Source organism: Pantoea sp. V106_11 (genome assembly GCF_029967885.1).
In the GTDB taxonomy this organism is placed as follows: Bacteria; Pseudomonadota; Gammaproteobacteria; order Enterobacterales; family Enterobacteriaceae; genus Pantoea; species Pantoea ananatis.
In genome coordinates, this window is the sequence record NZ_JASCAK010000031.1 from 1 (window position 1) to 115,343 (window position 115,343).

A 115,343-nucleotide genomic window follows, 5' to 3' on the forward strand; every position below is an offset into this window, starting at 1 on the left:
GCCGGGCGACGGTTGTCCCGGTTTAAGCGTGTAGGTGTGTGTTCCAGGCAAATCCGGTTCACTTTACACTGAGGCGTGACGACGAGGCACTACGGTGCTGAAGTGATAAATGCCCTGCTTCCAGGAAAAGCCTCTAAGCATCAGGTAACACAAAATCGTACCCCAAACCGACACAGGTGGTCAGGTAGAGAATACCAAGGCGCTTGAGAGAACTCGGGTGAAGGAACTAGGCAAAATGGTGCCGTAACTTCGGGAGAAGGCACGCTGGCGCGTAGGTGAAGGGACTTGCTCCCGGAGCTGAAGCCAGTCGAAGATACCAGCTGGCTGCAACTGTTTATTAAAAACACAGCACTGTGCAAACACGAAAGTGGACGTATACGGTGTGACGCCTGCCCGGTGCCGGAAGGTTAATTGATGGGGTTATCCGCAAGGAGAAGCTCTTGATCGAAGCCCCGGTAAACGGCGGCCGTAACTATAACGGTCCTAAGGTAGCGAAATTCCTTGTCGGGTAAGTTCCGACCTGCACGAATGGCGTAATGATGGCCAGGCTGTCTCCACCCGAGACTCAGTGAAATTGAAATCGCTGTGAAGATGCAGTGTACCCGCGGCAAGACGGAAAGACCCCGTGAACCTTTACTACAGCTTGACACTGAACACTGAGCCTTGATGTGTAGGATAGGTGGGAGGCTTTGAAGCGTGGACGCCAGTCTGCGTGGAGCCGGCCTTGAAATACCACCCTTTAATGTTTGGTGTTCTAACGTAGGCCCGTAATCCGGGCTGCGGACAGTGTCTGGTGGGTAGTTTGACTGGGGCGGTCTCCTCCCAAAGCGTAACGGAGGAGCACGAAGGTTGGCTAATCCTGGTCGGACATCAGGAGGTTAGTGCAATGGCATAAGCCAGCTTGACTGCGAGAGTGACGGCTCGAGCAGGTGCGAAAGCAGGTCATAGTGATCCGGTGGTTCTGAATGGAAGGGCCATCGCTCAACGGATAAAAGGTACTCCGGGGATAACAGGCTGATACCGCCCAAGAGTTCATATCGACGGCGGTGTTTGGCACCTCGATGTCGGCTCATCACATCCTGGGGCTGAAGTAGGTCCCAAGGGTACGGCTGTTCGCCGTTTAAAGTGGTACGCGAGCTGGGTTTAGAACGTCGTGAGACAGTTCGGTCCCTATCTGCCGTGGGCGCTGGAGAATTGAGGGGGGTTGCTCCTAGTACGAGAGGACCGGAGTGAACGCACCGCTGGTGTCCGGGTTGTCACGCCAGTGGCACTGCCCGGTAGCTAAGTGCGGAAAAGATAAGTGCTGAAAGCATCTAAGCACGAAACTTGCCCCGAGATGAGTTCTCCCTGAGCCTTTAAGGCTCCTGAAGGGACGTTGAAGACGACGACGTTGATAGGCCGGGTGTGTAAGCGCAGCGATGCGTTGAGCTTACCGGTACTAATGACCCGTGAGGCTTAACCTTACAACGCCAGAGGCGTTTTGGTTGAGAGACGATTTAAATTTTCAGCATTGTTTACCGGATAAAGAATCTGCGGAAACGAAAGATTTTGCGGCGTGACAGGGCGCAGCGCGAAGACATCAGCGGGAGCATACTGAAGTATGTGACCGGTGTGGCTGAGCGATGGCAACGCGGTCACGATGTAAAAGATTCGTTTCGGCACAAAGAATTTGCCTGGCGGCTGTAGCGCGGTGGTCCCACCTGACCCCATGCCGAACTCAGAAGTGAAACGCCGTAGCGCCGATGGTAGTGTGGGGTCTCCCCATGCGAGAGTAGGGAACTGCCAGGCATCAAACAAGTGAAGAAGCCCTGAACTGACGTTCAGGGCTTTTTTACGTGCGTAACCGGTGAAAAGCGGGGCGTCAGGCCGGCTGTCCTGCACGGCCGGGACCGCGCGAGTGCCTTCCGCGTCATTAAAACCGCCGGATCGGGAAAATGGCGCGTGAGAAAGCCGGATGGCATGCCGCGCCCGGCGTCATATACCTGCACCCCCTGCCCAAAGACGACGAACCGCCTGATCATCGTGATACAACAAACGCCATCGATACAAAAGCCGCAGGTCAACAAAAGCCGCAAGTACCTGACCGCAATCCACCGCATTCCTTCTCTGTTTGAGATCCAGCACAATGCAATAGCTGTTTTTTTAACCGATAGCATTAATCAGGCAACAAGGAATTTGCCGACTACCCAGCTATGAAGGGTAGAACGAGTGAAAAGCAACTTTGCATTGCATCCTGCAAAATCGCGACACCGTTAAACCGGTAGCGGATGCGTTTTCTTCACTTCTCTGAGCGAAATCGAAGAATTAATACTCAGTATCCCCGGTAATTTACGCAGTTCCTTTTCGATAAAAAGACTGTAATGGTCTAAGTCGCGCGCCACGACCTGTAAAAGGAAATCAGCTTCACCGGTAATGTTGTGGCAGGAAAGCACATAGGGATTGGCATTAATCCTGTCTTCAAAATCCCGCGTTGCCGCTTCACTGTGCTGGCTACAGACCAGACGGACAAATGCCATCACGCCAAAGCCCACTTTTCTGCGGTTAACCACCGCCTGATAACCCTCAATAAACGCCTCATCCTCAAGCCGTTTCAGACGTCGCCATGCAGAAGCCGGGCTAACATCCAAATCCTGTGAAAGTTTAAGACTCGATACCCTGCCGTCCTGCTGCAGATAACGCAGCAGCGCCAGATCTTTCTTATCAAGAAGACTCACTGAAATATCCACTCAACCATTGCATGTTTGATGAAGGATAATTTCATAAATAATTATCCGCCTGCAACAGATGAAAAGTAATTTCCGAATCGAAAGGTATAATTTTATGAACGCCTACGATGAGGGTTTACTGATGAAAGCAGTGATATACGAGTCATTTCTGTCGCCGCCGATGCTGCAAACGGTCCCGGACCCTACTCCCGAGCCGCATGGCGTGGTGATTCGGGTCAAAGCCACCGGTGTTTGCCGAAGTGACTGGCACGGCTGGGTCGGGCACGATCCCGATATTCCTCTGCCTCATGTGCCGGGACACGAATTCGCAGGCACAATTGAAGCCGTTGGCAACGCGGTGACTAAATGGCGGCCGGGCGATAATGTCACGGTACCTTTTGTATCGGGGTGCGGCTTTTGTCACGAATGTCATACCGGTAATCAGCAGGTCTGTGACCATCAGTTCCAGCCTGGCTTCACGCACTGGGGATCGTTCGCCGAATACGTAGCGATACAGCAGGCCGACTTAAATCTTATCGCACTGCCGGACACGCTGAACTTCACTACCGCAGCCAGTCTCGGGTGCCGTTTTATTACCTCGTTCAGGGCAGTGGTCGATCAGGGAAGAACGTCGGCAGGTCAGTGGCTTGCCGTGCACGGCTGTGGCGGTGTGGGACTTTCCGCCATCATGATCGCGAATGCGCTCGGAGCAAACGTGGTGGCGGTGGATATTTCGGATGAAAAGCTGCAGCTGGCCCGTGATTTGGGTGCAGTTGCCGTAGTAAATGGCGCTCGCGTGCACAATGTGGCGGAAGCCATCAGAGAAATCACCCAAGGCGGAGCACATGTGTCACTGGATGCGCTGGGTCATACTGTGACCTGCGTGAACTCCATTCATTCCTTAAGAAAAAGAGGCAGGCACATCCAGATAGGCCTGATGGCGGGCGAACACAGTGCACCGCCCATTCCAATGGCCAGCGTTATTGCTAACGAACTGGAGATTATTGGCAGTCACGGCATGCAGGCTCATCGTTACGGCGACATGATGAACATGATCGCCACCGGTAAACTCTGTCCTGAAAAGCTCATTGGCCGCACCATCAGCCTCGAGCAATCCATAGAAGCGTTAATCAATATGGATAAGTTTGAATCACCGGGCGTCACGGTAGTCACGACGTTCTGATGCACTAAAACACCGGCCTGTCTGCACTGCTCGTACACATGTTGTAGAGAAAGGTCGGTCGTTTTTGATATCCGTAGCGGGCTGGCGCGGTGGTCTGACACTTTCAGTTGTTACAGCAAATTAACAACATAAGTCACATTTTGTCATCCAGAACCAACACCTCTTTCCGTTTTATTCCCGTCCATGCTTTACTCAACGCTTTAACGCTGCTTATCAGCATGGAGCCGAGGCATAGCATGTCAGATGTGATCAAAAATCCACAATCGCAGTTGCTCGACAGAAAAAAACGTATCTGGGCCATCGTAGGTGCATCCTCAGGTAATCTCGTCGAATGGTTCGACTTTTATGTGTACTCGTTTTTCTCACTCTACTTTGCCCATATCTTCTTTCCGCAAGGGGATACGACAACCCAGTTGCTCCAGACGGCAGGCGTGTTTGCCGCAGGCTTTTTAATGAGGCCGATTGGCGGATGGTTATTTGGCTATATTGGTGACCGCCACGGGCGAAAAAAATCCATGCTGATTTCTGTCTGTATGATGTGTTTCGGATCGCTGGTCATCGCCTGTCTGCCGGGCTATAACAGCATTGGGATAGCCGCGCCAGCCCTGCTGTTACTGGCTCGTATGTTCCAGGGGCTGTCGGTGGGCGGGGAGTACGGCACAAGTGCAACCTATATGAGTGAAGTGGCCCTGGAAGGGCGCAAAGGCTTTTATGCCTCCTTTCAATACGTCACCTTAATTGGTGGGCAGTTAGCCGCTGTGCTGACGGTGGTGCTGCTGCAGTTCATCTTAACCGACCAGGAGCTACGCACATGGGGCTGGCGCATCCCGTTCTTTTTAGGCGCTGCGCTGGCCGTGGTGGCGTTATGGCTGCGCCGCTCTCTGGACGAAACGTCCGATAAACAGAGCCGTGAGCATCGGGATGCCGGTAGCGTCATTGGCCTGTTACGTAATCACACCAAACCCTTCCTGATGGTGCTGGGCTTTACGGCGGGCGGTTCGTTGAGCTTTTACACCTTTACAACCTACATGCAAAAGTATCTGGTAAATACCTCAGGCATGGATGCGAAAACCGCCAGTGCATTGATGACCGGTGTGCTCTTCGTCTATATGCTGCTTCAGCCCGTTATTGGCGGTTTGTCGGATAAGATAGGCCGACGCACGTCCATGATGATTTTCGGTGCCGGTGCAGCAATCTGTACCGTGCCCATCCTCACCCTGCTGCAAAACGTACAGAGTCCGGGCATGGCATTTGTTCTGATTATGCTGGCACTGCTTATTACCAGCTTTTACACCTCGATCAGTGGGATCCTGAAAGCTGAGATGTTTCCGCCGCAGGTGCGAGCCCTGGGCGTCGGGCTGTCTTATGCGGTGGCGAATGCGATCTTCGGTGGGTCTGCAGAGTACGTGGCGTTACTGATGAAGCACAAAGGGATGGAAACCACCTTCTTCTGGTACGTGTCTGCGATGGGCGCGCTGGCGTTTCTGGTTTCGCTGCTGCTCCACCGGCATGGGAAAGGAATTAAGCTGTAGCAGAGGAAAGGAGTGCCGCAGGCAGGCTGCGGCATTCTGAGGGTTTACAGTATGCGGCTGATGAGGCGGTCAATACGAATACGGCGTAGACGGCGAATCAGCTTACGCACTTTCGCCGGGTAGTCAGCGATGCTCTCCAGCTCACGAAAGTGTCCAACGACCGTGGTATGTTGACGGATCAGCATCAGCTCATGCTGTCGCTGATCGGCCAACTGCTGATGCGGATCGTGGATCAGTACCGCATTCTCGAGATCCAGCCGCCAGGCGCGGGGATTAAGATTGTTGCCTGTGATGAGCTGCCACTCATCGTCAACCCACATTCCTTTCAGGTGATAGCTGTTTTCACCGTCTTTCCATAAACGTACGGTCAGCTGCCCGTTGCTAACGTAGTACTGCAGCCGGCTTAAAAAGCGACGCAGGTTAATTTCGTAGAGGTAGGGCAGTGCACCGATGATCTTAAATGGCTGATCGGGTGCGATATAGAAGTCATTCGCTGTTTTATCACCCACGATGATCTCAACGTCACGCCCCTGACGTAGCAGGCCAATGATATTGCGCACCAGCAGCGCAGGCAGGTTGAAATAAGGCGTGCAGATGGTGAGCTTCTTTTCAGCGCAGGGCATCAAATGGAAAATGGTCTTGTTCAGCAGGCTACGCTTGCCCAGGCCGACCAGTGGCGTCACGGTGAGTTCATCGTTGCCGGCGTTGCCTTCAAACTGATAGTTGAACCCGCGCAGGTCCTGACGAAACTGACGCGTTTCATTTTTAATTTCCGGACTGGAAGGACGCTCAGCATAGTCCAGGCGATTGACGGCCTCGGCGTCTTTTAAATGGTGGTTGATCCATTCGAACATGGTGTCGGCCAGCGCGGGATTACGAATGAGCTGGTAGCGATCGTAGCGATATTTATCGTGCTGATGCAGGTAAACGTCATTCAGGCTGGCCCCGCTGTAGAGCAGCGTATCATCAATGATGAAGCCTTTCAGATGCAGTACCCCGAGTGCCTCGCGAGTATTAACCGGAATGCCGTAGACAGGAATGACGTGGTCGGGATGCTGTTGGGCCATCTCACAATACCAGTCGGCATTGGTCACGCCTCGTGCAGCACCAATGCGGCCACGTTGGGCACGGTGCCAGTCGACTAAAATACTGATGTCGAGCTGTGGGCGAGCGAGTTTCGCAGCATACAGTGCATTCATGACGGCGCGGCCCGCATCGTCATTTTCCAGATAGAGTGCGACGATACAAATGCGCGATTGCGCTGACGCAATCTTTTCCAAAAGCGTCTCACGAAATTCGGCGGGCGAATAAAGCGTCGACACATCCGCAACAGATTGTGACAGTTTAGGCAGCTGTGCGAGGTGTTGTTGGTGTTTATTGCGTTTAAATTTAGACAACATCACAGTGCACTTCTTCTCGGTTCATTGTATGGCCTTTTGCCACCAAATCAGGGTCATAACGCTAAATAATAACATCAACCACGACGAACTGGGCGATTTTTACTTTTCTCTACACGGCAAACTGACATTATCCTGTAACAAAAGCTTAAGACTGACGATGCCATCGTCCATTTGGACATCCACGTCAAAGTTGAGTTTTTTCGCCAGCGTCACCATGCCGCGGTTGCCGGGCATGGTAATGCCATTCAGTTGTTGCAGGCCATGCGCGCGGGTGTAACGGATCATTTTTTCCAGTAAACGTCTTCCCATCCCCAGCCCTTTAAGATCGGAGCGCACCAGTACCGAAAACTCGGCATCAACGTTGTCGGCATCCGAAATCGCGCGGGTCACACCGATGATCTCCGGCTGCCCCTGATGCTGCCGAACGGCGACAATCGCCATCTCCCGGTCGTAGTCAATCTGCGTCATATTGGCCAAATCGTCATGGGTGAATTCATTAATTTCGCTAAAGTAGCGGTAGTAGAGATCTTCTTTCGTCACCTGGCTGATAAAGTCACGCAGCAGCGGTTCATCTTCCGGCAGGATAGGGCGGAATAAGCAGTGCTGACCGTCCTTCAACTCGACCTGTTCTTCCAGGTGCTGAGGATAGGGTCGGATGGCCAGACGCGTTTCGTTATCACCGTCAAAAGGCGCAAGCGTCAGCGTAACGTCCAGTAAGGTGAAATCGCTACCTGCTGCCAGCAGTGGATGAATATCCAGCCGTTGTATTTCCGGGCAATCTACCACCAGGTTAGAGACCTGAACCAGCAGTTGGCTCAGGCCAGCTACATCAAGCGGAATCAAGGCACTTCGGCTGCGGACCTTGCCGCTTTTTATTGCCTGGATCACCAGATAGCGCGCCAGGGTCATATTCAGCGGCGGCAAAGCAACCGCCGCCTGTTTCTCTGCCTGCCACTCTACGCCGCCTTCACCCAGCATGATGATAGGGCCAAACAGCGCATCCTGCTCCACCACAATCCGCAGCTCCTGGGCACCAGCCCGGTTCGCCATGCTCTGCACCACCAGTCCTTCAATACGCGCGTGCGGCAGCGTCTGCCTGACCCGGTCAATAATCGCGTCCGCCGCGCGTTTAACTTCGGCGGCGTTACGTAGGTAGAGCATGACGCCCTGCACTTCAGACTTATGCGCCACATCGGGCGAACGGAGCTTCAGCGCGACCGGATAGCCGGTTTGTTCAGCAATCGTGACGGCGTCCTCACTGTCTTTTGCTATCCAGGTGGGTAACGTCGCGAGGCCGTAAGCTTTAAGAACGGGCTGCACTTCGTGCGTATCCAGCGACAGGATGCCCTTATCCAGCGCCTGAGACAGCAACTGGTGGGCCTGAGCGCTGTCCTGGGTCAGGTTTACCGGCAGGGCGGGGGTTTCCCGCAACAATTTCTGGTTACGCCGGTATTCAACCTGATGCATAAAGGCGGTGACGGTGCCCTCCGGCGTTCGCCAGGTGGGAATGCCGGCCTGAGTAAAAGCACGGCGCGCCGCCTGAGAGGAGAATTCGCCGCACCAGTTGGTCAACAGCGTGAGCTGTTTTCCGCGCGGATGCTGATGAATAAGCTGAATGATTTTCTCTGCGGTTTCGGTCGCCGGGGCAACAGCGCTGGGGGCATGAATAATCATCAGGGCATCTAAATCATGGCTGTCGAGCAGGACGGCCAGGCAGGCCAGATAGCGTTCCGGCGTTGCATCGTCCTTTAAATCGACCGGATTGCCGTGCCCGACGCCCTCCGGCAGAACGGCACTAAGCTGCTCTATCGTTTGCTCGCCCAGCGTGGCGAGCTTACCGTTGCGGGCATAGAGTTCATCTAACGCCAGCGCGGCGGGAGCCGCGCCATTGCTGATAATCATCAGCCGGTGCCCGCGTGGTGGACGCATATGGCTCAGGGACTCAACTGCGGTGAACAGCTCGTGCGTATCCTGCACCCGTAACAAGCCCGCACGCTGGATCGCCGCATCCCAGGCGGCATCGAGACCGCTGTGCGTACCAAGCAGCGCCTGTGCCTGGCGACTGCGGCCGCTTTTGATAATCAAAATAGGTTTGTTACGGGATGCGCTACGGGAGGCCGACACAAACCGGCGGGCATCGCTAAGGTGTTCAAGATAAAGCAGAATCGCGCTGGTTTTGCCGTCACGGGCCAGAAAATCCAGCAGATCGTCCACGTCGGTATCCAGGCTGTCGCCTAAGGCGATAAACCATGAAAAACCCAGGTTACGTTGCTGCGCCCAGTCAAGAATGGTGTTGGAGACGGCTGATGACTGCGATATGAACGCAATACGGCCTTTGGCGATGGGAACAGGAGAAAAGCTGGCGTTAAGCCCCTGCCACGGGGCCAGCAATCCCAGACTGTTTGGGCCTAACAATCGGATCTGCCAGCGGCTGGCGCAGGCTTTTAACTCGGCGAGCTGACTGGCGGGGGCGGAGAGGATGATGCAGGCTTTACAGCCTTTCTCGCCAAGCTGTTGTAACAGCGTCAGATTTCTTTTGTGATGGGTACAGATCACCGCCAGGTCGGGGGCGAAGGGCAAACTGTGAATATCAGGCCAGGCCAGCACGCCGCTAACGGCTTTATATTTTGGCGTCACCGGCAACACCGGGCCGCTAAAGCCGCCCGCCAGCAGATTACGCATCATAAAATAGCCTGCCCGTCCCGGCTTGACCGAGGCGCCGATTACCGCAATTGATTTTGGTCTTAACAGCGCTTCCAGTCCACGTTGACTCATCACCTTCTCCATTCGTCGGCATTTAGGGGAGTGTAAACGCTTTTGGGCTTTTTTACCGTCGGGCAGATCCCAGCCTGAATAATGACAATCGGCCTGTCAGAGCGAGTGTTACCTCTCCTGGCCGGGATGATGCGGCTTACCGGCAAGATAGGCCTGACGGAACTGCTCAAAGTGCAGGGTTAATGCCTCGCCAGCCTCACGGTCGCCGGCCTGGTGCAGCAGCGCCGCGGCAATCTCTGCGGTGCAATGCTGACCTTCGCCATGCGCTTCGCGCAGCCTGTAGCGGGACGGTGCCGTGACATTAAGCGAGATCACCGGAAAGCGATCAAGCCAGGGGCTTTTACGAAACATCTTGCGGGCTTCATTCCAGGTACCATCCAGCATGATAAACAGCGGCGGTTTACCTGACAGCGGCGGCGAATGCACAATCTTGCGACCTTCATCGGCGTAAGATGCAGGGAAAACCACCAGTGGCTGATAAGCCTCACTGGCCACGGCCTGCAGCAGTAAAGGATCGGGCTCGGTGCGTGACCAGCCAAAGGCCTGGGTATCTGGCAAGACGTCGGCGATCAACCGGCCCGTATTACTTGGCTTCATCGGTTCGGTATCAAACATCACCAGACAAAAGCGACTGCGGGCAGACTGCACACGAATGCTGGCGCACAGACAGTGTTTTTCCGGCAACAGACATCCCTGGCAACGAAGCACACGGTTTCCACGTGCCAGAAAGGGACGAGTGGCGCGGGCCAGACGTTGGGCACGTAAACGCAAAACGGCATTTTCAGACATGATTATTCAGGACAAGAAAAAGCGTAGTGTAATCGAAGCGTCGGACAAAGGGAAAAGGCCAGCACGGGCTGGCCTTTTGCGCTTACAGGGATTCGTCGAGCCACTCGTTGAAGGGCGCTTTCGGCATGGCACCGTTTAGCATGTCCACCATCTCACCTTTCTTAAAGACCATAATGGTGGGAATGCTGCGAATGCGGAAGCGACTGCTCAGCGCCGGCTCGGCCTCCGTATTCACTTTAATGAAGCGCACCTTGCCGCTGCGCTCCTGTGCGACGTCTTTAAACACCGGGGCAAAATTAACGCAGGGGCCGCACCATGGCGCCCAAAAGTCCACCACAACCGGCAGATCGTCCTGCAGATAGCTGTCCAGCGTGGCGGCGGTGGCGTTGATGACCTCGCCAGAAAACAGGCTTTCGCCGCAACGACCACATTTGGCACCATCGGCAAGCCGTTCTTCGGGAACGCGATTGGTTGCCTGACAAGACGTGCATACCGTATTCATATAAACCTCTGATAATGAACTAGAGCACTTTGCTCAATATTGTCCATTATGAAAGGGTGGTAAGATCGTCTCAATGTGGATTGCTCTATAGGTACAATAGTTGATAGCTAAGCGCAGTCACATCAGGTAATCTTCGCGCTCTCAATGCAGGAGGAAGAAATGAACGACGAATTTAAAGGCAAAAGTGGTAAGGTCAAAGTCATGTATGTGCGTGGCGAAGATGAGCAAAGCGCGCGCGCGCCGAATCCTCGTACAGGCAAAGGTGGCCGTCCTGCTGCTCGCCGTGAAGACAATCGTCGTTCATCCGGCCCACGCACTGAGCGTAGTGAAGAAGGCGGACGCGGTACAGGCCGTCGCAGCGATAGCGCGCCACGCCGCAGTGACAGCGCACCGCGCCGCAACGATCGCGGCAGCGACAATCGTGATGCTTACGGCAGCAGTGATTCCCCATGGCGCACCGTCTCCCGCGCGCCGGTCGTGGAAGACAACAAACCGGAAAACCCAGGGATTAGCGGTAAAGGCGTGGTTGACGTTGAGCAGATTCGTCGCCAGCGTCTGGAAGAAACCCGCGTTTACGGTGAAAACGCCTGTCAGGCGCTGTTCCAGAGCCGTCCTGAATGCATCGTTCGCGCCTGGTTTGTGCAAAGCGTGACGCCACGTTTCCGCGATGCGCTGCGCTGGCTGGCGGCTAACCGCAAAGCCTATCACGTGGTCGATGACGCAGAGATCACCAAAGCTTCCGGTACTGAACACCACGGCGGCGTCTGCTTCCTGATCAAGAAACGCATGGGCATGGACGTAGCAGAATGGCTTAACAAGGCCGAAAGCAAAGACTGTGTACTGGCGCTTGAAGATGTCAGCAATCCCCATAACCTTGGCGCGATCATGCGCAGCTGCGCGCACTTTGGTGTGAAAGGTCTGCTGGTTAACGATGCCTCGCTGCTGGAATCCGGTGCAGCGGTTCGCACGGCGGAAGGCGGCGCTGAACACGTTCAGGCTATCAGCGGCGCAACCTTTAATGAAGGCCTCGAAGCCTTCCGCAAAGCGGGTTACACCATCGTGACGACCTCGAGCCATCAGGGCACATCCCTGTCTGACGCGGTGCTACCGGCCAAAATGGTACTGGTGCTGGGTCAGGAGCGTGAAGGCTTGTCTGACAGCACGTTCCAGCAGGGCGATATGAGCCTGTCGATTGGCGGCACCGGCAACGTGGAAAGTCTGAACGTCTCCGTCGCTACCGGCGTTCTGCTGGCCGAATGGTGGCGTCAGAACGCCTGATGTTAGCTGATGTATGGTGCCGTGAAACGTGCCATACAGGTTCAGTGTTCCCGGCGGGGCGTGAAAGATGCTCCGCCAGCCCGTTACCCCGCCTTACCCTCCCCGGAGTCGGATGTAGCCTGATCAACATGTTCGTCCATCTCATCAAGCGCCCGTTGATTATCCAGCCCCCATTGATACAGCTGCTCTACCGGTTCCGCGAAGGTCTGGCCCAGCGCCGTTAACGCATAGACGACTTTGGGTGGGATCACGTCGTAAACATGGCGGGTGATCAATCCGCGCTGCTCCAGCTCCTTCAGCGTCTGAAACAACATCTTTTTTGATATCCCCTGCAAACTTCGCTGCAACTCGCCCGTGCGTGCGCGGCCTCCCGGCCAGTGATACAGCGCATGCAGCACCATCGGATTCCACTTGGCAGAAAAAAGATCCATGAGTCGGCGCGGCGGTGAATCCACATAAAAAACCAGTTTACCCTCTATCCAGGCAGGCATCGTCTTCTCCCTCCTTTATGGTCACCAAATGGTAACTACTATCAATAATGGCACTATTTAAGTAGAGTTTGCCGCCCTCCGTTATCAAAAGCCAGTCACTATGAGAGGCACCATGAAAATTAATGCACTGATCGCGCACGATGCGACCCAGCCCCTTACCGCCGGCCAGATCGCGCTGCGCCCGCTTCAGCCGCAGGATGTCCGGATAGAAATCCTTTACTGTGGCGTTTGCCACTCAGATTTGCATATGGCACGCAACGAATGGGCGGTAAGCCATTATCCCCTGGTGCCAGGACACGAAATCGTTGGACGGGTGAGCGAAACCGGTAGCGCTGCCACCCGATTTACGCCGGGTGATATTGTTGGCGTGGGCGTGATGGTGGATTCCTGCCGCACCTGTCATTTCTGTCAGCAGCAGGAAGAACAATATTGTGAAGCCGGTTTCACTGCGACCTATAACGGTACGGATAAATACACCGGTGAATCTACCCGAGGCGGCTATGCTGAGCACGTGGTGGTCGATCAGGACTTCGTGGTTTCGGTGCCACAGCACCTGCCGTTGGCCGGTGTTGCGCCGTTGCTGTGCGCGGGCGTCACTGTCTGGTCACCGCTGCGCCATTTTAACGTGAAAACGGGCGATAAGGTTGGCGTGATTGGCCTGGGTGGGTTAGGCCACATGGCGGTGAAGCTGGCGAGTGCGCTGGGAGCTGAGGTGACGCTTTTCACCACGTCGGCTGACAAAGCCGCGGATGCCCGCCGTCTCGGTGCCCGTCATGTGGTGGTATCACGCGATGCTCAGGCTATGCAGGCCAGCCAGAACGCGCTGGATCTTATCGTTGACTGCGTGGCGGCCCCGCACGATCTTGACCCTTATCTGGCGACGCTCAAAACCAATGGCCGCCTGGTGCTGGTGGGCATTCCCGACAGTCCGCACGCTTCACCGAACGTGACGCCAATGGTGTTCCGTCGTTTAAGCATTAGCGGCTCGTCCATCGGCAGCATTAAAGAAACCCAGGAGATGCTGGATTTCTGCGGCGACAACAACATCACCGCAGACATTGAGATGATTCGTGGAGAGCAGGTCGAAGAAGCCTTTACGCGAATGCTAAAAGGTGACGTGAAATACCGGTTCGTGATGGATATGAAAGCGACGCGCTGGGCGTAAAAACGGGTTCTGGCGGGCGTGACTTCCACGCCAGAACCCCATCGCGTTCGTCTAGTGCGCGCCACCACCACCGCCACCGGCGGTAAAGGGCGGACGGGCAAACCAGATCAGCACCAACAGCACCAGAAAGACGCCCGCCGACGCCCAAAAAATCTCGTTGGCGGAAATGATCAATCCCTGATTGGTGATCTGCTGAGCGATGTACGCTGAGGCCTGCTGATGCGTCATGCCCATCCCCTCAAGCTGACTGTACATCTGCTGCGCATTAACGTTATAAGGCGTCACCGATTCGCTGAGATTACTGTGGTGCATTGCCTCACGATCCGTCCACATCGTGGTGGTGATCGACGTCCCTATCGAACCCGCCAGCGTACGCACGAAGTTCGACAAACTGGATGCCGCCGCCATCCGGTCGGGTGTCAAACCCGACAGCGTAATTGTGGTAAGTGGCATAAAGAAGCAGGCGACCGCGAAGCCCTGAATAAACTGTGGCCAGGCCGACGCGCCAAAGTCCATGCCCGGTTCAAACGTGTAAGCGCGCCAGTAGAAACAAATGGCATACATGATGAAACTGAAGGTGACCAGTTTCCGCATATCAAGCTTATGGGAGAACCGACCAATGATGGGCGACAGGATAACCGGGATAATCCCGACCGGCGCTGAGGCCAGCCCTGCCCAGGTCGCGGTATAACCGTAGACCTCCTGCAGCAACTGCGGCAAGAGAACGATCGATCCAAAATAGAGCATGTAGGCAAGGCTAATGGATAAGCAGCCTATGGTGAAGTTGCGCGATTTAAACAGCGACAGATCGACTATCGGGTGATCGTCTGTCAGCTCCCAAATCAATAGCATCACCAGCGCCAGCACCGCGACAATCGTCAGCACAATAATTTCTGTTGAGCTAAACCAGTCCAGCTCTTTACCGCGATCCAGCATCACCTGCAACGAGCCAACCCCGACAACCAGCAGCACCAGGCCAACGGTATCAATGGGGCGGATCTGGGTAGCGGTTTCACGACCACGCAGGGTTTGCAGCGTGAGCATGATGACCACAACACCAATCGGCACGTTGATAAAGAAGATCCAGCCCCAGTGATAGTTATCACTGATCCAGCCGCCGAGAATGGGGCCACATATGGGGGCCACAATCACCGTCATCGCCCAGAGTGACAGGGCGATACTGCGTTTTGCGGGCGGATAATTATTCAGCAGCAGGCTTTGCGACAGCGGGATCAGCGGACCTGCAACGATCCCCTGAATTATCCTGAAGAAAATCAGCATTTCCAGGCTTTCGGACATGCCGCAGGCCCAGGAAGCCAGCGCAAACAGGATGGTCGACCAGGTAAAGAGTTTGACTTCACCGATGCGTTTGGCCAGCCAACCCGTTATCGGAATCGAGATGGCGTTTGCCACCCCGAAAGACGTGATGACCCAGGTCCCCTGGGAGTTTGAGGCCCCCAGATTACCCGCAATGGTCGGTATAGCAACGTTCGCAATGGTGGAATCCAGAACCTGCATGAACGTCGCCAGGGAGAGCGCAATGGTCATTAAGACCAACGGCATCCCTTTAAGCGGTGCTTGTGCCATTACAGCCTCCGGGTGATCATCCGGCGTTCGCGTGGACGATATCGGTAATCAGCTTATCAACCGGTGCAAGGTCAATGGCCAGGGCGTTGCTGCTGTAGGCAGCCTGCTGACGAACGCTGGTAGCCAGTGCGCTGCCGTCTTTATTATCGGTATCAATTTCTACCAATGTTGACAGCCCGATACGCAGAGGATGTTTAGCCACTTCGTCCTGATTCAACTCAATACGGACCGGCAGACGTTGAACCACTTTGATCCAGTTACCGGTGGCGTTTTGCGCCGGCAGCAGGGAGAACGCGCTTCCGGTTCCCATGTCCAGACCGACAACTTTACCGTGGTAAACCACATCGTCACCGTAGATGTCCGCCACAACGGTTGCCGGTTGGCCGATACGCACGCCAGCCAGTTGGGTCTCTTTGAAGTTGGCGTCTACCCACAAGTCGGTTGCAGGCACCACCGCCATCAGCGGCGTACTGGTATTGATTTGCGAGCCAACCTGCACGCTGCGGCGCGAGACATAGCCATCCATTGGGCTGCGAATGTCAGTACGTTGCAGTGCCAGCCAGGCATCACGCAGCTGTGCCGCACTCTGCTTCACGGCAGGCTGGTTTTCCAGAGAGGTATTCAGGATCATCGCCTGGTTCGCGTTATACTGCTGAACCGCCACATCCAGCTCCGCTTTCGCTGAAGCCACGGCATCGCGTGCATGTTGCAGCTCTTCACGCCCAATCAGGTTAGAGGCGCCCAGCGGCTCGCGGCGTTTCAGATCGGCCTGCGCCTGATCTAACGCGGTCTGACGGAGCGCAATGGTGGCCTGATACTGTTTCGCGTTGATCATCTCCTGATGTACCTGGCGCACGCTGGTCGCCAGCCCGGTCTGGGCTTTTTCAAACGCCTGCTGTGCGTCGGTTTTATCCAGCGATACCAGCACATCCCCTTTTTTGACAAAATCGGTATCATCAAACCAGACTTTATTGACGCTGCCTGAGACCTGGGCCATCACCTGCACCTGGTTACCGGCAACGTAAGCATCGTCCGTTTCCTGATAGTGGCGTAGCACCAGGTACCAGTAAACGCCCCACGCAATGCCAAGCAGTACGACGACCAGCGCCAGTAATAGCAGCGCGCCTTTGCGCTTTTTCTTCTTGTTATTTACTGGCTGATGCGGGCTTTGCGCCTCTGATGCACTCATTTATTTCTCCACGTTTTCCACTTAATCGGCGGGTTAAACTCCGTTTTCACCATCGCCCGAGCCAAAAAAGCCAGCGACTAAGCGCTGGCCGGATAAAAGAGGGTTAAAATAACGATTTCGTCAGGTGATTGTGTCGCAGATCTTGCTATTACCGCGACAGGGAAGCAGTTAGTTTATCTTCTTCCATCTTATCCAGACGGGTAAGCAGCTTGCGGGTGATGTTTTCCAACTGTGACTTCTCATCACCGGTCAGTGAAGACCACAGGTATTGCAGGCTCTGATGTTGAGGCGGCAGCACCTGCTGCAGAAATGCATTGCCTTTGTCGGTCAGATGCAGATGCAGACAACGGCGATCCTGCGCGCTTTCACGACGTTCAATCCAGCCCCGTTTTTCCAGCTCATCGGCAATGCGCGTGGCATTAGTCCGTGAGGAACCCAGGGCGGTGCTCAGCTCAGAAGGCTGAATGCTCTGGTCTTCCTGCGCATCCAGCGTCAGTAACGCCATAAACAGGGTTTCATTAATACCCTGTTCTTTAAGCATTTTGTTGCGATTGTCCAGCAATTTACCCTGCATATGCATGCAAAGGCGCGTCAGGAGAATTTCCTGGAAGGGGAAATCCGTGTGACGATTGGCACGGATATTTAACATTTGCTCAATGGGCGTAAACGAACTTTCCATTAGAAAAAACCTCACTAATTTCAACTTTTATAATCACCACGGTGGCAGCGTCATTGCTGAGTATTCTGGCCTTAACAGGTCATCCTCAGGCTGTCGCACTGTGGTAGTTCAAGATCTGTCCTTGACCCCAGGGTAAAGGTTTTGCGCATCGATTTCATACGCGTTGGTCGTACAGTGAAACGGTACGACATCAAATGATTGCAAAAGAAAAAATAACTGGCGTGAATAACTTTGGGCCAACGATAGCAAACTCACACTCCGCTGAACAGGCTAAATCACACTATTCTGGCTATTCGTTTGTTCCAGGCGATGATTCCGCCACCAGATCAGTAAATTCAGGCAAGTCAGTGTCGCACCGGCCGCGCAGACGCCATACCAGCCCGCGAAATGGTAGGCATTGGCCGACAGCAATGAGCCTAGCGCACCGCCAATAAAGTAGCTGGTCATATAACCGGCATTCAGTCGATTTCGTGCCTCAGGCTGGCGTGCGTATATCACGCTTTGATTGGTGATGTGCACGGCCTGAACCGCCAGATCCAGCACTAAGATGCCGACAATCAGCGCCACAAGCTGCTGCGCGCCCCAGGCAATGGCCGCCCAGGACAGCAACATCAGCAGCAAGCCTGCGCTGGTAGTGAGTTTGGCATGACCTCTGTCCGCCAGCGAGCCAGCTTTTCTGGCTGCCAGTGCCCCGGCGGCGCCGACCAGTCCCAGTAACCCGATTTCTCCTTCCGAGAAACCGTAAGGCGTGGCAGAGAGCAGAAATGCCATTGATGTCCACAGGATGCTGAAATTCGCAAAGGTAAGACAGCCGGTAACGGAACGGGTGCGCAGCACAGGATCGGCGGCATACAGCCGAAATAAGGAAATCAGCAATTGCGGATAATTCAATGAAACAGAAGGTGTGATGCGCGGCAGCGTGCGCCATAGCGCAATCGCCATCAGCAGCATAAATACGCTGGCGACCCAGTATACGGTTTGCCAGCCACCTAACTGCGCCAGCCCGCCCGCAACGGTTCGCGCCAGCAGGATGCCCAGCAGCAAGCCGCTCATGACCGTGCCGGTAACGTTGCCCCGCTTTTCCGGCTCTGCCAGCGTCGCGGCCAGCGGCACCAGAATCTGGGCCGCCACCGAAAAGAGTCCGGTGATCACCGTGCCTAACAGCAGAAAGGGAAATGAGGAGGAGAGAGCAATGATCACCATGCCCGCCGCCGCCAGCACCATCATGCCCACTATCAGGCCGCGCCGTTCCAGCATATCGCCAAGCGGGACCAGCAACAGTAGCCCACAGGCATAGCCAAGCTGTGCGCTGGTCACAATGAACCCCGCGAGCGCCACCGACAGGTCAAAGTGTTGGGCAATGGTATGAAGCAGTGGCTGAATATAATAATTGCTGGCAACACAGAGGCCAGTGGCAACGGACATCAGTCCCACCAGTGCAGACGTTAAACCAGGGCGAGATGTTGTCATAGGGAGGCAGAGGTAAATATTAATAAAGTGGCGTTAATAATAACCTAAAAAATTATTTGAGAGCTATGTTTATGTCATGCGCCTGTTAATCAGTCATAACGGAAAAAGGGCAGACAGGTGTCCGCCCTTCGTCTGCCTGTCGAGCCTTACTGAGTCGCGGCGCGCGCGTCGTTAATCCACTTATCAAACTGGGCCTGATGGCCCTTGATCCAACCGTCTACGTGGCGATTGATATCCTCTTCAGAATTTTGCCCTGCGTGCATGGCGGCATTTTCCGCATTGATATCACCAATCGGCAGTGTCATCTCAGCAAACAGTTTCGCGGCGGCGGGATTTTTTTCCGCCCAGGCTTTGTTGGCTACTATGTGCATCGTGTTGACCGGGAAGCCATAGTTCGCGCCGTTAGCCAGTTTGGTATCCACGCCTTTCTGTTCGCCCGGCAATGAAGAGAATGGCACCTGCAGCCAGACCACGTCGCGGCCCGGTTTAAGCACATCACTCAGCCAGTAAGGCGTCCAGGTGTAGTAAAGGACAGGTTTTCCCTGTTTAAAGCGCGCCAGAGTATCCGCGATCATCGCCGAATAGTTGCCCATGTTGGCGGTGACGGTGTTGCTCAGGCCATAAGCTGTGTTTTGGTGGTTAATGACCGCCTCGCAGCCCCAGCCAGGCGTACAGCCGGTCATATCCGCTTTGCCATCGCCATTGCTGTCGAAAAGCCTGGCAATCTTGGGATCTTTCAACTGGGCGATATTGGTGATGTGATACTTTTCAGCCGTTTTTTTATCGATGAGATAGCCCTGAGCCGCGCCGGAAACATAGGTTCCCTCGCGATAAAACGCCTGGCTCCCGCCTGCGGCTTTATACATATCGTCATGCAGTGGCCGCCAGTTGGTTGCCAGGAAGGTCGCATCACCCGAGGCGATGGTGGTATAGGCGACGTTGTAATCCACTTCGCTCGGTTTCTCAACGGTATAGCCCAGCTTCTCCAGGCCCCGGCTCACGAGCAGCGTCTGAAAAGTCTCTTCGGCAATCGTACTTTGTACCGGTTTCACCGTGATGCCTTTACCCGGCAGATCGGCCGCGAAAGCGTGAGAAGCAGAGAAAGTGGCCAGAATGGCAACGGCAGCAGGGAGCGTCTTGCGCATGATTATTCCTTGTTTTTATTGTCGCGATAACGGCGGCAGCTGACTGCCGCGCTCAAGATTCAGGATTGACGGAAAGGACGCGTCAGCAGGCCAATGGGGCCGGTGTGATACCAGTGGCGACGGCCACGGCTGCGTTTGTCACGCGCCACCGACTGCGTCAGGCGGTCAAGGATAATGGCCAGAATCACGATGCCGACGCCGCCCACGGAGGCCAGGCCCATGTCCAGACGACCAATGCCGCGCAGCACCATCTGGCCCAGTCCACCCACGGCAATCATGGAGGCAATCACCACCATCGACAGGGCGAGCATCAGCGTCTGATTCACACCCGCCATGATGGTGGGCATGGCCAGCGGCAGCTGAACCTTAAACAGCAGCTGGCGCGGACTGGCGCCAAAGGACTCACTGGCTTCGATCAGGTCGGCAGGAACCTGTTTAATTCCCAGGATGGTCAGCCTGACAATGGGCGGCAGGGCAAAAATGATGGTGACGACGACGCCCGGGACATTCCCGATACCAAACAGCATGACAATCGGCACCAGGTAAACGAAGGCCGGTGTGGTCTGCATGGCGTCCAGCAGCGGACGCACAATACGTGCCGCACGTTCACTGCGCGCCAGCCAGATGCCCATAGGCAGGCCAATGATGATGCAAAACAGCAGGGCGGTGAGCACCAGCGCCAGCGTAATCATCGCCTGCGACCAGGCACCAATGGCGCCAATGGCGATCAGTGAAATCAGCGTGGCAATGCCCATTGCCGGACTGGCGATTTGCCAGGCGATTAACGCAAACAGCGCGATAGCCACCGGCGCGGGCATGCCCAGCAGCAGCTGTTGAAACGCGCTGAGGATATAATCCACCGGTACGCGAATGCTTTGAAAGACCGGACGGAAATGATTCACGACCCAGTCGATCCCTTCGGTGACCCAGTGATCCAGCGGAATCCAGGTTTTATGGAACGGATCCATAATAGTGAAATGGTCCGCCTGGGGGGCAGGCGCGTTGTTCAACCAGTCTGTGCTGCTGCTGGAGCCTGTCGCGGCACTGCCATCTGGCGTGCCCCACGCATCTGCACCGCCGGTGGCGGCATGATGGCCGCTGTCGGCGGCACCGCTCTGATCTGCGGCACCTGACCAGGGATCGCTCGCCGGGGCGCTCTGCGTATCGGTGGTCGTGGGGTTACCCCATGGGGTTGCTGTGTCTTTACTCATTGCTGGCTCCTTCACGATCTAAAGCACGTAGCAGCGTGCTTTTCGATATCACACCGACGTATTGATTTTCTTCTCCGACCACCGGAACGGCACAGGGAGCCTGCGCCACGTGTGAGAGCAGTTCATTTAACGAGGTCGTGGCAGGAACCGCCGCTGGCGCGTCGAGCAGGGCGCTTTCCAGCCCTTGCCCTGCCGCCAGGGCCGCCTTGAGAGAGTCGGTTGACACTACGCCGATGAATTTCTGTTTCTCCAGCACGTAACCGTAATCACGATCTTCTTCCTGCAGCAGTTGTATGGCCGAGCGCGGGCCTAATCCGGTCGCTTTGCGAATGAGCGCGCCAGCATTTCGGCGTGCAATATCGTTAGCGCTAAAGACGTGACTGATATCGACGCCGCGGAAGAACGTGCGGACATAATCATTGGCGGGATTATTCAGGATTTCATCGGGTGAGCCGACCTGAATGACTTCGCCATTTTGCATAATGGCAATACGATCGCCAATGCGCATGGCTTCGTCCAGGTCGTGTGAAATAAATACGATAGTGCGCTGATGTCTGGCCTGTAATTTCACCAGCTCATCCTGCATTTCGGTACGAATTAAGGGATCGAGTGCAGAAAAGGCTTCATCCATTAATAAAATATCGGGATTAATGGCTAAAGCGCGTGCCAGACCTACACGCTGACGCATGCCGCCTGATAGCTCATCAGGATAGGCGTGGGCGTAATTCTCCAGCCCAACCTGACGTAATGCCTCAAGGGCTTTTTCCTGACGTTCTGCTAAGGGGATGCCGGCTAATTCCATGCCAAAAGCGGCATTATTTACAACGTCAAGATGCGGCATTAAGGCGAATGACTGAAATACCATGCTGATCTTATTTCGGCGAACCTCACGCAGTTCGCTGTCCGATATTTTTGCAATATCGACACCGTCAATAATCACCTGGCCGCGCGTCGGCTCTATCAGACGATTGAGAAGGCGAACCATGGTGGATTTCCCTGAACCGGATAACCCCATGATGACGAAGATCTCGCCTTCTTCAATGGCCAGACTGGCATTTTTGACACCGAGCGATAAGCCTGTTTTTTCGAGGATTTCCTCTTTACCACAACCCTTATCAATATATTTAAATGCCCTCTGTGGATTATCACCAAATACCTTATAAAGATTTTTTACTTCTAATTTTATTGTCATCCGTAATTAATGCCTTGATTAAATTATTTTAATGTAAAATGACGTACCCTGGTTCAATTTAAGCAGGCTATAACCTGACATACTCAGATTATCTGTCAACCCTGGTGTAAAATATTCATGGCTGGAAATCATGCCTTATCGCGATAATTTCCAGTCATCACAAGGGATGCGGGGAGATGAATTTTTTATGATTTATTTTGAAAAACGACAGTAATTAGACCGTGCAGCGCTGAGATATTGGCAGAATGACGAGCGGTAGGGAGGGAATGAATGAGAAATAATGACGCTGATTTAAGGGAAATAACAGCTTATTAATCAGCGCCAGTAATCATGACCGCCTGTGACCTGTTATGACGGTACAGACAACCTTAGAAACTCCAGTCTTCGTCTTCGGTTTCGACCGCTTTGCCCATCACGTATGAGGAGCCCGAACCCGAAAAGAAGTCGTGATTTTCATCCGCGTTTGGGGATAACGCCGACAGAATTGCCGGGTTAACCTGAGTTAATTCTGCCGGGAACAGCGCTTCATAGCCAAGATTCATCAAGGCCTTGTTGGCGTTGTAGTGCAGGAAGGTTTTCACTTCTTCCGCCCAGCCGACATCGCCATAGAGCGCTTCTGTATAAACAACCTCGTTTTCATACAGCGCCAGCAGCAGATCGATGGCGAACTGCTGCAATGCTTCGCGGCGGCCTTCATCAACCTGCTCAAGGGCTTTTTGGTACTTGTAGCCAATATAGTAGCCGTGAACGGCCTCATCGCGGATGATGAGCCGAATCAGATCGGCGGTATTGGTCAGTTTGCCACGGCTTGACCAGTACATCGGCAGCCAGAATCCTGAATAGAACAGGAACGACTCCAGAAAGACGCTGGCGATTTTTTTCTTTAACGGATCGTCAGCGCGGTAATGAGTAAGAATGATCTCGGCTTTATTTTGCAGCGCCTGATTCTCTTCGCTCCACTGATAAGCGGCATCCACATCGCTGGTATGACACAACGTCGAAAAAATCGAGCTGTATGAGCGGGCATGTACCGCCTCCATAAAGCTGATATTCGACAAGACGGCCTCCTCATGCGGCGTCAGCGCATCGGGCATTAAGCCCGGCGCACCCAGCACGTTCTGGATGGTGTCCAGCAGCGTCAGGCCGGTGAATACGCGGATGGTCAACTGCTGATGCTGTTTATCCAGCGTCTGCCAGGCCGGCAGATCGTTGGACAAAGGGACTTTTTCCGGCAACCAGAAGTTGCTGGTCAGACGGTTCCAGACTTCAAGATCTTTCTCATCCTGAATACGGTTCCAGTTAATGGCTTGAATTTGTCTGAGTTGCATAATGGGTTCTCACAGTGCGCAGGAGACGCAGCCCTGAATTTCAGTGCCTTGCAGGGCCATCTGGCGCAGTCGAATGTAGTAAAGCGTTTTAATCCCTTTCTTCCAGGCGTAAATCTGCGCTTTATTAATGTCGCGCGTGGTCACGTCATCCCGGAAAAACAGGGTTAATGACAGGCCCTGATCCACATGTCGGGTCGCCTCTGCGTAGGTATCAATAATGGCTTCCGGCCCAATCTGGTAAGCGTCCTGATAGAGTTCCAGATTGTCGTTGGTCATGAAGGGAGCCGGATAGTAAACGCGACCGGTTTTGCCCTCTTTGCGGATCTCTATTCGCGACACAATCGGATGAATACTGGACGTGGCGTGGTTGATATAGGAGATCGATCCGGTAGGCGGTATCGCCTGCAGGTTTTGATTATACAGCCCCGAGGCCATCACCGATTCACGCAGTGCCAGCCAGTCGTTGTGACAGGGCAAGCTGATGCCCGCATCGGCAAACAGGGCGGCGATGCGGGCGGTTCGCGGCTGCCAGTCGCTTTGCAGATATTTGTCAAAATACGCGCCGGTGGCATAGGTTGAGGCGCTAAAACCGTCGAAAGTCTGCTGGCGCTCTTTTGCCAGCTGATTCGAGGCACGCAGGGCATAATAAGTCACACAGTAAAAATAGAGATTGGTGAAATCCAGCGCCTCGGGTGATCCGTAAGCAATGCCTTCACGGGCCAGGTAACCATGCAGGTTCATCTGACCCAGACCGATAGCATGCGAGCGGCGATTGCCTTCCGCAACGGAGGGAACCGAGCCAATGTCACTCATATCTGACACCGCAGTCAGCGCCCGAATTGCCGTTTCCACCGTGTGGGCCAGATCGCCAGAATCCATCGCATGGGCGATATTCAGCGAGCCAAGGTTACAGGAGATATCTTTGCCCATGCGGCGGTAGCTGAGATCCTCGTTGAATTCGCTGGCGCTGTTCACCTGCAAAATCTCTGAGCAGAGGTTGCTCATATTGATGCGACCGGCAATCGGGTTGTCCCGGTTTACGCTGTCCTCATACATGATGTAGGGATAGCCTGATTCGAACTGGATTTCCGCCAGCGTCTGAAAGAAATCGCGCGGCTGAATATAGGTTTTACGGATTCTGTCGTCCGCCAGCATCTCCGCGTATTTCTCGCTGATGCTAATATCGCCAAACGCCTGACCGTAGATTCTTTCAACATCGTAGGGCGAGAACAGCGCCATCGGCAGATTCTCTTTGGCAAGCTGGAAGGTGATATCCGGAATGACCACGCCCAGCGACAGCGTTTTAATGCGGATTTTTTCATCGGCGTTTTCGCGCTTGGTATCCAGGAAGCGCAAAATATCCGGATGGTGAGCATTCAGCCAGACTGCGCCGGCTCCCTGACGCGCGCCGAGCTGGTTAGCATAAGAAAACGCATCCTCCAGCATTTTCATCACCGGAATAACGCCGGAAGACTGGTTTTCAATGCGCTTGATCGGCGCGCCGGACTCACGCAGGTTCGACAGCAGAAACGCTACGCCGCCGCCGCGTTTTGACAGCTGGAGCGCAGAGTTCACGGCCCGGCCAATCGACTCCATGTTGTCTTCAATGCGCAGCAGGAAGCAGGAAACCAGTTCGCCGCGCTGTTGCTTGCCGCTGTTCAGAAACGTCGGCGTGGCGGGCTGAAAACGCCCACTCAGGATGGCTTCCAGCACCGAGCGCGCCAGGGTTTCATCGCCCTGTGCCAGCGTCAGCGCCACCATACAGGCACGCTGCTCGAAGGTTTCCAGGTAACGCTTGCCATCAAAACTTTTCAGGGTGTAGCTGGTGTAGTACTTCCACGCACCCAAAAAGGTCTTGAACGCAAAGCCCCATGCATCGGCTTCGTCGTGCAGTCCGCAGACAAAGTTAAAATCATACTGATTAAGTACGGAAGCTTCGTAGTAGCCTTCGGCGACCAGATAGCGCAGGCGCTCGGCGATGCTGGTAAAGTGCTGGGTGTTGGGCTGCACGTGCTGAATAACAAACTGACGTTCGGCCTGCTGATCCTTGTCAAACTGGATACGGCCGTCAGCGTCATACAGGTTCAGCATGGCGTTCAGCGCATGGTAATCCAGCGCTACGTCGTTGAGGGTATCTGTCGTTGCCAAAATTGGGTTACTCCCGCTTTCACATTGGCGATATCGTCGGGGGTTCCCATCAGTTCAAACCGATACAGGTAGGGAACCTGACATTTCTTAGCAATGATGTCGCCAGCCAGGCAGTAACCTTCGCCAAAATTACGGTTACCGGCGGCGATAACGCCGCGTAAGCCGTTGCGGTTGGCGTCATCATTGAGAAACTGAATAACCTGTCTGGGCACCGCACCGCGGTGGCTGCCGCCGCCATAGCTGGGCACGACCAGAATATAGGGCTGGTCAATGTGCAGCTGTTGCTTCGCGTCAATCGGTATGCGGCACGCGGGCAGGCCCAGACGGAGAATAAACCGATGGGTGTTTTCCGACTGGCTGGAAAAATAGACCAGTGGAAACATGCGGCTATCCGCCCATCGCCACGGACTGAGACAGGCCAGCTATCTTGTCAGGGCGGAACCCACTCCAGTGATCGTCACGCGTCATGACGACCGGTACCTGGCGGTAACCCAAGGCCTTGAGGTTATCGATGGCCTCCGGTTGCGTATCCAGGTTGATGAGGTGGTAGTCGATGCCCTGACGATCCAGTGCATTTTTCGTGGCATTACACTGGACACAGTTGTTTTTAGTGTAAATAATAATGCGCATGATTCGTATTCCTCTTTCATTGCGGTGCCGCTGCGGATAACGAAGTTTTTTTCCATGAATCAGGCTTCGTCCTTGCAAACATCTTGTGGTGTGACAATGAAATGAATACTAGATGTAGCGTTAATTGCGGTCAAGCGTACTATATATGGGGTTAATGGCCCCGGATGCGGCAAGCCAGTGGCGACGCGCCCTGCCACGCGAAAAAATATTTTGTAAAGCCAGTTGCGCAAAAAACAGGCATAAAAAAACCCCGCTCATTGAGCGAGGCTGATGATAACGGCAGGGCAGGGACTAGCGGCGGGACACTAACAGCGCGCCCAGCACAATCCCGACCGCAGCGCCGATGCCGACACCGTACCAGGGTTTATCATGCACATAGGCATCAACCTGATAGCCGGCGTCGCGGGCGGCCTGCGAAACACGATTACCGCCACCGTTTAATTTCGCACGGGTTTGCTTCAGCAGCGCTTCCGCCTGGCTGCGGGCTGAATTAACCTCATCCTTCGCTTCGCTGCCGTAAGATTTCAGCAACGCTTCAAGTGAATCAGCCAGCTCGTTCACATCCTGATTGATATCAATGTCATCGTTTTTTTGCGTTCGATTAAACATTTTTGGCTCCCTTGTCATTAACACGTAATACTCAGTGTAGACCACGTTTGACTTAACGAGGCGCGGGATGGCCCTTTAGGGAAAATTCCGAATGCCCGTGCAGCCACGCTGATGTAAGGTTGCGTGGCTTTTGAAGAGGAGAGGATCAAGCATGTATTTACGACCAGATGAGGTAGCGCGCGTACTGGAAAAAGTAGGCTTTGAAGTCGATGAGATTACACCACGCGCTTATGGCTACCGTCGTGGCGACAACTATGTTTATGTTAACCGCGAAGCGCGTATGGGGCGCACGGCGCTGATCATTCACCCAACGTTGAAAGAAAAAAGTCAGCCTTTTGCCGAACCGGCGTCAGAAATGAAAACCTGTGATCACTACACGCAGTTCCCTCTCTACCTGGCGGGTGATTCGCAGGAACATTATGGTATTCCACACGGTTTCAGTTCCCGCATGGCGCTTGAACGCTATATACAGAGCGTGTTCGGCTAGCGCATCCCGCCCCGTTAACGCGGGGCAACGATCCCTTCCCGTCGATGCCTGACCGTTTCGCCCGTTGCATTTCGGCGCCGTAATGCGTATAAATCTGCTGCATATAGATGTTTAGACGTCCATACGGATGGGATATATGAGCGAGCAGACGACTTCTTCGCAGGATCAATTTAAGCGAACCATGAAAGTTCGCCACCTGGTGATGCTATCGCTGGGCGGCGTCATCGGTACCGGCCTGTTTTTTAATACCGGCTACATTATTTCCACCACCGGGGCCGCAGGCACGCTGCTGGCTTATCTGATTGGTGCGCTGGTGGTATGGCTTGTGATGGCCTGCCTGGGTGAGCTGTCGGTCGCCATGCCTGAAACGGGGGCATTTCACGTCTATGCCGCTCGCTATCTGAGCCCGGCCACGGGCTATACCGTCGCCTGGCTGTACTGGCTGACCTGGACCGTCGCGTTGGGCTCCAGCCTGACGGCGGCAGGGTTCTGCATGCAGTACTGGTTTCCACATGTGCCGGTCTGGCTATGGTGCCTGGTCTTCTGCATCGCCATCTATCTGCTCAACGTGATTTCCACCCGTTTCTTTGCCGAAGGGGAATTCTGGTTTTCCATCATCAAGGTCATCACGATTGTCGCCTTTATCGTCCTGGGCGGCGCGGCCATGTTTGGCTTTATCCCGATGAAAGACGGCACGCCCGCGCCGGGTTTGAGCAATATCACCGCACACGGCTGGCTGCCTAATGGTGTATTACCGATTCTGATGACGATGGTCGCGGTGAACTTTGCCTTTTCCGGCACCGAGCTAATTGGCATTGCCGCAGGCGAAACCGAAAACCCGCAAAAAGTCGTGCCGCTGGCCATTCGCACTACCGTCGCGCGCCTGATCCTGTTCTTTGTCGGCACCGTTTTCGTGCTGGCCGCCTTAATTCCAATGGACCAGGCCGGCATCGTTAAAAGTCCCTTTGTGCTGGTATTTGAGAAGATCGGCATTCCCTGGGCGGCAGATATCATTAACTTTGTGATACTCACGGCCATCCTGTCTGCGGCGAACTCGGGTCTGTATGCCTCAGGCCGCATGCTGTGGTCGCTGGCCAATGAGAACACGCTGCCGCGCGCCTTCGCCCGGGTCAACAAACGCGGGGTACCGCTGCTGGCGATAACGGTCAGTATGATCGGCGGCCTGTTGGCGCTGTTCTCCAGCGTGGTCGCGCCGGATACCGTATTTGTGGCGCTGTCTGCTATCTCTGGCTTTGCCGTGGTGGCCGTGTGGTTGAGCATCTGCGCGTCGCACTATGTTTTTCGTCGTCGTCATGTGCAACAGGGTAAATCGCTGCAGGAACTGGTTTATCGCGCGCCGCTGTATCCGCTCACTCCCATCCTGGGCTTCCTGCTTTGCCTGCTGGCCTGTGTGGGGCTGGCTTTCGATCCCTCGCAGCGTATTGCCCTGTGGTGCGGAATTCCGTTTGTGCTGTTTTGCTATGGCGCTTACCATGTCACGCACAAAAAAACACAGGCTAAGGAGGCCAGGGATGTCGCATAATCCTGTTTCGCGCGCATTACAACAGTCTGCCCCGCTGATTCTTGACGGCGCGCTGGCGACCGAGCTTGAGGCACGTGGTTGCGATCTGGCGGATGCGTTATGGTCCGCTAAAGTGCTGGTGGAGAATCCTGAGCTGATTTACCAGGTGCACTACGACTATTTTGCTGCCGGCGCGCGCTGCGCCATTACTGCCAGCTATCAGGCAACGCCGCAGGGCTTTGCGGCGCGGGGCCTCAACGAAACGCAGTCTCTGGCGCTGATCGCGCAAAGCGTCGAACTGGCTAAACGTGCCCGCGCAGATTATCTGGCGACGCAGGCCGAAGCAAAGATCCTGCTGGTGGCGGGATCGGTCGGACCTTACGGCGCGTTTCTGGCCGATGGATCGGAATACCGGGGGGATTATGCGCTGCCAGAGACTGAAATGATGGCGTTCCATCTCCCACGGATCAACGCATTACTGGCGGCGGGCGTGGATGTACTGGCCTGCGAAACGCTGCCCTCCTTTGCAGAAGCCCAGGCGCTGGTTGCCCTGTTAGGCGAATTCCCTGACAGCCGCGCCTGGTTCTCGTTCACGCTGCGTGATGCCGAACACATCAGCGACGGTACGCCGCTGCGTGAGGTGGCGGCTTACCTCAATGCGCAACCGCAGGTGGTGGCATTAGGAATCAACTGTATTGCGCTGGAAAGCGTTACGCCGGCCCTGCAGCAGCTCCAGCGCCTGACGGACAAACCGCTGGTGGTCTATCCCAACTCGGGCGAGCAGTACGACGCCAGCAGCAAAACCTGGCACTCTGCGCCCTCTGGCTGCACCTTGCATGACAAGTTTAGCGAGTGGCAGCAGGCCGGTGCCCGGCTGATTGGCGGCTGCTGCCGCACCTCCCCCAAAGACATCGCGGCTATTGCCCGGCATTGTCAACCGCAATAAAGCGGCAGAATCGGGCGATGATAGCCCGATTGAGACAGATGAAAAGGTGGGAAGGGCGGTTTACACTGTGCTTCCTGACTTTTATCGGATCCTTCCATGAAACAGCACATTCTGGCGCTTGCCGCCGCGATGCTTCTGAGCGGCTGCGCCACCATTGTTGGCACTGAAACTCAATCGGTTCTGATCGATTCACAGCCGCCGGGCGCGCGTTTTACCGTGCAGGATGAAAACGGCCGCCCGGTTGCGGAAGGATACACGCCGAAAACCGTCATCCTGGAGAAATCCAACCACCGCTACTTTGGCAAAAAACACTATCTGCTGATGCTGGAAAGTCCGGGCTATGTGCCAGTAACGGTGCCAATTGAGGCCCGCGCCAACCTCTGGTATCTGCTGGGAAATATTCCCCTGCTGGGTTTACCCGGTTGGTTACTGGTGGATCCTTTCTATGGCGGCATGTACAACCTCGAGCCAGAGCATCCCAGCCCTTACATGAATCCGGTCGGCGCGCGCGGCTGATTACTGGGCAGTGGGTTTGACCATGCTGCCCTGGGTTTTATGCCGTTCCAGATACTGATGCTGGAAAATGCACATACGGATCGTATTGCGGTACTCGCCATTGATAAAGAATTCGTGTTTTAGCACGCCTTCGATCTCAAAACCGAGTTTGCTGTAGATATGGATCGCTTTCTCATTTTCCTGATCGACAATCAGGTACAGCTTGTACAGGTTGAGGACTGAGAAACCGTAATCCATCGCCAGTCGGGCGGCCTGGGTTGCCAGGCCTTTGCCCTGATGGGTCGGATCGATGATGATCTGAAACTCAGCGCGGCGATGGACATGGTTAATTTCGACCAGTTCCACCATTCCCGCTTTTTGCCCCTCATGTTCCACCACGAAACGTCGCTCGGTCTGATCGTGAATGTGTTTGTCGTAGAGATCGGACAGCTCAACAAAAGCCTCATACGGCTCTTCGAACCAGTAGCGCATGACGCTGGCATTGTTATCAAGCTGGTGCACAAAGTGCAGATCTTCTCTTTCCAGCGGGCGGAGTCTGATGGTCATTATCTTTCCTTACTTAGGCTGGAGCGGCAATGTGCTCAACGATCCGCCCCTGCGCCATGCGGACGGCACGGTCACACATATGGTCAATCACGTCAGGATCGTGACTCACCAGAACCATGGTCAGGCCATCCTGACGCTTGAGATCGTTAAGCAGATTGAGGATTTCAGCCTGTATTGACATATCCAGTGCTGATGTCGGCTCATCCAGCAGCAGTATTTTGGGCTGCAGCAACAGAGCGCGAACAATCGCCACGCGCTGACGCTGGCCGCCGGACAGCTGATGAGGATAACGATCGGCTAACGACGGGTCCAGCCCGACATGGCGAAATCTGTCATCAATACGATCGTCAATGTTATCCTGCTTAAGCAGCCTGAGCGGCTCAGCCAGCGTGCGGCGCAAACGGTGGCGCGGATGCAGGGAAGCATATGGGTCTTGAAACACCATTTGCACGTCCTGGCGCAGCGCACCGGTAAAGGTTTTGCCTGGCTGCACCGGATGCCCGGCCAGCTGCATCTCGCCCTGCCAGTGGGGATTCAGTCCAGCCATAACCCACAGTAGCGACGATTTACCACAGCCGGACGGGCCGACCAGGCCAAAGCACTCACTGGCGTTCACCTGTAGATTCACGTCGTGCACCACCGTGCGGAGATCGTAACCCTGTTTGTGTGACACACTGAGGTTATGCAAATTAATCATTGTGGTTGGCCTCCAGCGCCGCGCGGTCCAGAACCGGCAGTGGTTGTCCATGTGTTGCTTTACTGGGACGGCATGACCACAGCGTGCGGGTGTAGGGATGCGTGGCCTGAGGCAGATCGGCGGCCGGCAGCGTATCCAGCACCCGGCCTTTGTACATCACCATAACCCGCTCGCAGTGTTCCGAGACCTGTTGCAGGTCGTGGCTAATCAGCAGCAGGCCCATGTTGCGTGACTCAACCAGCTGGCGGATCAGCGACAGCACCTGATCGCGCATGGCGTGATCCAGCGCGGAGGTCGGCTCATCCGCAATCAAAAAAGCCGGATCGGTAATCAGGGCGATCGCCAGCATCACGCGCTGGCCCATGCCGCCCGAAAGCTGATGCGGATAGAACTGCATCAGGGCTCGCGGATCGGGCAGGCCCACCGCATCCAGCATATCGCAGACTTTTTCTTTACGTTCCGCCCGACTCAGGCGGCGATGCAGAATCAGCGGTTCTTCAACCTGCCAGCCGATCGTCCGCGCCGGGTTCAGCGCATACTTGGGATCCTGCATCACCATGGCCACGCGATCACCACGAAGCTTACTCCAGCTGCGTTCGTTCAGGGTCAGGGCATTTTCACCGGCGACCTGGAGCTGGGTAGCCTGCAGATGCAGTGACGGCGACAGCAGTCCCATCAGGGTTCGTGCAGTAAGCGATTTGCCGGAGCCAGATTCGCCGACCAGCGCCACGCGCTCACGCCCGATGGAAAAGCTAATGTTATCGACCAGCGTCGCGTCGTCGCTGCGGATGCTGAGCGACTCTACCAGAATGTTATTTTGCATGTCGGGTATCCAGTCGGTCACGCAGGCCATCGCCTGTCAGGTTAAAGGCCAGGCTGGCAAACAGAATGGCCGCGCCGGGTGCAGCAGCGACCCACCACTGGTCAAATATGACCTTACTGCCTTCTGCCACCATTGAACCCCACTCGGCGGTCGGCGGTTGCACGCCCATGCCAAGGAAGCCCAGTCCGGCGGCCGCCAGAATAATCCCACCCAGGCTGAGTGCGGCGCGCACCACCGCGGTGGGCAGGCACAGCGGCAGAATATGGCCGAACATCAGGCGAAAACCGGTAATCCCCTGCATTCGAGCCGCCGCCAGATAGTCGCTGCGGCGCAGCGCCAGGGTTTCGGCTCGTGCCTGGCGGGCAAACGGAGGCCAACTGGTCAGCGCCAGAGCCAACGCGCCGTTCATCAGTCCCGGTCCCATCATTGCGACCAGCGCCAGCGCAATCACCAGGTTGGGCAGCGACAGAAAAATATCCGTAATGCGCATTAATACGCGCTCGGTCCAGCCGCCTGCGTAACCCGCGGTGATCCCCACCAACAGGCCAACCGGAATGGTCAGAACCAGGATCAGCGAAACCAGCAGCAGCGTAGGGCGCGCGCCATAAATCACTCGGGAGAGTAAATCGCGACCAAATCCATCGGTGCCGAACCAGTGTGCAGCCGAAGGGGGCAGCAACCGGCTGGCGATGGTTTGCAGATTCGGATCGTAGGGGGCAATAAGCGGGGCCAGCACTGCCATCAGAATCACAATCGTCACCAGCGTCAATCCAATGGTTAACGAGGTGATGCGGCGACGGGGTCGCACCGTTTCAAGTTCAGTGAGTTGTTGCGTCATCGTGTTCTCGGGTCGGTTAACCAGGTGAGGGCATCCGCCAGCGCGTTAATCAGGATAAAGCAGCCGCCGATCAGTAAGGTGGCGCCTAAAATCGCCGGCACATCGCCAGAGAAAAGCGCATTGGTCATGTAGCGCCCCACGCCGGGCCAGGCAAATACGGTTTCCGTCAGGACCGAGCCTTCCAGCAAGGTCGCGTAAGAGAGCGCAATCACGGTAATCAGGGTGCCGAGCACGTTAGGGAAAATATGGCGCAACAGAATGCGCCCCCGTCCCGCGCCTTTGGCTCGTGCCAGCACCACATACTCTTTGCTGCTCTCTTCCAGCAGCGCCGCGCGCAGCAGGCGGGTGATGCCTGCCATCGCCAGCAGGCCCAGGATCACCACCGGTAACCATAAGTGCGCCACCGCATTCCAGAATATTTCCCGGTCACCCGACAGCCAGCTGTCAATCAGCACGAAGCCGGTTTTCGGCTCCAGCGTATAGGCCCAGATATCATCCAGCCGCCCCGGTCCGGCAGACCAGTGCAGAACCGCATAAAACAGCAACAGGCCCAGCAGGCCCAGCCAGAAAACCGGCACAGAGTAGCCCAGCAGGGAGATAAAGCGGGCGACGTTATCAATCCAGCTGCCGGGTTTCCACGCGGCAATCAGTGCCAGTGAAACGCCAAAGATGACGGCAAAAATCATCGCGCAGGTCGCCAGCTCGATAGTGGCCGGAAACGTCTGAAGCAGGTCGCTGCTCACCGGCTGGTTGGTCAGGCGGGATACGCCGAGATCGCCGCGCAGCAGGTGTTCAATGTAGTGCCAGAACTGCATCAGTACCGGCTGATCTAATCCCAGATCGTGACGCACCTGCGCATAGGTCGCTTCGCTGGCATGATCGCCAGCGATTTGCTGTACCGGATCGATAGGGGACAGATGCGACAGCATAAAAGTGAACGCCAGCAAACCCAGCAGGGTGATCGCCAGCGACAGCAAGCCTGATGAAAGGCGGCCAACGCGCCGCCAGACATGCCGGGCGGGCCCGGCAGAAGAGGCAGACTGTGCCATTACTTCGTTACCTGCGAGTAGTAAACCATGTCCGGGTTAATGCCCTGAACATAGCCCTTGAGGTTATCGCGCAGGGCGATGAGGTTTTTCGCCTGCAGGCCAATCACATAAGGCGAGCTTTTCAGCACTTCACGCTGCATGGCCTGATACAGCTCAACGCGTTTTTTCGGATCGCTTTCAGCCGTTGCCGCCAGCACCTGTTTGTTCAGCTCCGGAATGTGCCAGTCGGAACGGTAAGCAATCGTCTTGCTGCCATCTTCCGGGTTATAGGCAAATGACGCGGCGTTGGTGTTCGGATCAAAGTAGTCTGCGCCCCAGGCGTTGATCGTGCCTTCGTAATTATGCGCTTTGACGCGGGTCGAGACTTCAGAACTCAGTCCCGGTAACACTTCCACTTTCACGCCGCCCTTGGCAAAGCTGCCCTGCAGGGCCTGAGCGATATCCAGGTAGGGAGGCTGATTGCTGGTAGACAGGGTGAAGCTGACGTTAGTCAGGCCGGCCTTTTTCAGAATCGTTTTGGCTTTTTCAGGATCGTAACTGTAGGGGTTGTCGTTTAATGCACCCAGAAAACCTTTCGGCAGAAACGTCTGGTGCACATCGAACTGGCCTTTCAGCAGCTGTCCGGCAATGCCCTTGTAGTCAAACAGGTAGCGCGCGGCTTCCCAGAAGGCCGGATTTTTTAAGGCGGCGTTGTTTTTGTTGCCGATGTTGAACTGAATGTAATACAGCGAGGCCATCGGAATGGCTTCGGTTTTCACACCGCTTTTGCCCTGCAGCGAGGCGATCTGATCGGCCCCCAGGTTACGGGCGATGTCTGCATCACCTTGCTCAAGCAGCAGACGGCGGGCCGCGGGTTCCGGCACGTTCTTGATCAGAATATTTTTGATCTTTGGCGCCCCGGCTGGAGAGGTCGGATTGGCGGTCAGGATCACGGCCTGGTGCATCACGACCTTGCGAATCTGATACGGGCCGCTACCGGCGGAGTGCGTGGCCAGCCAGCCGTTCCCCAAATCGCCTTTTTCGGCGTGCGCGCTAACGGTTTTTTCATCGACGATGGAGGATACCGGTGCTGACAGCAGGCTCAGCACATAGGCCGGGCTGACGTCGGCCGTCCAGCTGATTTGCACATGGTCGTCATCGACCTTTTTCAGGAAGCTATCCACATTATCTTTATTCCAGCCGAGCTGGGTAAGAATAAAGGAGGGATCCAGATTCAGTTTCACGACGCGACCCAGCGAGAAGATCACATCTTCCGGACGCAGTGGATTGCCGCTGGAGAATTTAGCGTCTTTACGCAACGCAAATGTCAGGCTGCGTTTGTCACTGCCTGGCTGCCAGGACGTTGCCAGCGTGGGTTTTAAATCAATTGGGTTCTGCGGGTCGGACTGGACCAGCCGCTGATAAATATTGGTGAACGCCTGTACGCTGGTGAGTTCAAATCCCTTCGCCGGATCGAAGCTGTCGGCATCATCGGTCGATTGCACCACGACTAACGTATCTTTTGGTGTGGCAGCATTGACGCTAAAGGCGGTGGCCAGTGACAAGGCCAGTAGTGATGGAATTATTTTTTTCATGGAAAATCCTTGCCTGAGAAAGTAACGCGAGTGTACGAAAGGGCTCATGCAAAGAATAGTCCATTATCGGCTAATGATATGCAAAAAAGTTATAACAAATGCAGCCCGGTTATAAGACGCAAACAAAATGGCTGTGCGAAACAGAAACGGTTAATAAACGAGATGGCGATTGAACGGTTATTTTCCTTTACCCGAAGGGCCCGGCGTTTATACTACGTGAAAATATTTGCAGGAGTCATACATTGGACAGTCACCCTAAACGCGATTTAACTCCGGCAAGCTAACTGCATTTCGCTGCTTGCCACACGGCGGGCAGCAATCCCTTCTTTAGATCACGATTGCTCTCCTTGAAATTAACGCTGTAGTCACCGCGAGAGCGCGCTATGTTGATGTATATTCTGGCACTTTTTCCTCCGCCTCGACAGGCGTAGCTGCGGGCTGCGCACCCTTTCACTTTCAGCTTTCTTTTGCTTTGCGTTTATTTCGCAAGGCCCGACATCTGTCGGCCTGATATTACGGCCGCAGGGTGGGAAAAATAACTTTTTCTAAGAGACGGGCTGATTCAATAAACCGGTAATCACCGGAAAACCAGGCATGCATTATTTGGCATGCAGGATATCTGTTGCTTTAAATCAGGGAGATGTCGACATGAGCGACATGAAACTCGAACAAGCCGCGATGGCTTACCATGCGCATCGTGCAGCAAAAAAATCAAACACCCCTTATGCCATTGAACGTGAAGCACGTTATCGCACCGATGTGACGCTGACGAATCTGCACAGCAGCTTTGAGGGGCTGACCCATGCGGAAGCCAGCGCGCGGCTCAATGACTATGGTCGTAATGAAGTCATGCATGAGAAGGCGCCCTCTGCGTTTATCCAGCTGATTACGGCATTCAATAATCCGTTTATTTATGTGCTGATGGTTCTGGCACTGGTGAGCTTTATAACGGATTACTGGCTGCCGTTGCGGGCTGGTCAGGAAACCGATCTCTCGGGCGTAACGATTATTCTTACCATGGTGACGCTGAGCGGGCTGCTGCGTTTCTGGCAGGAGTTTCGCACCAATCGTGCCGCTCAGGCGCTGAAATCTCTGGTGCGCACTCAGGTGACCGTGCTGCGTCGTGAAGAGGGCTGTGCAATCTCCCGGCGCTACGATATCGATATGCGCGAACTGGTGCCGGGGGATGTCATTTTACTGAGCGCGGGCGATCTGGTGCCTGCCGATGTGCGCCTGCTGACCTCACGCGATCTGTTCATCAGTCAGGCGATCCTGACCGGGGAATCTCTGCCGGTAGAAAAAAACGATCTCAGCGCAGGCGTGGAGATTGAAGAGCAACCCGGTCGCAGCGTGCTGGAGCTGAAAAACAGCTGCCTGATGGGGACCAATGTTGCCAGCGGCACGGCCAGAGCGTTAGTGGTCGCCACCGGCAGCGAGACCTGGTTTGGTTCGCTGGCGGCCTCTCTGTCAGGCCGCCGTCCACAGACATCGTTTGACCGCGGCGTGAACAGCGTTTCCAGACTCCTCATCCGTTTTATGTTGGTGATGGTGCCGATTGTCTTACTGCTGAATGGCTTTACCAAGGGCGACTGGATGGATGCCATGCTGTTCGCGCTGGCCGTTGCGGTGGGCCTGACACCGGAAATGCTGCCCATGATTGTCAGCGCCAATCTGGCAAAAGGCGCCATTGCGATGTCCCGCCGCAAAGTGATTGTTAAACGCCTGAACGCCATTCAGAACCTGGGAGCAATGGATGTGCTCTGTACTGATAAAACCGGCACGCTGACACAGGACAATATTTTGCTGTCGGCGCATCTCAACGCTAACGATGAAGAGGATGCCCGCGTCCTGCTGCTGGCATGGCTTAACAGCAGCAGCCAGAGCGGTGCGAAAAATTTGATGGATCGCGCCGTGCTGAAGTTTGGTGAGCAAACGCTGTCTAAAGCGCAGTGCAGCCAGTTTCAGAAAGTGGATGAGCTTCCTTTCGACTTCGTTCGTCGTCGTGTCTCGGTCATCGTGGAGGATTTGCAAAGCCACCGCCCGTTGCTCATCTGCAAAGGCGCTGTAGAAGAAATGCTGGCGGCGGCGACCACGCTACGTCAGGGCGATACCACTCTTCCACTGTGCGAGCAAAAGCGCGCAGAGCTGCTCGCGCTGACCCGGCATTATAACCAGCAGGGTTTTCGTGTGCTGCTGGTGGCCACGCGTGAGCACGGGATATCGGTGCCGCTCAGCCGTGAAGATGAGTGCGAATTAACGATTGAAGGCCTGCTGACATTCCTTGATCCGCCTAAAGAGAGCGCGGGCAAGGCGATACAGGCACTGAAAGACAGCGGAATTCGCGTTAAAGTGCTGACCGGCGATAATCCCCTTGTGACGATGCGCGTCTGTCAGGAAATCGGGCTGGCTTCAGAAGCCATGCTGACCGGTAATGAAATCGAGGCCATGAGTGACGACGAGCTGCGCCGGGACGTCGAGCGCTGCATGATCTTCACCAAACTTACGCCTCAGCAGAAGTCACGCGTGCTTAAATTACTGCAACAGAATGGACATACCGTTGGCTTTCTTGGCGATGGCATTAATGATGCGCCCGCGCTGCGCGAGGCGGATGTCGGCATTTCGGTCGACAGCGCGACGGATATTGCCAAAGAGTCATCCGACATTATTTTGCTGGAAAAAGACTTAGCGGTACTGGGCGAAGGCGTACTGAAAGGGCGTGAGACCTTTGGCAATATCATCAAGTACCTGAACATGACGGCCAGTTCGAATTTCGGCAACGTGTTTTCCGTGCTGATAGCGAGTGCGTTTATTCCTTTTCTGCCCATGCTCTCTGTGCAGTTACTGATTCAGAACCTGATGTATGACGTCTCTCAGTTGGCGTTGCCCTGGGATAAAATGGATCGCGAGTTTCTGCGCAAACCGCGTAAATGGGATGCGGGTAACATCAAACGTTTTATGCTGTGGATGGGGCCAACCTCTTCCATTTTCGATGTCACAACCTTTGCGCTGATGTGGTATGTGTTTGGCGCCAATCACGCCGGTGCGCAGTCGCTGTTCCAGTCCGGCTGGTTTGTTGAAGGTTTACTGTCCCAGACGCTGGTGGTGCACATGTTACGGACGCAGAAAATCCCCTTTGTTCAGAGCTGTGCCCGGTTACCAGTGCTGCTGACCACGCTGGGTATTTCCGCCGCCGGTATTCTGCTGCCGTTCTCGTCGCTTGGCGCAATGGTCGGGTTAGTGCCCCTGCCATGGCACTATTTCCCCTGGCTGGTGCTGACGCTATTCAGCTACTGCCTGGTCGCGCAGGGAATGAAAATGTTTTATATCAAACGTTTCGGCCGCTGGTATTAATCTGCCTGCAGGAATAAACCGATAACGTCATAAACAACAGGTGGATGCCGAAACCGCGTTGGCAAGGCATCCACCGCCCGCCGTACTCTCCCCGCATTGCTGCCGATCGCGCACTTTGTTTTGGATCAATCCGTCGAAAGTGATGCCATAAATGTAAGCAAGCTATTGGTCATTCCCTCTCTCCCGCCAGATTTCTCTGATACAATTTGCACATTATTCACCGCGCCAGCGTCGGGGGATCTTGAGGTGAGCCGGTATGGGGCAGGCCGCGTTCACTGCCGCGGGTGCAGGTTGTTAACCACCTGAACCTGCGATCGCCTCGACGAGGGCCTGGTCCTGCCGTAGCGAATTCCGCATTCACCGTTTGTGTGCCTTCGCGAGCCATTGCGCTTTTGTCCCATGCCGATAAGGGTTTATTGCCACGCATGTGTTGCTTATTGACTAAACACGCAGTTTGTTGCCGGAGAACAGGATGCAACAAACGGAGTATGTGATTGACGATTTGGTGCGGTTTATACCGGCTCAGGGCCTGCTATGCCTGGTGGATTCCAGCGAGACCAGCGTGCCGCTATCGCCTGCCTGCAACCATTTACTGGAAATGTTCCTGAAAAGCGCCGGCGTCGTGCTGGCCCGCGAGCAGATCCTGGATAACTTCTGGCAAGAGACGGGCGCAACGCCTTCTTCCAACAGCCTCAATGCCTACGTTTCCGCCATTCGACGCGGGCTGTCTTCACTGGGCATAGAGCAGGAGGCGATTACCACGGTGTACAAGGTGGGCTTCGTTTTCAATCCCGCCATTCGCATCCAAAAATCGGCCCTCCAGCCCCCAAATCCCGGGGGCGAACCGGCGTCCACTTCCACATCCGTTACGCGACGCAGCCCGCGCGCCTACTGGCTGTCTGGCGGTTTTATCTTGCTGTTACTCGGCGTGCTTCTTCTTCCGCTGCTTCTGAAAGAGAAAAGCATCACGCCCGTCAGCGTCGCCCGGCTGGACGGCTGTGACGTCTTTTATCTTCCCGTTCACCCCGGTGAATCGACCTTTCCTGCTGAACGCGTGTGGCACAAGCTGATTGCAGACAGCGGAATGGCGTGTCAGAAGGGCGGTCGGTATATGTTTTATGTGGACAGAAATGTCACGGCAGGACACAGCGGCAACGTCTATGTCTCCTACTGCGTGAGAACGAAAGACGAAAAAATAGCGTGCTCAAATTATACCGAGCTGGGATGGAGGCCAGATAATGATAAACCCTAAACGACGCCTCGCCTTATTGCTGTGCCTCATCATTGCCCTGGCGGGCGTGGTCATTTATGCCAGCTATTATTACGTGCGATCGCACAGTGACATGTTTGAATTTACCTGCGCGGCTAATTTACAGCAGCGCGATGCCGCCACTGACTTTCATCTGGACGCCAGTTTTGTGCTGACGCTGCGTTATTCTGGCGACGCAATGGTCTCCGTTGATGGCATCGTACATAAAAATGGCAAGGATTACGTATTAAGGCGTAATGCCGAATTCCACTATTCACCTTATATTCAGTCTCTGTATAAACTCAATCATTTCACCCTTCATCCGGGTCTGCGGGATAATGTTCCTGACAGCGTATTGAATACCAACTTCTCCTATCTTTATATCAGCAAAATAACCGGTATGAACGATGCCGTACTTATCGGTAGCCGTGTATTGCCACTGATTGTCTGTCACACCCGCTAACGGATTGACCGGACGGGCACGAGCTTGCCTGCCGCTCGCCTGTCCTCATTCTTCTTGCCTCACCGCTGCCTTTGTCTGGTTTATTATTTTGTGTTTATTTATAAATTCAGAGTATTAAATCTAAAAACAGGCATGGATAAGTGTTTGTGGTTGCCTGAGGGCGGTAATTGTTAAATTGCATCGTCGGTTAAGATTGCGGTCGGTTGTGGCAGAGAGCCGTCGCCGATACGCGCTTATACAAGCGTTTGATTTCGAAAATGAAGTCGGATTTTTACCTTACGGGGAGCCAGCGATGAAAAATTTAGCTTATAAAATTCAGTGTGAGGCGAAATGGAATCAGCTTCAGGAAACGGAAAAAAAACCAAAAATGAAAGATGTGATGATGTGCCTGATAAAGCGCCAGGCGGAAGGAATAATGACTCGTGATGTCGCGGATGAATGCGATATGTCTATTTATGCTGCGCGAAACTGGTTATTGAAACTGGAAAACAGTGGTTTATTAAAAAAAGAACCCGGGCGTAAATCCTGCAAGTGGTTCATCCTCTGAATTTTAATTATCTTATTTCTGTCGTGATAACAGGCCCAGCCCTGAACGCTACGCTTTTTTTAAGGGACAACACATTATCAGCATGGCAACGGCGTGCATGAAAGGAAAAAGCGCCAGCTTAGTATGGCCTGGGGAAAGGGGAGTAGCGCAGCAGCAAGCTGGCTGCCCATGATGAGATTTCGGCCAGCACGGCAAAAACGCCCTCGTCTCAAGTGCGCCGTAGCACGCGACCAGTCTGGCAGCCCGACAAGCAGCCCGTCCTTGCACAGAAAGCGGCCTGAAGGGGCACGACCGAATAAAAGCTGAGAGTAAACACAAACCGGCAGGCAGAACAGGCGATCACAAACGGCTGGCCGGGCGCAGCGGAAACGGTGACATCGCGTTAAACATTTAACGCAGCACTGAATCAGGCATAGTAATGAATATGCTTCTTGCCATGGACGGGCGACGTCTCGATTTTCGTCCTGACCTTGAACACGTCCCACAGAAGCGACTCTGTGAGTATCTCATCAGGCGTTCCCTGCGCAATCAGTTCGCCCTCCAGCATCACAATCAGCCGGTCACAAAACAGCGCCGCATGATTCAGATCGTGGATGGCGACAATGCTGGTGACCGGAAGCTCGCTAATGAGTTTCATCAGCTGGATCTGATGGTGAATATCCAGGTGGTTAGTGGGCTCATCAAGCAGAATTTCATTGGGCGCCTGGGCTAATGCTCTGGCGATGTGTACGCGCTGGCGTTCACCGCCGGACAGGCTCTGCCAGCCCTGATCGCAGCGTGAGCACATATCCACCCGCGTCAGCGCGGCTTCAACTATCTCATCATCGTGATGTGTCCAGCTGGAAAAAGGGGAGTGATGCGGGATCCTTCCAAGCTTTACGACATCACGTACGGTCATATTGGCGCTGGTTAACGCATGTTGCTCAACAAAAGCCACACGGCGGGCAAGCTGCTTTCTGGCAATCAGGGACAGATCCTTGCCATCCAGCATCACTTTGCCCGTGTGTTGCTTACGCAGACCGGCCAGCAAGCGCAGCAGCGACGATTTACCGGAGCCATTCGGCCCCAGTAAGCCCACGGTTTCGCCCGACGAGACCGCCAGGGACACATCGTTAACGATGACTTTTTTTCCTACCCGCCAGGTAAGATTTTCTGCGCTGATGCTCATTATTGCGTCCTGGAGCGATAAATAATAATTGCAAAGAAAGGCACGCCAACCAGCGCGGTCACGACGCCAACCGGCAGGCTCTGCGGCGCAATCAACATACGTGAAGCAATATCCGCCAGGACCATCAGAATCGCGCCGGCGATGGCACAGGCAATCAGTAAGCGGCTGTGTAGCGGGCCGAAAAAGAAGCGCATCACGTGGGGAACGACCAGGCCGACAAACCCGATCGAGCCAGCCATACTGACAATCGTGGCGGTCATCAGGGCGGTTGCCGTGAACAGCACCAGACGCACCACGCCGACCGGAATCCCCAGCGAGGCGGCGGCGTCGTCACCAAAGGTAAATGCGTCCAGCGCGCGGGAATAGTACAGGCAGACCGCTAAACCGATGACCACTATCACCAAAACCAGCTGAAACTCAGGCCAGCGCACGCCGCTAAAGCTACCCAACAACCAGAACATCACGTCACGCGCCTGTTGGGCATTGGCTGAGGTACTGATGGTATAGGCGGTAATCGCATTGAAAAGCTGCGACGCTGCCACGCCCGCCAGAATGGTACGCTCTGTGCCACCGCGTGCGCCATTGGTGAGCAGTGCAACAAAGGCAAAGGCGGCAAAGGCGCCGGTAAAGGCGCCCAGCGACAGGGAAATCGCACCGGCCCCGACGCCCGAGACCACGATCAATACCGCACCCGTCGATGCGCCGGCAGAAACGCCCAGTACGTAAGGTTCGGCAAGGGCATTTTTCAACAGGCTTTGCAGTACAGCACCGCAAATGGCCAGACCGGCACCGCTCAGCGCCGCAACCAGCGCACGGCTTAAACGAAAGTCCCAGATAACGCTTTCGTGAATACGGTTCACGGGCACATCCGTCATACCCAGTTTATTGGTCACGGTGTACACCACGGATTTCAACGGTATCGATAATTCGCCTACGCTGACGCCGAGCGCGATAACCATAAACAGCACGACGATGGCGATGATTGCGACAGCAATAAAACCCATGCCACGTCGTGCCTGAACAACCCCTTCACGCATTAATTCAGGCCCATCTTACGTAACTGTTCGCCAACCTGTTCTGCCCCGTAAAGGGTACGAATCGTCGGGTTCATTGCCTGACCGTCCATCACCACGATATGGCCTTTCTTCACCGCATCCAGCTGGCTGACCGCCGGATCGCTTTTCAGGAACTTAATCTTTTCTTCGGCGTTATCCAGTTTCCAGCGATTACGGTCAAGGCTGGTCACAACGATCACATCCGGATTGGTGGCAATAATGCTTTCCCAGCTCACGGTGGGCCATTCAGTTTCAGTGGTAATCGCATTATGGCCGCCTAACACATTGGCAATAAAACCGGATGCGCCGTTCTTACCGCCGACGTAAGCGTCGGCAGAGGGCGAGGAGCTGGAGAACCAAAACAGGAAGGAGAGATCTTTCTTACCTTTCGGGAAGGCTTTTCTCAGGGCGCTTTCGCGTGCTTTAAAGTCGTTGATCACCTGCTGGCCGCGATCTTCTACGTTAAAGATTTTGGCAAAATCGGCGATCTCTTGATAAACGTAGGACATATTCCACAGCGTGGCACGGCTACCGTAGATATCGCCGGTGTTCTGTTTTGTGGCACACATGCCCGGAGACAGATAGGTGTTGATGCCCACTGACTCAAAGTCTTCACGTTTGGCGACCTTGCTGTTCGGCCCCATCAGCAGCTGGATCTGTGCCGCAACAAAATCGGGGTTCTTCGCCAGAATGGATTCCAGCGTTGGGATCTCGACGGTCAGTACCGGCACTTTGGCATTTTGTTCCGCTAACTGCGGTAAGACTTTGGTCGGCCAGAATGCGCTGGCCACCATTTTGTCCTGCAGTCCCAGCAGCAGCAGAATTTCAGCGGTATTCTGCCCAAGCGCCACCACGCGTTCAGGTGCCTTGGTGAATGTTTCTTTCTGACCACAGTTTTCAATCGTCAAAGGATAGGTGGTTGCCCAGGCGGAACTCGTTGTCAGGAAAATAAAACTTAACAGGCTAAGCATTTTTTTCATTAGTATCTGTCCATTAATAAATGAGACTGCGTGCTTTTAACATTCTGGCGCGGCGGATTTTATCAGACCTAAAATGTAAATAGAAATCATTATTATATGAGTTGGCTTTTAGCTGAAATGTATAAAAATTACTTGAGTGAAAGAAATCAACGTGCCAGCCTGGTCATTATTAAAATAAATAACACTGAGCTAAAACAGATGAGTAAACCCTTCATTACAATTAGAGGAGTAATAGTTAATGTAATGATAGATGAAATAATATTAACCATGAGAAGAGGGTGAAGTACGGCAATGCGCGGTTTAGCGTTCCTGACTGACTGACTGACTGACTGACTGACTGACTGACTGACTGACTGACTGACTGACTGACTGACTGACTGACTGACTAGGTTGCGAGCGCCTCACGCGGGAATGCGTCTGCGTTGCCCCGGCGCGGCGCGTCTGCAGCGCCAGCGACGTTTTCGGCAAGGGCTGGCGGCTCCATCTCTGCTCCATCATTCACACAAACTCCAGCAATCTATTCTGCTTATCATCCTGCCACTTTCGGGGAGGATAAGATGAAGACGCTGAACTATATCGCTAAATATGTTGAATATAACCTCAAAATCATCAGGTGTTTTTTAATTAGCGACGTACTTTTCCATACGCAACGACTGCGCCCGTTGTTAAACAGAGAGCCGGATCTGATTCATCCTGTCACGTTGAATGAAAAAATGTGCTACAGGCTGCTCTATGACAGGAAGCCGCTTTATACGCTGCTGGCAGACAAGCTCGCTGTCCGTCACTACGTTGCCAGCCGCACGGATGAAGTCACGGTCGCGCCCTTAATTAAGACCTATAAAAGCACTAAAGAGATTGATTTTGCCGCGTTGCCCGATACCTTCGTTTTAAAGTGCAATCACGACAGTGGCAGCACGATAATCTGCAAAGACAAAACGGCGTTCGATAGTCAGTCTGCTTTATTAACGCTGGATTTAGCCCTGAAAAAGAACATGTATTACTGCACGCGAGAGTGGCAATACAAAGACATTACGCCCACCATTCTGTGTGAAGAATATATTGAACTGTTTGAGGGAAGGGACAGAAGCACTACGCCCGAAATGTTGCGTATTCACTGCTTCGATGGCAATGCGAGCATTATCGAAGCCGACTTTACTGATGAACAGGGCAGGGAGTACGTGAATGTGTACAACAGAAAATGGGAACTGCAGCCCTTCCAGATAGCCTATCCCCATCATCCGGCTTTTATACCGGAACCGGCGCTGTTTTATCGCGCCCTCTCTGCTGCGCAGGCGCTGGCAAAAGATATCGACTATTGCCGGGTCGATTTAATGCTGAAGGACGACAGCCTGTACTTCAGCGAGATCACGCTTACGCCACAGCGCGGTAAGCTCAAAATCATTCCCCAGGAATGGGACGCGATACTTGGCGCGATGTGGCAACAGCAGGCGTACCATAAAACCTTCCGCCTGCCTTCAAGCCCAGAGGTGGATTTGCGCTAGTCAGCGTCAGGCCAGCGCAGTAAAAAAAGGGAGCCGCCCTGGGATGATGTGCGGTAACGAATATCGCCCCCATGAGCCTGCATAATCGCCTTCGCAACGGATAAACCCAGCCCGCATCCCGCCGGGTTTATCGCACGACCTGCGGCGCCGCGTTGAAACGGCTCAAACATATGACGCTGGAAATCGTCAGGCACGCCCGGCCCCGTATCTTCCACCTCAATAAAAAACAGGTTGTCCCGATGTCCGCTTCGGACCCTGACGATGCCCGGCGTGGCGTAATTAAGCGCGTTATCAAATAAAATGGTCAGGCACTGGATAATGCGCAGCGGATCACACCGCGTAACGGCATTATTTTGCTCAATGATGAGGTTAAATCCCTGCTCCTGAAACGGGTGACCAAACGATGCGCCAACGTTTTCCAGCACATCGCTCATTGCCACGGCTTTCACATCCAGCGTAAAGGATCCGCCTTCTGCCGCTCCCACGACGCGCAAATCGTCGATAAGCCGTGATAATCCTTCTGTCTGCCGCAGCAGGCTTTTGAACAACGGCGGATCGGGTTCAAACACCTCTTCAACCAGCCCCTGCAGCCTGCCGCGTAAAATCGTGACCGGCGTTCTGAGTTCATGGGCGATCGCCGCATTCCAGGACTTTCTTTGGTTGTCCAGCGTCTGCAGCTTTTCCGCCATTTCGTTAAAGTCCCTGACTAACGTATTCACCTCCCCCAGGCTGCTCTGACTGTTTGCGGCGCGGGCGCTCAAATCGCCCTGAGAAATCCGGCGCAAACTGGTGGCAACGGAACTCAGGGGATTCAGTATCTTGGCGGAGAGTTTGAAAGCAAACAGTAATGCAATCAGGAAGCTGATTATCGAGCTGATAGCGATCCAGACCCAGTCAAAAACCGTCATGCTTTCACTGTTGCTGGCGGACAAACCGCCGGGGAAGTTTTCAATAATGAAGCTGTAAAACAGATAGGAACCGACCACGGCCACAATAATGATGGTGAACGTCAGGGACAGCATAAACAGAAGAATTTGCCGACTGAGCGCTTTATCTTTATTCACTTCTGTTCACCCAGCCGATAGCCTATCCCACGAATGCTTTCCGGTACGCCGTTTAAGCCACAGCCTTCAAATTTTTTACGCAACTTACTCATGTGGCTGTCTACGGTTCTGTCGAGCGTGTCGCTTTCGGGCAGGCAGGCATTGAGCAGTTCTTCACGGCTGAAGACCTTACGGGGATATTTTGCCATGTGCGTCAGAAGCTTGAATTCTGTGGTGGTCAGCACCGGCGTAAACGTCTGTCCACCGCTGTGGATCTCCACACAGAACTCATCGGTGTAGATGGTCATAAAGCGGGTTCTGATCAGGGATTGAGGGACAGCCTGATTTTTTGCTCTGCGCAGCACGGCCTCAATACGGGCGACCACTTCCGAAGGATTAAAGGGTTTAACGATATAGTCATCGGCACCCAGGCGAAGCCCCATCAGCTTATCAATATCCTGATCCAGCGCGGTCACCATGATCACCGGCGTGTTGCTTTCTTTACGCAACGTTGAAAGCACATTCCAGCCATCGATTAGCGGCAACTGGATATCCAGCAGCACCAGGTCAGGCTGTAAGGTTTTAATTAAGGCCAGAGCGCTTTCCCCCTCTGCCGCATGTACCGCTTTCATTCCGGCGCGTTTGATATAACTCATTAATATATCAGAGATTTCAAAGTCATCCTCTGCCACAAGGATTAGATTGTCGTTGCTCATAACGCCCTCAAAATTAAAAACACCTGTTGCGGATGATGGGGCAGCACAGCCGGAGGAGAAGCGCGTCCTATCATCAGGAACATTACGCCTGTCATGACAGGCAGACCAGCAAAAGCACTGCGCACAGCATGAAACCCACAATCAGACCTTAGCCAAAAGAAAAGCAACGTCACGCGGCGACAGAAAGCATGGAACGCCGATTAGCTGATGCACCACTCTCTTTGCAGGATGGCGTAAACCTGCGTATTTTCATAAATCGCGATGCCATTGTGATCCGTGAATGACACATGCTCTTTAAAGCATCCTTCCAGCCGCATCCCCAAACGCTGACATAATCGCTGCGAACCTGCGTTGTCATCGGCGACATAGGCATAAATCCGCCTGACATTTTTTATCCGAAATAAATAATTAAACAGGCAGATTGCGGCTTCCTGAGCATAGCCATGGCCTTGATAGGCAGGATTCAGATACCATCCCACGTTCCGGGTACGGGCATCCGGTTCTTCGTCATCGCAGGCAAAAAGATGACCGATTAATTCGCCTGTCTGTTGCAGACACAGGGCAAACTGCGTGGCGTCAATGCTCCTTTTCCGCGCCTCCTTGACGGCGGCCTCAAGATCGGCCAGTTTCTCATCGAAAAAGCAGGCCGGATAAGGCGCGGATAAATAATTTAACAGGCCCTGAGCATCCTGTTGCAAAAAACGCCTGATGAAGACGCGTTCACTTTCAGCTATTTTCATCTCAAACCCTTTCCCGGGATAAAATAAAGGCGAATACCTTGTAATTTTGTGTCCAGATAATCTCTGTCCCTGTCAAAGTTCAGCATATATTATGTCCTGCGCTTTTAAATTGTCTATCGAATATATTGCGCGGTGTGCGACGTTTTTTTATTTTTACCTATCCATACTCTCTCCATAAACTTTACATAATAGGTCATTGTCAGGCGGGTACACTCCGGAATAATGCGCATTATTGGAGAGTATTCGTGATGACGCCGCGTAATTTAGTGAGGTCCGGTTTTTGCTTTTTATTTTTGCTGCTGTTCACCACCGGTTTGCATCCTTCCGGCGTCACACCGCTACAGCAAGCGTTAAGCGTTAAGGGGAGAAGCGTGATCGCGACGATGTATCGGCCAGTGAAAAAGATTAATCGCCATGAGCGAACCGCCCAGACGCCGTTCTGGGAGGCGGTCACCACCAATGCGCTGGCCTGCCGGGGCGGGCGCGTGACCCGGCTCCTGTATAAGGCCGCGCTGCGCCGACTAAAGGAGGCGTAAATGCACACAGCAAACAAGCCAGTTACCACCACGATGAATTGACAGACTGGCGTCTTACTTTAAAAAGCACGCACACCTGCGGGGCTTGCAGCGTAACAGGTGACGGTTTTCTGCCCTCATCTTTTTTATATTCAGTCAGGGTAAATCATGCCTCAGTTTTTTATTAATCGACCGGTATTTGCCTGGGTTATTGCCGTCTTTATTATTTTGTTTGGCCTGCTCTCCATTCCAAAATTACCCGTAGCGCTTTATCCCTCGGTGGCACCGCCGACAATCAGCATCACCGCCTCATATCCGGGATCAACGCCGGAAACCATGAACAACAGCGTGGTGGCGCTGATTGAGCGTGAGCTTTCATCGGCAAAGCACGTGCTGTATTACGAATCGTCCAGCGATACCAGCGGTATGGCATCCATTACGGTGACTTTTGCGCCCGGCACCGATCCTGAGCTGGCTCAGGTTGATGTGCAAAACCGTATCAAAGTGATTGAGCCGCGCCTGCCCCAGGCCGTGCGGCAGAATGGCCTGAGCGTTGAGGCCTCGGGCGCTAACTTTTTGATGATCGTCGGGCTGACGTCTAAAGATGGCAAACTCACTGAGGCCGATCTGAGCGACTACTTTTCACGCAATATCACGGAAGAGCTTCGTCGTATTGAAGGCGTGGGCCGCGTGCAGCTGTTTGGCGCAGAGAAAGCAATGCGGGTCTGGGTCGATCCGGTCAAGCTTAGCCAGTATCGCCTGACCGTCAGCGATATCAGTCGGGCAATCAACACGGAAAATACCCAGATCGCGCCCGGACGGACCGGTGACGCACCGGCGGTTGCTGGCCAGCAGGTCAGCTATCCGCTTCTGGTCAAAGGCCAGCTTGGTTCACCCCAGGAATTCGCCAGTATTACCCTGCGCGCCAATCCGGATGGATCTCGCGTGGTGCTGAGCGACGTGGCGCGGGTTGAGCTCGGATCGCAAACCTACAGTTTTGCCACCCGTGAAAACGGACGCGTCTCTACCGCGGCAGCGATTCAGCTTTCGCCAGGCGCCAATGCGGTTAAAACCGCAGAGCGGATCAAACTCCGTCTGAACGAGCTGCGTCAGGCTATGCCAGAGGGAATGGCTTACAGCATTCCGTTTGATACGACGCCCTTCGTGAAGATCTCGATTGAGAAGGTCATTCATACCTTTATCGAAGCCATGATACTGGTCTTCCTTGTGATGTATCTGTTCTTACAGAATGTTCGCTATACCTTTATCCCGGCGATTGTTGCGCCGATTGCGCTGCTGGGCACCTTTACCGTGATGCTGCTGGCGGGATTCTCGGTCAACGTATTAACCATGTTCGGTATGGTGCTGGCGATTGGAATCATCGTTGACGATGCGATAGTGGTGGTGGAAAACGTCGAACGAATCATGACGGAAGAGGGGCTGGGCCCGAAAGCGGCAACGCAAAAGGCGATGAAGGAGATTACCGGTGCGGTCATCGGGATTACGCTGGTCCTGAGCGCGGTCTTTATCCCGATGGCGATGGCCAGTGGTTCCGTTGGGGCGATATACCGGCAGTTTACGCTCTCAATGGCGGTTTCTATCCTGATCTCCGCCTTCCTGGCGCTCAGCCTGACGCCGGCGCTATGTGCCACGCTATTAAAACCTGTTGATCGGCATGCTCATCAGAAAAAAGGCTTCTTTGGCTGGTTCAACCATAAGTTTGCAGCAATGACTTACCTTTACGGCCAGGGCGTAAGCCGTTTATTAAAACGGGTAGGCGGTGCGTTAGCGGTTTATGCGGCGCTGTGCCTGCTGTTCTTTCTGGCGATAAAAAACCTGCCGTCTTCGTTTCTGCCGGAGGAGGATCAGGGCTACTTTATGACCTCCATTCAGCTCCCCTCGGACGCGACCAGCGAACGCACGCTGAACGTGGTAAAAGCTTTTGAACAGCAGGTGCTTTCAAGCCCGGCGACGCAGTCAACTATCGCGATAATGGGGTTCAGCTTTGCAGGTTCCGGGCCTAACTCCGCCATGGCTTTCACCACCTTAAAAGGATGGGAAGATCGTCAGGGGGCCACCGCCTTTTCTGAAGCCGCGCGCGCGCAGAAAGTGATGTCAGCGAATCCTGAAGCGGAAACCTTTAATCTGATCCCCCCGGCTATTGACGAGCTGGGGAACTCATCGGGCTTTACGTTGCGCCTGCAGGATCGCGGCGGCAAAGGCTATGCGGCGCTGAAAAAGGCGGAAGAGCAGTTGCTGGCGCTTGCGGCGAAAAGTTCTGTCGTCCGGGATGTGTACGTTGACGGCTTACCCGATGGGCAGATGATCCGGCTTAATATCGATCGACAAAAAGCCTTTGCGATGGGTGTGGCTTTTGATGAGATCAGCCAGACGCTTTCCGGCGCGATAGGTTCGCTTTACGTCAATGATTTTCCCAACAGCGATCGTATGCAGCAGGTCATCATTCAGGCCGATGCGAAATATCGTATGCAACCCGAGGATATTCTCAGGTTATACGTGCGCAATGCGTCCGGCGGAATGGCACCGCTAGCTGAGTTTGTTCATGCGGAGTGGGAAACCTCCCCGTTGCAGCTGGTTCGTTATCAGGGTTATCAGTCAATCAAGATAACCGGCAATCCCGCACACGGCTATTCAAGTGGCGATGCGCTGAACGAGATGAGCCGGCTGGCGAAACAGCTGCCAGAAGGTTTTGCAATAGAGTGGACCGGTGGCTCGTTACAGGAGCAGCAATCGGCCTCTGAAGCGCCTATGCTGATGGTGCTGTCCATGCTGGTGGTGTTCCTGGTGCTGGCGGCGCTTTATGAAAGCTGGTCAGTGCCGGTCTCCGTTATGCTGGTCGTGCCGCTTGGCCTGCTGGGCGCGGTCATTGCCGTCAGCCTGATGGATATGCAGAACGACGTATTCTTCAAAGTTGGCATGATTACGATTATTGGACTGTCGGCAAAAAATGCCATTCTGATTGTCGAATTTGCTAAGCAGATGCACGAAGGCGGCAAAGGGCTGGTTGAGGCAACGCTGGAAGCCTCGCGGATGCGTTTACGCCCGATCCTGATGACGTCGCTGGCCTTTACCCTGGGCGTGGTACCTTTGATGCTGGCTAGCGGAGCAAGTGCCAGAACGCAGCAGGCGATCGGCAGTGGCGTATTTGGTGGGATGATCAGCGGCACGCTGCTGGCCATATTCTTTGTACCCCTGTTCTATTTTTCAGTGATGAAGGCGGTCGAAAAACTAAAACCGAAGCAGCGCTAAGCGCCTCTGAATCAGGCCGGGCGAGGGCAACATAGCCATTCGTCCGCTTGTCGGGTCAGATAGCGTATTAGGTCGTTAAGATGGCGTGATGATCTTTACTGCTGTGACGTGACGTGACGTGACGTGACTGCGCCGCTGGCGTCAGTGCATGAGGGATGGCTGAGGAAACCGATTAGCGGTGCGGCATTCTGGCTTCGAACGCTTTGCCACTAAAGCGGGCATATTGCCCTGTAAGGCGCCAGAAGGCAGGCTGAGTCTCGGTGTAGATTTCAGCGGCCAGCACCAGACGGCGCTGCACATCTTCAGTCAGGTCAAGCTGTGTCCAGGGAATAAAGTAGCGTTGGCTGTCAGTCAACAACAACCACATTGGAGAACCACAGCCGGGGCAAAAATAGCGTTTACCCTGTAAAGACGAGGTGAAACATGAGGGCGAGGCTGACTGCCTGAGTAATGCTGGCGCACTGGCCGCTTCCATGTACATGGCAATCCCGCCTGACCATTTTTGACACAACGTGCAATGACAGGCATGCACGTTCAGTTCATCGATCTCGACGGCGAACTGACACTCACCACAAAGGCAACGCCCGGTAAATGTTGTCAAAACCATCCTTGTACCCCAGAGCGGTAAATATGCGGGTGATAAAAAAGCCAGCTCTGAGAGCTGGCTTAACACGAGTGCGTCGGAATTAGAATTGATAAACCAGGCCGACGGCCAGAATATTGTCAGTTGAAATGCCCGCTGCCTGAGTGAAGTCAGTTTCATCCAGCAGGTTGATTTTATAATCGATGATGGCTGACATATTTTTGTTGAAGTAATAGGCCGCACCTAAATCAACATATTTCACTAAATCCCGGTCGCCAAAGCCTTCAAGATCTTTCCCTTTTGATTGCAGATACGCGATGCTGGGGCGCAGACCAAAGTCGAACTGATACTGCGCAACGACTTCGAAATTCTGTGCTTTGTTGGCGAAACCTGGGTTGCCATTACCAACGCGTGTGGCATTGTAGGTTTGGGTATATTGTGCCGCCAGATAAACGGCATTGGCATCGTATTTCAGCGCGGCTGAATACGTTTCGGCATTATCACCCTCACCCAATGCCAGACCGTTCTGGTCCAGTGTGCGTTTGGAATGAGAATAGGCCACACCGGCATTTATGCCCAGAGGAGAGGCATAGGTCACTGCTGCACCGTAGCCGTCGCCGTTTTGCTTCGCAGCATTACGGTTATTATTCGTCACACTGTTGCCTTCACCATCAGCACCGCCGTTTCTGCCTTGATACTGTAAGGCAAAGTTAAGTCCGGATACCAGGCCAAAGAAGTCGGTATTACGGTAGGTCGCCAGGCCATTGGCACGCTGTTGCATAAAATTATCGGAGCCATAGGTGTCGCCGCCAAACTCCGGCAACACGTCGGTCCAGGAGGTAACATCGTAAACCACGCCGTAGTTACGGCCGTAGTTAAACGAACCATAGTCACCGTATTTGAGCCCCGCGAAGCCTAAGCGCGTCCATGACTGGCTCTCAGATTTTTCATCGCGGTTCGCCTGCATGTTGTATTCCCACTGACCGAACCCGGTCAGTTGGTCGGTGATCTGCGTTTCCCCTTTTACACCGAGGCGAGCATATGAATTATCACCACGCTCACCTTTATCACTGCTGAAATAGTGCAATCCCTGCATTTTACCGTAAAGATCTAATTTATTACCGTCTTTGTTATAGATTTCTGCAGCATTTGTTACACCTGCTGCTAACAATGTAGTTACTGCCACTGCAACTAATTTAAGTTTCATGAGAGAAATCCTGTAGTTTTATTTTATATTAACCAGAGCCACTGATGGATGAGGCGCGCTTAAATGGCTCACTATTTTTAAATGACAATCCGGTATGAATTCAATGATAAGTTTCCTGCCATTTCGATTTATTTGTGTTTGTATGATCTGCGTCTAAATAGAAGGTCTGATGTGTTTTTTGTTTGTCTTGATATTATTGTTTTTATATTGTCGTTGTTGCTATTTTTTTAATATTCCGTTGTTTTTTATGGGTTCTTGGTTTTGTTCTTATTATGACTTATTTGTTAATTGTTTTTTCTGGCATTCTCTGGTTTTTATAACTTCATTAATAAAAGAATAAAGGTGAGCGAAGTGTTTTTACGTAATTAAAGGTTTTGCATTTATTGACACGGAAGGTGAGATCTTACCCTGAGAGACGGGTTGATAATGTACAGCGTCTCTATTGCACTCTGTTAAAATAGTGTTTAATAAGAACGATGTGTTTAAAAAAGTGGATATGTTTATCACAAGTATTTGTTAACCGCATTTATCTTCCCGGATCTACGTCCTCAGCAAAACTGTTGAGTTTCTCAACATCCATTCACCGTTAACTGCCTCACATCTTCACTTTCAGAATGAAATGGTTAATCAATCTCTCTTTTCTTTTTGAAAAGCTCCCGTTTTTTATGCGTGATAATCATCACTCTTATGCGACTACATGTCTGGGACACCGAGGCTATGAAATATCATAAAATCAAATGATTATATTTTTTGATTGTTATTCTTTCGGTGTTGGCACGCACGCTGCAATACATTCTGCGTATTCAACACAGGAGAAGTTTACATGGCATATAAAATTTTGCTCCCTCAGGAAATAATGGCAGAAGGGCGCGCTTATTTAGAAAGTCGGGGTTATGAGCTGATTACCGGTTCAGGTATGGAAGAAGACGACATTATTCGTGATATTCCTGACTGCGACGGCATTATTGTGCGGCTATCAAAAATGTCTGACCGCGTTTTTGAGGCAGCAAAGAAACTGAAAGTCGTCGCCCGGCACGGCGCGGGCTACGACACTGTTGACCTTGAGTCGGCCAAACGTCATGGCGTTGTTGTTCTGAACGCGCCCGTTGCTAACAGCATGTCCGTAGCAGAACTGGCTATTTTCTACATGTTGCACTGCTCGCGTAACTTCAGGCTGGTTGAAGAGAAAATGCTGGAGGATTACTACTGGGCTAAATTGCGCACGCCAAAGGTCGAACTGGACGGTAAAACGCTTGGCTTAGTGGGCGTCGGTAATATTGGCTCACGCGTCGCGCTCAAAGCGCTGCACGGTTTCAACATGAAAGTCATTGCTTACGATCCCTATAAAACCCAGGCGGAAATGCCAGAAGGCGTGGAGCGTACCGAGGACTTTGACCGCATTTTTCAGGAAAGTGACTTTGTCTCTCTCCATTGTCCAACCACCTCGGAAACCCAGGATTTCGTCGGTGAAAAGCAATTTGCCATGATGAAGCCCACTGCATATTTCATTAATACCGCACGCGGCAAGCTTGTGGATGAAAAAGCGCTGTATCACGCGCTCGCTAACCATCTTATCGCCGGTGCCGGCCTGGACGTCTTAAAGAAAGAACCCTTCGACCCGAACGATCCTGTTTTCTCACTCAGTAATGTCGTGATTGGTCCGCATATTGGTGCCGCCACAAAAGAAGCCACTGACAGAGCTTCACTGCATACCGCAATCGGTATCGATGAGGTTTTGTCCGGTAAAAAACCCACCTGGCCCGTTCCTGGCTTTGGAGAATAAGATGACTATTGGCAATCGTATTTATTTAAAACGCCCTGAAGGCAACCCTGAATTACTCAAAGCGTACGCGCAACTGCCCGCTGCGAATATTGCGGACACCATGAATCGTATTGCCGTACTGGGCAACGGTATTCAGCGTATTTCTTCACCACAAAAACCGGTCATGGCGGGTTATGCCATTACCGTTAAAGCCCGGGCTGGCGACAACCTGATGCTTCACGCAGCACTGGATATGGCCACGGAAAACGACGTCATCGTGGTATCCAACGAAGGCGACCGTTCTCGGGCGTTGATGGGCGAAATCATGGTGGCTTACGCCCATCACTGCAAGAAAATCGCCGGTATCGTTCTGGATGGGCCCATCCGCGATATTGATGCCTTATCGGTACTGGACTTTCCTCTGTTTGCCACGGGGTCAAACCCGGCTGGCCCGTTTAAAGAAGGCCCCGGCGAGGTCAATACGCCGATTGCCGTTGGCGGGGTTGCGGTATCGCCCGGCGATCTCATTGTCGGTGATGCGGATGGCGTGATTGTTGTTCCCTTGGCTGATGCGGAAGCCTTGCTTGAAAAAGCAAAAGCCTATTCAAAATTTGACGCGAGCAAAGTCGAGGCGGCCAAAAATGGAACCGCCAACCGCGCCTGGGTCAGAAAAACACTGGACGAGAAGCGCGTTGAGTTCATTGACGACGTATTTCGTTAGTCTGCCTGGCTAATATCGATTAGCTCAAGCCACGGAAGCCATGCTTCCGTGGTGATAAAGCAAAGGTAATAAAATATGTTCTATTTAAAACTTTTCCCGATCGTATTCTTTCCGGTTTTATTTTGGATAATACCGAATCCTGAAGAGATTTCCGCCACGACCTGGCATATGGTCGGCATTTATCTGGCGATGCTGTGCGGACTGGTATTTCGGCCTTTCACTGATGCGATTATTATGCTGATCATTTTGGGCATCGCATCGATCTTCATCGATCCGCATATTCTTTTCGCGGGTTACGGCACCTCAATGGTCTGGTTTATTATCAGTGCCTTTATTATTTGTAAGGCATTTGTCATTACCGGGCTCGGTAAGCGTATCGCTTACGTTCTGTTAAAACGCTACGGTAAAAATACGCTGACGCTGGGTTATCTGATGATGGTAACGGATACGGTGCTGGCCCCGGCAACCGGATCGAATATGTCGCGGTCTGGCGGTATCGTTTATCCCATTTTCAGAAATATAGCTGAGGCACTGGGATCGAAACCAGACGAGGGTAGCCGCCGGATCGGCGCCTATCTCACTATCCTGATGTATGTGGTGTCGATGGGGACGTCGAGCCTGTTTTTAACCGGTATGGCAACCAACGCCATTACTGTTTCACTGGCTAACGAAATCATGAAGGTTAATCTGGACTGGATGACCTGGTTTAAGGCTGCCATCATTCCTGCCGGATTTATCCTGCTGCTGTGTCCATGGCTCCTTTACAAAGTCTATGCGCCAGAACTGAAAAAGATCGATAACGTTAATGAGATTGCTGAGCAGGGGCTGCGTGAACTGGGGCCGGTCAAACGTGAAGAGAAGCTGCTGATCGTCTTCTTCATCATGGGCGTTTTGGGATGGATGACGGGATCAATTACCGGTATTCCTTTTATCCCGGTCGGATTTGCCTTTCTCGCCTGTCTGTTGTTATTTAAAGTCCTTAGTTGGGAACATGTCGTCAGCGAGAAAGCGGCCTGGCAGACATTTGTCTGGTACGGTGCGTTTTACGGATGCGCCGTTGCGCTGTCAAAAGGGGGATTCTATGTCTTCCTGGTCGGCGTCATTAAAAACTACCTTGACCTGTCTCATCTCAGCGAATTTAGCGCAATCGGCGTGCTGATCTTTATCAGTCTTGCTGTGCGTTACTTCTTTGTGTCCAACAGCGCATTTGTTGTCTCCTTCTATCCCGTGCTGTTCACCCTCGGTATGACCACCCAGGCAGAACCGATGTATGTTGCCTTGTCTCTGGCATTCTCGGCGGGTTACGGCGCACTTCTGACGCATTACGGTAACGGCGCTGGCGTATTTACCTTCTCCAGTGGCTACGTGCCGCAAAAAACCTTCTGGCTGTTGGGCACCATGATGGTGCTGATTAACGTCATCGTTTATTTCCTGATTGGTCTTCCTTACTGGAAATTGATAGGTATTTAACCGGAGGATAAAGATGAAACTGGATTTGCTTATCAGAAATGGCCTGACGGTGGACAGTGACAAACAAGATTACCTCAGGCGGGATATTGGCATCATCGGCAACCGTATTGTTGACCTTGAAAACGTTGACAGCACCGAGGCGGAAACGGTGATTGATGCAGCGGGTTGCCTTGTTCTCCCCGGATTGATCGACTTTCATGCGCATGTTTTCCACGGCGGGACGGCGATAGGCGTTAACCCGGATGTGGTTTGTTTACCCAACGGCGTAACCAGCGTTGTCGATGCCGGCAGTAGTGGCTGGGTAAACTATACGTTGTTCCGTAACAGCGTGATTAATACGGCTACCGTGAAGATAAAAAGTTATCTTAATGTGGTTAATGTTGGCTTGTCTACGCTGGGTGGCGGGCCAACGGGATACCTCGAAAACACCAATCCGGCCAACTATAACCTGCCACGAATCAGGCAGGTATTAAGCGAAAATAAAGAGAATATTCTTGGGCTGAAACTGCGTTACAGCCAGGATATTGCCAAAGGCAAGTCGTATAGCAGCGATCCGTTTTTAACCACGGTTGCGCTGGCGCGTGAGCTGGAGACGTCACTCTGTGTGCATGTCACCGATTCCTTTCTGCCGGCGAATGAGCTCATTCAGCATTTCAACGCGGATGATATCTATGCGCACTGTTTCCACGGCACAGGCCATACCATTCTCAACGGTCGGGGCGAGGTGTACCCGTCTGTTCTGGCGGCACAGCAAAGAGGCGTAGTCTTTGACTGTTCAAATGGTGTGGCGCATTTCGATTTTAACGTTGCCCGCAACGCGATGGATCAGGGGTTCTATCCGGATATCATTAGCACCGACTTAACGCAGCGCAACAGTCTGCGTACCGATAAGGTCTACAGTCTGCTACATGTCATGTCTAAATATCTCAATATGGGCATGTCTTTGTTTGAGGTTATCAGGGCGGTCACGAGCACGCCGGCACGACTCATGAAAATGCAAGGGCAGATAGGTACGCTGGAGCCGAAGGCATTTGCCGATATTTCGGTGGTAAAACTGCGCAATGAAAAAATTGTTTTCGAAGATACTCAGGGAGCCAGACTGCAAGGCGAACGCTATATCGATAACTGCGTCACGATCAGTAATGGTCAGATCTGCTATCGGCGCCTGCATGGCTAATTTTTAACTACCTCGTCTCTCAAGCCTTGTTACCTGAATATAACAAGGCTTTTTTTACTCAAGCTGGAATGACGTCTGTTAATATCTCATTCATCGTTATCCTTATACTCGATGAAATAGCGAGCGACAAAAGCGAATCTTCAATGAAGTCTAATGAAATCGTCATTTTCTCCGTTTCAAAAACCATCACCCAACGCATTTTAAATGTTCTTATTGAAAAGCAGATTGAACTGCCAGTGTACGAAACGGGCTATTCAGAAGTATTAGATAAAGCGAATGAAATGATTCGGTCTGGAACGAAAATCATTATTAGTCGTGGCGGGACTGCCGCGCTTCTTCGCAGCAATTTGACCATTCCGGTGATCGAGATAGCGCATGATTTTCATGGCATTTATCGTATTCTTAAGCAGGCGAAAAATAAATCGCAAAAAATTGCTGCGGTAGGTTTTCCCCAATTTTGTAACGCGCTCAAGCATTACCAAAACATGACCAATGAAAATTTAAAAATCTGTCAGGTCTATAATCACTATGACATCGAAAGTGTTGTGAAAAATCTTGCAGAAAATAACTACAAAGTCGTTATAGGCGGTCTGACGGTTGCAGAGATGGCGAAGAAATATGACCTCAATGTTGTGATGGGGGACACGGATAATAATTCAATTGAGCAAGCCATCAACGAAGCCTTCAGTTTGCTGAAATATATCCATCAGGAAAGTCTGAAGTTGGATATGAGCTATTCCGCGATGAATCAGTGTCGTGAAGGCATTATGTGCATTGACCAAATGGGAGAGGTGGTGAGCATTAACAACCGAGGGAAAACCCTTTTTCAGTGTCATGCTGGCGATAAAATTTACCGCAAAGACGCTTTCAAAGAGGTTTATCGCTCAATTATCGATGAGTCAGACGTAAAGGAAATGATCGTAGAACTCGACGGTGATTTTATCTGTACCTCAATAAAGCATTACACCAAGCGCCAGGATGGCTATTCCATCGTTACCGGGTTTATTCAGGGGAAGAGCCAGTGGCGAAACAGTGCAGACAAAAAGATAAAACAGCAAGGCTTTTATACTCGCTACGCTTTTGATGACATTATTGGTCATTCAGCCAGCATTAACATCGCGATTGATAAAGCCAAGCTGTGCGCGCGTCATGATGCCCCCATTCATATTTTGGGTGATACCGGCACCGGCAAAGAACTCTTTGCGCAGAGTATTCATCATCACAGCATCCGAAAACATGGCCCCTTTATCGCAATCAATTGTGCTGCCATTCCTGAAAACCTCCTGGAAAGCGAGCTGTTTGGCTATGCTGAGGGGGCATTTACTCATGCGCGGAAAGGTGGCAAGCCCGGCGTGTTCGAAATGGCGATGAAGGGAACGGTTTTTATTGATGAGATCAGCGAAGCGCCGCTCAATGTGCAGGTTAAATTACTGCGTGTCCTGCAGGAAAAGCAGTTTGTCCGTCTGGGGGGAGAGGCGCTCATTGCGGCAGACTTTCGGCTGATTACCGCCAGCAATAAAGATCTGCATGTTTTGGTTCAGTCGGGCGTTTTTCGCCAGGATCTTTACTACCGAATCAATATCCTGGAACTCAGGCTACCTGCACTGGCTGAGCGCGAAGGGGATATTGAATTACTGGCGCGGCATTTACTGCATCAGCAGGGAAAAGAGATCGCGTTTACTCCGGATGCGCTGGATGTCTTAAGGCGGCACAGCTGGCCGGGTAACATCCGCGAATTACAGTCGGTTATCTACAGGCTGGCCGTGTTTCACGATCGCGATGTTGTGGACAAAGACGAACTGCTCAGGGCCGTGCGGGTTGCCGATGATTTTGGCTCTGCCAGCCAGCAATCCCTGCTTTGCGAGCCTGCGGAGAGTGAAACCCATTTGCTTAAAAAGCAGGAAAAACACCTCATCACGCGTATCATCACCCAAACTCAAGGGGATAAGGTCAGGGCAGCAGCCATCCTTGGCATCAGCCCGACCACCCTGTGGCGTAAGTTGAAAGAGTACGATCTTAACGGCTAACCGCGGCTGGCGAAGCGGCTTTGATGTGGTCAATAAATGCCCTTAACGCCGATGACATATAGTGGCGATTAGGATAGTAAAACTGCAGGCTGGGCTGCTCGGGTAACCACGCTTCCAGTACCGGAACCAGACGGCCAGCTGCCAGCTCATCTTTTACCTGTTCGTGATAGAGGTAGCCCAGTCCGGCACCGCACAGCACGGCATCACGTTGAGCGTCCATATCGTCCAGCAGGATATTACCGGCCGGAAGTATCTCAAGCCTGCCTTCCGGGCCGCTGAATTCCCATTGATAAATGCGACCGCTGCCGTGACGGAACATCACGCACTGATGATTCATGATGTCACGCGGGTGTTCAGGCGGTGCATGGCGGGCGAAATAGTCCGGGGTTGCCACCACAACCAACCTGATTTTGGGCCCGACGGGAAGCGCGATCATATCTTTTTCAAGCCTGCTGCTGAGGCGAATACCCGCGTCAAATCCCTCTTTAACAATATCGACCAGCCGGTCTTCCGTTGTGATTTCCACACGGATATCCGGATAAAGCCGACTGAATGTTGCCACCAGTGGGATTAACACCATGCGCGAGGCAAGACGCGATGAGTTAATTTTTAGCGAGCCCATGGGCGTCTGACGAAAACAGTTAGCCTCATCAAGTATCACATTGATTTCATCAAAGGCCGGGCGCAAACGCTCATACAGATTTGCTCCGGCTTCTGTCAGGGCAACGCTACGCGTTGTGCGATTGAACAGCCGGATTTTCAGCCGCTGCTCAAGTTGCTTTATTGCGTGGCTGACCGCCGAGGGCGACAGGCCAAGCTCGTCACCGGCCGCGCGAAAACTTTTGTGGCGTGAAACCGCGATAAAGGTCGCAAAGTCATAGACGTTCAGTTTCATTGGTGAAAATCTCTCATTAACCCATCTCAAATCATACGTTTCACACACTAATGTGGCGAGCGTAATGTGAATGCCTCAACACAAGATGAGGTGAAAGATGAAATCAACAAACCTGTATATCGTCTGGTCACATCCCCGTGCCGATTCACTCACCGCACAGATGGTGGAAAGCCTGCGCCACCGGGCGGAGCAGCGGGGCGCACATGTTAAGACGCTGGATCTCTACCGCAGTGGCTTTGATCCGGCGATGCGGGAAGAGGACGAACCCGAGTGGGAAAATCCGGCTAAGCGCTACTCACCGGAGGTGCATCGTCTGTTCAGTGAGCTTGACGATCGTGATGCGATCATTTTTGTCTTTCCGCTGTGGTGGTACAGCTATCCCGCCATGCTCAAAGGCTATCTGGAACGCGTATGGAACTACGGTCTGGCCTACGGTGAAAACAGCGCGTTAAAAGATAAAAAAGTACGCTGGCTGGCGCTGGTCGGCGGTTCTCAGCAAACCTTTATTAAATATGGCTGGGAGAAAAACATCACGGATTACATGATGGGCGTTACGGGCTATCTGGCGATCGGTGACGTGGAGGTTCATTTCCTCTATAACACCTTGGGTGTTGAGGAGACGATTGATGACAGCCACTCGCATTATGAGCAACTGTTTGCGCAAGCGCAGGAGGTCGTAGACAGCACCATTGAATAAAGCATGGCAGGGCGATCGCTGCCCTGCAAAACGGCGTACATGACAGCCTGGCCTGTATCGGGCGTCGACAGGAGATGACCAAAATGAAAATAGCCATAGCGGGCCTGTTACTGATATCCGGCTCTGCCATTAGCGCGGTGGGCAGTTGCGATGTCATTGGAGGTGGGGCGCAGTATCAGGATCGTCTTACGCCGGATAACGTCGCCCACTATGTTACTGTCCGCACTTTCGATGCGTTGAAACAGGCTGTCGACAGCAATCATCCCTTCATCTATGTTCCGGGTGATGTCACCATCACGGTGCCGAATCAGCCACAGGCATTGCGCATTAAAGCCGGGCAGACGCTTTTTAGCAATCGTGGTGAAAAAGGTAGTCGGGGCGCTTTATTACAAACGCCATGGCTCAATGACGGACTTAATCAATATCCTGTGTATGTTGTTGAGGCTAAAGCAAGGATAACCGGGCTGCGTATTGAAGGCCCCTCTGGACAACCGGACACGCCGAATAAAACGATTGGCATCCAGTTTTTACCAGGCACCGATCATATTGATATCGACAACAATGAGATTTATCACTGGCCGTGGGCCGGGATTAGTGTAAAAACGTCCGTCGACAATAAAATTCATCACAACGTTATCCACGATAATATCCGTACCCAACTGGGCTACGGTGTGGTGGTACAAAATGGCCATGCCCAGGCCGATATCTACTGCAATACCTTTAACGCTAATCGTCATGCTATTGCCGGAAAAGGCGATGACGGTGAGGGCTATCACGCTTATAACAACCTTGTGCTCAATGGCGGAGCACGGGGCGCTTACCATCAGTTTGATATGCACAAGGGCGCGCAGGGCCACGGCGGGAAAAACATCATCATAAACAATAATCTGTTTGATTATGGCCGCTACGGGACGTCAAACCGAGGCAGTGTTTATATTCGAGGTGTACCGACCGACGGGCCGGTTAGCGTTAACGACAATCTGTTTACCCAGCCCTGGACAGTAGGCTTGCAAACCGCAGTAGGTGGTGTGCCTGGCTCAATCCCGCCGGTTGAGGAGATTAAACGCCACAATCGTTTCAGTGTGGCGGCACATTACAGCAAAGATGCGGCCGGATTTTGTGTTGTCTCCGTGGCAGAGCACAGGATGCCGGTGAACTGTGAGTCGGTTGCTTCTGTGCTTGAGAAATAAGCAATGGCGAGACAGCACAGAAAACCGGTCATCGGTTGCTGCGGGCCACCTTGTGATGTGGCAGATGGAAACGTACTGAACGACTGAACCTCACCACCTGCGTTTCAGGTTCCTCCCCATGATATCCTGCGGAGGAACCTGTCCAGGATCAGTCATAACAGGTTTTGGGGGCACCGCGCACGGCCATTCATTGTGCTTCAGCCTCGGACGTTTCCGGCACAACGGCGGGGTTTTTTTTGCCTAATAAGGCCAGCGCGTGTTGCTCTCCCCACTGCTTTAACAGCCCAAGCAAGGGCGCAAGCGAAGCGCCTTCTTCGGTCATGCTGTACTCCACCTTCGGCGGAACTTCAGCATACACTTCGCGATGAATTAACCCGACGTTTTCCAGTTCCCGAAGTTGTCGCGTGAGTACCCGCGGCGTGATATCACCCAGCCGTCTTCTTAGCGCATTAAACCGCAGCGTTTCGTTTTGCAGGTGGTAAAGAATCATCCCTTTACCCTTGCCGCCAATCAGTTCCAGCGTGGCTTCAACCGGGCAGGCCACCGCATCGTAATTTTCATATCTTGGGGTTTTTACAGTATCCAAAATGTACCTATATCACCTAAATGACCGTATTTAATAAAATGCACATATGGTCTATGTTTAGCAACTGCTGATTAAGACATCCCTCTTTTAACGGAGAAAAGCATGAAAGCACTTACCCTTAAAGCACCAGGCGGACTCAACAATATCCATGTGTCGGACATCGCCGATCCGGGCCAACCGGGCAAAGGTGAGATTCGGGTCGCTATCAAAGCCGGCTCCCTGAATTTTCACGATCTGATTGTCGCTACCGGGCAGTTTCCAACCGAAGACGGCCGCATCCTGCTGTCTGATGGCGCAGGCGTGGTAGAAGCCGTTGGCGAAGGCGTTAAGGATTTCCGCGTGGGCGACAGCGTTGTGTCAACCTTCTTCCCCGTCTGGCTGTCCGGCAAACCTTCCGCAGAAGTGGGAGGCTTTGCCCATACGCCGGGAGACGGCATTGATGGCATGGCCAGCGAATACGTGGTGCGTTCTGAGAATGCCTTTACCCATGCCCCGAAAGGCTGGACGCACACCGAGTCAGCCACGATCACCACATCTGGCCTGACAGCCTGGCGCGCCCTGATCACTGAAGGCAAACTGCAGGCCAACGACACGGTGCTGGTGCAGGGCACGGGCGGCGTGTCCATGGCTGCCCTGCAGATCGCCAAAGCGATGGGCGCGAAAGTGATCGCCACATCCTCATCAGATGAAAAGCTTAAGCACGTTAAAGCGTTGGGTGCCGATGAAACCATCAACTACCGCACCACTCCGAACTGGGGCGATAGCGTCCTCGCACTGACCAACGGCGTGGGCGTGGATCATGTTGTTGAGGTGGGCGGCCCGGCGACGCTGGGCGAGTCACTGAAAGCGGTCAAAATCGGTGGGCACATCACCCAAATCGGTATCATTTCCGGCGATGAAGCAACGCTGTCCATTCTGTCTGTTCTGGCGAAGCAGGTCACCATTAAAGGCGTGATCGTTGCCAGTCGTCAGGACCAGATTGACTACGTGAAGGCGCTGGAAAGCATGAACCAGAAGCCGGTTATTGACCGGACGTTTAAATATGACGATATTGCCGAGGCCTTCGCCTGGCAGCAGAGCGGCTCGCATCTGGGCAAAATCTGTGTTGAGTGGTGACAGATAGATAAAGTGGGCATGTAAGCCTTGTCATAAGAGGCGAAAACCTGCTTGTCGTCGGTCAAAAAAGGGTGCATACGCTGTGCACCCTTTCCAACAAAACCCCCTGCACAGCACGGGTAAGTGAGCGGTGTTATCATCCAACGGCTCGAACCTTGTCTGACTTGCAGGCTCTGCCCCTCTTCATCATCCTTTAGTCATTATCATGAATATAATACGCGGCATCAGCAGGCTGAAAATCGGTCATTTCGCCTGTGGCGATGCCCGTGGCTAATGCCTGCTTGTTGTCCAGCAGCTTATGGTTATCTTCACTGTAGGTGATCTTTTCAATCTGCTCGTCAGTGAGGTGGGTGCAGGACTGATAAATCGTTTTTATCACGTTCCGGTATCTGCTGGTAAATTCGGTTTTCTCGTCCAGCATATTTTCACTGACATTGCTACGCGGCGCGTTTCCAACGGTTGGCGCATGCAATAAGAAAATGCTGTCACCCATAACCTGCCTCTTTTGTGCGCCGCAGTAGATCATCGTGGCCGAGGACTCGACGGAGGAGGCGTTCACGGTCGTAACGGGAATGGGGGAGTTTTTAACGACCTGATAACCAATTTTCCCGGCATCAATGTCACCACCGGGGCTGCTGATATAGAGCAGCACCTGCGTGGCTGATTTATAATTCTGACCGATCTCATCGAGCACGGATGAAAGCGACATCACCTTATTAAGCGTGACCACGCCGGTAAAAAACACCTTTACGGATTTAACCGTATTTGGCGGGCGTTTGACGTCAACGACTCTGTTGATAGCAGCCAAAGAGGGTGCACTGATCGTAATAAACAGGGCCGCTATCAAAGCGTTATATTTCATTGTTGAATCATCACTCCGTTTTTTTCATTTCTTATCAGCCACAGGGATTTTATGCAATGCCGATTGGTTATTTGCAGGGCTTTGTTACCCTTTAATATATTTCACATTATTATTTATCAGGCATTTTTAATCGTTAGGGTGCGAATTTTTTTTCCTCGCGATAGTAATAGCGTGAATCTCGGAATGCCTGATGCTTAACACTGTTTTGGATATCGCGAAACCTGTTATCAGTGAACACCTGCGCCTCTGAACGGAGTGCTGTCACCTGAAAGCAAATGGCGGCGCATGGAGGATAATCCAGCTGTCGGGTGATTGCCGGATGACCGTGAATGCGTTGACCAGGCACGTTCGACGCGTGCACTGAAGGCGCTCTCAACACAAAACGCTGTCAGTGTCGGTCAGGTCATCGATTCGCGCCTTATCCTGGGTGTATTTTCGCCTGTCTGCGCTCGCGTGCAGTGAAAACATGAAGAGACCTTCGCGCGACATCACGTTTTTAGTGGCGGTGTATTGAGGCGCAAAATGAAACTGATAAGATGCCTTTTTAAAATTGTTACTGCTGCGGCAGGCAAAACCTGATTTCCTGGCCTGTGCCGGAAGTCGGGTTTTTTTGTTTCTGGGGTTCTGATGAAAATCGCCAAAATACTTAATAACAATGTGGTGGTTGTTCTGGATGAGCACGGACGTGAGCAGGTTGTTATGGGCCGGGGGCTTGCCTTTCAGAAACGGGTCGGTGAAGAACTGGATAAACAGCGCGTCGAAAAGGTGTTTGCGTTGCAAAACGATGAGCTGGTTCACCGCCTGGGGGAACTGCTCAACCAGATCCCGCTGGAGGTCATGACGACCTGCGATCGCATTATCGAACGGGCAACAGAATGTCTGGGAAAATTGCAGGAAAGTTTGTACATCACCCTGACCGATCACTGCTACTTTGCGATTGAGCGGCAGAAGAAAGGGCTGGCGATAAAAAATGTGCTGCTGTGGGATATCAAACGTCTTTATCCCAAAGAGTTTGCGCTAGGGCAGGAGGCCAGGCAAATCATTGCCCGTCGTCTTCACACCGAGTTGGACGAGGACGAGGCGGGTTTTATCGCGTTGCACCTGGTCACGGCGCAACTTAACAGTGAAATGCCTGAAGTGATGCACGTCACCCGGGTTATGCAGGAAATCCTGCAGTTGGTGAAATATCAACTGAGGCTGGAGTATCAGGAGGAATCGCTCAGCTATCAGCGTTTTGTGACGCATCTGAAGTTTTTTGCGCAGCGCATGTTAACGCGCACCGTGGTGGAAGATGATGATGTTTCACTGCATTCGGCAGTCAAAGACAACTATGCGAAAGCCTGGAAATGCGCTGAAAAGGTTTCACAGTATCTACAGCAAAACTATCAGCGTGAGCTGACAACAGAAGAGATTGTGTTTCTTGCCATTCATATCGAACGGGTAAGAAAAGAGGCGCATTAGGCCTGATTAACACAGGATTGTAACTGCATTGCGCAGGCAAAACCTGAGCGCAGCCCATGACACACAAGGGGGCCGTTCTCAGGTTTTTTTATTTTTAACGGATGCCATCGGCATCGCTCTGAGGACAGCAACATGAAATATCAACCGTTGGCCAGGGATATTCTCAGCCACGTCGGCGGCAAAGAGAACATCGTCAGTCTGGTGCATTGTGCCACGCGTCTTCGCTTCCGGGGCAGGCACCCTGGCACGCAGTCGCAAGAAAAGCTTCTACTGGTATCAGGACGTGATTGCATCCAAAGGCGCATCGTTAACAGCCCGTCCTTAATAGCATAGCGTCCCTCAGGTGGGTTGAGGCTGTGCGATTCTGTTGCCTCAGCTTGCCTGCCATTTTGCGGCTGGCCTCTGTCTCGTCGGCAGCCGACGCTGCCACATCATCCATCAGGCGACTCTGCCTAACGCCAGCCTTGCCGGTCTCTGCTGATATTTTGACTGTCGCATTTCCCCAACATCGCTCCCGTTTCAAAGCGTAAAAACTCCTCCAGCGTCACATATCGCCGCTTATGCTGATACCTTTTTGTGACAAATAACACAACCTCATAACATTTACCTGCAGCGGAAAAAGTTTGACCAGATAATGAGTGTACTTTGTACACCAAGGTTTTACAGAGTAAAACAAGCGATGTATCCAGGCGTAAAACCATGACAATTCTGCGAGGAACACCATGTCTGACAAGATGCCGAATGGCGCATTAACCTCCGATATCGAACAGCAGACCGTAAAACGCGTGATAAGACGGATCCTTCCCTTCCTGATCGTCTGCTATCTGATCGCTATCATTGACCGGGGCAACATCGGAATGGCGGCGTTGCAAATGAACGAGGATCTCGGCCTGTCCAAAGCGGTATTTGGTCTGGCAAGCAGTCTGTTTTTTGTCGGCTATTTTCTGTTTGAAGTGCCCAGCAACTTAGCGATGCAAAAGATTGGCGCAAAGATTTGGATATCTCGCATTATGGTGACGTGGGGCATCGTATCCGTCTGCACCGCCTTTGTTTCAAGCGCTGAAATGCTCTATTTCCTGCGCTTCTTGCTGGGTGCTGCCGAGGCGGGGTTTTTTCCCGGCGTTATCCTGTATTTGACCTACTGGATCCCCAGTAAGTACCGCGCCCGCGTCATCGCGACGTTTATGGTGGCCATTCCGGCGGCAAACTTCATTGGTTCACCGATCTCGGGCGCAATACTCTCGCTGGATGGCTGGTTCGGGTTACGCGGCTGGCACTGGCTGTTTATTTTAGAAGGCATTCCAGCCGTGCTTTTAGGCGTCGCCGCCTTTTTCCTGTTAAGCAATCGCCCTGAAAATGCGACCTGGTTAACCGAAGATCAGCGCAACTGGCTCAGCACCACGCTGGCTGAAGAGAACGCAAAACGTAAAGTGATTGGTCATATTTCGTTGTGGCAGCTTCTGCGGCATAAACATATCTGGGTGATGGCGCTGATTTACGCAGGGGCTTCGGCTGCCGGTTCTACATTGAGCGTCTGGTCGCCGCAGTTGCTTAAGTCGTTTGGACTCGACAACTTCACCACCGGGCTGGTCAACGCGATTCCTTATGGCCTGGCGTCGGTGTTGATGATTGTCTGGGGACGAAGCTCTGACCGCACGGGCGAACGCCGCTGGCATACCGCGTTAACGCTTTTCCTGATCGCGGGTGGGCTACTCTCTGCCTTCCTTACGCAGTCGCTGGCGGGAAGCGTGGTGATTCTGTCGCTGGTTCTGATTGGTGCTTACTCCATGAAAGGCCCGTTCTGGGCGCTGGCGTCCGGCTGGATGTCTTCTACCACCGCAGCGGCGGGCTTAGCGGCTATCGGCGCAATGGCGAATTTGATTGGTGGTGGCCTGATGGTCAACGTCTACGGCATTATCAATGAGCAAACTGGCAGCCATGCGCTGGCGATGGTGCCACTGGCGGTACTCTGCGCGGCGGGCGGTATCGCGGTGCTGATCATGGGCCGCAAAAGCGCCGCAAAAATCGAGGTTGATCAGAGCCTGTCACCTGCAAGCAAATAGTGGGTTCAACCTGAAAAACCAGTAAAGCGCCTGCGGGCGCTTTTTTTGTAGCCGATGACATGGCGGAATAAGGCTTAACAGGAAAAGGTAAAGGCGCCGGAGCGCCTCAGGGGAGGGGATGACTATGCTTTGCGGTATGGATCTTTGATTAACGCTACGGTAAACGCGCCAATCAGCAACACGGCGGAAACTGCCAGCAGCGCCCACATAAAACCCCCGCTTGTCTGACGCACATAGCCAATAAGCGAAGGCCCGACAAATCCTCCCAGATTGCCGACAGAAACAATCATGGCTAATCCGCCTGCGGCCGCGCTTCCTGTGAGAAAACCCGAAGGCAGTGCCCAGAATGACGCCTGAAAAGCCAGAATGCCGCTGACGGTAAAACACAGCGCAAGCATCTTCACCACCGGCTCATTCACGACGGCGCTGCAGGCCAGCGCGATGGCGGCGATAACCAACGCAGCGCTGATCCAGCGAATGCGGTGGCCGGAGGCATTGGCCCGCTGCGCCCAGAACAGCATGCTGAAGGCACCACAAATATAAGGTAGCGCGGTCAGAAAACCCGTGGCGGTATGGCTCACGCCAATCTGCTTGATGATCTGCGGCATCCACAGGCCCACGCCAATAGAACCGACAATGCCGCAAAAATTAATGAAAGCCAGCAGGTAAAGCAGGGGATTGCGCAGCGCGTCACGCAGGCTGGCACCGTGCGCCCTTTCAATTTGCTGCTGCTCGTTTGCCAGTCGTCGGCTCAGCAACGTTTTTTCCGCCTCGCTCAGCCAGTTGGCCTTTGCCGGGCGATCGTTGAGGAAGAACAGGCACAGGACGCCGAGGATAACGGCCGGAAACCCTTCCAGCAGCAGCAACCATTGCCAGTTACGAATGTGCTCATGCCCGGTGAGTTGCATCAACATGCCGGATAAGGGCGCGCCGATGATATTGGCCACGGGGATGCCGACTAAAAATGCCGCCGTGATTTTTGCGCGCCAGCTTCCGGGAAACCAGTAGGTGAAGAACAGATAAATACCCGGTGTAAAGCCTGCTTCAGCCACGCCCAGGCAGAAACGGGCAAAGGCAAAGCTGACCGGCCCGGTAACGAAGGCGGTCGCCATGGAGATGATGCCCCATGAGATCATGATGCGGGCGATCCAGATACGAGCCCCCACTTTTTGCATGATCAGGTTACTGGGCACCTCAAACAGAAAATAGCCGATAAAAAACATCCCGGCGCCAAACCCGAACTGCTCAGCCGTGATGCCCAGATCGGCGTTCATGCCCAGTGCGGCGAAGCTGACATTGGTGCGATCCAGATAACTGACCACGTAGCAGATGAAAATAAAAGGCAGGATACGGCGGAACGCTTTAGCCGCCGCCCGTTCGCTTTGTTCAAAATCCGTTTGATTCATGTCTTCATGGGATGCAGACACGGCTGCTGGCTCAACAGGTGAGCCAGTGCTTACAGAATGCAGATTCATGGTTGCCTCCGCTGCGTTCAGAAAACGCAGTGTTGTTCTCAGAGAAAATCGGTGGACAGGAAGGGCAGTGGATGGCCTGGTGTTTTCATTGAACAGGTAAGAATGCTGCCGCTGACCGATTCGGTAATAAACAGCTGCTGTAAATTTTCGCCACCAAAACAGAGATTGGTGGTGGAGCGTCCGGCGGGGCTGGTGAGAATTTCTGCGGGCTCAGCCAGATCGTTCAGCAGCCAGACGCGGCCCAGGCCAGGGTTGGCAATCAGCAGCTCGCCGTGCGCGTTCATGGCTAATCCATCGGGACCGCTGGGGCCGTGCGAGGTAAAATACTGACCGACCTTGCTGACTGAACCATCGCGCTGAAGCGGCACGCGCCAGATCGCATTGCCGCGCGTCATTGCGACATACAGCACTTTTTCGTCTGGCGACAGCACCAGCCCGTTTGGGCTTGGGCAGTTATCCAGCAGAATATCCAGCCGTCCATCCTCGCTGAGCCGATAAACCCGTCCTGTGGGATCGTGCAGCCCGGTTTGCCCCTGATCGGTGAAATAGAGGTTCCCCCGGCTGTCGGGCGTTAAATCGTTCACGCCGCGAAAACTCTCGCTGTTACGGCGCGACAGCCACGGCGTGATTTTTTGCGTTTTGAGACAGAGCTTCATTAACCCGTGACGATAGTCCGTAATCAGAAGCGTCTCCGGACCGACAAGTTTCATGCCGTTGGGTTCGCCATCGTATTGCACGACGATGTCCCAGTTGCCTGCCATATCAACGCGGATTATCCGGCCATAGGGAATGTCGGTCAGGTAAAGACAGCCCGAGGGATGCCAGACCGGCCCTTCAAGAAAAGAGTCTGTAAGCTGGCCGCCGCGATTCGCGGTGGCCCAGGCATTGTGACGGTCAGGTGCGCGGAAGCGGTCGGGCAACCGGGTAAAAACCGATGTCTGCCTGACCTCCGGTGTGGTCAGGCACATCATACGGTGGCTTCCTTTTGCGCTAATACTTTAAGCAGATTGGTTACGGAGGCCGTGCCCATTTTCACGTAAGAATTATCACTCACACCGCCGATATGCGGCGTAATGATGACGTTTTCCACCTTCTGCCAGATGTGCGGCGCAGTCAGCGGCTCAACGGTAAAGCTGTCCAGCGCCGCGCCGCTGAGTCTGCCGCTGTTAAGGGCACGAATCAGGGCATCATCATCAATCAGTCCACCGCGCGCGGTATTCACCAGCACGGCGCCGGGTTTGAACTGTGCCAGGGCCTGGTCATTGATCATCTTGCTGTTTTGCGCGGTCAGTGGACAGTGCAGTGACACAATATCTGCGCGCGCATACAGCGTGGCTAAATCGTCCACCTGCTCACAGCCTGCGGGCAGCGTTTTCGCCCAGGGATCGTAAGCTATCACCTGCATGCCAAACACCCGACCAATGTCCGCCACCCGGCCGCCTATCGCCCCCAGCCCAACCAGCCCAAGCGTCCGGCCTTCAAGTTCAAGCGACTTGTGGGTGGATTTATCCCAGTAGCCGTCACGCATCCGGCGATCCAGCGGGATCAGGGATTTGGTGCAGGCCAGAATCATGGCCCAGGTATGTTCTGCCACCGCTGCCGCATTGGCACCGGGCGCAGACTGAACGCTGATGTTTCGTTCGGCCGCCGCCGTTTGATCGATAACGTCAATGCCGCTGCCATGCTTGGAGATCACGCGCAGGGCAGGCGCTGCATCCATGATGCGGGCGTTAATTTTTCCATAGCGCACCACAATGCCGACCGGATTGTGCTGCTCACAAAGCGCAACCAGATCGTCTTCTGACGGCTTAGTGCCCGCAAAGACCACCTCATAATCCTCCAGCATCGCGAGCGCGGCGGGAGCGATGTCTGCGCCGGTAATGATGACAGTGTCCTTTTTACGCATCACAGTTCCTCCCCTTCCGCTAACATGCCCGCTGCACGCAGGGCACCGTTCAACCAGCCCGGCCTTTTGTCACCGGCTTTGATCGCCGCAATACGGCGGGTTTCCATATCCAGTTTTTTCGCCGCGAGCTCCAATACCACTTCTACTTCATCGCGTGGCACCACCACCACGCCATCGATATCACCCACCACCAGATCGCCCGCGTTAATCGTGGCGCCGGCAACAGAAACCGGGTAATTCACGCGACCAGGAATGAACTTCGTCGGGCCACAGGGATTGAGCCCGGCCGAGAAAACGGGATAGGTATGCGTGCTCAGTGCGTCCGCATCCCTGACCGCACCATCGATGATAATCCCGGCAATGCCGGATGCTTCGGCCTGGGTTGCCATGATTTCGCCTAACAGCGCGCAGCTGATATCGCCCTTGCCATCCACGACGATGACATCGCCGGGTTTGGCCACCGCCAGCGCAGCATGGATCGCCAGGTTATCACCCGGGCGCACTTCCACTGTCACCGCCGGCCCGGCCACTTTCATATGTGTGCCCAGCGGTTTGATACGGCCATGCAGCGTGCCGCGTCTGCCCGCGACATCCGCAATAATCGCGGCCTGAAATTCAGCGGCACGTCTGACATAATCACTGCTGACTCGCGTTACGTTTCGGTTGATCATCGGTTTTTCGTTCGCGGACATGGGTCACCTCACAGGTTGCTTGTTTTACAGAGTAAAACTGTGTTGTACATAATGAAATAACTATATCGGTGACACTGACCACGGCGCCAGTGTTGCGAGCTTGTTTGTGATGTAAACAAGATGTGACTCACAGTTTCGGGTACACTCGGTGCCAGCAAAAATCAGGAGAAGCGAAATGGGAAACGAAGGCGTTAATGCGGTAGAGAAGGCGCTGGCCTTGCTGGATTGTTTTAAGCCAGGCGAAGAAAGCCTGTCCCTGACGACGCTGTCGCAGCTTTCGGGCTACCACAAAACCACCGTTTATCGACTGATGAATTCGCTGGAACGTATGAGTTACGTGGTCAGAAGGGATAACGGCATTTACACCCTGGGGCCAAGGCTGCTTTATCTGGGCAAGCTCTATGAACAGTCGTTTCATCTGGCCAGCGTGGTTCAGCCCGAACTGCAAACGCTGGCCTCAGCTACAAAGGAAAGTGCCAGCTGGTATGTGATTGATAGCGGCCAGCGTCTTTGTGTCTTTCGTGCCGAATCCTCAGATGGCTTACGGCATACGCGACTGCCGGGCTCGCTGTATCCGTTGGACAACTCCGCAATTGGTCAGGTGCTGCGTCACTGGGGGATGGGCGAAACCTTGTTTGATGACGCACCGGATTTACCGCTCTATACCTCGGGCGCGCGCGATCCCCATACTGCCGCCTTTGCCATCCCGGTGTTTGGCGAAGGAGATAAGTTAGCCGCAGCCCTGGCGTTAACCGGCCCATCGTCACGGTTAACGCTGGATCGCAAAGAGGCGGGATTGGGTGAACTGATGCGAGAGTCCGCAGCCAGACTTTCCGCTCAACTCGGCGCGAGAAAAGCGTTCTGTGATGTTGTTTACGCACACAACGCGTAAAAAAACTGTTGCTGAACGCGTGCATGAATACAGCCACAGGCTCTATATGCGCGCGTTGGCCCGCAGGTTGACTGAAAGCGCCGATGGCATAACCACCGGCGTTTCGCCCGGTGCGCAAGGTTAACGGTAGTAGACCGCAATGTGCTGTCCCGCCACGGTTTCAACCGCGACAGGTATTTCAAAAAGGCGCTCAATAAGATCGGGTTTCATCATATCAGCCGGCGTGCCGCAGAAAAAAACCGCACCGTTCTTCATGGCGATAATATGGTCTGAATACGTCGAGGCGAAGTTAATATCATGGATAACCAGGATGATGGATTTTCCCAGCTCGTCAGCGGCGCGCCGTAGCTGCTTCATCATGGTCACGCTGTGTTTCATATCCAGATTATTCAGCGGCTCATCCAGCAGCACGTATTTTGTATTTTGACACAGCACCATCGCGACAAAAGCGCGCTGTCGCTGGCCTCCCGAGAGTTCATCAAGATAACGTTCAGCAAGCGGGAGCAAATCCAGAAAATACAGTGCCTGATGGATATGATGCTTATCGTTTTCCGTGATGCGCCCTTTGGAATAGGGATAGCGACCAAAACTCACCAGATCGTACACCGAGAGCCGGCTGGTGACCTGATTTTCCTGCCGCAGTACCGACATAATTCGCGCCAGCTTCTCGCTGTGTGCTTCATTGACGATGAGCGAATCGATTCTGACCTCACCGCTGTCGGGCTTCAACAGTCGGCTAATCACCGACAGCAAGGTTGATTTGCCTGCCCCATTGGGCCCGATGATTGAGGTAATGCCCGATGAGGGCAGGGTTTCGTTGATGTTTTTAAGGACAGATAACGGGCCGTATGCCTTATTCACATTCACAACTTCAATCACGTCGCCACCTTTTTCAGAATCAGGTAAATAAACAGTCCACCGCCTAAAAATTCAATAATGACGGACAGCGTTCCCGCCATGTTAAACACCTGCTCCAGGATTAACTGTCCGCCCGTCAGCATGATGATGCCAATCAGCACCGTTCCCGGTAGCAGGTAGCGATGACGCCACGATCCCACCACGGGCCAGGCAAGGTTGACCACCAATAGCCCCAGAAATGTCATCGGCCCGACCAGCGCAGTTGAAATTGCCACCAGGAGCGAAACCAACAGCAACAGACCGGTGACATAACGCTGAAAAGGGACACCAAGTGCCGTCGCGCTATTGCGCCCTAACGCAATAACGTCCAGGCGGTGCCGTATGCGCCAGACGATAATCGTGATTGCGGCAATCAGCACGGCCGAAAGGGCCAGCACCGCCGGGTCAGCATGGGTAAAGGTGGCAAACATACGGCTTTGCAGCACGGCGAATTCGCCAGGGGAGAGTAAACGTTGCATCAGACCCGAAAGGCTGCGAAAGAGGGTGCCAAACACCAGGCCCGTTAACAGTACCCGGTGAAGATCCAGCCCACTGCGGTTAAATAGCCAGCGATAGAGCAGCGTGGCAAAGATCATCAACAGTGCCGTTTCGCCAAGAAACGGCACCATACTTCCCAGCTGGCTCAGTTGCGAAAGCTGAACAAAAAATACCAGCAGGGTTTGGATAAACACAAAAAGCGCCTCAAGGCCCATGACCGAGGGCGACAAAATGCGATTTTGCGTGATGGTTTGAAAAAGCAACGTACTGATGCCGGATGCAAAGGCGACCAGCACGATGGTGAATAAAATCTGCCCCCGATGTTTTAATACGTAGCTGATGTTTCCCTGCAGATGCAAGGTCATAAAGACAAGGGAAACAATGACTGCAAGCAGGGCTAACAGGCTGATTCGCCAGACGGGCGAGGAGACGTTTTTCAGGGATCGGGACAGCGGTGACAGATCAGTTGCCATAGCGCCTTCCTCTGATAATCAGCACCAGAAAAACCGCCGCGCCCAGTACGCCGAGTAAGGCACTGACCGGGACTTCAAAGGGATAAATAATCAGCCGCCCCAGGATATCGCAGCTCAAAACCAGTATGGCCCCTGTCATCGCGACCCAGGGCACGGTGCGGCGCAGGTTATCGCCGAAAATCATGCTGACAATATTCGGCACAACCAACCCCAGGAAAGGCAGGACACCGACGACAACGATCACCACGCCGCTGACAATGGCGATCATCGCCATCCCCGTTAACTGGATCTGGCGATAGTTCAGCCCGACGTTAACCGAGAAGTCCTGGCCCAGACCGGCCACCGTGAAGCGATCGGCAATCAAGGCCGCCAGCAGGGTAATCAGTCCGACAATCCAGATCAGTTCATAGCGTCCCTGCATCACACTGGAAAAGTCACCGGATTCCCAACTGCCCAGCGACTGCAGGATATCAAACTGCATCCCCAAAAATGTCGTTACCGAGCTGAAAACGGCGCCCAGCATGATGCCAGCCAGCGGCACAATAAACGCGCTTTTCTGCCGGATGCGCTGAATGAGCAGCATAAACAGTACCGTACCGGCCAGCGCAAACAGGGAAGCGATGCACATTTTGACGATAACGGGCGCCGCCGGATACCAGACCATCACCAGCAGAAGCCCCAGGCTTGCGGATTGCGTGGTGCCCACGACCGAAGGCTCAACAAAGCGGTTCTGCGTCAGCATCTGCATGATCTGGCCTGCCACGCTCATCGCGCTGCCGGCAAGCACCAGCGCGACAGTACGTGGAAAGCGGCTGACAAACAGAATTTCCCGCATCTCGGTATCGTGCCACAGGTCGATTAATGACACACGGCTCACGCCCGTGACTAAGCTCAGCATAACCAGCGCAGACAGCAGCCCCAGGCCGATGAGATAAGCCCCGTATTTCATTCAGGCTGCTCTCTGGCCGCGAGCAGTTGTTGTTTGATCTGGCTCATCATGAGGCTGTAGCTCTGGATCCCGCCGGCAATATACAGCGAGGCGGAATCCAGCCAGATAATCTGCTGCTTTTTCCATGCGGTGGTGCGGCGCACCAGCGGATTATCCAGAACCTGACGGGCCGACAGGCCTTCTTTACTGCCGATGGCGCTGTCACGGTCCAGAACGAACAGCCAGTCGGGATTCGCCTGCATGATCAACTCGGGTGAAATGGCATTGCCATGTTTGCTGGCATTGGGCAGAGAGAGTGCAGGCTTGAACTGCAGCACATCAAAAACAAAACCAAAGCGGGAGTGCGGCGTATAGGCGCTGAGTTTTCCGCCGTTAACCATTAACATCATGGCGCTTCCCGACCGGGCGGCGAGGGGGCGAAGGTCTGCAATCTGCGCGTTAAATGCGGTTAAAACGGCTGTTGCCTGCGCCTGTTTGCCAAAGATTTCCCCCAGTTGCGTCGTGCGCTGCGTCAGGCTTTGCATGAAATCATGCGGGTCAATATCCAGAGAAACGGTGGGCGCGATACCGCTGAGTTTGTTGTAGGCCGCCAGGGCTCTGCCACCGGCAAAGATCGCCTCCGGTGCGGCGGCGCTTAAGGCTTCATAGGCGGGCTCAAACAGCGTTCCGGCATTGAAATAGCCCTGACCATTATATTTAGCCAGATGCGCCGGATAGGTGAAACCGGCTTGCGGGACGCCCGCCGGTGTAATGCCTAATGCATCGGCAATATCCAGCGTGGACGGATTGAGGATCACCACGCGTTGAGGATGCTGCGGCAGCGTCGTGGTTCCCTGCAGATGCGCGATCCTGACCGTTGGTGCTTCACCAGCAGATGCCGGAGGCAAAACCGTCAGTACCCAGGCCAGGGGCAATAAAATCGACAGAAACGGGAAACGCATGTGTTCTCCTTGCGCGTGGTTAGGGTCCGTATAAGGTCAGTGGTTTTGGGTTATATGCAGTTCTGAATACCTGCTCTACGCGCCTGTATCACGCAGCGGCCGCAATGCATAAAACGTGATGCCGGGCCAGTTACTGTTCAGGCTGCTCTCTGTCCATCCCACGCTCGCTCAGATAAATCATCCTGTGACGGCACCATTGACGGGGCGGCGTGAGAGCATCAGTGAGGCGATCAGAATGACGCCGTTATTGAGGCATACATTGTGCGGCCGGGAACCGCGTAGTTGTTGCCTGAAACCCCGCTGGAGGACGGATGGTCAGAGACAGGGTTTTTATCAAAAAGATTGTCCAGCCCGACATTCACCTTAAGGTTTTTCGTTGCCCTGTATTGCCCTGACAGACCATAAATCATGTAGGCATTGCGGATGCGTGCCGTCGCGGTATTGCCTCTCGCCGCTTGGTCTGCGCTGCTGTTCAGCCCCAGCATCTTTCCGTAGTATTTTGCGGTAAATGAAAGGCTGATGTCGTCATTGACCTGCCAGTCAAGGGAGGACCACGTGGCGAGCGTTGGCGTTGTCACGAGCATCACGCCCAGAGAATCTTCGGCTTTGATCATTCGCGTGAACGTATTACTCAGCGACAGGCGCTTCATCCAGGGGCCCATTTCTTCTGAAATCAGGGGAAGGGTCACATTGCCTTCCAGGCCCTGGGTTCGCGCCGTATCAAGATTGACGCGTTCAAGCCAGTAGCGGCCTGAGGTATCACCGGGTAAATAGCCAACAGGCGCAGAGGCGATTTTGTCTTTGAAGCGGCTGTCGAAGAACGTCAGCCCCGCGCTCCATCCTTCATAATCGAAGATCGCGCCCACTTCCCAGTTTTGTGACGTTTCAGGCTTGAGTTTATCGCTGCCCATCGTGTAACAGCCGCCGCCGTGGTAATCGGCATAGCCGTTACATCCAGCGCCTTTGGAGGATTCAATAAAGCCTTTGCTTGCCTGGCGCACGCTGGGTGCTTTAAAACCTTCTGAATATCCCCCTTTTAACGTCAGCGTATCCGTGGCCTGCCAAACCAGATAGGCGCGTGGCGTTGTCCTGTTACCGTAATCGGTATTATCTTTGCGCAGGCCCAGCGTCAGTGAAACAGTATCCAGCAGGTCGATTTGATCTTCGACAAACAGGCCGGTACTTTTGGCCTGAGCGTGATGTTTGCCATAGCTGCTGGAGGCGTCCGCCACCACGCCAACAGAGCGAGGGTTGTTCAGCTCTTCTTTTTTCCACTGTGCGCCGACAGTCAGGTTATGCGGTAAACCGAATTCAAATGGCAGGTTAATATCGCCTTCAACAATGCGTTCTTGATTCCACAGCGCCACATCCTGACTGCCCGTCACCGTACCGCCAGAAATCACCGGAATATCGGTTACCCAGTTTTTAAATTTATTTTGATAAACGTTCAGCTTTGCCGTGCCGAAATCAAAAATACCGCGATAATCGAGCGCATAATTTTCACGTTCAAGTTTATCCACACCGCGCAGCGCAATTTCACTGCCATTCGTGGATTCACCGGGAATACCTCGCTCGGTTCCCTGCTGAGTGGAAACGGCGATGCGCTGATGAGGGGTGATATCCCAGCCGAGTTCTGCGCCGTAATTTTCATTTTTGCGGCCTTCCTGGCCGCTTCCCCAACGCAACGCGTCGGTTTCGCTTTTATCCGCTTCGCGCTTGTTCCACGAACCGCTAACACGCAAATCAAACCCATGGCCCAGCGGACCACCAATGCTGCCTGTCCAGGTCTGGGTATTGCCCCGGTTGCCATCCTGCGGCCGTCGGGTGCCTGCCGTTAATGCGCCGTGCCAGGTATCGCTATTTTTCTTTGTGATAATATTCACGACTCCGCCCATTGCATCCGAACCATAGAGCGCGGACATGGGCCCTCTGACCACTTCAATGCGTTCAATCGCATCCACGGGGATCCAGTTAATATCGTCGAAATAGTTTTGCTGGGTGCTTTTAATACCGTTACTTGAGCCGATGCGTTTACCGTCAACCAATAACAGCGTATAAGCCGCGGGCATACCGCGCAGTTGAATACCGGAACTGACGTCTGTGCCAATGGCTTTGGTCACGCCTGCGACACGTTCAAGAATATCGGCAAGGTCCGTGGCGGATTTACCAATGTCTCTTTCCAGCTGTTCTGCGGTGATAACAGAGATTGATGCAGGGGCATCTTTCAGTCGCTGTTCAATCGCCGATGCCGTTACCACCATGACATCTTCACTGTCTTCATTCCTGTCAGACTCAGCCAGAGCGGGGGAGATCATGCCAACAGCGGGAACCAATAAACTCGTGGTAATATGGCGAGTGATTTTTTTCAACGGCATCATAACGATTAATCCCTTAACGATTGTCATCCAGTTGATATATCCCTGAGCGAAAGAAATCATAATTCCATATGCAAATGGGAATCAACTCAATAATCATTATCAATTGCCGGAAAAATAAATCCGTCATGAAACTGAGTGGTTTTTTTAAAGAATTAAATTGCCAGAAAGCGTCGTAAGAATACCAGGGTGCCACAAATGCGCCTAAGCTAACTGATTAAGACTGCACAGTTTTGGGATTATCTTTGGCTAAATTTATATTTTCATTAATACTGGCTTGAATAATGAGTTGTCTATAAGTCACGCTTAAATATTAGATATTCTCTTCTTTGTCTCAGAGGACATATACAGGCAGTTAACAATTTCTGGCTTGGTTATTAACTTTCAATAAGCGTTTTATTTATATTTTAACGATGATCAGGCCGGAGTTGCGGTGCAGGTAACGCGTAATCTGCGGGAAACTGGAAAATCAGGCGAATCTTTTATTCAGAATAATGATGAATATCGTATTCAGAGGCGGCGGGGATATTGCAGTGGATAGCGGGCGCATCCGCTAAACGTGTTCCGGGGATGCTCCATCCTCAGACACGTTTTTGACGTCAACGCGCCTTTGATACTCCGCGGCTCTCAGAGGAAAGGGACGCGGCGTTCGGATGGCGCATTCACCTTTATTGTCCACACCGAACGGCCAGCAAAGCTGTACCAATGGTTTTGTTATCCATGGACAGAGACAGGTCTAATGCCTGTACTGGTCAAAAAATGCGGCCAGGGCGTTGGCAGTGGCTTCGGGCTGTTCCTCCGGCTGGAAGTGCCCACAATTAGCGATGTGCTGGCCGTGTATATCATCGCCGTAGGCTTTCAGCGTCGCCGCCATATCTGCAATCGAGCCTTGATCGGCGGACAGCCCCAGTACCGGCATGACCAGTCGCCCCTGCCTGACCAGCTCCGCATTTTGCGCGGCCGACTGAGACAGCGCTCTGTAAAACGCCAGCCCCGCGCGTAAGCCCCCCGGCGTTTTAAGCAAGCGCTCATATTCGCTCAGTTCAGTCTCGCCATAACAGCTGTGGTTAGCGGCTTTCTCGCGAAAAAACCATTCCAGATAAATACGCTCACGGCCTGCCAGCAAGGCTTCAGGAAGATCCGCTACGGCATGGAAGGCAAAGTGCCATGTTTTCCAGGATTTGTCAGAAGCCGACGGCAGTTTATCCGGCAACGATATGCCCGGAATACCGGCATCCATCAACGTCAGCGCCCGTATTTCCTCGCCATATAACATCGCATAGGTAAAGGCTACCCAGGCACCGACGTCGTGTGCGGCAAGAAAGTACGATCCCAAACCGAGTGAATCGATAAAGGCATGCAGCCGCGTGGCAACCGTTTGAGTGTCGTAGCCGGAAAGCGGCTTATCGGTGTCCCCCTGGCCCGGCAAATCAACGGCGATAATTCGGTATTGATCAGCCAGAGGCTGCATGACATGTCGCCATGCAAACCAGCTTTCGGGAAAGCCGGCCAGCAACACCAGCGGAAAGCCATCCTCACGACCGCCCGTGACATAATGAAAGCGCAGACCTTCTATTCGGGAAAAATGGTGACTAAAACCATCGGGTGCAGCAGGGAGCATGAGAGCAGACATAGGGTTTTCCTAAAGTAAAAGTACACTACCGGCTTACAGCCGCCATGGCGCGTTGTAATCATCCGCCGCTTAAAATGGTGAACCAGGTGCATGGCCCAGATGAGTCATGAAGACCGCTGCAACGGCAATATTGCCCCGGCGAGTGCGGCCTCAACAATCAGGCGTTACGCCACAACCTTCAACGCCTGAGCCACAAAACGCTCAGCATCGTCGGTGAGGGTTGAGGCTTTACCGATGACGCGCATTCCCTGAAGCAACGCCAGAATCACCTCGGCAGCGGCGGCTTCGTTGGTTGTCGCGGCAATGGAACCATCTTGCTTTCCGCTTTTGATCAATTCCGCAATGTCGCTGCGCCGCGTTGCCAGCTGTTTTTCGAGGCTGGTGGCTGCAGCGCCAAGCTGGTCGACGTTAGTAATACCAGCCACCACCATGCAGCCCAGCTTGCCCTCTTTTCCCTGACTGAGCTCAACGTAATCCCGCAGCAGTTCAGCAAGCTTGTCTTTGCTGGTCGTGGCCTTTTCCAGCCGGGTTTTTATGTGCTCTTCACGAAGAAACACATACCGTTCAAGCGCCATAGCAAAAACGCCCTGTTTGTCTTTATAAGCCTTGTAAACGCTACCGGTACTGAGGTTGGTCGCTGCGGTGATGTCGCTGATGCTGACGTCACTAAAACCACGATCGCGAAATAGCCTGATGGCCCCATCCAGAAATTGCGCTTCGTTAAAAGCACGCGGTCGGCCCGCAGAGGATTGCGCATTGCCGGTGTGGGAAGGGGATTTCATAGCTAATCTCCAATTAGGAAGTGATCGTTTCCTTTTTAGAGCATGGAGGGGGAGGCTGTCAAGGGGAGGAAGAGGGAGGGGGTGACACTGGAGATTCTGATCTCGGGTTCAGGCACAAAGCAGAAGAGACTTGATGAGTGTTAAGACTTAATCAGGCCGGCAGCAGATCTATAGTGTCAATCTAGAGCCATCATCAAATTTCACGTATCAAATGTTATTCACGCCAACTTTATTAAAGTTACTTTATTTACAATTATATTGATGAATACTTTTTTTTGTGATGTGACGCTCATATGCGAAGTGTTTTAATTGACTATTTTTGCATATTCACTTCATGCCTCAAGATATTATAAGGAAATGCGTTAATATTTTAGTGGCGCACCAACAACATTTTGTTGTCAATAATAAATAAATTGTTGTTTCCATTTTTTGGTTTCAAACAATATAGTACATATGAACACGATATGGCTTATTAAATAACGTTGACTCGTGAGGGGTAAAATGAGCGAAATATACATTGAAAAAATTAAAGAATACTTCCCGCAACTCTCAGAAGTAAAAGATAAAACACTTGTAGATGCTACATGCAAAATATGGATCGAGGCATTAAATAATAGTACCTGGAAAAATATAGAGGAAGCGCAATTTGCGACCAGAGCACCAAACGTTGGATTGATTAAGCATACAGAGAGTGTTACGGAAAATGTTCTGGTCATAGCCAGGAACATGATAAGAAAATTTGGATATGACATAAATACAGATACTTTAATTATTTCAGCAGTTTTACATGATGTATGTAAATTGGAAGAAATGGAAATGGATGTTGGTGGACCTGGAACTAGTAAAAAAAGTCTAACAGGTAAACTCTATCAACATGGTTTTTTAAGTGGATATTATTGCCATAAATACGGACTACCTGAAGAGATTACTGCATTAGTTGTTGCACATTCAGGGCAGTCGAGAGTTATCCCACAAGGTAAAGAGGGGATGATTTTATTCTATGCAGACATGATGGATGCAGATGTCCACTTTGTTCATGTTGGAACAGAACTTTGTCTCCATGGGAAATAATACCTAAATTAATAGAATTAATAAGGAACATACTATGTCAGTAGGTAATAGAGTTTTTACAAAAAGAACACTGCCAGATCCAGAAGTGGTTAAAGCATTCAGTAAAATAGCAGCGGCAAATGTGGCGGATTGCATGGGGCGATTGTGTGGAATGAACCCACAAATAAAACTTATGTCGAATCCGTCCGGTAGAATTATGTGTGGTGTTGCATTAACAGTTAAAGCCAGAGCCGGTGATAATATGATGCTTCATAAAGCCATGAATATTTCACAACCAGGCGATGTAATTGTTATCTCTAACGAGGAGGAACGAAGTAGGGCTGTTATGGGTGAAATAATGTTTAATTATTTACAAGGCTTCAAAAAAATAGAAGGGATTGTAATTGATGGCCCGGTCAGAGATATCGATGTCCTTTCAAAAGGAACATTACCTCTTTATGCAACTGGAACAACTCCATCTGGCCCATATAAAGAAGGACCTGGGGAAGTTAATGTTCCTGTTTCATGTGGTGGTATTATTGTAAATCCAGGAGATATCATTCTTGGAGACAGAGATGGCGTAATTGTAATACCCAAAAGTGACGCTCATTCTATTCTGGAAAAAGCGATAGTATTATCTGAAAAAGATAAAAATAAAGCAGCAAACTCTGCAGTGGGTACTGTCAATCGACAATGGGTAGACGATTTATTGGAAAAAAAAGATGTAGAGATAATTGAAAAGCCATATGAATAATAATATTAAAGCAGGAAAGGCGAAATATGAAGTACAAAATAGCAAAGCTTATTCCAGTTGTAATTTTCCCTGTACTAATCTGGATACTTCCGTCCCCTAGTGGACTGGATATTGAGACATGGCATATGGTTGGTTTGTGCCTTTCTCTAATGTGTGGATTAATCATAAAACCTTTTTCCGAACCAATTATTAGCCTGATTATCGTAGGTATTGGATCATTTTTTTTAAAAGATCCCAATTTGCTTTTTCAAGGTTGGGGGAATCAGAGCGTTTGGTTTTTGCTGGCCGTGCTACTAGCTTGTAGTTCATTCAGAAAAAATGGTCTGGGTAAACGTATGGCATACATTTTACTATCCAAGTTTGGGAATACCTCCTTTGGACGTTCCTCACTTGGTTTGGGATATGTTATGCTGCTCTGTGATTTGATATTAAGTCCAGCAACGGGCTCTAATACATCCCGATCCGCAATTGTTTTCCCGATATTTCGAGGGATAGCGGAATCTCTCGGTTCTCATCCAGACAAGGATCCCAAAAAGTTAGGTGCTTACCTTGAGTTATTAGAGCATGTAATTGCAATGTCAACAGCGGCACTTTTTTTAACCGGGATGGCATCCAATGCAGTGATCGCATCGACTGTAAATCAACTGGTAGGTATAGAGTTATCGTGGGGTTTATGGTTTAAAGCAGCGCTAGTCCCGGGGTTACTTATTCTTTTTATAAGCCCTCTTGTTGTCTATAAGTTATTTCCACCAGAAATACGTGATTTAGGCAATATAAAACCAATCGTTACGCAAAAGCTTGCTGAAATGGGTCCCATGAAACGAGACGAAAAGATCATGTTAGTTCTTTTTATCTTAGCTATTTTGGGATGGAGCATAGGCTATAAAATTGGAATGGGTTTATATATCGTTGCCTTTATCTGGTTAGCCCTGCAGTTGATTTTTGGGTTATTAGATTGGAATGACCTAATGGCTGAAAAAGGGGCCTGGAACATGTTCCTCTGGTATGGTGCATTTTTCAGTATAACCGTTGCTCTGAATCAAGGTGGGTTCTATACATGGCTTGCGTCACAATTTCAGTACTACATTGATCTATCTGTGATAAGCGGCTCCCTTGTTTTAGTCATACTGGTATTACTTAGTTTAGTAGTTAAGTATTTTTTCGTTTCGAACGCTGCTTATATTGTATCAATTTACCCGGTCATTCTTACCTTAGCAAAAGCAACTCAGGTAGATATGATGGCTTTGTCATTGATGCTAGCTCTCTTGGGTGCATACGGCGCTTTGCTTTGTAACTACGGAAACGGTGCAAGTATTTATTTATTTGGAAACGGCTATGTTAGCCAAAAAGATTGGTATACAAAAGGCACGATAGTACTTGCCCTTATTGTTGCAGTGCTCTTTGCTGTCGGTCTACCATATTGGAATTTGATTGGTATATTGTAATATATTAATAATGAGGTTTTTAACATGGGTTGGAAAATTCTGTTACCGCAAGAGTTGAAACAAGATGGCCGTCATCTGCTTGAAAGTCAAGGGCATACGTTAATTGATGGTCGAGGCTTTGAAACAGAGGATGTAATTGCAGATATGAAGTTACATCGGCCTGATGCGATTATTGTTCGTGTGACAAAAATGTCTCGTGAAGTATTTGAGGCAGCAGCGCCAAATTTAAAGGTTCTTGTCCGACATGGCGCTGGATTTGATGCTGTGGATCTAGATGCTGCTAGCGACTTTGGGGTCAAATGTTTGTATGCGCCAGTAGCTAATAGTACATCAGTTGCTGAAACAGCGTTGATGCTAATGCTATACATGAGCCGTAATGTGACCACTCTTCGTACAATGTTGCCAGTAGATTACTATGCGGCAAAATTAAAAACTCATATGACAACATTAAACGGAAAAACAGTAGGGATCATTGGATGTGGGAATATTGGAAGCCGCACGGCCAAACGGTGTCTTGCTATGGAAATGAACGTTCTGTGCTATGATCCATATAAGCCTGCTAAAGATTTCCCTGATGGTGTCGAGGTTGTAAGAGATCTCGACAGAATTTTTATAGAAAGTGACTATATATCACTTCATGCACCGAATACATCTGTGACTCATAAGATGATCAACAAAGAAAAGTTAGCCATGATGAAATCGAGTGCTTTTCTGATCAATACAGCTCGAGGTGGATTGGTAAATGAGAATGATCTCTTAGAAGCATGTAAAAATGGCGTGATCGCTGGAGCTGGACTGGATGTAATTGCACATGAGCCAATGCTGCCGAATAACCCATTGTATAAACTGAATAATATTTTAATCACTCCTCATATTGGTGGAAATACTGTTGAAGCTGCAATTCGTGCTTCTTACATGGCTGCTATGGGCGTTGCCGAGATGTATGAGGGTAAGGTTCCAACATGGCAAATACCATTAATTGATTATAATAACGCTGTGACTTACATAGATACAAAAGAAAGTAATAAAACTCCTGTTGGAATGTTTGATTATTAATTGTATTTATATCTGATGTGATCGACCACAGTGCATTATCAGTGGTCGATTTTTATACTTAAGAGATTATGCCTTAATTAAAGTAAACAGCGCTATTTTAGAAATGGAAAATAGTTGTAACACCTATTTCTATAAGTTATTATTGAATCATATGTCCATGAGTTGGTTAATTCAACGAATCTAATTTTTTTATTATTATACAATCGCTGTCTATTTTTATCAAAAAAATAACAATTCATTGCATATCTTAACGATTTAACATGCAGTGATTACGATAAACAAGCGAGTAATTACTGGTGGTTATTATATAGTTATATTGAGGTTGTTATGAATTTCATTAGTTTGAGCTATTTTGTCGAGTTGGCAAAAAATTTGAACTTTACCAAAACTGCCCAAAAACTCTCCACCTCACAGCAAAATCTCAGCATACATATTAAAAAATTAGAAGATTATTACGGTACGGAACTATTTCATCGAAAACCGCAGCTTAAATTAACTCAGGCGGGAATAGTGCTTTATGACTCTTCAATAAAAATACTCATGGAAAGTAATAATATATCATCTCGATTAAATAATATAAAACAGAACAATATAGGTACATTAAATGTTGGCGTGACTCCGTATAGAGGTAGTTATTGGCTCCCCATGCTTTTACCGGAATTTTTTATAAAATGGCCTAATGTTACAATAAATATTACAACTGAAACATCAGCCAGAATGGAGCAAATGGTTATCTCCGGAGAGCTTGACTTTTTTGTAGGCATAAAAAAAGGAAGTGATTCATTATTAGAGGCAATTCCATTGATGAACGACAGGCTATATCTGGCAGTCACCAGAAAACTGCTTGTTGAATATTTTGGAAGGGATGCAGACAATGTTATTTTAGAATGTAAAAATGGAACTACGCTTGATAAATTCAAAAATTTCCCATTTATTTTACTTAAATCAAACTATCGTCTTCATGAAATTGTAAATGTATGCTTTCAAGAGGCTGGATTTAAACCGAGAAAAATATTAGAGGTTGATTCTATAGAACTTATGCTTTCTTTATTTGATTATGATCTTGGCGTTTTTTTTCTGACTGAAATAAGAGTGCCAACCTTACAAGAGAGATATCCAGATAATGTTTTTTTACCTGTCGTTTTACGAGATGGTTATGTTTTTAGCCCATTGAATATCATCTATCATAAAAAAAGTTTTTTATCAAAGTATGCGCATGACTTTATCTCCCGGACAACAGCATTGTTTGGGGCTTCCCAATCTATTTCACAATAAATCGTTGGCCTGCTTTCTGATTGAGCAATACTCATAATTTCAGGAATACCTTTGCCATAGTTATCGGTCCCCCCTCAGTATCCCCAAATATAACTTGATGCAGATTGAAGTTGATTGACTTCAGGACTCAAAAAAGCTTGCTTGATCTTGACCCGCTATCTCTGGACAGTTTTGTATATTTAGTTATCCATATCCGCTGCCGCTGGATTTGATGAGTAGCTTAAGGCCATTGCCATCATTGAGCACTTAGTCCGCTTCCCTGGGTTTGGCAGATTCAATTTCCTTAACGGAGATAGGTTTGGCTTGTCTTGCCATTGCCTGGTTTCCGTAGTTTTAGGCACTTCACAAACAATAAAGCGTTATGAGATGCCTAAAAGGTTCGGATTTAATTGGTTTTCTTCAGACTGACCCAGGACAAATTGCAGGTACAAAAAAGCCTGCAGGGCTTGCGCCGTGCGGGCTCTTAGGACTTCATCGGATGACGCTTGTAATCTTCGAGGGCTGGAGGAATCTGAATGAACAATCTATCTCTATGAAATTAAATATAAATATTACATTAAAAAATAATTGGTATACCTAAACGTATACCAATTGCTTTTGTTAAATGGTTTTTTTATATTGGGGAGGGTGATGGCTTTGCATCTATCGTCAGATACGCTTTTAGACCTGAAGAGCGTTTTACACCACGCGGATCGGAAAAGAATGGAACACGGAGCTTTGGGGTGTCGTTCACTTTAATTGTCCAGACAGACCCGCCAATGAAATTGAACTCAATGGTTTTGTGATTGACAGACAGCGCCTCGAAAGAACCTGACGAATACTCATTGCCAACCTGCAAACTTTCAACAATCCCCTGACTCAGGCTGATGAGAGTAACAGTAAGAAACTCCTCAAAGATCACATCATCCGTTGTAAAAAGAATATACCTGTCATTGTCGACTTTAACTGAGGCTTCGAGTACCTGTCCTTTTATAGTGATACCCGTCGGTATGTTATCGATCACTACTTCAGAAACGGCCTGCTGAAAATCAGTCGCTTTACTTTCCTCAACAAGTTTTACCGAGAGAGTTTGTTTCATGACTATCCCCAAAAACGTCCCATTTCAAAGGCGGCAAGTGCACCACCAACAAATCAACCAATCAAAACACAAACGGGTGCGCCGGGGCCACATACCAAACCTGCTAGAGCCCCTCCCGCTGAACCACCTGCTATGCCTGCACCGTTAATCGCTATTTGTTTACCGGTTTCAGCAACCTTGTTTTCAGCGGTATAAATTTCATATACAGAGATGGCTAAAGAGAGGACGATAAGCCTTTTTCCTGCTCGTGAGAGTCGCAACATCTTCAGGTTAACGCTGGGATTAGATTTACCCGCAGATTCTACAATGCTGGCATATACCTAATTTTTTTGCACTTCAGAAAGGCTGGCAAAGTTTGTTTTAGGCCCAAAAAGTGAGGTCGCTTTCTTTGCGACTAACTCATTAAGCGTCTTATCCGATGACTTCATCCTTCCTGCCATTGCACGCCTAAGTGGCGTACTGCGAGTCCTAATCATTTCCATGATGAGATTTCGCGTTTCTTGAGCTTCTTTCGCAGCCTGTTCCCATGTTAGCAATCCAGCATTAACTCGGGATAGTAAATCGTCAGCCATCTCTTTGATACGCCTAGAATACTCAAGGCGCAAGCGGGGGATCTATGGATAATCGAGCGGCAGCAGCAACATCCCCCTGCAAAGCATTAATCGCTACGTCAAACTGTTCACGATTTTTAGTGTCCAGTGCATTCAAAAAGAGGTGTCCATTTATTGCTCCTTTTTTAGGCATTCAAACTTTATCAAAACAGTTGCGCGGCCAGAAAGCGAAATTCTACGAAAAAAGATTTTATAAATAATCCTTCACACTGTTCACCTTTTTATATTGTCTATTTATTTCATATGCTTAACGGGTGATGGATGGGTGAAGGGTGACACATATCCTTCACCACGGGTGAATGATGGACTTAATAAAGCCGGCTTTCGCCGGTTCAGGTTGTCATGCTGGATTCGAATCGTCGCACTTCGACAGACAGTCGGCGCTGCTTACGGCCTTCAGCTCTAGGTTGGTCTGCATCCCGAACTATAATCGACGCATCAGAAAATAGCTCTTATTATGCTTACAGCAAAATGCGAGCACGTCGTAAATCAATGGGGTTGATTTCAGTCCGCTATGAGCGATCTGCGGACATTCCTTATAATATTTTATGTCTGTGTTCGGGGGCTATGTCACAGTCTGTCATGTACCTTTTAACTGACTATGTATGCCTTTAACTTAAATGTCATAAAGTATAGGAATAATGGACTGCCGAATGAATGAGGAAAAGAGATGTTTGATAAAGGACCGGTGAGTAAGCTAGGGCTGGGCACATTGAAATTCGGCCGTAATTTTAAGGTAAAATATCCAGGTGGTGAAGGCGCTGCATTACCCACACCTGAAGAGATTGATGCATTGCTGATCAAGGCACACCAACTAGGTATTAATATACTCGATACTGCACCAAGCTATGGGCTGTCAGAACAACGAATAGGCGAAGCCATGCAGAGGACAGGATTGGCTCGTCAGTTTTATCTATCTTCCAAAGTTGGTGAGTTCCAAAATGGAAATTCACTTTTCTATTCATCTGATACAACGTTAATAAGAAAAAGCCTGGAAGAAAGTCTCATTAAGTTGAAAACCAGCCAACTTGATTATCTTTTTCTTCATCATGATAATTTAATCAATGAAACAGTTATTCAATGTCTTTTGGATATGAAGGCAGAAAAGATAGTAAGTAAAATAGGAGTGTCACTCACTCAAGAGATAAATTTACCTGAAAAAATACGTTATTTTGATGCTGTATTCGTCCCATACAATATCAACTTCCAAAATTTCTCTGCTTACATGAGTATTGAGCGTACTGCGCATCTTGACGTTTTCGTTAAAAGGCCGCTCGGTTCAGGTCTCATAAAAAGCCAAGAAGAGATCAGGCAGGCATTACAACACCTTGCACGTCAGGATGCGATAACGACGTGCATGGTCTCGACCTCAAGTCTAAATAACCTAGAAAGTAACTGCCGTTTTTTTTGTTCGAAATGAACTTATAAGAAGATAGGCAAGTAGAATCATGGCAGGAGCACATAAACCTTTAATCAATAACTGCATTGAAACATCCTCACCTAAAATAGATAGGGCAACTGATGCGCACATGATTGGCAGCAGCATGAAAATGGCAAACACGCCCATCGCGGCTCGAAAATCATCAGGATGAATGAACCTTACACGGATGATTTTAAACAGCACATCTAACGCATTAATGCTTATACTCATTAGTGCATAGGCGATAACGAGTGATGAAAAGCGTGCGGCAGGAATAAGTAACAAAAGTATGGATATGAAATAAAACACCATTAGCAACTTGAGTGATAAGTTACTTCCTGATTTCTTCAAAATAATGTTCTGAATGGGTAAGGCCAGCATGGTTAGTAAAGAGGCCGAGCAGACGACGAGGCTGTAATTATATTCAGCACTGGCATTGATGCTCTTCAGATACTCTGGAAGCAGCGCCGATATTCCGCTGAACGACACGAGAGACAAAAAGGAAAACACAACATAAGTCCTAAGTGGAGCACTGCTGAGATATTTAAGACCATCGGTAATTGAATTTGTTTTCTTTTTGGACGTAATGACGTATTTGCCGCCAACACAATCTGCAAGTGCGGTGAGTGTGCATAAAGCATAGAGTGTGAATAATATATATACTCCAATGTCGGTCATCCCTTGACCGCTGAATACGAAATAAGAAGAGACGACAGGCATTATAAGTGTACAGGCCTGTTCAGCCTGCTGCATTAGGTTTTGTAGGTGAGGAAACCTCACATCTGATTTTCTGATGGCAGAAGCTGTGTCAATGTAAATCGAAGAAAAGCTGGCTACCAGTGAAATGATGAAACAGAGAGAGAAGAGATAAAAAAAGGTGAAATTGATGAAGTGTAGCGAGAGCAGGCAAATGCAAGAAACCAGAGAACTGACCGCAAAAAGTTTTTTTTCACCAATGGCTGACGTGATCCTCGGGAATACTCCAAAAGCTATCAGTTTAGGTAGCCACTCTAGCATAAAGACCATGGCCGAAGCACTAATGCTTCCGGTCTGTTTATATATGTACAGTAGCAGAAAATGTCGACGCATGTGATTCGACGAACTTAAAAACACTCTGATTGTTAGCGGTGAATAGTAACCGGTGAGCGCCTTATGCATGAAAGGAAACCTTATGATCAAGTTTAACCACAGCTTTCGCCATTAGAGGTGCCAGCACCAGCTTTACAGGCCAGCAAAATATATAATTCTCCTTGCTGTGAATGTTGAAACCTTGGGGTAGCATGCCGTCCTTCACAACACCCTCTGCACGAATAACTTTTTGAATTTGGATCTCGTTAATATATTCGCCATTGCCGAGTCTGATGTGCCGGGAGATTAGGTCTTCTACACGTTTCTGAGTTTCCTCTGCAGATGAAGCCTCCGAAACATTGCCGCCTACGCTCCACGTTCTGACTCCTGTGACATCTGTCTTTGTCGTTATTGTCGCAACAATTCCTTTTCGAGAAACGATGTGGCCGTTCAGCAACGGCAACCTTCCTGTAATGGTTACAGTATGGAGAGGGCGGAGTTGTAAAGATTTTTTATTCTCTAAGTCATCCCAATAATTACCGTTTCCTTTCCCACAGCAAAATACATAACGATTAGCGGTGAAACATATCGGTTTATTTCCATTGTCAGCAATCAGATGGCTAACAGCATTTGACTCATTTTTTATGAGCACTGGTGCGGAGTTTAAATTAAAATACCTTCCCGTGAACAGAGCTTTTAGCTTGTTTATCAAGGAAACAGCGTCAATTATCTTTTCTTTAAAGTGGTATTCTTTCCCGCAGAAATCTACGAAGGGTGTATGTGAATTTGACTTTTGTATCAACGAGTTGAATATATTTTTGGCGCCTTTGATAGCCAGCAGAGCGGCATAATCCTGCGGCCATAGAGCACAAAGTTGGCTCAACACATTTACCCCTGAAAGGTCAAGTGTTCCCTGGCCTGAAAGGTAACTCTCCCACAAATCCGATGCCGTCCTAAAATCGTATCTCCCGTCGCCACGATTTTTATAGAGCTCATATTTTGTACCGCTGTGGATAATCCCCTGTGAATAATGAGTCTGGGTATTATTGTCATCGTAGTTCATTAGAATCACATCTAAACCACGATTCTGGTATTCAAGAGCAGTGAACAATCCTGCAGCACCTGCGCCTAAAATGATCACTTCAGCATTAATTTCCATTTTAACCTCCCTTTAAAATTCGACAATCCTTAATGTCTTTCATGACAATTTAATGATGCTTAGGTTAATATGATGTTGTTCATCTAAAATTTATCTTAAGGTGTATGTCTGGACTGTGATCTCCTTAGATAACTGGTATTGTGATTAATAATGCGGCCAGGGGACGCGTATTCTAGAAAGTATCGCGCTGTTTTAAGACTATTCGGGATGACAAGAACCGCATTCCGGGGCCTGAATTCACCTGCCATATATTGGAAAAAGGAGCCTTTGACATGGAATGAAACTGCGGCTTATCCAGCCAGGTAAGCCTACTCGGAACTGATTTATTGAGCGTTTTAATGGAAGGTTTAGATATAAGTGTCTGAACGGAAAATGGTACAGTGATATTGTTCTTTCCAAAAAAACGATTAATGAGTAGTAGCAGGGTTACAACGAATGCTGTTTTTATTCTGAAATGGGCTGAATGACGCCCTTCAGATTTGCCGCAAAATATGCCGGTTGCCAGAATGAAGCCGGTAATTCTTGATTACAAATGTAGCGGGTCAGTAAGTTATCCTCAGCTTTAAGCATATTAATAGCAAGCTAACAATTTTTTCCATTGTAAGTGTTGCTCATGATGAATAACAACGTTTTCAACGTGTTTTAAAAGCACGAATTTATGATTATAGCTTTAGGTGGGTTATAAAAAAACAATTAAAATCATAAGGTTGTAGACTGATTTTTTAAAAAATCGCTCTAAGCGTGCAGGCTGTCATACACAAAAGTTGGGTACATACTTTGCAATTCACTAATATTTACATATTTTTACTTTCAAGAATATTCTGATATATGCAATATTCGAAATGCACTTTTTGACAAGATTATTCTAGAGGGATTTTATGTCTAATATCAGAGAGTTAAACTTAAGTGAAATTGCACTGGTAAGTGGTGGTAATGCGAACAGTGGTTATGAAGGTCCTCACGCCCGAAGTAATCCAAAGACAGGTCCGCAAAACACCTTATCCCGAAATGCCCCTACTCACATATACAGTGACCCAAGTACTGTAGCGTGTGCAAACTCAGCATTTGGTGCACTGGCCAGCCTCCCTAATATAGGAAGGGCCTCAGCCAAAATGGTTGGAGCGGCGACGCAATGTCTGAATACAAATAGTTCCGGACGCGGTCAGTCAGCAGGTTCAGCACATTGCTCTGGCAACTCCGCATCAGGCACATGTAATCGTTAAGAAAACGGGTGTTAACTACTAACTGATAACATTATTTCGTGTAAAAATTTCCTATATGAATACTGATATTGAATTATTAGATAACACCCATTCCCAAGGGATTGTTAAAACAGTCTTTGCTCCTTCTGCAAAGACTGCTATTTTATATATCATCATTTTCATTATTACTCTAACTGTTTTGAACAGAACGCCCGATGTAGTTGCTAAGTATGTTAGCCCTGTTAAAGCATATTTTTCATCCTACATTCTTGGGCTTGTTATTACAATTTTGACATATTTCACTCTATTTTTTAAATGTGAAAAGATAAAGTCACTTAGTAAATTCATCCCTCTCACGCTATCTCTTTTATTTGTTCAGTCTTTAAGTCCTCCTTCATCAGGCGCTGATTTGACATTGTCATCATTGTTGAGTCAGGAAAACATAATTTATTTTTTCATTATGATTTTTATTGGCCCATTTGTTGAGGAAGTTGCTTTCAGAGGGTGCTTGTTCGGTTCATTATGCTGCCTCTGTAAGTCCTTCAGTGGCGGAATAATAGTTGCATTGTTGATGACCTCTCTGATATTCAGTGTCATGCACGCTCAATATGATTCCATATCTGCGTATATTACTGAATTCGTTTTTTCTGTTATCCTTACTGCGATAAGAATTAATACGAAATCTCTTATATTTCCCGTTTTAGCACACGCTGCCCTAAATGCTTTTGCTGTCTTATCTTTGATTATTTCGGTGACCTTATAAGGTGAATACATGAAAACAAAAAACGTTATTTTTTTGTTGATTTCTCTTTATGCCATGTATGTCGTGGTTGCCTGGCCGAATGATTTATTACCAATAAGGGAACATCTCCACATTTTTTTGACAGGATCGTTCTTCTTTATCGGAGTGTTTTTTTCTTTAGATAAAGTCTGGAAAGGGGTTATTTGGTTATTTACTGACGGTAAATATAAAAGCAAGTAGCAAGAATTCTAAGCGAAGAAGAAAATGGACTTATTCAGAAAAGAAGCGCTTGATAGACAGAATGACTCAGCATATGGTGATATCGTTATCCCGGCATCATTAGGTATATCCTTCAGTGCAGGTGCAACTCTTCTACTGGTTACTCTGATTATATCTTTACTTTATTTTGGCCATTATACGCGTAAAGCACATCTTTCAGGCATAGTGATGCCCTCAACTGGACTTATAAAAATAACTCCTCATTATGCTGGATATGTTACTGGACTGATGGTTTCAGAAGGCCAGCATGTCTCTGCTGGCACCCCCCTGTACCATATAAGTGGCGAACGCTACGATGGGCAGGGAGCGGGTACTCTCGCAGCCATCAGTACGTCACTTAAAACACAATACTCGATGCTTGTTTCTCAGCAAATAATGGAACAACACGATAATCAGCAACAACAGAACTCATCCCGGCAGCGGATTGCCTCCCTGAAACCGCAGATAAAAAGCGCTGAAGACCACTTTAATTTGGCAGAATATAAAGCGCGACTTGCTGAATCAGTAATGCAGCGTTATAAAAAACTCGTATCTACTCATTATGTTTCAGATATCGAATATCAGCAGAAGCAGATGGAGGTATCCGCTGCTCAGGAAAATGTTGAAAGTCAGCGCATGCAACTGCTGCAGTTACACACTACGCTGGAGTCAGCTGAGGAGGATTTGAATCATCTCATTGCTCAGGGAGAAAGCCGACAATCAGAGATCAGGCGACAGCTTCAGAGTATTAAGCAGCAGCAGGCAGAACTTGCAGCGCAGGAAAGTTTCACTCTCACTTCACCTGTATCAGGGACAGTAGCAGCGGTGCTGATAAAGCAGGGTCAATCCGCCAGGGCATCAGAAGCTGTTATGACTCTGGTTCCTGATGATGCTCAACTACAGATTGAGCTTTATGCAACCAGCCAAAATAGCGGATTTATTAGGCCAGGGCAGCGCGTATCATTGCGATTTTCTGCCTTCCCATATCAAAAATTTGGAGTTCAGCATGGCGTTATACGAGAAATCAGCAGAACGACGCTGAGCACCTCCGATCTATTGTCCGTGTCACCTGTTACCTGGAAGGAAAATGAAGGTCATTATCGTGTAATTGTATTGCCCCAACACGATTACATAATGGCTTATGGACGAAGCGAACCTCTGCGTCCTGGCATGACCCTTGAGGCTGACGTAAACCTCGATACACGTTATTTGTGGGAGTGGATGACTGAACCACTCTGGAGTATTAAAGGGAAAATGTAATGAGTATGCTTCAATGGACTGGGAAAAAACATCTACCTGTTATAAGACAAACGGAATCCGCTGAATGTGGATTAGCCTGCCTTGCGATGCTGGCTTGCTGGTATGGTATGCAGACTGATTTATCTAAGCTACGCGAACGTTTCAGTATCAGCATTAAGGGGATGACTCTTCAGAGGCTTATGGAATGCGCTTCAGCAATCCACCTTTCTTCACGTGCAGTAAGACTCGAGCCAGAAGATCTTAAGTCACTCACATTACCATGTATCCTTCACTGGGACATGAATCACTTTGTAGTACTAAACAATCTTCGAGGGAATAAACTTGTAATTCACGATCCAGACAAAGGAAAACGCACGATTTCTGTCCCTGAAGCGGGAAAACATTTTACAGGGATTGCACTGGAAATATCTCCAGCAGAAAATTTTTCACCACAGAATGAAAAGAAAAAAATTCATCTTCGTAATTTAACAGGAAAAACGCCCGGCTTATTGCCGGCAATGCTTAAAATTACTGTTTTTGCACTGGCACTTGAGGCACTTGCGCTGGGTGGCCCGCTTCTTAACCAAATGGTCATTGATGAGGTTCTGGTTTCGGCTGATCAGGGCCTGCTCACTGTCGTCATTACAGCTTTACTGTTGCTTTCACTTACCCAGTTACTGCTATCGCTTGCACGTCAATGGGCAAGCATTACATTGTCTGTTAATTTCAATATGCAATGGACGGCACGGGTTTTTCACCACCTGATACGTCTTCCCCTGACATGGTTCGATGCGAGAAGTAAAGGGAGTATCAGTGCCCGCTTCGGTGCTATTGACACCATACAGCAAGCTCTGACTACACAGGTGCTTGAAGGGTTAGTGGATGTGCTTGTTGTAGTAACTTCACTTGGAATGATGCTTCTATACAGTACGGAAATGACATTTATTGCCATTGTGGTATCAGTTTTTTATGCTCTGCTCAGGGCGCTGTGGTACCCATACCTGAAACAGTCTGCAGAAGAAACATGGGATGCCAGCACACGAGAGTCCAGCCATTTCCTTGAAACCCTTAATGGTATTTTGAGCCTGAAAATCAACGGGGTTATTGAGCAGCGCGAAGCTGCATGGCTAAATCTCAACGTCACACGCCGTAATACTCAACTAAAACAAAGTAGACAGGGAATGTATTATGATATAGCACATTCCCTGGCGACGAGTCTGGTGGCGGCGATTGTTCTGTGGAAAGGCGCTGAAGAAGTGCTGAACGGAAAATTTACTGTTGGCATGTTAATAGCCTATCTGTCTTTCCAGGGGAGTTTTTCTTCCAGTATAAGTAATCTGACTGATAAGTTCTTTTCATGGCGTATGCTGGGCGTTTATAACGAACGTCTGGCTGACATCGTCATGAGCCCTGCGGAAGGGCATGTGCAGAATCCCCAGGAAGACAGCACTCAGGAGTACAGAGTAACTGCAGGAAGATTTGATCGGTTTGAAGACTCCTCATTTTTATCACTGGAAGGCGTTTTTTACAGCTACAGAGGTAGCAATACACCAATAGTTTCTGACCTTTCTCTCACCCTTAATCCAGGAGAAGTAGTGGCCATAACGGGTAAATCAGGCTGTGGCAAATCAACACTGGTTAAACTTATAATGGGCATAGATACACCAGACAGCGGTGTGATAAGGGCTTTCGGTATACCTCACTATCATCCCGATTACTTTCAGGTACGTCAGCGTATTGGAACTGTGCTGCAGGATGACACCCTTTTTAAAGGCACAATATCGGATAACATTATCTTTTACAGTGAAGAGCGCGATCAGGAACGCATGAAGCATTGCGCAAAGCTTGCACTCATCGACAGTGAAATCATGGCTATGCCTATGGGTTATCAAACATTGATTGGTGAGAATGGAGGCGGTCTTTCTGGAGGGCAAAAGCAACGAATTCTTCTGGCACGGGCTTTATACAAGAAACCTGGATTTTTATTGTTAGATGAAGCGACAAGTCATTTGGATGTGGAAAGCGAAATTGTTATCAGCCAAATGCTGCGAGATAGTGGTATTCCTGTATTGCTTATTGCTCACAGGCCAGAAACACTTGCTTCTGCAGATCGCATTCTGAAGATGGAAAAAGGAGCTTTTTTTTCAGCCCACCAATTGACTTGAGCTAGGCTAAAAAATGTAATGTTCGTTTTTTTCTTGAGGACACATTTCGGGTGGGTATACATAACTACTTTGAGCTTTGGCTCAGAAAAAAAGGTTAAAGTAATGGACAGATTAACACCGACTACCGGAGAACTGAGATATGTATGAAGACAAGAATAAAGCTATCAGAGAAGCTGACGAAAGAGAAAGAGCCAATAACTGGCTTATCCGTCTAAATTTTAAGGGCATTATGTTGATGCTTGAAGTTTTTGCCATAGGTATAATTTTATATTCTCTGTGGAAAAATTGAATCAATGACTCGCCATTTTCTCTTCATCAACCTTCTGGCAAGCGTGTTCTTCATGACGACCAGTAAGTCGTTATAAGGGCAACCCGGAGTCAATTCACCATACAGAGTTGACGGTAAATTTTTGAAACATAAACCCAAACACTTATATAAAAGTCTAAAAAGACTTCCCTAGAGTTAGAGCATTTAGGCCATGGGAAACAGTAAGCGTACAACTAATGTAAGCATCCTGATAAAACTAACCGTCAATTTTTAGAGAGATTTTAGAACTCAAACTCCCATTTCTGACATAGAGACCGGAATCACGAACGAACCGATGTCCGCTATGAGCGAACAGCGGAAGTTCGCGATTGTCATAACAACCAGGGGCCAGGACTAACATTGGAATCTGATAATCAACCGGGAGCAGATTGTAAATAGACCCGTTTTAGTTCCAGGCATTTTTTGAGATCCCGGCCAAATGATTGTGTTGCCGATATTCCTCCGGCGTCATATTGTTCAGTGATTCATGCGGGCGTTCACAGTTATATTCTGACACCCACCTTTCCGTGATTTCCCGCACTTCATTCAGCGTTCTGAACAGATAAAAATCGAGTATTTCTGTTCGGTACGTCCGGTTAAACCGTTCGATAAAGGCGTTCTGCGTTGGTTTGCCCGGCTCGATAAATTCCAGCATCACTCTATGCTCTTCAGCCCACTGTGCCAGCGTCAGTGAGACCAGTTCTGGTCCGTTGTCCATCCGCAGTTTCAGTGGATAACCCCGGTTTGCCACGATTCTGTCCAGCACCCTGACCACCCGCTGTGCCGGGATATTCAGATCGATTTCTATGGCGAGGGCCTCGCGGTTAAAGTCATCAACCACATTAAAGGTCCGGAAGCGTCTGCCGCAGACCAGCGCATCATGCATAAAATCGATGGACCAGCTCTGGTTAAGCGCTTCCGGCGTAGCCAGTCGCGCCGGGTTACGTGCGGGTAAACGCTGTTTTCTCTTGCGACGAAAATTCAGTTTCAGCAGGCAGTAAATCCGGTGAACGCATTTATGGTTCCAGGTGTTACCCTGCCTGCGCAGCAACTGGAACAGCTTTTTGAAGCCGTATCGCGGGTAGCGCTCTGCCAGCTCAGTCAGCACCTGGATCACCGGTTCATCACGCCGGGTATCGGGCTGGTAAAAACAGACCGTCCTGCTCAGCGATAACGTCCTGCAGGCCTGGCGAATGCTCATGGTAAATTGCGCAGTCAGGTAACCGACGAGCTCACGCTTTATCGCTGGTTTTAAAGCTTTTTTTCGATAACGTCTTTCAGCGCCCGGTTCTCAAGGCTCAGGTCGGCAAACATCTGTTTGAGGCGACGGTTTTCATCCTCCAGGTCTTTCATCTTTTTTATATCAGAGGCTTCCATACCGCCAAACTTCGCTTTCCAGTTGTAATAGCTGGCTTCAGAGATACCGGCTTCACGGCAGACATCCTAAACGGTACGTCCGGCTTCGACGGACTTCAGAACGGCAATGATCTGGTGTTCGGTGAATCGGGCTTTACGCATGGTGATCTCCTCACAGGACATAATCAGTATGTCGGAAGATCTCTAAAAGTGAATGGTTCGTTTAAGCGGGATACTTACAATCCGGTCGAATGCTGGGCATGTTCTTTTTCTGAGGCTTCTCGAAGGCTTTACCGATATTTATGCCGGGAACAGCATCAATCAGCCCTGTGTGGGCGTAGATCATGACCTCATTAATGCGTTGGCACAGGCGACGAACGGTTTCCAGTGCTCCTCTGGCCTGAACCGGTTGCACGGCCTGAACCAGGGTATGAGCTTTGATATCTGTGACGCTGACGTCACCAATCGCCGGAAAGACATCTCTTTCAAGAGAACGCCAAATATCCTCTGCATAGTCCTCGGTCACACTGGTTTTCTTCACATTCCACCAACGTTCAGCCACGAGTTGGAAAGTATTGGTTTTGGCTTCAAGCGAACTCCGCAGTAATACTTGCTGATGTTCCTGAGGATCGATCTGCTTTGCTAAAAGAGAACGAGACTCTGCCCGATAGCTTCGAGCATCGGCAAGCGTAACTGACGGGTAGGGGCCAATGCGCTTTTTCGCTCACTTCTTGGTGACAGGGCGAATGTAGCGAAATTGCCAGATTTTACTCCCGTTGGATTTGATCGGTAGCTCAAGGCCATCGCCATCATAGAGCACATAGTCCGCTTCCTTGGGTTTGGCAGATTCGATTTCCTTAACCGAGAGGGGTTTGGCTTGTCTTGCAATTGCCGGGTTTACATAGTTTTAGGCACCTCAAAAGCAATAAAGCTTTATGAGGTGCCTAACAAGGTACCTAAAAGGTTCGGATTTAATTAGTTTTCTTCGGACTTCGCGGGACAAATTACAAACACAAAAAAACCCGCGAGGCTTGCGCCGTGCGGGCTCTTAGGACTTCATCGGATGACTCTGGTAATCACCGATGGAGAATTTTGGTGGAGCTGGCGGGAGTTGAACCCGCGTCCGAAATTACTACACCGTCGGCACTACATGCTTAGTACAGTCTTTACATTCGCCGGTCAGCTGCGGACAGACACGCCACTAACAGACTAGCCTGATTCAGTTTAACGCTTCAACCCCAGGCAAGGCATCCACGCGATCTCTTTTGGGTTTGACCTCTCTTGATCCCCGTCCTAAGAGCGGAGGCTAGGGAGAGAGGGCTCTAAGCAGGTTATTAAGCTGCTAGTGCGTAGTTTTCGTCGTTTGCGACTATTTTTTTGCGGCTTTTTACGAGGCCAACCGCCCCTCGGCATGCTCCTAAGGCTTCACAATCCCGTCGAATCCAGAATCAGCCCCAGAACTTCAAATACTAGCAAAAAAGCGTATCGAAATCCAGTGTTTAACGATTGGCGTTCTTCATGATACGCGCTTTATCCATTTGCCATTCGCGATCTTTGATGTCATTGCGCTTGTCGTGCTCTTTCTTACCGCGAGCAACGCCAATCTTTAGCTTACACCAGGCGTTCTTCCAGTAGAGCGACAGCGCCACAACGGTATAGCCTTCGCGGTTCACACGGCCGTAAAGTGAGTCCAGCTCACGCTGCTTTAACAGCAGTTTACGGCTGCGGGTAGGATCGCAGACCACGTGCGATGAGGCCACCGCCAGCGGCTGAAAAGTGGAACCGAACAGATAAGCTTCACCGTCGCGCAGCAGAATGTAGCTGTCGCTGATGTTGGCTTTACCTGCACGGAGTGATTTAACTTCCCATCCCTGTAGCGACAGGCCGGCTTCGAACTCTTCTTCAATGAAGTATTCGTGGCGGGCGCGCTTATTCATGGCAATGGTGGCAGAACCGGGTTTGTGTGCTTTTTTCTTTGTCATAATGCCGCGTATTTTACATCACTTGGTCGGTTATCGCATCCCCAGTCCAGCGGGGCAGCAGGAAACAGGGTATTCTAGCACACCATGGCAATGAGGAATTTTTGTTTAATCGCTGAAAATGCTATTATTTAGCGGTTTTGTGACGAACAGGAACCATTATGGCTCAGATTAGTCGTTCGGCGCTTGTCCCCTTTAGCGCCGGACAAATGTACCAACTTGTAAATGATGTGGATGCTTACCCGCAATTCCTGCCGGGCTGCACCGGAAGCCGCGTACTGGATGCCTCAGAGAATCAAATGACGGCTTCAGTCGATGTGTCGAAAGCGGGCATCAGCAAAACATTTACCACCCGAAATACGCTGACCGACAACCAGAGCATTCATATGCAACTGGTCGATGGGCCGTTCCGTAAGCTCACCGGCGGTTGGCGCTTTGTCGATCTCGGGGATGATGCCTGTAAGGTCGAGCTGAGCCTGGAGTTTGAGTTCACCAACATGCTGGTCGAAATGGCATTTGGTCGAATCTTCAAAGAGCTGGCCAACAGCATGGTGCAGGCCTTTACCCAGCGCGCCAAAGAGGTTTACAGTGCCTGATATCTCTGTCGAGGTGGTGTACGCCCTGCCTGAAAAACAGTATCAGCATTACGTAAAACTGGAAGAGGGCAGCACGGTTGAGCAGGCTATCCGCAAATCAGGCTTGCTGGAACTGCGGCCTGAAATCGATCTCGCCAGCAACAAGGTGGGGATTTACAGCCATCCGGTAAAACTGAGCGATACCGTGCAGGAAGGCGACCGGGTTGAAATTTATCGCCCGCTGATTGCCGACCCGAAAGAGCTTCGTCGTCAACGAGCAGAGCGCGCGGCAAGCAGTAAAAAATAATCTCTCGGTTCGATTTCTGAGCATGAAAAAGGCGCTGATTAGCGCCTTTTTTACGTTCTGTCTTTTACGTTCGCTCAAACTGCGTTCGGTGATGCTAAGTCGCTTGTCGGTAACGACCCTGGCGTCCTGGATTAATTATCCTGTGAAGAAGACAGCGCGGGCTTGTTATCGATGTTGGTCAGTACGCCGCTACGGTCAAAGGTCAGGGTCAGCGTTTGCTGTTTCACCTTCTCGTGGCCTGGCTCCTCACGGAAGACGTAGTACCAGACATTGCTGCCAAAGGGATCTTTCATCATTGGCGTACCCAGCGTATAGGCAACCTGCTGCTGAGTCATACCGGTGTGAATCTTGGCAACATCGTTAGCAACCAGATAGTTGCCCTGATTGATATCGGGGCGATAAACAACGCGCTCTAAAGTAGAACATCCGGCGGTCATCATTAACATTACCACTGCCGCGGCAGTCAGCGTTTTACAGCGCATCTATACATTCCTTTTCCGGGGCGAAACGCCTTTTACAGGCTGTTCTTCTGCCATCAAATTCTGAACTCTGCCTGCGGCAGGCTTTATTATTCAGGCGACATTAGCTGTCGATGATAATAAACCTTTTCGCTATTGGAAACCTCTACAGAGCATGCATATGACCACGCTGTGGTAAAAAAGTGCATATCAGGCCGCTAAAAGTTCTTTCGCGTTAGCCAGTGTGTTGCGGGTGACCTCGCTGCCGCCCAGTAACCTCGCCAGTTCCTGCAGGCGTGCGCGCTTATCCAGAGGCTGCATATGCGTTTCTGTCATTTCGCCATCGGTTTCCTTGCTGACAAAGAAATGCTGATGTCCACAGCCCGCAACTTGCGGCAGGTGGGTTACGCACATCACCTGGGTAGATTCGCCCAGCTGACGTAACATTTTACCCACTACCGCAGCCGTCGGACCGCTAATCCCCACGTCAACTTCGTCGAAAATCATCGCCGGCGTTTCCATTTTCTTCGCGGTGATAACCTGAATCGCCAGCGCGATACGCGACAGCTCACCACCCGAGGCGACTTTACCCAGCGGCTGTAACGGCTGTCCGGGGTTGGTTGTTACCTGAAAATCAATGCGGCTGGCACCGTCGGCGGTCAGTTGCTCCGGGTTGAAGATCAACTCAATGGCAAAGCGACCGTGCGGCATCGAAAGCAGATGCATGCTCTGAGTAATCAACTGCTGTAGCTCGTTGGCATAACGGGTGCGTTGCGCATGCAGTTGCTCCGCGCACGCCAGGGCAGCCTTGTAGTGTTCGGTTACCAACGTCTGCAGGCTTTCCTGATCGCTTTCCTGCTGTGACAGCAGTTCCGCTTCATCGAGTAGTTGCTGGTGCACGGCGGGCAGGCCCTCTGGTGCCACATGGTGCTTGCGGGCCAGGGCGATTTGCCGGGAGATACGCTGTTCCAGCTCATAGAGGCGGTTCGGATCCAGATCCAGACTGTCGCAGTAGTGACGCAGTTCGTCACTGGCTTCGCTCAGCTGAATGGCGGCTTCTTCCAGCAGGTTATAAACGCCGCTGACCTTGTCATCCATCGCAGTGAGTTCAGACAGCATCTGACGCGCGCTGTACAGCATGCTGTTCAGATTGGTGTCGTCACTGTCGGCTAACAGTTGCAGCGCCTGCTGGCTGGTCGACAGCAGTTGACCGCTGTTCGCCAGGCGTTTGTACTCTTCGTCAATCTGCTCAAATTCCCCTGCTACCGGCGCAAACTCGTTCAGCTCTTTAAGCTGGTACTGCAACAGCTCACGGCGGGATTCCCGCTCCTGCGCCTGTTGCTGATGCTGCGCCAGCGTGCGGCAGCTCTGGTGCCATGTCTGATAGGATGCCCGCATCTGAACGAGCAGGTCGTCATGACCGGCGTAGGCATCCAGCAGGTGCTTTTGATGATCGGGTTTGAGCAGCAGCTGATGGGCATGCTGGCCGTGGATTTGGATCAGCAACTGGCCCAGATCGCGTAACTGCGAGAGAGGAACGGCCGTACCATTGATAAAGCCGCGTGAACGACCATCGGCGCTGATGACGCGGCGCAACAGGCACTCGTTGCCGTCGTCGAGATGATTATCGCTCAGCCAGCGCTGGGCAGAAGGCGACGCTTTAATTTGAAAGCGCGCACACAGGTCAGCACGGCTGGCCCCCTGACGCACCATGTCCGCATCGGCGCGACCGCCGAGGCACAACCCAAGCGCATCGATAGCAATAGACTTACCTGCACCGGTCTCACCGGTGATGGCGGTCATACCGCGTTGGAAATCAATGTCGAGCTCACGAACGATAGCGAAATTGCTGATGGTCAGTTGTGCCAGCATAGCGTCACCTGTATGAATAAACACATATGGTTTTTCATACAGTATAAACTGGTTTTTTATCCAGTAAAGAGGGCGCGCTCATTTTCAGAACAATTTTTTTGACCAGCCCAGTTTTGAACTCAGCGTATTGAAATAACTGTAATTTTTAGGATGGATAAGGTTGAGATGATTTTCGCTACGGCGAATCAGCACATCTTCTCCTTCCTGGATAGGCAGCGCAATCTGGCTGTCACAGCTGATCTCAAGGTCGTTACGCCGTGCCGAGAAACGCAGCCGAATCGTACTGCTGCTGTTGATCACCAGCGGGCGCGCCGACAAGGTGTGCGGGAACATGGGCACAATGGTAATGGCGTCGAGCGACGGTGTTAAAATCGGGCCGCCCGCTGAAAGCGAATAGGCGGTGGAACCGGTAGGCGTGGAAATAATCAGGCCATCGGAACGCTGCGAGAAGGCAAAGACTTCGTCGATGTACACTTCAAACTCAATCATGTGCGCGACTTTGCCCGGATGCAGCACCACTTCATTGATGGCGCTGCCAATACGCGGGGAGCAATCCGTCTTGCAGACCTGTGCTTCCAGCAGAAAGCGGCTTTCGACAAAATAGTTGCCGTTCAGCACTTCATCGAGCTGGTGATGGGCGTTATCGGGGTCAAGATCGGTTAAAAACCCTAAATTACCGCGGTTAATGCCAATCACTTTTATGTCATAACGCGCCAGTACTCTGGCGGCACCTAACATATTGCCGTCGCCGCCCACCACGACGGCCAGATCGGCCTGTTGGCCAATCTCAGCCAGCGTACCGGTCTGAACATTCCCCAGCGACAGTTCCTGTGCAATCTGCTGTTCAACGATAACGGGATAGCCTTTGGCAGTCAGCCAGCGACACAGCATCTCATGTGTGGTGAGCGCGGTAGGATGGCGTGGATGGCCCACAATACCAATGCAGTTAAAGTGTTTGTTCATCGAGTGGGTGTTCCTCATAAGCCAAATCGGCACGATGATGTGACGTGTTCCCTTGAATCCGTCAAACCAATCCCCATAATAAGCCAACCAGCGACGTGAATGTGCAAAACGCGGAGAAATTCATGAGTAGTAAAGAACAGAACACCCCAAACGAGCAAGTCTCAGACGAAATTCAACAGGATCAACACCAACCTCAGGACGCGGAGACAGCAGTAGAGGTGGATCCGCGTGATGAGCGCATCGCTCAGCTTGAAGCTGAGTTAGCCCAGTTGCAGACGGGCGTGCGTGATGCGCAGCTGCGTGCGCAGGCAGAAATTGAAAACGTTCGCCGCCGCACCGAGATGGATATTGAAAAAGCGCACAAGTTTGCGCTGGAGAAGTTTGCCAATGAGCTGCTTCCGGTGATCGATAGCCTGGAACGTGCACTGGAACTGGCCAACAAAGAAGACGAGAAGTCTGCCTCTATGGTTGAAGGCATTGAGCTTACGCTGAAATCCCTGCTGGGCGCGGTGCGTAAATTCGGTGTTGAAGTGGTCGGCGAAACCGGTGTGCCCTTTAATCCTGAAGTGCACCAGGCGATGTCGATGATAGAGTCTGAGGATTTCGAGCCTAACCACGTCATGATGGTCATGCAACGCGGTTATACGCTTAACGGCCGCCTGCTGCGTCCGGCCATGGTTGCCGTGGCGAAAGCGAAAGCCTGATTACTGTCTTACCCTGCAAACGGCCGCGCACTGACGCGGCCGTTTGTGTTTATGGCGTTTACTCAGGTAATACCGGCGTCCAGTTAATCGGCGTTTTACCGGCATCGCGTAGCAGCGCATTGGTTTGGGAAAAATGCTGGCAGCCAAAGAAGCCACGATGCGCGGAAAGCGGGGAAGGGTGCGGCGCCTGCAGCACGTGATGGCGCTGGCGATCGATAATGCTGCCTTTCTTCTGGGCGTGCGAGCCCCACAGCAGAAAGATCACGCCTTCACGCTGTTCGTTGATAGCTTTAATCACCGTATCGGTAAAGGTTTCCCATCCCAGTCGGGCGTGAGAGTGCGCTTTACCGGCTTCAACGGTCAGTACGGTGTTCAGTAACATCACGCCCTGTTCCGCCCAGCTTGCCAGATAACCATGGCTGGGCCGCTCAAACCCCGGAATGTCCTGCTGCAGCTCTTTGTACATGTTCTGCAGTGACGGCGGCGTCTGCACGCCCGGTAGCACAGAGAAAGCCAGCCCGTGTGCCTGGTTCGGGCCGTGATAAGGGTCCTGCCCCAGAATCACGACGTTAACGTCACCTAATTCGGTTAAGCGAAACGCGTTAAACACATCTTTCTGAGGCGGATAAACCGTTACGCCTGCGGCCCGCTGATTCGCGACATGCTTCAGGGTTTCGATGAAGTAGGGTTTTTCTTTCTCTTCGGCCAGCACGTCGTGCCAGGTCAGCTTTTCAGCCATGATCAACTCCCTTGTATTTCGAACCCTAAGCTTAGCGGTTCAGTCTTCAGACATGAAGCCCAAAAATTTTTGAAGAATTAAACAAAATTTTCCTAAGGCGGGTTTTTAAAATCAAAAGCTTATCAGGGTGGCGATAAAACGCCCGGCGGTAATTGATGCAGGTCAAAACTATGGCAGACATCGGGTGGTATACCAACAGCTCAAATTGACTGAGTCACGGTGTAGACGAAGGTCGCACCTTGCAGGAGAGATTGAAATGATCACAGGTATTCAGATTACCCAATCGAGTAATCCGGCGTTAATTAACTCTTTCTGGCTGCTGGACGAAGAAAAAGCCGAAGCGCGCTGCCTCTGTGCCGTTGCAGGCTATCAGGAGGATCAGATTGTGAAGATTGGGGAGTTAGGCGACGTGGCTTACCGCGACGTGCCGGTTGAGGTGAAACCTCAGGTTCGCGTAGAGGGCGGTCAGCATCTCAACGTCAACGTATTGCGCCGCGAAACGCTGGAAGATGCCGTGAAACATCCCGAAAAGTATCCCCAACTGACAATCCGTGTTTCGGGCTATGCCGTGCGCTTTAACTCACTGACCGCGGAACAGCAGCGCGATGTGATTGCCCGTACCTTTACTGAAAGTTTGTAACGGATCGGGCGCTGAAATAAAACGCAGCGCCTGTCTGCAAAATTTATCAATGTTAACAATATGATAAATTTGATTGGGTAAGCGCGCGTTTAGGCTGGCAGGCCAGCGTCGCCTGTTCGATGCTAAAATCACGCTAAACGCGTATTTACAGGCCTTTTAAAAACAAAAATCGCCTCACTGGAGGCGATTTTTTTAAGTCCGTGCTGATTTATTCCGCACTCTCGCTGCCCGGCGTACTGCCGCTCGGCTTGCGACGCTTGCCCACGTTTTTGAGGTCACGGTGACGCTTTTTAACCCGCGGTTTCTCTTCTTCTTTCGCTTTTTTCTCTGCACGCTTGGCAAGCGCCTTTTTCGACGGTTTTCCCGTCGTTTTCGCCGAAGGCGCGCGCGTAACAGGACGCAGCTCGTCAATCACCCGGGCTTTAATCGGTTCATCAACATAGCGGCTGACTTTACCCAGCAGCAGATGGTCGTGTGCTTCAACCAGCGAAATCGCGATACCTTTACGACCGGCCCGGCCAGTACGGCCAATGCGGTGCAGATAGGTGTCAGCGGTGCGCGGCATATCGAAGTTGATGACGTGGCTGACATCGTCGACGTCAATGCCGCGTGCGGCAATATCGGTCGCCACCAGCACATTGACGCGGCCCTCGACCAGGCGTTTAATCGCCTCATTGCGTTTAGCCTGGACCATTTCACCTTCAAGGTAGCTGGTGCGGATACCGGCATCATGCAGCCAGCTGACCAGCTCGTGCAGACGTTCGCGCTTGCGCACAAACACAATTGAACGGGTCACTTCCGGCTGCTTTAACAGATGAACCAGCAGCTTTGTCTTGTGCTCAAGATCGTCGGCGCGGTGATACCACTGCTGGATCTTCTTACGCTCGCGACGGCTGGGATCGGCTTCCAGTTCAACCGGTTCATTCAGCAGGCGCTCGGCAAAATCCTTGATATGCTCGCCTTCCAGCGTGGCAGAAAACAGCATCGTCTGTTTGCGCCAGCGCGTTTCGCCCGCGATGGTTTCAATATCCTGAGCAAAGCCCATGTCCAGCATGCGGTCGGCTTCATCCAGGATCAGCGTTTCTACAGCGCGGCAGTCAAAGTTTTCTTCTTTAATGTATTGCAGCAGACGACCAGTGGTGGCAACCACGACATCCTGATTTTCGCTAAACACTTCAGCGTGGTTCATGAAGGCCACGCCGCCAGTGATGGTGGCGATATCCAGATGCGTGTGTTTCGCCAGTTCCCGTGCCTGGTCGGCAACCTGCATGGCCAGCTCACGGGTTGGCGTTAAAATTAAAATACGCGGCGGGCCAGACTTCTTGCGCGGAAAATCGAGCAGGTGCTGCAACACCGGTAATAAATACGCGGCGGTTTTCCCGGTCCCGGTAGGTGCCGAACCCAGAACGTCGCGGCCCTCCAGCGCGGGGGGAATGGCAGCAGCCTGAATTGCTGTCGGGCGCGTATAGCCTTTCTCCTGCAGCGCTTCAAGTAGGCTTTCGTCGAGTTCAAGTTCGGAAAATGTGGTTACGGTCATGTTCTACCTCAGTTTGGGGCGCTGATTATAGACAGATCGAACATAATCTTCATCTGTTTATCGGTATTGACTGCGCCAGATTACGTCAACGGCGTGAATTCCCCAACCCACCACGTTACACTTACGCCTTGCCGTACGGCAGGATAAAAGGTGAATGGTCGCTGAGTATGATGCAGGACAAGCCGCAGGCGCGGCCACAATTAAAAAAGAATGGTTTTACCTTCAAGCAGTTTTTTGTTGCACATGACCGCTGTGCGATGAAGGTCGGCACAGATGGTATTTTGCTGGGCGCATGGGCACCGGTCGCCGGGGTGAAGCGGATCCTCGATATCGGCACCGGTTCGGGCCTGATAGCCCTGATGCTGGCCCAGCGTACTCCGTCGAATGTCGACGTGGATGCCGTAGAGTTAGATCCGGACGCCGCACAGCAGGCGCATGAAAACATCCAGCAGTCGCCGTGGGCAGCGCGAATGCAGGTTCATCAGCAGGATATCGCCCAGTGGGCTGAAAACTGCGAAGCGCGTTACTCGCTTATCGTCAGTAATCCTCCTTACTTTGATCCCGGTGTAGCCTGCGCAACCCCGGCAAGAGACAGCGCACGTGCCACTGGTTCATTAGATCATCAGACGTTATTGCGCTGTGCGGCCGCGCTGATCGAAGAAGAGGGGTTTTTCTGTGTGGTCTTACCCGAAGCGACAGGGCAGCAGGTTATCGCGCTGGCACAGGCTGACGGCTGGCACTTACGCTTTCGTTTTGATGTAGCAGAGTACGCACATCGTCCCCCGCATCGGGTTCTGCTGGGCTTTTCCCCCAGCCCCGGCGAAACCCTGTTTGAGCGGCTGGCTATTCGCGATGCAGACAGGCAGTACTCAGACGCCTGGCAAAGCCTGACGCGTGACTTCTATTTGTTTATGTCCTGACCCGGTTGCAGCACGGTAGGCTGGGCCTCAGGGAGCAAATCCGGATAGTCGCGGATAAAATGCAGCCCGCGGCTCTCTTTTCTCTGTAGTGCACAGCGCACCATCAGCTCAGCCACCTGCACCAGGTTACGCAGCTCCAGCAGGTTATTGGACAGGCGGAAATGATGGTAATACTCGTCTATCTCCTGTTGCAGCAGGGTAATGCGGCGCAGTGCCCGCTCCAGCCGTTTGGTGGTGCGGACAATGCCCACGTAATCCCACATAAATAGCCGCAGCTCATGCCAGTTATGCTGAATTACCACCCGTTCATCGGCGTCATCCACCTGGCTGTCGTCCCAGGCCGGGAGGTTATCAACGGCTTCGACCTCCGGTAAAACACGCAGCAGATCCTCCGCTGCCGACCAGCCATATACAAGGCATTCGAGCAGCGAGTTGGAGGCCATGCGATTGGCACCGTGCAGGCCGGTGTAGCTGACTTCACCGATGGCATACAGGCCGTTGATATCGGTGCGGCCCTGCGCGTTGACCATGACGCCACCGCAGGTGTAGTGCGCGGCAGGCACCACCGGGATCCTGTGTTTGGTCAGATCGAAACCAAAGGTCAGCAGTTTTTCGTAGATCATCGGGAAGTGTGAACGCACAAAGGCTTCAGGCTGATGGCTGATATCCAGATACATACAGTCAACGCCAAGGCGTTTCATCTCGTGATCGATGGCGCGGGCGACAATGTCGCGCGGTGCCAGTTCAGCGCGCGCATCAAAGTCGGGCATAAAACGCGAGCCGTCGGGCCGCACCAGCCAGGCCCCTTCGCCGCGCAGCGCTTCAGTGAGCAGAAAGTTTTGTGCCTGGGGATGAAACAGGCAGGTCGGATGAAACTGGTTAAACTCCAGATTAGCCACGCGACATCCCGCCCGCCAGGCCATCGCAATGCCATCACCAGAGGCGATATCGGGGTTGGTCGTGTACTGATACACTTTGGCCGCGCCGCCCGTCGCCAGCACCACGGCACGTGCGCGGCAGGTCTCAACCCGTTCACGATTACGGTTCCAAATCCAGGCGCCGGTCACCCGGCGCGGGCCCGGCAGGCCGAGCTTATCCGAAAGAATCAGATCCACCGCGTTGGTGCGCTCGAGAATGCGGATATTGGGATGATGCAACGCTTTGCCTACCAACGTGGTTTCCACTTCGCGACCCGTCGCATCCGCGCTGTGCAGGATACGGCGGTGGCTGTGGCCGCCTTCACGCGTCAGGTGATAGCGCATCTCGCCTGCAGCCTGCGGATCGGTATCAAATGCCACGCCGTTATCAATCAGCCATTGCACGCAGTGCCGCGCATTGCTGGCCACAAAGGAGACGGCGGCCCGATCGCATAAACCTGCCCCCGCGATCAGCGTGTCTTCCACATGTGAATCAATGCTGTCGGTTTCGTCAAAAACCGCCGCAATCCCGCCTTGCGCATACAGCGTCGAGCCTTCATTGACCTGCGCTTTGCTTAATACGGTGACCTGATAATGCTCTGCCAGACGCAATGCCAGCGACAATCCTGCTGCACCGCTGCCGACGATAAGGACATCACACTGATAATCAGAGGAAGAGAAAGTTGTCATAGTGTTTAATTTACTAAACAAGAATGGACCGAGCATAAGCGTTTGGACATTTTTTGTGAAGTATTTTGAACACGAGCGCGGCAATATGCGTGTCTGAAAATTAATTCATTAGTGATATCAAGAGGTTAATGTTTTGCAGGTTTAAATCGGGTTTTTTATACCAAACTTAATCGATTACAAGGATTTAAAGATGAAAAAGCTGTTGTCATAGGTTACTCTGCCTGCGATTTGCGCGCGTTACACTGAACGAAAATGAACAAACTGTGTGATTTTGCCGCAAAGTGGCTTAAAAGAGGCCGAGAGTGAACTTTTTGCCACGCAAAGACTCAAAGCGCATGCTTGCTCAATAGCGGTGTGCTGGCAGTTCCTTAACGCATAAGAAAGTATTTGGGGAGACATTACCTCGGATGAGCGAGCAGTTAGCGGACCAGGTTCTTGTTGAACGGGTTCAGAAGGGGGATCAAAAGGCGTTTAACTTACTGGTAATTCGTTACCAGCATAAAGTGGCGAGCCTGGTCTCACGATATGTCCCTTCAGGCGATGTGCCTGATGTCGTTCAGGAATCATTTATTAAGGCTTATCGTGCGCTGGACTCGTTCCGGGGCGATAGCGCGTTTTACACCTGGCTGTATCGTATAGCAGTGAATACAGCAAAAAATTATTTGGTCGCTCAGGGGCGTCGTCCGCCTTCCAGTGATGTTGATGCAATTGATGCTGAAAACTTCGAAAGTGCGGGCGCATTGAAAGAAATTTCGAACCCTGAGAACTTAATGTTGTCAGATGAACTGAAACAAATCGTCTTTCGTACCATCGAGGCGCTTCCTGAGGACTTGCGAATGGCAATTACCCTCAGGGAACTTGACGGTCTGAGCTATGAAGAGATCGCCGTCATTATGGATTGCCCGGTGGGCACGGTCAGGTC

General features: G+C 51.4%; 100 protein-coding genes, 2 rRNA genes, 1 other RNA gene and 5 pseudogenes (1 of these 108 running past the window's edge). 47 read left to right on the forward strand and 61 right to left on the reverse strand.

What is annotated here, in order from left to right:
* Together QLG08_RS15265 and rrf are read left to right on the forward strand one after the other, a co-directional pair.
* A 23S ribosomal RNA gene (locus tag QLG08_RS15265) occupies nucleotides 1-1,463 on the forward strand; the annotation flags it as partial.
* 209 nt (nucleotides 1,464-1,672) lie between these two features.
* A 5S ribosomal RNA gene (gene rrf / locus QLG08_RS15270) occupies nucleotides 1,673-1,788 on the forward strand.
* Nucleotides 1,789-2,252: 464 nt separating this feature from the next.
* Here rrf and QLG08_RS15275 read toward each other — a convergent pair.
* Nucleotides 2,253-2,714 carry an Lrp/AsnC family transcriptional regulator gene (locus QLG08_RS15275; RefSeq protein ID WP_014605185.1) on the reverse strand — a complete coding sequence of 154 codons (462 nt, stop codon included), beginning with the start codon at nucleotides 2,712-2,714 and terminating at the stop codon, nucleotides 2,253-2,255.
* 106 nt (nucleotides 2,715-2,820) lie between these two features.
* Between QLG08_RS15275 and QLG08_RS15280 the strand changes: the two genes are divergently transcribed.
* Together QLG08_RS15280 and QLG08_RS15285 are read left to right on the forward strand one after the other, a co-directional pair.
* Nucleotides 2,821-3,888 (forward strand): zinc-dependent alcohol dehydrogenase family protein, encoded by a 1,068-nt coding sequence (locus tag QLG08_RS15280; protein ID WP_015699645.1) that lies wholly within the window; start codon nucleotides 2,821-2,823, stop codon nucleotides 3,886-3,888.
* 236 nt (nucleotides 3,889-4,124) lie between these two features.
* Nucleotides 4,125-5,420: an MFS family transporter gene (locus tag QLG08_RS15285; protein ID WP_049791859.1), complete on the forward strand. Its 1,296-nt coding sequence runs from the start codon at nucleotides 4,125-4,127 to the stop codon at nucleotides 5,418-5,420.
* 44 nt (nucleotides 5,421-5,464) lie between these two features.
* Here the strand turns inward: QLG08_RS15285 and pssA are convergent, their stop codons facing one another.
* From pssA to trxC, 4 genes are all read right to left on the reverse strand, one after another.
* Entirely contained in the window at nucleotides 5,465-6,820 is a 1,356-nt protein-coding gene (gene pssA / locus QLG08_RS15290; RefSeq protein ID WP_042678092.1) for a CDP-diacylglycerol--serine O-phosphatidyltransferase, read from the reverse strand.
* Between the two features lie 99 nt (nucleotides 6,821-6,919).
* Entirely contained in the window at nucleotides 6,920-9,595 is a 2,676-nt protein-coding gene (locus tag QLG08_RS15300; protein ID WP_015699648.1) for a bifunctional acetate--CoA ligase family protein/GNAT family N-acetyltransferase, read from the reverse strand.
* A 108-nt stretch (nucleotides 9,596-9,703) separates the two neighbouring features.
* Nucleotides 9,704-10,384, reverse strand: coding sequence for a tRNA-uridine aminocarboxypropyltransferase (locus tag QLG08_RS15305; protein WP_013026876.1), 681 nt, complete (start codon nucleotides 10,382-10,384; stop codon nucleotides 9,704-9,706).
* Between the two features lie 82 nt (nucleotides 10,385-10,466).
* The gene (gene trxC / locus QLG08_RS15310; RefSeq protein WP_013026875.1) at nucleotides 10,467-10,886 is read right to left on the reverse strand and encodes a thioredoxin TrxC; all 420 of its coding nucleotides are present in this window, start codon (nucleotides 10,884-10,886) and stop codon (nucleotides 10,467-10,469) included.
* Between the two features lie 159 nt (nucleotides 10,887-11,045).
* Here trxC and QLG08_RS15315 point away from each other — a divergent pair, with 159 nt between their 5' ends.
* Nucleotides 11,046-12,164: a tRNA/rRNA methyltransferase gene (locus QLG08_RS15315; protein WP_019106304.1), complete on the forward strand. Its 1,119-nt coding sequence runs from the start codon at nucleotides 11,046-11,048 to the stop codon at nucleotides 12,162-12,164.
* A gap of 83 nt (nucleotides 12,165-12,247) precedes the next feature.
* On the opposite strand, the gene QLG08_RS15320 is transcribed toward QLG08_RS15315, so the two are convergent.
* Nucleotides 12,248-12,655 (reverse strand): helix-turn-helix domain-containing protein, encoded by a 408-nt coding sequence (locus QLG08_RS15320; RefSeq protein WP_282472982.1) that lies wholly within the window; start codon nucleotides 12,653-12,655, stop codon nucleotides 12,248-12,250.
* 112 nt (nucleotides 12,656-12,767) lie between these two features.
* On the opposite strand from QLG08_RS15320, the gene QLG08_RS15325 reads away from it, so the two are divergent.
* Complete coding sequence (locus QLG08_RS15325; RefSeq protein WP_015699651.1) at nucleotides 12,768-13,820, forward strand: NAD(P)-dependent alcohol dehydrogenase; 1,053 nt, start codon at nucleotides 12,768-12,770, stop codon at nucleotides 13,818-13,820.
* 51 nt (nucleotides 13,821-13,871) lie between these two features.
* Here QLG08_RS15325 and emrB read toward each other — a convergent pair whose 3' ends face one another.
* The 12 genes from emrB to QLG08_RS15385 form a co-directional block, all read right to left on the reverse strand.
* The gene (emrB, locus tag QLG08_RS15330; RefSeq protein ID WP_013026871.1) at nucleotides 13,872-15,407 is read right to left on the reverse strand and encodes a multidrug efflux MFS transporter permease subunit EmrB; all 1,536 of its coding nucleotides are present in this window, start codon (nucleotides 15,405-15,407) and stop codon (nucleotides 13,872-13,874) included.
* Nucleotides 15,408-15,423: 16 nt separating this feature from the next.
* The gene (gene emrA / locus QLG08_RS15335) at nucleotides 15,424-16,596 is read right to left on the reverse strand and encodes a multidrug efflux MFS transporter periplasmic adaptor subunit EmrA (protein ID WP_013026870.1); all 1,173 of its coding nucleotides are present in this window, start codon (nucleotides 16,594-16,596) and stop codon (nucleotides 15,424-15,426) included.
* A 148-nt stretch (nucleotides 16,597-16,744) separates the two neighbouring features.
* Nucleotides 16,745-17,275, reverse strand: coding sequence for a transcriptional repressor MprA (gene mprA / locus QLG08_RS15340; protein ID WP_014594402.1), 531 nt, complete (start codon nucleotides 17,273-17,275; stop codon nucleotides 16,745-16,747).
* A gap of 270 nt (nucleotides 17,276-17,545) precedes the next feature.
* Nucleotides 17,546-18,745 (reverse strand): MFS transporter, encoded by a 1,200-nt coding sequence (locus tag QLG08_RS15345; protein WP_064352243.1) that lies wholly within the window; start codon nucleotides 18,743-18,745, stop codon nucleotides 17,546-17,548.
* 146 nt (nucleotides 18,746-18,891) lie between these two features.
* Nucleotides 18,892-19,890: a glycine betaine/L-proline ABC transporter substrate-binding protein ProX gene (gene proX, locus QLG08_RS15350; RefSeq protein ID WP_013026867.1), complete on the reverse strand. Its 999-nt coding sequence runs from the start codon at nucleotides 19,888-19,890 to the stop codon at nucleotides 18,892-18,894.
* A gap of 59 nt (nucleotides 19,891-19,949) precedes the next feature.
* Nucleotides 19,950-21,101 carry a glycine betaine/L-proline ABC transporter permease ProW gene (gene proW, locus QLG08_RS15355; protein ID WP_029569080.1) on the reverse strand — a complete coding sequence of 384 codons (1,152 nt, stop codon included), beginning with the start codon at nucleotides 21,099-21,101 and terminating at the stop codon, nucleotides 19,950-19,952.
* The gene (proV, locus tag QLG08_RS15360) at nucleotides 21,094-22,293 is read right to left on the reverse strand and encodes a glycine betaine/L-proline ABC transporter ATP-binding protein ProV (protein WP_019106308.1); all 1,200 of its coding nucleotides are present in this window, start codon (nucleotides 22,291-22,293) and stop codon (nucleotides 21,094-21,096) included. The genes proW and proV overlap by 8 nt, the downstream gene beginning before the upstream one ends.
* A gap of 368 nt (nucleotides 22,294-22,661) precedes the next feature.
* The gene (gene nrdF, locus QLG08_RS15365; protein WP_014605198.1) at nucleotides 22,662-23,621 is read right to left on the reverse strand and encodes a class 1b ribonucleoside-diphosphate reductase subunit beta; all 960 of its coding nucleotides are present in this window, start codon (nucleotides 23,619-23,621) and stop codon (nucleotides 22,662-22,664) included.
* A gap of 9 nt (nucleotides 23,622-23,630) precedes the next feature.
* The gene (gene nrdE, locus QLG08_RS15370; RefSeq protein ID WP_282472983.1) at nucleotides 23,631-25,769 is read right to left on the reverse strand and encodes a class 1b ribonucleoside-diphosphate reductase subunit alpha; all 2,139 of its coding nucleotides are present in this window, start codon (nucleotides 25,767-25,769) and stop codon (nucleotides 23,631-23,633) included.
* Nucleotides 25,739-26,152: a class Ib ribonucleoside-diphosphate reductase assembly flavoprotein NrdI gene (gene nrdI, locus QLG08_RS15375; protein WP_013026862.1), complete on the reverse strand. Its 414-nt coding sequence runs from the start codon at nucleotides 26,150-26,152 to the stop codon at nucleotides 25,739-25,741. Before nrdI ends, nrdE begins: the two co-directional genes overlap by 31 nt.
* Nucleotides 26,153-26,156: 4 nt before the next feature.
* Entirely contained in the window at nucleotides 26,157-26,399 is a 243-nt protein-coding gene (locus tag QLG08_RS15380; RefSeq protein WP_014605200.1) for a redoxin NrdH, read from the reverse strand.
* 291 nt (nucleotides 26,400-26,690) lie between these two features.
* The gene (locus QLG08_RS15385) at nucleotides 26,691-27,008 is read right to left on the reverse strand and encodes a DUF883 family protein (protein ID WP_014605201.1); all 318 of its coding nucleotides are present in this window, start codon (nucleotides 27,006-27,008) and stop codon (nucleotides 26,691-26,693) included.
* Nucleotides 27,009-27,159: 151 nt separating this feature from the next.
* On the opposite strand from QLG08_RS15385, the gene QLG08_RS15390 reads away from it, so the two are divergent.
* The 4 genes from QLG08_RS15390 (at nucleotide 27,160) to QLG08_RS15405 (ending at nucleotide 30,479) form a co-directional block, all read left to right on the forward strand.
* Nucleotides 27,160-27,495: a DUF2002 family protein gene (locus QLG08_RS15390; RefSeq protein ID WP_014605202.1), complete on the forward strand. Its 336-nt coding sequence runs from the start codon at nucleotides 27,160-27,162 to the stop codon at nucleotides 27,493-27,495.
* A 136-nt stretch (nucleotides 27,496-27,631) separates the two neighbouring features.
* The gene (gene mmuP / locus QLG08_RS15395) at nucleotides 27,632-29,038 is read left to right on the forward strand and encodes an S-methylmethionine permease (protein WP_014605203.1); all 1,407 of its coding nucleotides are present in this window, start codon (nucleotides 27,632-27,634) and stop codon (nucleotides 29,036-29,038) included.
* Nucleotides 29,028-29,963, forward strand: a complete 936-nt coding sequence (mmuM, locus tag QLG08_RS15400; protein ID WP_024471358.1) for a homocysteine S-methyltransferase — start codon at nucleotides 29,028-29,030, stop codon at nucleotides 29,961-29,963. Before mmuP ends, mmuM begins: the two co-directional genes overlap by 11 nt.
* A gap of 96 nt (nucleotides 29,964-30,059) precedes the next feature.
* The gene (locus QLG08_RS15405; protein WP_019106310.1) at nucleotides 30,060-30,479 is read left to right on the forward strand and encodes a hypothetical protein; all 420 of its coding nucleotides are present in this window, start codon (nucleotides 30,060-30,062) and stop codon (nucleotides 30,477-30,479) included.
* Here QLG08_RS15405 and speG read toward each other — a convergent pair whose 3' ends face one another.
* The 6 genes from speG to QLG08_RS15435 are packed head-to-tail and all read right to left on the reverse strand — an operon-like array spanning nucleotide 30,480 to nucleotide 36,006.
* The gene (gene speG / locus QLG08_RS15410; protein ID WP_013026855.1) at nucleotides 30,480-31,025 is read right to left on the reverse strand and encodes a spermidine N1-acetyltransferase; all 546 of its coding nucleotides are present in this window, start codon (nucleotides 31,023-31,025) and stop codon (nucleotides 30,480-30,482) included.
* A gap of 13 nt (nucleotides 31,026-31,038) precedes the next feature.
* Nucleotides 31,039-31,722: an ABC transporter ATP-binding protein gene (locus tag QLG08_RS15415; RefSeq protein WP_015699659.1), complete on the reverse strand. Its 684-nt coding sequence runs from the start codon at nucleotides 31,720-31,722 to the stop codon at nucleotides 31,039-31,041.
* Nucleotides 31,715-32,545: an ABC transporter ATP-binding protein gene (locus tag QLG08_RS15420; RefSeq protein ID WP_022623562.1), complete on the reverse strand. Its 831-nt coding sequence runs from the start codon at nucleotides 32,543-32,545 to the stop codon at nucleotides 31,715-31,717. Before QLG08_RS15420 ends, QLG08_RS15415 begins: the two co-directional genes overlap by 8 nt.
* The gene (locus QLG08_RS15425; protein ID WP_024471357.1) at nucleotides 32,535-33,383 is read right to left on the reverse strand and encodes an ABC transporter permease; all 849 of its coding nucleotides are present in this window, start codon (nucleotides 33,381-33,383) and stop codon (nucleotides 32,535-32,537) included. Before QLG08_RS15425 ends, QLG08_RS15420 begins: the two co-directional genes overlap by 11 nt.
* Nucleotides 33,380-34,432 carry an ABC transporter permease gene (locus QLG08_RS15430; RefSeq protein WP_013026851.1) on the reverse strand — a complete coding sequence of 351 codons (1,053 nt, stop codon included), beginning with the start codon at nucleotides 34,430-34,432 and terminating at the stop codon, nucleotides 33,380-33,382. Before QLG08_RS15430 ends, QLG08_RS15425 begins: the two co-directional genes overlap by 4 nt.
* Complete coding sequence (locus QLG08_RS15435) at nucleotides 34,432-36,006, reverse strand: ABC transporter substrate-binding protein (RefSeq protein ID WP_064374209.1); 1,575 nt, start codon at nucleotides 36,004-36,006, stop codon at nucleotides 34,432-34,434. The genes QLG08_RS15430 and QLG08_RS15435 overlap by 1 nt, the downstream gene beginning before the upstream one ends.
* Before the next feature lie 648 nt (nucleotides 36,007-36,654).
* Between QLG08_RS15435 and mgtA the strand changes: the two genes are divergently transcribed.
* The 4 genes from mgtA to QLG08_RS15455 all read left to right on the forward strand — a co-directional run bounded on the left by mgtA (nucleotide 36,655) and on the right by QLG08_RS15455 (nucleotide 41,616).
* Nucleotides 36,655-39,357, forward strand: coding sequence for a magnesium-translocating P-type ATPase (mgtA, locus tag QLG08_RS15440; protein WP_014605209.1), 2,703 nt, complete (start codon nucleotides 36,655-36,657; stop codon nucleotides 39,355-39,357).
* A gap of 472 nt (nucleotides 39,358-39,829) precedes the next feature.
* Nucleotides 39,830-40,609, forward strand: a complete 780-nt coding sequence (locus tag QLG08_RS15445; RefSeq protein WP_029569077.1) for a winged helix-turn-helix domain-containing protein — start codon at nucleotides 39,830-39,832, stop codon at nucleotides 40,607-40,609.
* On the forward strand, nucleotides 40,596-41,069 hold the full coding sequence (locus tag QLG08_RS15450) for a hypothetical protein (protein ID WP_013026847.1): 474 nt from the start codon (nucleotides 40,596-40,598) through the stop codon (nucleotides 41,067-41,069). Before QLG08_RS15445 ends, QLG08_RS15450 begins: the two co-directional genes overlap by 14 nt.
* A 292-nt stretch (nucleotides 41,070-41,361) precedes the next feature.
* Nucleotides 41,362-41,616, forward strand: coding sequence for a FaeA/PapI family transcriptional regulator (locus QLG08_RS15455; RefSeq protein ID WP_019106315.1), 255 nt, complete (start codon nucleotides 41,362-41,364; stop codon nucleotides 41,614-41,616).
* Between the two features lie 406 nt (nucleotides 41,617-42,022).
* Here the strand turns inward: QLG08_RS15455 and QLG08_RS15460 are convergent, their stop codons facing one another.
* The 4 genes from QLG08_RS15460 to QLG08_RS15475 all read right to left on the reverse strand — a co-directional run bounded on the left by QLG08_RS15460 (nucleotide 42,023) and on the right by QLG08_RS15475 (nucleotide 45,317).
* Nucleotides 42,023-42,784, reverse strand: coding sequence for an ABC transporter ATP-binding protein (locus tag QLG08_RS15460; protein WP_014605212.1), 762 nt, complete (start codon nucleotides 42,782-42,784; stop codon nucleotides 42,023-42,025).
* Nucleotides 42,784-43,821: an iron ABC transporter permease gene (locus QLG08_RS15465; protein ID WP_013026844.1), complete on the reverse strand. Its 1,038-nt coding sequence runs from the start codon at nucleotides 43,819-43,821 to the stop codon at nucleotides 42,784-42,786. The genes QLG08_RS15460 and QLG08_RS15465 overlap by 1 nt, the downstream gene beginning before the upstream one ends.
* Nucleotides 43,821-44,819 carry an ABC transporter substrate-binding protein gene (locus tag QLG08_RS15470; protein ID WP_013026843.1) on the reverse strand — a complete coding sequence of 333 codons (999 nt, stop codon included), beginning with the start codon at nucleotides 44,817-44,819 and terminating at the stop codon, nucleotides 43,821-43,823. Before QLG08_RS15470 ends, QLG08_RS15465 begins: the two co-directional genes overlap by 1 nt.
* A 300-nt stretch (nucleotides 44,820-45,119) precedes the next feature.
* On the reverse strand, nucleotides 45,120-45,317 hold the full coding sequence (locus tag QLG08_RS15475; RefSeq protein ID WP_105078858.1) for a hypothetical protein: 198 nt from the start codon (nucleotides 45,315-45,317) through the stop codon (nucleotides 45,120-45,122).
* 59 nt (nucleotides 45,318-45,376) lie between these two features.
* On the opposite strand from QLG08_RS15475, the gene QLG08_RS15480 reads away from it, so the two are divergent.
* The gene (locus QLG08_RS15480; RefSeq protein ID WP_029569076.1) at nucleotides 45,377-46,321 is read left to right on the forward strand and encodes an ATP-grasp fold amidoligase family protein; all 945 of its coding nucleotides are present in this window, start codon (nucleotides 45,377-45,379) and stop codon (nucleotides 46,319-46,321) included.
* Here QLG08_RS15480 and QLG08_RS15485 read toward each other — a convergent pair.
* The 3 genes from QLG08_RS15485 to QLG08_RS15495 form a co-directional block, all read right to left on the reverse strand.
* A complete protein-coding gene (locus QLG08_RS15485) occupies nucleotides 46,318-47,385 on the reverse strand; it encodes an ATP-binding protein (protein ID WP_014605214.1) in 1,068 nt (355 codons plus the stop codon). The genes QLG08_RS15480 and QLG08_RS15485 overlap by 4 nt on opposite strands.
* On the reverse strand, nucleotides 47,382-48,080 hold the full coding sequence (locus QLG08_RS15490; RefSeq protein ID WP_014594389.1) for a response regulator: 699 nt from the start codon (nucleotides 48,078-48,080) through the stop codon (nucleotides 47,382-47,384). The genes QLG08_RS15485 and QLG08_RS15490 overlap by 4 nt, the downstream gene beginning before the upstream one ends.
* Before the next feature lie 200 nt (nucleotides 48,081-48,280).
* Complete coding sequence (locus tag QLG08_RS15495) at nucleotides 48,281-48,820, reverse strand: GNAT family protein (RefSeq protein WP_013026839.1); 540 nt, start codon at nucleotides 48,818-48,820, stop codon at nucleotides 48,281-48,283.
* Between the two features lie 248 nt (nucleotides 48,821-49,068).
* On the opposite strand from QLG08_RS15495, the gene QLG08_RS15500 reads away from it, so the two are divergent.
* Together QLG08_RS15500 and QLG08_RS15505 are read left to right on the forward strand one after the other, a co-directional pair.
* A complete protein-coding gene (locus QLG08_RS15500) occupies nucleotides 49,069-49,356 on the forward strand; it encodes a hypothetical protein (RefSeq protein ID WP_019106128.1) in 288 nt (95 codons plus the stop codon).
* Between the two features lie 147 nt (nucleotides 49,357-49,503).
* Nucleotides 49,504-52,605, forward strand: coding sequence for an efflux RND transporter permease subunit (locus tag QLG08_RS15505; protein ID WP_279752610.1), 3,102 nt, complete (start codon nucleotides 49,504-49,506; stop codon nucleotides 52,603-52,605).
* 172 nt (nucleotides 52,606-52,777) lie between these two features.
* Here QLG08_RS15505 and QLG08_RS15510 read toward each other — a convergent pair whose 3' ends face one another.
* Both QLG08_RS15510 and ompC read right to left on the reverse strand, forming a co-directional pair.
* Nucleotides 52,778-53,206 carry a GFA family protein gene (locus QLG08_RS15510; protein ID WP_026021031.1) on the reverse strand — a complete coding sequence of 143 codons (429 nt, stop codon included), beginning with the start codon at nucleotides 53,204-53,206 and terminating at the stop codon, nucleotides 52,778-52,780.
* A gap of 85 nt (nucleotides 53,207-53,291) precedes the next feature.
* Nucleotides 53,292-54,395: a porin OmpC gene (ompC, locus tag QLG08_RS15515; RefSeq protein ID WP_013026835.1), complete on the reverse strand. Its 1,104-nt coding sequence runs from the start codon at nucleotides 54,393-54,395 to the stop codon at nucleotides 53,292-53,294.
* An 823-nt stretch (nucleotides 54,396-55,218) separates the two neighbouring features.
* Here ompC and QLG08_RS15520 point away from each other — a divergent pair.
* From QLG08_RS15520 to QLG08_RS15540, 5 genes are all read left to right on the forward strand, one after another.
* Nucleotides 55,219-56,178 (forward strand): hydroxyacid dehydrogenase, encoded by a 960-nt coding sequence (locus QLG08_RS15520; RefSeq protein ID WP_014594384.1) that lies wholly within the window; start codon nucleotides 55,219-55,221, stop codon nucleotides 56,176-56,178.
* Between the two features lies 1 nt (nucleotide 56,179).
* A complete protein-coding gene (locus QLG08_RS15525) occupies nucleotides 56,180-56,878 on the forward strand; it encodes an RraA family protein (RefSeq protein ID WP_028725271.1) in 699 nt (232 codons plus the stop codon).
* Between the two features lie 75 nt (nucleotides 56,879-56,953).
* Nucleotides 56,954-58,348, forward strand: coding sequence for a DASS family sodium-coupled anion symporter (locus QLG08_RS15530; protein ID WP_014605220.1), 1,395 nt, complete (start codon nucleotides 56,954-56,956; stop codon nucleotides 58,346-58,348).
* Nucleotides 58,349-58,361: 13 nt separating this feature from the next.
* On the forward strand, nucleotides 58,362-59,525 hold the full coding sequence (locus QLG08_RS15535; protein ID WP_014605221.1) for a metallo-dependent hydrolase: 1,164 nt from the start codon (nucleotides 58,362-58,364) through the stop codon (nucleotides 59,523-59,525).
* A 143-nt stretch (nucleotides 59,526-59,668) separates the two neighbouring features.
* On the forward strand, nucleotides 59,669-61,552 hold the full coding sequence (locus tag QLG08_RS15540; protein WP_165836222.1) for a sigma-54-dependent Fis family transcriptional regulator: 1,884 nt from the start codon (nucleotides 59,669-59,671) through the stop codon (nucleotides 61,550-61,552).
* On the opposite strand, the gene QLG08_RS15545 is transcribed toward QLG08_RS15540, so the two are convergent.
* Entirely contained in the window at nucleotides 61,542-62,447 is a 906-nt protein-coding gene (locus QLG08_RS15545) for a LysR family transcriptional regulator (protein ID WP_014605223.1), read from the reverse strand. The genes QLG08_RS15540 and QLG08_RS15545 overlap by 11 nt on opposite strands.
* 97 nt (nucleotides 62,448-62,544) lie before the next feature.
* Here QLG08_RS15545 and QLG08_RS15550 point away from each other — a divergent pair, with 97 nt between their 5' ends.
* Together QLG08_RS15550 and QLG08_RS15555 are read left to right on the forward strand one after the other, a co-directional pair.
* A complete protein-coding gene (locus QLG08_RS15550) occupies nucleotides 62,545-63,144 on the forward strand; it encodes an NAD(P)H oxidoreductase (protein ID WP_022623554.1) in 600 nt (199 codons plus the stop codon).
* A gap of 83 nt (nucleotides 63,145-63,227) precedes the next feature.
* On the forward strand, nucleotides 63,228-64,334 hold the full coding sequence (locus tag QLG08_RS15555; RefSeq protein ID WP_235193319.1) for a right-handed parallel beta-helix repeat-containing protein: 1,107 nt from the start codon (nucleotides 63,228-63,230) through the stop codon (nucleotides 64,332-64,334).
* Between the two features lie 187 nt (nucleotides 64,335-64,521).
* Here the strand turns inward: QLG08_RS15555 and QLG08_RS15560 are convergent, their stop codons facing one another.
* A complete protein-coding gene (locus tag QLG08_RS15560) occupies nucleotides 64,522-64,920 on the reverse strand; it encodes a helix-turn-helix domain-containing protein (protein WP_013026830.1) in 399 nt (132 codons plus the stop codon).
* 102 nt (nucleotides 64,921-65,022) lie between these two features.
* Here QLG08_RS15560 and QLG08_RS15565 point away from each other — a divergent pair, with 102 nt between their 5' ends.
* Entirely contained in the window at nucleotides 65,023-66,036 is a 1,014-nt protein-coding gene (locus QLG08_RS15565; RefSeq protein WP_013026829.1) for an NAD(P)-dependent alcohol dehydrogenase, read from the forward strand.
* Between the two features lie 193 nt (nucleotides 66,037-66,229).
* Here QLG08_RS15565 and QLG08_RS15570 read toward each other — a convergent pair whose 3' ends face one another.
* Nucleotides 66,230-66,898, reverse strand: coding sequence for an ATP-dependent Clp protease proteolytic subunit (locus tag QLG08_RS15570; protein WP_024471342.1), 669 nt, complete (start codon nucleotides 66,896-66,898; stop codon nucleotides 66,230-66,232).
* Between the two features lie 627 nt (nucleotides 66,899-67,525).
* Here QLG08_RS15570 and bglG point away from each other — a divergent pair.
* From bglG to QLG08_RS15585, 3 genes and pseudogenes are all read left to right on the forward strand, one after another.
* On the forward strand, nucleotides 67,526-68,359 hold the full coding sequence (gene bglG, locus QLG08_RS15575) for a transcriptional antiterminator BglG (protein ID WP_031284132.1): 834 nt from the start codon (nucleotides 67,526-67,528) through the stop codon (nucleotides 68,357-68,359).
* A gap of 132 nt (nucleotides 68,360-68,491) precedes the next feature.
* A pseudogene (locus QLG08_RS15580) lies at nucleotides 68,492-68,590 on the forward strand (PTS transporter subunit EIIB); the annotation flags it as partial.
* Nucleotides 68,591-69,081: 491 nt separating this feature from the next.
* A complete protein-coding gene (locus QLG08_RS15585; RefSeq protein ID WP_022623546.1) occupies nucleotides 69,082-70,422 on the forward strand; it encodes an MFS transporter in 1,341 nt (446 codons plus the stop codon).
* A gap of 122 nt (nucleotides 70,423-70,544) precedes the next feature.
* On the opposite strand, the gene QLG08_RS15590 is transcribed toward QLG08_RS15585, so the two are convergent.
* The 4 genes from QLG08_RS15590 to QLG08_RS15605 are packed head-to-tail and all read right to left on the reverse strand — an operon-like array spanning nucleotide 70,545 to nucleotide 74,495.
* Nucleotides 70,545-71,897 (reverse strand): MFS transporter, encoded by a 1,353-nt coding sequence (locus QLG08_RS15590; RefSeq protein WP_014594372.1) that lies wholly within the window; start codon nucleotides 71,895-71,897, stop codon nucleotides 70,545-70,547.
* 38 nt (nucleotides 71,898-71,935) lie between these two features.
* Nucleotides 71,936-72,868, reverse strand: a complete 933-nt coding sequence (locus tag QLG08_RS15595) for an SMP-30/gluconolactonase/LRE family protein (RefSeq protein ID WP_282472984.1) — start codon at nucleotides 72,866-72,868, stop codon at nucleotides 71,936-71,938.
* The gene (locus QLG08_RS15600; RefSeq protein ID WP_015699684.1) at nucleotides 72,865-73,803 is read right to left on the reverse strand and encodes a hydroxyacid dehydrogenase; all 939 of its coding nucleotides are present in this window, start codon (nucleotides 73,801-73,803) and stop codon (nucleotides 72,865-72,867) included. Before QLG08_RS15600 ends, QLG08_RS15595 begins: the two co-directional genes overlap by 4 nt.
* A complete protein-coding gene (locus QLG08_RS15605) occupies nucleotides 73,803-74,495 on the reverse strand; it encodes a diguanylate cyclase (protein WP_029570518.1) in 693 nt (230 codons plus the stop codon). The genes QLG08_RS15600 and QLG08_RS15605 overlap by 1 nt, the downstream gene beginning before the upstream one ends.
* Before the next feature lie 175 nt (nucleotides 74,496-74,670).
* Here QLG08_RS15605 and QLG08_RS15610 point away from each other — a divergent pair, with 175 nt between their 5' ends.
* The gene (locus QLG08_RS15610; protein ID WP_015699685.1) at nucleotides 74,671-75,387 is read left to right on the forward strand and encodes an IclR family transcriptional regulator; all 717 of its coding nucleotides are present in this window, start codon (nucleotides 74,671-74,673) and stop codon (nucleotides 75,385-75,387) included.
* Between the two features lie 120 nt (nucleotides 75,388-75,507).
* On the opposite strand, the gene QLG08_RS15615 is transcribed toward QLG08_RS15610, so the two are convergent.
* The 7 genes from QLG08_RS15615 to QLG08_RS15645 all read right to left on the reverse strand — a co-directional run bounded on the left by QLG08_RS15615 (nucleotide 75,508) and on the right by QLG08_RS15645 (nucleotide 83,935).
* Nucleotides 75,508-76,266 carry an ATP-binding cassette domain-containing protein gene (locus QLG08_RS15615; protein ID WP_013026821.1) on the reverse strand — a complete coding sequence of 253 codons (759 nt, stop codon included), beginning with the start codon at nucleotides 76,264-76,266 and terminating at the stop codon, nucleotides 75,508-75,510.
* Nucleotides 76,263-77,255 (reverse strand): iron chelate uptake ABC transporter family permease subunit, encoded by a 993-nt coding sequence (locus tag QLG08_RS15620; protein ID WP_072138236.1) that lies wholly within the window; start codon nucleotides 77,253-77,255, stop codon nucleotides 76,263-76,265. The genes QLG08_RS15615 and QLG08_RS15620 overlap by 4 nt, the downstream gene beginning before the upstream one ends.
* On the reverse strand, nucleotides 77,245-78,204 hold the full coding sequence (locus tag QLG08_RS15625) for an iron chelate uptake ABC transporter family permease subunit (protein WP_174260894.1): 960 nt from the start codon (nucleotides 78,202-78,204) through the stop codon (nucleotides 77,245-77,247). The genes QLG08_RS15620 and QLG08_RS15625 overlap by 11 nt, the downstream gene beginning before the upstream one ends.
* Nucleotides 78,201-79,145, reverse strand: coding sequence for a siderophore ABC transporter substrate-binding protein (locus QLG08_RS15630; protein WP_064374194.1), 945 nt, complete (start codon nucleotides 79,143-79,145; stop codon nucleotides 78,201-78,203). Before QLG08_RS15630 ends, QLG08_RS15625 begins: the two co-directional genes overlap by 4 nt.
* 230 nt (nucleotides 79,146-79,375) lie before the next feature.
* The gene (locus QLG08_RS15635) at nucleotides 79,376-81,523 is read right to left on the reverse strand and encodes a TonB-dependent receptor (protein WP_282472985.1); all 2,148 of its coding nucleotides are present in this window, start codon (nucleotides 81,521-81,523) and stop codon (nucleotides 79,376-79,378) included.
* Between the two features lie 733 nt (nucleotides 81,524-82,256).
* Nucleotides 82,257-83,153 carry an alpha/beta fold hydrolase gene (locus QLG08_RS15640; protein WP_015699692.1) on the reverse strand — a complete coding sequence of 299 codons (897 nt, stop codon included), beginning with the start codon at nucleotides 83,151-83,153 and terminating at the stop codon, nucleotides 82,257-82,259.
* 164 nt (nucleotides 83,154-83,317) lie between these two features.
* On the reverse strand, nucleotides 83,318-83,935 hold the full coding sequence (locus QLG08_RS15645) for a TetR/AcrR family transcriptional regulator (protein WP_282472986.1): 618 nt from the start codon (nucleotides 83,933-83,935) through the stop codon (nucleotides 83,318-83,320).
* 501 nt (nucleotides 83,936-84,436) lie between these two features.
* Between QLG08_RS15645 and QLG08_RS15650 the strand changes: the two genes are divergently transcribed.
* The 5 genes from QLG08_RS15650 to QLG08_RS15670 all read left to right on the forward strand — a co-directional run bounded on the left by QLG08_RS15650 (nucleotide 84,437) and on the right by QLG08_RS15670 (nucleotide 89,515).
* Nucleotides 84,437-85,006, forward strand: a complete 570-nt coding sequence (locus QLG08_RS15650; protein WP_110015929.1) for an HD domain-containing protein — start codon at nucleotides 84,437-84,439, stop codon at nucleotides 85,004-85,006.
* A 34-nt stretch (nucleotides 85,007-85,040) separates the two neighbouring features.
* A complete protein-coding gene (locus tag QLG08_RS15655) occupies nucleotides 85,041-85,739 on the forward strand; it encodes an RraA family protein (RefSeq protein WP_279752601.1) in 699 nt (232 codons plus the stop codon).
* Nucleotides 85,740-85,765: 26 nt separating this feature from the next.
* Nucleotides 85,766-87,184 carry a DASS family sodium-coupled anion symporter gene (locus QLG08_RS15660; RefSeq protein ID WP_128391909.1) on the forward strand — a complete coding sequence of 473 codons (1,419 nt, stop codon included), beginning with the start codon at nucleotides 85,766-85,768 and terminating at the stop codon, nucleotides 87,182-87,184.
* Between the two features lie 24 nt (nucleotides 87,185-87,208).
* Nucleotides 87,209-88,240, forward strand: a complete 1,032-nt coding sequence (locus QLG08_RS15665) for a hydroxyacid dehydrogenase (RefSeq protein ID WP_279752600.1) — start codon at nucleotides 87,209-87,211, stop codon at nucleotides 88,238-88,240.
* A 327-nt stretch (nucleotides 88,241-88,567) separates the two neighbouring features.
* The gene (locus QLG08_RS15670; protein ID WP_279752599.1) at nucleotides 88,568-89,515 is read left to right on the forward strand and encodes a LysR family transcriptional regulator; all 948 of its coding nucleotides are present in this window, start codon (nucleotides 88,568-88,570) and stop codon (nucleotides 89,513-89,515) included.
* A gap of 249 nt (nucleotides 89,516-89,764) precedes the next feature.
* Here QLG08_RS15670 and QLG08_RS15675 read toward each other — a convergent pair.
* Nucleotides 89,765-89,830: pseudogene (locus QLG08_RS15675) on the reverse strand (preprotein translocase); the annotation flags it as partial.
* A gap of 298 nt (nucleotides 89,831-90,128) precedes the next feature.
* Nucleotides 90,129-90,593, reverse strand: a complete 465-nt coding sequence (locus QLG08_RS15680; protein ID WP_279752598.1) for a hypothetical protein — start codon at nucleotides 90,591-90,593, stop codon at nucleotides 90,129-90,131.
* 1,281 nt (nucleotides 90,594-91,874) lie between these two features.
* Here QLG08_RS15680 and QLG08_RS15685 point away from each other — a divergent pair.
* Entirely contained in the window at nucleotides 91,875-92,624 is a 750-nt protein-coding gene (locus tag QLG08_RS15685) for an aldo/keto reductase (RefSeq protein WP_279752597.1), read from the forward strand.
* On the opposite strand, the gene QLG08_RS15690 is transcribed toward QLG08_RS15685, so the two are convergent.
* Nucleotides 92,589-93,782 (reverse strand): hypothetical protein, encoded by a 1,194-nt coding sequence (locus QLG08_RS15690; protein WP_279752596.1) that lies wholly within the window; start codon nucleotides 93,780-93,782, stop codon nucleotides 92,589-92,591. The two genes, QLG08_RS15685 and QLG08_RS15690, sit on opposite strands and share 36 nt — an antisense overlap.
* Nucleotides 93,775-94,851, reverse strand: coding sequence for an FAD-dependent oxidoreductase (locus tag QLG08_RS15695; RefSeq protein ID WP_279752595.1), 1,077 nt, complete (start codon nucleotides 94,849-94,851; stop codon nucleotides 93,775-93,777). The genes QLG08_RS15690 and QLG08_RS15695 overlap by 8 nt, the downstream gene beginning before the upstream one ends.
* Before the next feature lie 157 nt (nucleotides 94,852-95,008).
* On the opposite strand from QLG08_RS15695, the pseudogene QLG08_RS15700 reads away from it, so the two are divergent.
* The 6 genes and pseudogenes from QLG08_RS15700 to QLG08_RS15725 form a co-directional block, all read left to right on the forward strand.
* Nucleotides 95,009-95,311, forward strand: a pseudogene (locus QLG08_RS15700) (integrase core domain-containing protein); the annotation flags it as partial.
* Nucleotides 95,312-96,129: 818 nt separating this feature from the next.
* Nucleotides 96,130-96,816, forward strand: coding sequence for a CPBP family intramembrane glutamic endopeptidase (locus tag QLG08_RS15705; protein WP_279752594.1), 687 nt, complete (start codon nucleotides 96,130-96,132; stop codon nucleotides 96,814-96,816).
* A gap of 9 nt (nucleotides 96,817-96,825) precedes the next feature.
* Nucleotides 96,826-97,035 (forward strand): hypothetical protein, encoded by a 210-nt coding sequence (locus QLG08_RS15710; RefSeq protein ID WP_279752593.1) that lies wholly within the window; start codon nucleotides 96,826-96,828, stop codon nucleotides 97,033-97,035.
* Between the two features lie 24 nt (nucleotides 97,036-97,059).
* Complete coding sequence (locus QLG08_RS15715) at nucleotides 97,060-98,313, forward strand: HlyD family efflux transporter periplasmic adaptor subunit (RefSeq protein WP_279752592.1); 1,254 nt, start codon at nucleotides 97,060-97,062, stop codon at nucleotides 98,311-98,313.
* Nucleotides 98,313-100,457 (forward strand): peptidase domain-containing ABC transporter, encoded by a 2,145-nt coding sequence (locus tag QLG08_RS15720; protein ID WP_282472987.1) that lies wholly within the window; start codon nucleotides 98,313-98,315, stop codon nucleotides 100,455-100,457. The genes QLG08_RS15715 and QLG08_RS15720 overlap by 1 nt, the downstream gene beginning before the upstream one ends.
* A gap of 139 nt (nucleotides 100,458-100,596) precedes the next feature.
* Nucleotides 100,597-100,746, forward strand: coding sequence for a hypothetical protein (locus QLG08_RS15725; protein ID WP_279752590.1), 150 nt, complete (start codon nucleotides 100,597-100,599; stop codon nucleotides 100,744-100,746).
* A 424-nt stretch (nucleotides 100,747-101,170) separates the two neighbouring features.
* Here QLG08_RS15725 and QLG08_RS15730 read toward each other — a convergent pair.
* From QLG08_RS15730 to smpB, 4 genes and pseudogenes are all read right to left on the reverse strand, one after another.
* Nucleotides 101,171-102,282: pseudogene (locus QLG08_RS15730) on the reverse strand (IS3 family transposase).
* Nucleotides 102,283-102,361: 79 nt separating this feature from the next.
* A pseudogene (locus QLG08_RS15735) lies at nucleotides 102,362-103,009 on the reverse strand (integrase domain-containing protein); the annotation flags it as partial.
* Nucleotides 103,010-103,213: 204 nt separating this feature from the next.
* Nucleotides 103,214-103,576: a transfer-messenger RNA gene (ssrA, locus tag QLG08_RS15740) on the reverse strand.
* 43 nt (nucleotides 103,577-103,619) lie between these two features.
* A complete protein-coding gene (smpB, locus tag QLG08_RS15745) occupies nucleotides 103,620-104,102 on the reverse strand; it encodes an SsrA-binding protein SmpB (RefSeq protein ID WP_013026784.1) in 483 nt (160 codons plus the stop codon).
* A 158-nt stretch (nucleotides 104,103-104,260) separates the two neighbouring features.
* Between smpB and QLG08_RS15750 the strand changes: the two genes are divergently transcribed.
* Together QLG08_RS15750 and QLG08_RS15755 are read left to right on the forward strand one after the other, a co-directional pair.
* On the forward strand, nucleotides 104,261-104,695 hold the full coding sequence (locus tag QLG08_RS15750; RefSeq protein ID WP_013026783.1) for a type II toxin-antitoxin system RatA family toxin: 435 nt from the start codon (nucleotides 104,261-104,263) through the stop codon (nucleotides 104,693-104,695).
* Complete coding sequence (locus QLG08_RS15755) at nucleotides 104,688-104,981, forward strand: RnfH family protein (protein ID WP_013026782.1); 294 nt, start codon at nucleotides 104,688-104,690, stop codon at nucleotides 104,979-104,981. The genes QLG08_RS15750 and QLG08_RS15755 overlap by 8 nt, the downstream gene beginning before the upstream one ends.
* Before the next feature lie 131 nt (nucleotides 104,982-105,112).
* On the opposite strand, the gene bamE is transcribed toward QLG08_RS15755, so the two are convergent.
* From bamE to nadK, 3 genes are all read right to left on the reverse strand, one after another.
* Nucleotides 105,113-105,463, reverse strand: a complete 351-nt coding sequence (gene bamE, locus QLG08_RS15760; protein WP_014605250.1) for an outer membrane protein assembly factor BamE — start codon at nucleotides 105,461-105,463, stop codon at nucleotides 105,113-105,115.
* Nucleotides 105,464-105,649: 186 nt separating this feature from the next.
* The gene (recN, locus tag QLG08_RS15765; RefSeq protein ID WP_014605251.1) at nucleotides 105,650-107,311 is read right to left on the reverse strand and encodes a DNA repair protein RecN; all 1,662 of its coding nucleotides are present in this window, start codon (nucleotides 107,309-107,311) and stop codon (nucleotides 105,650-105,652) included.
* Between the two features lie 84 nt (nucleotides 107,312-107,395).
* Nucleotides 107,396-108,274 (reverse strand): NAD(+) kinase, encoded by an 879-nt coding sequence (gene nadK / locus QLG08_RS15770; protein WP_014605252.1) that lies wholly within the window; start codon nucleotides 108,272-108,274, stop codon nucleotides 107,396-107,398.
* A gap of 122 nt (nucleotides 108,275-108,396) precedes the next feature.
* On the opposite strand from nadK, the gene grpE reads away from it, so the two are divergent.
* Nucleotides 108,397-108,978, forward strand: coding sequence for a nucleotide exchange factor GrpE (grpE, locus tag QLG08_RS15775; protein WP_282472988.1), 582 nt, complete (start codon nucleotides 108,397-108,399; stop codon nucleotides 108,976-108,978).
* A gap of 58 nt (nucleotides 108,979-109,036) precedes the next feature.
* On the opposite strand, the gene ung is transcribed toward grpE, so the two are convergent.
* Nucleotides 109,037-109,717, reverse strand: a complete 681-nt coding sequence (ung, locus tag QLG08_RS15780; RefSeq protein WP_014594344.1) for a uracil-DNA glycosylase — start codon at nucleotides 109,715-109,717, stop codon at nucleotides 109,037-109,039.
* Nucleotides 109,718-109,973: 256 nt separating this feature from the next.
* On the opposite strand from ung, the gene grcA reads away from it, so the two are divergent.
* Complete coding sequence (gene grcA / locus QLG08_RS15785) at nucleotides 109,974-110,357, forward strand: autonomous glycyl radical cofactor GrcA (protein WP_014605253.1); 384 nt, start codon at nucleotides 109,974-109,976, stop codon at nucleotides 110,355-110,357.
* A gap of 208 nt (nucleotides 110,358-110,565) precedes the next feature.
* On the opposite strand, the gene srmB is transcribed toward grcA, so the two are convergent.
* Nucleotides 110,566-111,894, reverse strand: a complete 1,329-nt coding sequence (srmB, locus tag QLG08_RS15790) for an ATP-dependent RNA helicase SrmB (protein ID WP_014594342.1) — start codon at nucleotides 111,892-111,894, stop codon at nucleotides 110,566-110,568.
* A gap of 167 nt (nucleotides 111,895-112,061) precedes the next feature.
* Here srmB and QLG08_RS15795 point away from each other — a divergent pair, with 167 nt between their 5' ends.
* Nucleotides 112,062-112,814, forward strand: a complete 753-nt coding sequence (locus QLG08_RS15795; RefSeq protein WP_014605254.1) for a tRNA1(Val) (adenine(37)-N6)-methyltransferase — start codon at nucleotides 112,062-112,064, stop codon at nucleotides 112,812-112,814.
* Here QLG08_RS15795 and nadB read toward each other — a convergent pair.
* The gene (gene nadB / locus QLG08_RS15800) at nucleotides 112,796-114,457 is read right to left on the reverse strand and encodes an L-aspartate oxidase (RefSeq protein ID WP_015699725.1); all 1,662 of its coding nucleotides are present in this window, start codon (nucleotides 114,455-114,457) and stop codon (nucleotides 112,796-112,798) included. The two genes, QLG08_RS15795 and nadB, sit on opposite strands and share 19 nt — an antisense overlap.
* A gap of 371 nt (nucleotides 114,458-114,828) precedes the next feature.
* Here nadB and rpoE point away from each other — a divergent pair, with 371 nt between their 5' ends.
* A protein-coding gene (gene rpoE / locus QLG08_RS15805) for an RNA polymerase sigma factor RpoE (RefSeq protein ID WP_006120509.1) crosses the window boundary here: on the forward strand, nucleotides 114,829-115,343 show its 5' portion. 64 nt of this gene lie beyond the right edge of the window; 515 of the gene's 579 nt are visible here — the first part of the coding sequence; the start codon lies at nucleotides 114,829-114,831; its stop codon lies off the right edge, out of view.

Bases quoted from the DNA above. Each gene is read 5' to 3' on its own strand.
- QLG08_RS15280 (WP_015699645.1), top strand. From the start codon at position 2,821: ATGAACGCCTACGATGAGGGTTTACTGATGAAAGCAGTGATATACGAG.
- QLG08_RS15285 (WP_049791859.1), top strand. From the start codon at position 4,125: ATGTCAGATGTGATCAAAAATCCACAATCGCAGTTGCTCGACAGAAAA.
- pssA (WP_042678092.1), bottom strand. From the start codon at position 6,820: ATGTTGTCTAAATTTAAACGCAATAAACACCAACAACACCTCGCACAG.
- QLG08_RS15300 (WP_015699648.1), bottom strand. From the start codon at position 9,595: ATGAGTCAACGTGGACTGGAAGCGCTGTTAAGACCAAAATCAATTGCG.
- QLG08_RS15305 (WP_013026876.1), bottom strand. From the start codon at position 10,384: ATGTCTGAAAATGCCGTTTTGCGTTTACGTGCCCAACGTCTGGCCCGC.
- trxC (WP_013026875.1), bottom strand. From the start codon at position 10,886: ATGAATACGGTATGCACGTCTTGTCAGGCAACCAATCGCGTTCCCGAA.
- QLG08_RS15315 (WP_019106304.1), top strand. From the start codon at position 11,046: ATGAACGACGAATTTAAAGGCAAAAGTGGTAAGGTCAAAGTCATGTAT.
- QLG08_RS15320 (WP_282472982.1), bottom strand. From the start codon at position 12,655: ATGCCTGCCTGGATAGAGGGTAAACTGGTTTTTTATGTGGATTCACCG.
- QLG08_RS15325 (WP_015699651.1), top strand. From the start codon at position 12,768: ATGAAAATTAATGCACTGATCGCGCACGATGCGACCCAGCCCCTTACC.
- emrB (WP_013026871.1), bottom strand. From the start codon at position 15,407: ATGGCACAAGCACCGCTTAAAGGGATGCCGTTGGTCTTAATGACCATT.
- emrA (WP_013026870.1), bottom strand. From the start codon at position 16,596: ATGAGTGCATCAGAGGCGCAAAGCCCGCATCAGCCAGTAAATAACAAG.
- mprA (WP_014594402.1), bottom strand. From the start codon at position 17,275: ATGGAAAGTTCGTTTACGCCCATTGAGCAAATGTTAAATATCCGTGCC.
- QLG08_RS15345 (WP_064352243.1), bottom strand. From the start codon at position 18,745: ATGACAACATCTCGCCCTGGTTTAACGTCTGCACTGGTGGGACTGATG.
- proX (WP_013026867.1), bottom strand. From the start codon at position 19,890: ATGCGCAAGACGCTCCCTGCTGCCGTTGCCATTCTGGCCACTTTCTCT.
- proW (WP_029569080.1), bottom strand. From the start codon at position 21,101: ATGAGTAAAGACACAGCAACCCCATGGGGTAACCCCACGACCACCGAT.
- proV (WP_019106308.1), bottom strand. From the start codon at position 22,293: ATGACAATAAAATTAGAAGTAAAAAATCTTTATAAGGTATTTGGTGAT.
- nrdF (WP_014605198.1), bottom strand. From the start codon at position 23,621: ATGCAACTCAGACAAATTCAAGCCATTAACTGGAACCGTATTCAGGAT.
- nrdI (WP_013026862.1), bottom strand. From the start codon at position 26,152: ATGTTTCCACTGGTCTATTTTTCCAGCCAGTCGGAAAACACCCATCGG.
- QLG08_RS15380 (WP_014605200.1), bottom strand. From the start codon at position 26,399: ATGCGCATTATTATTTACACTAAAAACAACTGTGTCCAGTGTAATGCC.
- QLG08_RS15385 (WP_014605201.1), bottom strand. From the start codon at position 27,008: ATGTTTAATCGAACGCAAAAAAACGATGACATTGATATCAATCAGGAT.
- QLG08_RS15390 (WP_014605202.1), top strand. From the start codon at position 27,160: ATGTATTTACGACCAGATGAGGTAGCGCGCGTACTGGAAAAAGTAGGC.
- mmuP (WP_014605203.1), top strand. From the start codon at position 27,632: ATGAGCGAGCAGACGACTTCTTCGCAGGATCAATTTAAGCGAACCATG.
- mmuM (WP_024471358.1), top strand. From the start codon at position 29,028: ATGTCGCATAATCCTGTTTCGCGCGCATTACAACAGTCTGCCCCGCTG.
- QLG08_RS15405 (WP_019106310.1), top strand. From the start codon at position 30,060: ATGAAACAGCACATTCTGGCGCTTGCCGCCGCGATGCTTCTGAGCGGC.
- speG (WP_013026855.1), bottom strand. From the start codon at position 31,025: ATGACCATCAGACTCCGCCCGCTGGAAAGAGAAGATCTGCACTTTGTG.
- QLG08_RS15415 (WP_015699659.1), bottom strand. From the start codon at position 31,722: ATGATTAATTTGCATAACCTCAGTGTGTCACACAAACAGGGTTACGAT.
- QLG08_RS15420 (WP_022623562.1), bottom strand. From the start codon at position 32,545: ATGCAAAATAACATTCTGGTAGAGTCGCTCAGCATCCGCAGCGACGAC.
- QLG08_RS15425 (WP_024471357.1), bottom strand. From the start codon at position 33,383: ATGACGCAACAACTCACTGAACTTGAAACGGTGCGACCCCGTCGCCGC.
- QLG08_RS15430 (WP_013026851.1), bottom strand. From the start codon at position 34,432: ATGGCACAGTCTGCCTCTTCTGCCGGGCCCGCCCGGCATGTCTGGCGG.
- QLG08_RS15435 (WP_064374209.1), bottom strand. From the start codon at position 36,006: ATGAAAAAAATAATTCCATCACTACTGGCCTTGTCACTGGCCACCGCC.
- mgtA (WP_014605209.1), top strand. From the start codon at position 36,655: ATGAGCGACATGAAACTCGAACAAGCCGCGATGGCTTACCATGCGCAT.
- QLG08_RS15445 (WP_029569077.1), top strand. From the start codon at position 39,830: ATGCAACAAACGGAGTATGTGATTGACGATTTGGTGCGGTTTATACCG.
- QLG08_RS15450 (WP_013026847.1), top strand. From the start codon at position 40,596: ATGATAAACCCTAAACGACGCCTCGCCTTATTGCTGTGCCTCATCATT.
- QLG08_RS15455 (WP_019106315.1), top strand. From the start codon at position 41,362: ATGAAAAATTTAGCTTATAAAATTCAGTGTGAGGCGAAATGGAATCAG.
- QLG08_RS15460 (WP_014605212.1), bottom strand. From the start codon at position 42,784: ATGAGCATCAGCGCAGAAAATCTTACCTGGCGGGTAGGAAAAAAAGTC.
- QLG08_RS15465 (WP_013026844.1), bottom strand. From the start codon at position 43,821: ATGCGTGAAGGGGTTGTTCAGGCACGACGTGGCATGGGTTTTATTGCT.
- QLG08_RS15470 (WP_013026843.1), bottom strand. From the start codon at position 44,819: ATGAAAAAAATGCTTAGCCTGTTAAGTTTTATTTTCCTGACAACGAGT.
- QLG08_RS15475 (WP_105078858.1), bottom strand. From the start codon at position 45,317: ATGATGGAGCAGAGATGGAGCCGCCAGCCCTTGCCGAAAACGTCGCTG.
- QLG08_RS15480 (WP_029569076.1), top strand. From the start codon at position 45,377: ATGAAGACGCTGAACTATATCGCTAAATATGTTGAATATAACCTCAAA.
- QLG08_RS15490 (WP_014594389.1), bottom strand. From the start codon at position 48,080: ATGAGCAACGACAATCTAATCCTTGTGGCAGAGGATGACTTTGAAATC.
- QLG08_RS15495 (WP_013026839.1), bottom strand. From the start codon at position 48,820: ATGAAAATAGCTGAAAGTGAACGCGTCTTCATCAGGCGTTTTTTGCAA.
- QLG08_RS15500 (WP_019106128.1), top strand. From the start codon at position 49,069: ATGACGCCGCGTAATTTAGTGAGGTCCGGTTTTTGCTTTTTATTTTTG.
- QLG08_RS15505 (WP_279752610.1), top strand. From the start codon at position 49,504: ATGCCTCAGTTTTTTATTAATCGACCGGTATTTGCCTGGGTTATTGCC.
- ompC (WP_013026835.1), bottom strand. From the start codon at position 54,395: ATGAAACTTAAATTAGTTGCAGTGGCAGTAACTACATTGTTAGCAGCA.
- QLG08_RS15520 (WP_014594384.1), top strand. From the start codon at position 55,219: ATGGCATATAAAATTTTGCTCCCTCAGGAAATAATGGCAGAAGGGCGC.
- QLG08_RS15525 (WP_028725271.1), top strand. From the start codon at position 56,180: ATGACTATTGGCAATCGTATTTATTTAAAACGCCCTGAAGGCAACCCT.
- QLG08_RS15530 (WP_014605220.1), top strand. From the start codon at position 56,954: ATGTTCTATTTAAAACTTTTCCCGATCGTATTCTTTCCGGTTTTATTT.
- QLG08_RS15535 (WP_014605221.1), top strand. From the start codon at position 58,362: ATGAAACTGGATTTGCTTATCAGAAATGGCCTGACGGTGGACAGTGAC.
- QLG08_RS15540 (WP_165836222.1), top strand. From the start codon at position 59,669: ATGAAGTCTAATGAAATCGTCATTTTCTCCGTTTCAAAAACCATCACC.
- QLG08_RS15545 (WP_014605223.1), bottom strand. From the start codon at position 62,447: ATGAAACTGAACGTCTATGACTTTGCGACCTTTATCGCGGTTTCACGC.
- QLG08_RS15550 (WP_022623554.1), top strand. From the start codon at position 62,545: ATGAAATCAACAAACCTGTATATCGTCTGGTCACATCCCCGTGCCGAT.
- QLG08_RS15555 (WP_235193319.1), top strand. From the start codon at position 63,228: ATGAAAATAGCCATAGCGGGCCTGTTACTGATATCCGGCTCTGCCATT.
- QLG08_RS15565 (WP_013026829.1), top strand. From the start codon at position 65,023: ATGAAAGCACTTACCCTTAAAGCACCAGGCGGACTCAACAATATCCAT.
- QLG08_RS15570 (WP_024471342.1), bottom strand. From the start codon at position 66,898: ATGAAATATAACGCTTTGATAGCGGCCCTGTTTATTACGATCAGTGCA.
- bglG (WP_031284132.1), top strand. From the start codon at position 67,526: ATGAAAATCGCCAAAATACTTAATAACAATGTGGTGGTTGTTCTGGAT.
- QLG08_RS15585 (WP_022623546.1), top strand. From the start codon at position 69,082: ATGTCTGACAAGATGCCGAATGGCGCATTAACCTCCGATATCGAACAG.
- QLG08_RS15590 (WP_014594372.1), bottom strand. From the start codon at position 71,897: ATGAATCTGCATTCTGTAAGCACTGGCTCACCTGTTGAGCCAGCAGCC.
- QLG08_RS15595 (WP_282472984.1), bottom strand. From the start codon at position 72,868: ATGATGTGCCTGACCACACCGGAGGTCAGGCAGACATCGGTTTTTACC.
- QLG08_RS15600 (WP_015699684.1), bottom strand. From the start codon at position 73,803: ATGCGTAAAAAGGACACTGTCATCATTACCGGCGCAGACATCGCTCCC.
- QLG08_RS15605 (WP_029570518.1), bottom strand. From the start codon at position 74,495: ATGTCCGCGAACGAAAAACCGATGATCAACCGAAACGTAACGCGAGTC.
- QLG08_RS15610 (WP_015699685.1), top strand. From the start codon at position 74,671: ATGGGAAACGAAGGCGTTAATGCGGTAGAGAAGGCGCTGGCCTTGCTG.
- QLG08_RS15620 (WP_072138236.1), bottom strand. From the start codon at position 77,255: ATGGCAACTGATCTGTCACCGCTGTCCCGATCCCTGAAAAACGTCTCC.
- QLG08_RS15625 (WP_174260894.1), bottom strand. From the start codon at position 78,204: ATGAAATACGGGGCTTATCTCATCGGCCTGGGGCTGCTGTCTGCGCTG.
- QLG08_RS15630 (WP_064374194.1), bottom strand. From the start codon at position 79,145: ATGCGTTTCCCGTTTCTGTCGATTTTATTGCCCCTGGCCTGGGTACTG.
- QLG08_RS15635 (WP_282472985.1), bottom strand. From the start codon at position 81,523: ATGATGCCGTTGAAAAAAATCACTCGCCATATTACCACGAGTTTATTG.
- QLG08_RS15640 (WP_015699692.1), bottom strand. From the start codon at position 83,153: ATGTCTGCTCTCATGCTCCCTGCTGCACCCGATGGTTTTAGTCACCAT.
- QLG08_RS15645 (WP_282472986.1), bottom strand. From the start codon at position 83,935: ATGAAATCCCCTTCCCACACCGGCAATGCGCAATCCTCTGCGGGCCGA.
- QLG08_RS15650 (WP_110015929.1), top strand. From the start codon at position 84,437: ATGAGCGAAATATACATTGAAAAAATTAAAGAATACTTCCCGCAACTC.
- QLG08_RS15655 (WP_279752601.1), top strand. From the start codon at position 85,041: ATGTCAGTAGGTAATAGAGTTTTTACAAAAAGAACACTGCCAGATCCA.
- QLG08_RS15660 (WP_128391909.1), top strand. From the start codon at position 85,766: ATGAAGTACAAAATAGCAAAGCTTATTCCAGTTGTAATTTTCCCTGTA.
- QLG08_RS15665 (WP_279752600.1), top strand. From the start codon at position 87,209: ATGGGTTGGAAAATTCTGTTACCGCAAGAGTTGAAACAAGATGGCCGT.
- QLG08_RS15670 (WP_279752599.1), top strand. From the start codon at position 88,568: ATGAATTTCATTAGTTTGAGCTATTTTGTCGAGTTGGCAAAAAATTTG.
- QLG08_RS15680 (WP_279752598.1), bottom strand. From the start codon at position 90,593: ATGAAACAAACTCTCTCGGTAAAACTTGTTGAGGAAAGTAAAGCGACT.
- QLG08_RS15685 (WP_279752597.1), top strand. From the start codon at position 91,875: ATGTTTGATAAAGGACCGGTGAGTAAGCTAGGGCTGGGCACATTGAAA.
- QLG08_RS15690 (WP_279752596.1), bottom strand. From the start codon at position 93,782: ATGCATAAGGCGCTCACCGGTTACTATTCACCGCTAACAATCAGAGTG.
- QLG08_RS15695 (WP_279752595.1), bottom strand. From the start codon at position 94,851: ATGGAAATTAATGCTGAAGTGATCATTTTAGGCGCAGGTGCTGCAGGA.
- QLG08_RS15705 (WP_279752594.1), top strand. From the start codon at position 96,130: ATGAATACTGATATTGAATTATTAGATAACACCCATTCCCAAGGGATT.
- QLG08_RS15710 (WP_279752593.1), top strand. From the start codon at position 96,826: ATGAAAACAAAAAACGTTATTTTTTTGTTGATTTCTCTTTATGCCATG.
- QLG08_RS15715 (WP_279752592.1), top strand. From the start codon at position 97,060: ATGGACTTATTCAGAAAAGAAGCGCTTGATAGACAGAATGACTCAGCA.
- QLG08_RS15720 (WP_282472987.1), top strand. From the start codon at position 98,313: ATGAGTATGCTTCAATGGACTGGGAAAAAACATCTACCTGTTATAAGA.
- QLG08_RS15725 (WP_279752590.1), top strand. From the start codon at position 100,597: ATGTATGAAGACAAGAATAAAGCTATCAGAGAAGCTGACGAAAGAGAA.
- smpB (WP_013026784.1), bottom strand. From the start codon at position 104,102: ATGACAAAGAAAAAAGCACACAAACCCGGTTCTGCCACCATTGCCATG.
- QLG08_RS15750 (WP_013026783.1), top strand. From the start codon at position 104,261: ATGGCTCAGATTAGTCGTTCGGCGCTTGTCCCCTTTAGCGCCGGACAA.
- bamE (WP_014605250.1), bottom strand. From the start codon at position 105,463: ATGCGCTGTAAAACGCTGACTGCCGCGGCAGTGGTAATGTTAATGATG.
- recN (WP_014605251.1), bottom strand. From the start codon at position 107,311: ATGCTGGCACAACTGACCATCAGCAATTTCGCTATCGTTCGTGAGCTC.
- nadK (WP_014605252.1), bottom strand. From the start codon at position 108,274: ATGAACAAACACTTTAACTGCATTGGTATTGTGGGCCATCCACGCCAT.
- grpE (WP_282472988.1), top strand. From the start codon at position 108,397: ATGAGTAGTAAAGAACAGAACACCCCAAACGAGCAAGTCTCAGACGAA.
- ung (WP_014594344.1), bottom strand. From the start codon at position 109,717: ATGGCTGAAAAGCTGACCTGGCACGACGTGCTGGCCGAAGAGAAAGAA.
- grcA (WP_014605253.1), top strand. From the start codon at position 109,974: ATGATCACAGGTATTCAGATTACCCAATCGAGTAATCCGGCGTTAATT.
- srmB (WP_014594342.1), bottom strand. From the start codon at position 111,894: ATGACCGTAACCACATTTTCCGAACTTGAACTCGACGAAAGCCTACTT.
- QLG08_RS15795 (WP_014605254.1), top strand. From the start codon at position 112,062: ATGATGCAGGACAAGCCGCAGGCGCGGCCACAATTAAAAAAGAATGGT.
- nadB (WP_015699725.1), bottom strand. From the start codon at position 114,457: ATGCTCGGTCCATTCTTGTTTAGTAAATTAAACACTATGACAACTTTC.